Origin of the sequence: Acinetobacter sp. SWAC5 (assembly GCF_003419885.1) — a bacterium.
In the GTDB taxonomy this organism is placed as follows: Bacteria; Pseudomonadota; Gammaproteobacteria; order Pseudomonadales; family Moraxellaceae; genus Acinetobacter; species Acinetobacter cumulans.
The window spans coordinates 57,672-139,895 of sequence record NZ_QUWR01000009.1; the positions used below are offsets into that span (position 1 = coordinate 57,672).

General features: G+C 39.4%; 71 protein-coding genes, 4 tRNA genes and 3 pseudogenes. 35 read left to right on the plus strand and 43 right to left on the minus strand.

From position 1 onward, the window contains the following. Nucleotides 1-179: 179 nt before the first annotated feature. Both DYI81_RS08255 and DYI81_RS08260 read right to left on the minus strand, forming a co-directional pair. Nucleotides 180-1,712: an aspartate aminotransferase family protein gene (locus DYI81_RS08255; RefSeq protein ID WP_106984683.1), complete on the minus strand. Its 1,533-nt coding sequence runs from the start codon at nucleotides 1,710-1,712 to the stop codon at nucleotides 180-182. Between the two features lie 3 nt (nucleotides 1,713-1,715). Continuing rightward, nucleotides 1,716-3,089 carry a diaminobutyrate--2-oxoglutarate transaminase gene (locus tag DYI81_RS08260; protein WP_106984682.1) on the minus strand — a complete coding sequence of 458 codons (1,374 nt, stop codon included), beginning with the start codon at nucleotides 3,087-3,089 and terminating at the stop codon, nucleotides 1,716-1,718. 481 nt (nucleotides 3,090-3,570) lie between these two features. Between DYI81_RS08260 and DYI81_RS08265 the strand changes: the two genes are divergently transcribed. Next, the gene (locus DYI81_RS08265) at nucleotides 3,571-4,275 is read left to right on the plus strand and encodes an SIMPL domain-containing protein (protein ID WP_117007262.1); all 705 of its coding nucleotides are present in this window, start codon (nucleotides 3,571-3,573) and stop codon (nucleotides 4,273-4,275) included. 193 nt (nucleotides 4,276-4,468) lie between these two features. Continuing rightward, nucleotides 4,469-5,065, plus strand: coding sequence for an undecaprenyl-diphosphatase (locus tag DYI81_RS08270; RefSeq protein WP_117007309.1), 597 nt, complete (start codon nucleotides 4,469-4,471; stop codon nucleotides 5,063-5,065). A 102-nt stretch (nucleotides 5,066-5,167) separates the two neighbouring features. Here the strand turns inward: DYI81_RS08270 and proB are convergent, their stop codons facing one another. Beyond that, nucleotides 5,168-6,301 (minus strand): glutamate 5-kinase, encoded by a 1,134-nt coding sequence (gene proB, locus DYI81_RS08275; RefSeq protein WP_117007263.1) that lies wholly within the window; start codon nucleotides 6,299-6,301, stop codon nucleotides 5,168-5,170. Nucleotides 6,302-6,331: 30 nt separating this feature from the next. Beyond that, nucleotides 6,332-7,546 (minus strand): Obg family GTPase CgtA, encoded by a 1,215-nt coding sequence (gene cgtA, locus DYI81_RS08280; protein ID WP_117007264.1) that lies wholly within the window; start codon nucleotides 7,544-7,546, stop codon nucleotides 6,332-6,334. A gap of 266 nt (nucleotides 7,547-7,812) precedes the next feature. Here cgtA and DYI81_RS08285 point away from each other — a divergent pair, with 266 nt between their 5' ends. Further along, nucleotides 7,813-9,024 carry an MFS transporter gene (locus tag DYI81_RS08285; RefSeq protein ID WP_117007265.1) on the plus strand — a complete coding sequence of 404 codons (1,212 nt, stop codon included), beginning with the start codon at nucleotides 7,813-7,815 and terminating at the stop codon, nucleotides 9,022-9,024. A 182-nt stretch (nucleotides 9,025-9,206) separates the two neighbouring features. On the opposite strand, the gene DYI81_RS08290 is transcribed toward DYI81_RS08285, so the two are convergent. Next, on the minus strand, nucleotides 9,207-9,587 hold the full coding sequence (locus tag DYI81_RS08290) for a helix-turn-helix domain-containing protein (RefSeq protein ID WP_106984677.1): 381 nt from the start codon (nucleotides 9,585-9,587) through the stop codon (nucleotides 9,207-9,209). A 118-nt stretch (nucleotides 9,588-9,705) separates the two neighbouring features. Here DYI81_RS08290 and DYI81_RS08295 point away from each other — a divergent pair, with 118 nt between their 5' ends. Beyond that, nucleotides 9,706-10,560 (plus strand): SDR family oxidoreductase, encoded by an 855-nt coding sequence (locus DYI81_RS08295; RefSeq protein ID WP_117007266.1) that lies wholly within the window; start codon nucleotides 9,706-9,708, stop codon nucleotides 10,558-10,560. Nucleotides 10,561-10,648: 88 nt separating this feature from the next. On the opposite strand, the pseudogene DYI81_RS08300 reads toward DYI81_RS08295, so the two are convergent. The 8 genes and pseudogenes from DYI81_RS08300 to uvrB form a co-directional block, all read right to left on the minus strand. Further along, nucleotides 10,649-11,329: pseudogene (locus DYI81_RS08300) on the minus strand (hypothetical protein). Between the two features lie 3 nt (nucleotides 11,330-11,332). Further along, nucleotides 11,333-12,040, minus strand: coding sequence for an MFS transporter (locus DYI81_RS08305; protein ID WP_117007267.1), 708 nt, complete (start codon nucleotides 12,038-12,040; stop codon nucleotides 11,333-11,335). A 122-nt stretch (nucleotides 12,041-12,162) separates the two neighbouring features. Continuing rightward, on the minus strand, nucleotides 12,163-12,660 hold the full coding sequence (locus DYI81_RS08310) for a GNAT family N-acetyltransferase (RefSeq protein WP_106984674.1): 498 nt from the start codon (nucleotides 12,658-12,660) through the stop codon (nucleotides 12,163-12,165). 276 nt (nucleotides 12,661-12,936) lie between these two features. Continuing rightward, on the minus strand, nucleotides 12,937-14,394 hold the full coding sequence (locus tag DYI81_RS08315) for a glyceraldehyde-3-phosphate dehydrogenase (RefSeq protein ID WP_106984673.1): 1,458 nt from the start codon (nucleotides 14,392-14,394) through the stop codon (nucleotides 12,937-12,939). 270 nt (nucleotides 14,395-14,664) lie between these two features. Then, the gene (locus DYI81_RS08320) at nucleotides 14,665-16,422 is read right to left on the minus strand and encodes a hypothetical protein (RefSeq protein ID WP_117007268.1); all 1,758 of its coding nucleotides are present in this window, start codon (nucleotides 16,420-16,422) and stop codon (nucleotides 14,665-14,667) included. Between the two features lie 300 nt (nucleotides 16,423-16,722). Further along, entirely contained in the window at nucleotides 16,723-17,655 is a 933-nt protein-coding gene (gene rarD / locus DYI81_RS08325; protein WP_117007269.1) for an EamA family transporter RarD, read from the minus strand. A gap of 136 nt (nucleotides 17,656-17,791) precedes the next feature. Then, entirely contained in the window at nucleotides 17,792-18,385 is a 594-nt protein-coding gene (locus DYI81_RS08330) for a lipocalin family protein (RefSeq protein ID WP_106984670.1), read from the minus strand. A gap of 147 nt (nucleotides 18,386-18,532) precedes the next feature. Continuing rightward, nucleotides 18,533-20,554 (minus strand): excinuclease ABC subunit UvrB, encoded by a 2,022-nt coding sequence (gene uvrB / locus DYI81_RS08335; protein ID WP_117007270.1) that lies wholly within the window; start codon nucleotides 20,552-20,554, stop codon nucleotides 18,533-18,535. 317 nt (nucleotides 20,555-20,871) lie between these two features. On the opposite strand from uvrB, the gene DYI81_RS08340 reads away from it, so the two are divergent. Both DYI81_RS08340 and DYI81_RS08345 read left to right on the plus strand, forming a co-directional pair. Continuing rightward, complete coding sequence (locus DYI81_RS08340) at nucleotides 20,872-21,651, plus strand: hypothetical protein (RefSeq protein WP_117007271.1); 780 nt, start codon at nucleotides 20,872-20,874, stop codon at nucleotides 21,649-21,651. Nucleotides 21,652-21,777: 126 nt separating this feature from the next. Beyond that, the gene (locus DYI81_RS08345; RefSeq protein ID WP_117007272.1) at nucleotides 21,778-23,217 is read left to right on the plus strand and encodes a sensor domain-containing diguanylate cyclase; all 1,440 of its coding nucleotides are present in this window, start codon (nucleotides 21,778-21,780) and stop codon (nucleotides 23,215-23,217) included. Nucleotides 23,218-23,306: 89 nt separating this feature from the next. On the opposite strand, the gene DYI81_RS08350 is transcribed toward DYI81_RS08345, so the two are convergent. Then, nucleotides 23,307-23,486, minus strand: a complete 180-nt coding sequence (locus DYI81_RS08350) for a hypothetical protein (RefSeq protein WP_106984666.1) — start codon at nucleotides 23,484-23,486, stop codon at nucleotides 23,307-23,309. Between the two features lie 359 nt (nucleotides 23,487-23,845). Between DYI81_RS08350 and DYI81_RS08355 the strand changes: the two genes are divergently transcribed. The 4 genes from DYI81_RS08355 (at nucleotide 23,846) to DYI81_RS08365 (ending at nucleotide 27,695) form a co-directional block, all read left to right on the plus strand. Further along, nucleotides 23,846-24,988, plus strand: coding sequence for an OmpW family outer membrane protein (locus tag DYI81_RS08355; protein ID WP_117007273.1), 1,143 nt, complete (start codon nucleotides 23,846-23,848; stop codon nucleotides 24,986-24,988). Between the two features lie 181 nt (nucleotides 24,989-25,169). Next, the gene (locus DYI81_RS08360) at nucleotides 25,170-26,384 is read left to right on the plus strand and encodes an MFS transporter (RefSeq protein WP_117007310.1); all 1,215 of its coding nucleotides are present in this window, start codon (nucleotides 25,170-25,172) and stop codon (nucleotides 26,382-26,384) included. After that, entirely contained in the window at nucleotides 26,377-26,511 is a 135-nt protein-coding gene (locus DYI81_RS18235; protein WP_276310164.1) for a hypothetical protein, read from the plus strand. Before DYI81_RS08360 ends, DYI81_RS18235 begins: the two co-directional genes overlap by 8 nt. Nucleotides 26,512-26,729: 218 nt before the next feature. Next, the gene (locus DYI81_RS08365) at nucleotides 26,730-27,695 is read left to right on the plus strand and encodes a TauD/TfdA family dioxygenase (RefSeq protein WP_117007274.1); all 966 of its coding nucleotides are present in this window, start codon (nucleotides 26,730-26,732) and stop codon (nucleotides 27,693-27,695) included. A 142-nt stretch (nucleotides 27,696-27,837) separates the two neighbouring features. Here the strand turns inward: DYI81_RS08365 and DYI81_RS08370 are convergent, their stop codons facing one another. Beyond that, a complete protein-coding gene (locus DYI81_RS08370) occupies nucleotides 27,838-28,779 on the minus strand; it encodes an alpha/beta hydrolase (protein ID WP_117007311.1) in 942 nt (313 codons plus the stop codon). Nucleotides 28,780-29,082: 303 nt separating this feature from the next. Next, on the minus strand, nucleotides 29,083-30,498 hold the full coding sequence (gene sthA, locus DYI81_RS08375; protein WP_117007275.1) for a Si-specific NAD(P)(+) transhydrogenase: 1,416 nt from the start codon (nucleotides 30,496-30,498) through the stop codon (nucleotides 29,083-29,085). A gap of 219 nt (nucleotides 30,499-30,717) precedes the next feature. On the opposite strand from sthA, the gene lipA reads away from it, so the two are divergent. The 3 genes from lipA (at nucleotide 30,718) to DYI81_RS08390 (ending at nucleotide 35,087) form a co-directional block, all read left to right on the plus strand. Further along, nucleotides 30,718-31,731 (plus strand): lipoyl synthase, encoded by a 1,014-nt coding sequence (gene lipA / locus DYI81_RS08380; RefSeq protein ID WP_106984662.1) that lies wholly within the window; start codon nucleotides 30,718-30,720, stop codon nucleotides 31,729-31,731. Between the two features lie 318 nt (nucleotides 31,732-32,049). Continuing rightward, nucleotides 32,050-34,557: an acyl-CoA dehydrogenase gene (locus DYI81_RS08385; protein ID WP_117007276.1), complete on the plus strand. Its 2,508-nt coding sequence runs from the start codon at nucleotides 32,050-32,052 to the stop codon at nucleotides 34,555-34,557. A 143-nt stretch (nucleotides 34,558-34,700) separates the two neighbouring features. Beyond that, nucleotides 34,701-35,087 carry a carboxymuconolactone decarboxylase family protein gene (locus tag DYI81_RS08390; protein WP_117007277.1) on the plus strand — a complete coding sequence of 129 codons (387 nt, stop codon included), beginning with the start codon at nucleotides 34,701-34,703 and terminating at the stop codon, nucleotides 35,085-35,087. Between the two features lie 68 nt (nucleotides 35,088-35,155). Here DYI81_RS08390 and DYI81_RS08395 read toward each other — a convergent pair whose 3' ends face one another. The 9 genes from DYI81_RS08395 to DYI81_RS08435 form a co-directional block, all read right to left on the minus strand. Beyond that, entirely contained in the window at nucleotides 35,156-36,028 is an 873-nt protein-coding gene (locus DYI81_RS08395) for an NAD(P)-dependent oxidoreductase (protein ID WP_228198789.1), read from the minus strand. 9 nt (nucleotides 36,029-36,037) lie between these two features. Then, nucleotides 36,038-37,399: a pyrimidine utilization transport protein G gene (rutG, locus tag DYI81_RS08400; protein WP_117007279.1), complete on the minus strand. Its 1,362-nt coding sequence runs from the start codon at nucleotides 37,397-37,399 to the stop codon at nucleotides 36,038-36,040. Nucleotides 37,400-37,430: 31 nt separating this feature from the next. Further along, nucleotides 37,431-37,931, minus strand: coding sequence for an NADH-dependent FMN reductase RutF (gene rutF, locus DYI81_RS08405; RefSeq protein WP_227865946.1), 501 nt, complete (start codon nucleotides 37,929-37,931; stop codon nucleotides 37,431-37,433). 159 nt (nucleotides 37,932-38,090) lie between these two features. Then, complete coding sequence (gene rutC, locus DYI81_RS08410; protein ID WP_117007280.1) at nucleotides 38,091-38,471, minus strand: pyrimidine utilization protein C; 381 nt, start codon at nucleotides 38,469-38,471, stop codon at nucleotides 38,091-38,093. 28 nt (nucleotides 38,472-38,499) lie between these two features. Beyond that, the gene (gene rutB, locus DYI81_RS08415) at nucleotides 38,500-39,255 is read right to left on the minus strand and encodes a pyrimidine utilization protein B (protein ID WP_117007281.1); all 756 of its coding nucleotides are present in this window, start codon (nucleotides 39,253-39,255) and stop codon (nucleotides 38,500-38,502) included. Next, nucleotides 39,252-40,367 (minus strand): pyrimidine utilization protein A, encoded by a 1,116-nt coding sequence (rutA, locus tag DYI81_RS08420; protein WP_117007282.1) that lies wholly within the window; start codon nucleotides 40,365-40,367, stop codon nucleotides 39,252-39,254. Before rutA ends, rutB begins: the two co-directional genes overlap by 4 nt. A gap of 342 nt (nucleotides 40,368-40,709) precedes the next feature. After that, nucleotides 40,710-41,516 (minus strand): pyrimidine utilization protein D, encoded by an 807-nt coding sequence (rutD, locus tag DYI81_RS08425; RefSeq protein ID WP_117007283.1) that lies wholly within the window; start codon nucleotides 41,514-41,516, stop codon nucleotides 40,710-40,712. A gap of 89 nt (nucleotides 41,517-41,605) precedes the next feature. After that, nucleotides 41,606-41,863, minus strand: coding sequence for a hypothetical protein (locus tag DYI81_RS08430; protein ID WP_117007284.1), 258 nt, complete (start codon nucleotides 41,861-41,863; stop codon nucleotides 41,606-41,608). A gap of 181 nt (nucleotides 41,864-42,044) precedes the next feature. Further along, nucleotides 42,045-43,229 carry a trypsin-like peptidase domain-containing protein gene (locus DYI81_RS08435; protein ID WP_117007285.1) on the minus strand — a complete coding sequence of 395 codons (1,185 nt, stop codon included), beginning with the start codon at nucleotides 43,227-43,229 and terminating at the stop codon, nucleotides 42,045-42,047. A gap of 174 nt (nucleotides 43,230-43,403) precedes the next feature. Between DYI81_RS08435 and DYI81_RS08440 the strand changes: the two genes are divergently transcribed. The 4 genes from DYI81_RS08440 (at nucleotide 43,404) to DYI81_RS08455 (ending at nucleotide 46,181) form a co-directional block, all read left to right on the plus strand. Next, nucleotides 43,404-44,162 carry a Nif3-like dinuclear metal center hexameric protein gene (locus DYI81_RS08440; protein WP_117007286.1) on the plus strand — a complete coding sequence of 253 codons (759 nt, stop codon included), beginning with the start codon at nucleotides 43,404-43,406 and terminating at the stop codon, nucleotides 44,160-44,162. A gap of 159 nt (nucleotides 44,163-44,321) precedes the next feature. Further along, nucleotides 44,322-44,948 (plus strand): superoxide dismutase, encoded by a 627-nt coding sequence (locus tag DYI81_RS08445; RefSeq protein WP_117007287.1) that lies wholly within the window; start codon nucleotides 44,322-44,324, stop codon nucleotides 44,946-44,948. 323 nt (nucleotides 44,949-45,271) lie between these two features. After that, nucleotides 45,272-45,700, plus strand: a complete 429-nt coding sequence (locus DYI81_RS08450; protein WP_117007288.1) for a hypothetical protein — start codon at nucleotides 45,272-45,274, stop codon at nucleotides 45,698-45,700. Between the two features lies 1 nt (nucleotide 45,701). Continuing rightward, a complete protein-coding gene (locus DYI81_RS08455) occupies nucleotides 45,702-46,181 on the plus strand; it encodes a hypothetical protein (protein WP_117007289.1) in 480 nt (159 codons plus the stop codon). Nucleotides 46,182-46,309: 128 nt separating this feature from the next. Here DYI81_RS08455 and DYI81_RS08460 read toward each other — a convergent pair whose 3' ends face one another. Then, complete coding sequence (locus tag DYI81_RS08460) at nucleotides 46,310-46,741, minus strand: hypothetical protein (protein ID WP_117007290.1); 432 nt, start codon at nucleotides 46,739-46,741, stop codon at nucleotides 46,310-46,312. 377 nt (nucleotides 46,742-47,118) lie between these two features. Between DYI81_RS08460 and DYI81_RS08465 the strand changes: the two genes are divergently transcribed. From DYI81_RS08465 to DYI81_RS08490, 6 genes are all read left to right on the plus strand, one after another. Continuing rightward, nucleotides 47,119-47,194 (plus strand) — tRNA-Asn (locus tag DYI81_RS08465). Between the two features lie 5 nt (nucleotides 47,195-47,199). Further along, nucleotides 47,200-47,275, plus strand: a tRNA-Asn gene (locus tag DYI81_RS08470). A gap of 346 nt (nucleotides 47,276-47,621) precedes the next feature. Next, nucleotides 47,622-47,697 (plus strand) — tRNA-Asn (locus DYI81_RS08475). Nucleotides 47,698-47,919: 222 nt separating this feature from the next. Beyond that, nucleotides 47,920-48,225 (plus strand): hypothetical protein, encoded by a 306-nt coding sequence (locus DYI81_RS08480; protein ID WP_117007291.1) that lies wholly within the window; start codon nucleotides 47,920-47,922, stop codon nucleotides 48,223-48,225. A gap of 114 nt (nucleotides 48,226-48,339) precedes the next feature. After that, a tRNA-Asn gene (locus DYI81_RS08485) sits at nucleotides 48,340-48,415 on the plus strand. 58 nt (nucleotides 48,416-48,473) lie between these two features. Continuing rightward, complete coding sequence (locus DYI81_RS08490; RefSeq protein ID WP_106986313.1) at nucleotides 48,474-48,920, plus strand: DUF2726 domain-containing protein; 447 nt, start codon at nucleotides 48,474-48,476, stop codon at nucleotides 48,918-48,920. Nucleotides 48,921-49,056: 136 nt separating this feature from the next. Here DYI81_RS08490 and DYI81_RS08495 read toward each other — a convergent pair whose 3' ends face one another. Then, nucleotides 49,057-49,293, minus strand: coding sequence for a hypothetical protein (locus DYI81_RS08495; RefSeq protein WP_106986310.1), 237 nt, complete (start codon nucleotides 49,291-49,293; stop codon nucleotides 49,057-49,059). A 139-nt stretch (nucleotides 49,294-49,432) separates the two neighbouring features. Further along, nucleotides 49,433-51,175 (minus strand): FAD-dependent monooxygenase, encoded by a 1,743-nt coding sequence (locus DYI81_RS08500; RefSeq protein ID WP_117007292.1) that lies wholly within the window; start codon nucleotides 51,173-51,175, stop codon nucleotides 49,433-49,435. Nucleotides 51,176-51,381: 206 nt separating this feature from the next. Between DYI81_RS08500 and DYI81_RS08505 the strand changes: the two genes are divergently transcribed. Further along, entirely contained in the window at nucleotides 51,382-52,269 is an 888-nt protein-coding gene (locus DYI81_RS08505) for a LysR family transcriptional regulator (RefSeq protein WP_117007293.1), read from the plus strand. Nucleotides 52,270-52,310: 41 nt separating this feature from the next. On the opposite strand, the gene DYI81_RS08510 is transcribed toward DYI81_RS08505, so the two are convergent. From DYI81_RS08510 to DYI81_RS08520, 3 genes are all read right to left on the minus strand, one after another. Then, entirely contained in the window at nucleotides 52,311-53,762 is a 1,452-nt protein-coding gene (locus DYI81_RS08510) for a lipase family protein (protein WP_117007294.1), read from the minus strand. 121 nt (nucleotides 53,763-53,883) lie between these two features. Beyond that, complete coding sequence (ubiA, locus tag DYI81_RS08515) at nucleotides 53,884-54,765, minus strand: 4-hydroxybenzoate octaprenyltransferase (RefSeq protein ID WP_117007295.1); 882 nt, start codon at nucleotides 54,763-54,765, stop codon at nucleotides 53,884-53,886. Nucleotides 54,766-54,773: 8 nt separating this feature from the next. Continuing rightward, nucleotides 54,774-55,280, minus strand: coding sequence for a chorismate lyase (locus DYI81_RS08520; protein WP_106986305.1), 507 nt, complete (start codon nucleotides 55,278-55,280; stop codon nucleotides 54,774-54,776). Between the two features lie 228 nt (nucleotides 55,281-55,508). Between DYI81_RS08520 and DYI81_RS08525 the strand changes: the two are divergent. Beyond that, nucleotides 55,509-56,394: pseudogene (locus tag DYI81_RS08525) on the plus strand (polysaccharide deacetylase family protein). Between the two features lie 82 nt (nucleotides 56,395-56,476). Here the strand turns inward: DYI81_RS08525 and DYI81_RS08530 are convergent. Then, nucleotides 56,477-56,755, minus strand: coding sequence for a hypothetical protein (locus DYI81_RS08530; RefSeq protein WP_106986304.1), 279 nt, complete (start codon nucleotides 56,753-56,755; stop codon nucleotides 56,477-56,479). Nucleotides 56,756-56,854: 99 nt separating this feature from the next. Then, nucleotides 56,855-58,270, minus strand: a complete 1,416-nt coding sequence (glnA, locus tag DYI81_RS08535; RefSeq protein ID WP_171356331.1) for a type I glutamate--ammonia ligase — start codon at nucleotides 58,268-58,270, stop codon at nucleotides 56,855-56,857. A gap of 637 nt (nucleotides 58,271-58,907) precedes the next feature. Between glnA and DYI81_RS08540 the strand changes: the two genes are divergently transcribed. Further along, on the plus strand, nucleotides 58,908-60,137 hold the full coding sequence (locus tag DYI81_RS08540) for a glycosyltransferase family 1 protein (RefSeq protein WP_171356332.1): 1,230 nt from the start codon (nucleotides 58,908-58,910) through the stop codon (nucleotides 60,135-60,137). Between the two features lie 20 nt (nucleotides 60,138-60,157). On the opposite strand, the gene DYI81_RS08545 is transcribed toward DYI81_RS08540, so the two are convergent. The 4 genes from DYI81_RS08545 to DYI81_RS08560 form a co-directional block, all read right to left on the minus strand. Then, a complete protein-coding gene (locus tag DYI81_RS08545; protein WP_171356333.1) occupies nucleotides 60,158-61,105 on the minus strand; it encodes a hypothetical protein in 948 nt (315 codons plus the stop codon). Nucleotides 61,106-61,188: 83 nt separating this feature from the next. Next, on the minus strand, nucleotides 61,189-62,391 hold the full coding sequence (locus tag DYI81_RS08550) for a glycosyltransferase family 1 protein (protein ID WP_117007298.1): 1,203 nt from the start codon (nucleotides 62,389-62,391) through the stop codon (nucleotides 61,189-61,191). A gap of 1 nt (nucleotide 62,392) precedes the next feature. Continuing rightward, entirely contained in the window at nucleotides 62,393-63,520 is a 1,128-nt protein-coding gene (locus DYI81_RS08555; RefSeq protein ID WP_117007299.1) for a polysaccharide biosynthesis/export family protein, read from the minus strand. 154 nt (nucleotides 63,521-63,674) lie between these two features. Further along, nucleotides 63,675-64,667, minus strand: a complete 993-nt coding sequence (locus DYI81_RS08560) for a phytanoyl-CoA dioxygenase family protein (RefSeq protein ID WP_171356334.1) — start codon at nucleotides 64,665-64,667, stop codon at nucleotides 63,675-63,677. Between the two features lie 416 nt (nucleotides 64,668-65,083). Here DYI81_RS08560 and DYI81_RS08565 point away from each other — a divergent pair, with 416 nt between their 5' ends. Next, nucleotides 65,084-65,551, plus strand: a complete 468-nt coding sequence (locus DYI81_RS08565; protein ID WP_171356335.1) for a DUF4214 domain-containing protein — start codon at nucleotides 65,084-65,086, stop codon at nucleotides 65,549-65,551. 15 nt (nucleotides 65,552-65,566) lie between these two features. Further along, nucleotides 65,567-68,866, plus strand: coding sequence for a glycosyltransferase family 1 protein (locus tag DYI81_RS08570; protein WP_117007302.1), 3,300 nt, complete (start codon nucleotides 65,567-65,569; stop codon nucleotides 68,864-68,866). 98 nt (nucleotides 68,867-68,964) lie between these two features. Here DYI81_RS08570 and DYI81_RS08575 read toward each other — a convergent pair whose 3' ends face one another. The 5 genes from DYI81_RS08575 to DYI81_RS08595 all read right to left on the minus strand — a co-directional run bounded on the left by DYI81_RS08575 (nucleotide 68,965) and on the right by DYI81_RS08595 (nucleotide 74,159). Beyond that, the gene (locus DYI81_RS08575; protein WP_106986295.1) at nucleotides 68,965-69,615 is read right to left on the minus strand and encodes an ABC transporter ATP-binding protein; all 651 of its coding nucleotides are present in this window, start codon (nucleotides 69,613-69,615) and stop codon (nucleotides 68,965-68,967) included. Then, complete coding sequence (locus DYI81_RS08580) at nucleotides 69,612-70,394, minus strand: ABC transporter permease (RefSeq protein WP_106986294.1); 783 nt, start codon at nucleotides 70,392-70,394, stop codon at nucleotides 69,612-69,614. Before DYI81_RS08580 ends, DYI81_RS08575 begins: the two co-directional genes overlap by 4 nt. Nucleotide 70,395: 1 nt before the next feature. After that, entirely contained in the window at nucleotides 70,396-71,496 is a 1,101-nt protein-coding gene (locus tag DYI81_RS08585) for a hypothetical protein (protein ID WP_106986293.1), read from the minus strand. Between the two features lie 91 nt (nucleotides 71,497-71,587). Further along, nucleotides 71,588-73,042, minus strand: a complete 1,455-nt coding sequence (locus DYI81_RS08590) for a mannose-1-phosphate guanylyltransferase/mannose-6-phosphate isomerase (protein WP_117007303.1) — start codon at nucleotides 73,040-73,042, stop codon at nucleotides 71,588-71,590. Between the two features lie 22 nt (nucleotides 73,043-73,064). Continuing rightward, nucleotides 73,065-74,159 (minus strand): capsular biosynthesis protein, encoded by a 1,095-nt coding sequence (locus DYI81_RS08595; RefSeq protein WP_147396030.1) that lies wholly within the window; start codon nucleotides 74,157-74,159, stop codon nucleotides 73,065-73,067. A gap of 709 nt (nucleotides 74,160-74,868) precedes the next feature. Between DYI81_RS08595 and DYI81_RS08600 the strand changes: the two genes are divergently transcribed. The 7 genes from DYI81_RS08600 (at nucleotide 74,869) to DYI81_RS08630 (ending at nucleotide 80,862) form a co-directional block, all read left to right on the plus strand. Continuing rightward, nucleotides 74,869-75,453 (plus strand): aminodeoxychorismate/anthranilate synthase component II, encoded by a 585-nt coding sequence (locus tag DYI81_RS08600; RefSeq protein ID WP_106986290.1) that lies wholly within the window; start codon nucleotides 74,869-74,871, stop codon nucleotides 75,451-75,453. Nucleotides 75,454-75,464: 11 nt separating this feature from the next. Further along, nucleotides 75,465-76,511 carry an anthranilate phosphoribosyltransferase gene (gene trpD, locus DYI81_RS08605; protein WP_117007304.1) on the plus strand — a complete coding sequence of 349 codons (1,047 nt, stop codon included), beginning with the start codon at nucleotides 75,465-75,467 and terminating at the stop codon, nucleotides 76,509-76,511. 18 nt (nucleotides 76,512-76,529) lie between these two features. Continuing rightward, entirely contained in the window at nucleotides 76,530-77,336 is an 807-nt protein-coding gene (trpC, locus tag DYI81_RS08610; RefSeq protein WP_117007305.1) for an indole-3-glycerol phosphate synthase TrpC, read from the plus strand. Between the two features lie 232 nt (nucleotides 77,337-77,568). After that, nucleotides 77,569-78,873, plus strand: coding sequence for an NAD(P)/FAD-dependent oxidoreductase (locus DYI81_RS08615; protein ID WP_117007306.1), 1,305 nt, complete (start codon nucleotides 77,569-77,571; stop codon nucleotides 78,871-78,873). A gap of 214 nt (nucleotides 78,874-79,087) precedes the next feature. Continuing rightward, a complete protein-coding gene (locus DYI81_RS08620; protein WP_117007307.1) occupies nucleotides 79,088-79,771 on the plus strand; it encodes a Smr/MutS family protein in 684 nt (227 codons plus the stop codon). 94 nt (nucleotides 79,772-79,865) lie between these two features. Then, complete coding sequence (folE, locus tag DYI81_RS08625; RefSeq protein WP_171356341.1) at nucleotides 79,866-80,414, plus strand: GTP cyclohydrolase I FolE; 549 nt, start codon at nucleotides 79,866-79,868, stop codon at nucleotides 80,412-80,414. A gap of 88 nt (nucleotides 80,415-80,502) precedes the next feature. Continuing rightward, nucleotides 80,503-80,862 carry a cupin domain-containing protein gene (locus DYI81_RS08630; RefSeq protein WP_117007308.1) on the plus strand — a complete coding sequence of 120 codons (360 nt, stop codon included), beginning with the start codon at nucleotides 80,503-80,505 and terminating at the stop codon, nucleotides 80,860-80,862. A gap of 60 nt (nucleotides 80,863-80,922) precedes the next feature. Here the strand turns inward: DYI81_RS08630 and DYI81_RS08635 are convergent. Further along, nucleotides 80,923-82,116: pseudogene (locus DYI81_RS08635) on the minus strand (GGDEF domain-containing protein); the annotation flags it as partial. Nucleotides 82,117-82,224: the final 108 nt, after the last annotated feature.

Consider the following 82,224-nt stretch of genomic DNA (forward strand, 5'->3'; position numbering starts at 1 on the left):
TACCTTTTGCCTTACAAGGATTTTGGTTACTTTGATCCTTCAAAGTAACAATCTGCCTACACAGTAAAATATCATCACTCAATGAAAAATTGTGGCTGTAAAATCATTAACTGTTTTTTCATTTAGACAAAAAAAAGGAGCTCAAATGAGCTCCTTCTTCTACAACTGCAAAACGACAATTAGTCAATTGCAGGTGTATATGTACCATCAGCGATTGGGCCTTTGATACGATCCGCTTCTGCAAGCACAAGAGCAAGCAAATTCTTCACGTTGTCTAACGTCGCTACTGGGCTTAAAGTCGTCATTTTCAATGATTGAACTTGACCTACTTTAGTTACACCAATATTCGCTTCACCACGCGCAAACAATTCGTCTGCTACGTTTTGGTTCAATGTATCTAACAATTCAACAGGGTAGCCTGCTGGCACTACACGGAACAATACCGATGCAAATTGAGGATCAACCAGCATTTCTAGACCGTCAGTTGCAGTAATATAATCTGCAACATCACGTGTAAGCCCTACACCGTGATCGATCATCGAACCGTAAAGCTCTTCACCTAGCGCTTCAACTGTCATCCACAACTTCAACGCATCGAAACGGCGAGTTGTTTGAAGTGACTTAGATACTAAGTTCGGAACGCCATGCTCTTCATCATAAGCAGAGTTTAAGTACTCAGCTTCATAATGCATGAAACGATAGTTCGCTTCATCTTTAAGCAAGAATGCGCCACATGAAATCGTTTGGAAGTAATGCTTATGGAAATCAAGCGTTACCGAGTCAGACAGTTCAATACCATCTAACATTGAACGATAGTCATTTGAAAGAATCAGTGCACCGCCCCATGCTGCGTCGATATGCATCCACGCGCCATATTTGTTGGTGATCGCACGCACTTCTTTCAATGGGTCAATTGCGCCTGCATCGGTTGTACCCGCAGTTGCAACTACACATGCTACGATTTTGCCCGTCGCGCGAAGGTGCGCCATGGTTTTCTCAAGCGCGTCCATGTCCATGCGTGCATTTGCATCTACAGGAACAGTGACAACAGATTGGAAACCCATACCCATCATGGCCATGTTCTTTTGCACAGAGAAATGTGCATTTTCAGAACAGATCACTTTTACGTTACGCATTGCTTCCGCAGGTACGCCATCACGCTGAACAGACCACGGGTTACCGTTTTCGTCTTTCCAGTTTTTAGCAATACATGCATCACGTGCAAGCAAAACGCCCATCAAGTTAGACTGCGTACCGCCAGAGGTGAATACACCTGCTTGACCTGCACCATAGCCAACTTTTTGGCGAAGCCAGTCAATTAACTGAACTTCCATCAATGAACCAGCAGGGCTTTGATCCCAAGAGTCCATAGATTGGTTAGTCGCGTTAATTAACACTTCAGCGATTTGGCTTGTTACCATTGTTGGGCAATGCAAATGCGCTAAAGAATGCGGGTGATGTACTTTTAAGCTTTTATTTAAGAAAAGCTCAACCATACGGTCTAGTGATTTTTGTACACCCATACCTTCTTTTGAAGGGTTGAACGCAATTGCACTACGAAGCTCTTTAATGCTACCGCCGGTGTACATTTTGTCATTTTGCAACCATGCAGAAACGGCTTTAACCGCTTCGCCCATTACTGACTGATAGTCAGCAATGGATTGTGCATCATTGCAGAATAACGCTTTACGATGTTCTGCAAAATCTACCATGACTTATGCGCCTCGAGTTGCAACTAGTGCTTCAGCAAGTGCTTTCTTGAAGCGAACGATCACCTCAATACATTCAGCTTGATTGATGATCAATGGGCAAAGTAAACGAATGACAGTACCGTTACGACCACCTTTTTCTAACAACAATTTGTTGTTGAAACATGCTGCTTGAATTGCTGCTGCCAATTGAGAATCACCTGGTAAAGAACCCATGTGATCTGCTTTTTGACGTTCATCAACAATTTCAACACCAATCATCAAACCACGGCCACGTACGTTACCGATACATGGGAATTCTACCGCTAATTTTTTAATTTCAGCTTGTAAGAAGTCACCACGCTCTTGTGCATTTTGCGCAAGATTTTGCTCTTTGATGGTTTTGATTGTTGCAAGACCAGTACCCATAGCAAGTTGGTTGCCACGGAATGTACCCGTGTGACCCGCTGGTTGCCATGCGTCAAACTTACGTTTAATGCCCAATACTGCAAGTGGTAAGCTACCACCTACCGCTTTAGACATTACAATGACGTCTGGCTCAATACCTGCATGTTCAAAGGCAAACATTTTACCTGAACGTGCAAAGCCCGCTTGTACTTCATCAAGAATCAACACGATGTTGTGCTTTTCAGTCACTTCGCGGATTTTCTTTAACCATTTTACAGGTGCAGTCACTACACCGCCTTCGCCTTGGATTGCTTCCAAGATTACAGCTGCAGGTTTCGTTACACCACTTTCTACGTCTTCAATGAAGTTTTCGAAATAATACGTTAATGCGTCTACACCCGCTTCACCACCAATGCCTAATGGGCAACGGTATTCATGCGGATACGGCATAAATTGAACACCTGGCATTAAGCCATTCACAGCATTCTTCGCAGACAAGTTACCTGTCATTGCTAAAGAACCGTGAGTCATACCATGGTAACCACCTGAGAAGCTGATTACTGAACTACGACCAGTGTAAGTTTTTGCTAATTTAATTGCTGCTTCTGTACCATCTGCACCAGATGGGCCACAGAACTGTAAGCAGTACTCTTCTTTACCACCAGGTAATTGCTCAAGTAATGCTTCAGTAAATGCATCTTTTAAAGGCGTTGTTAAATCCAAAGTATGCAATGGGAGACCACTTGCAAGTGTATCGTGGATACTTTGAATTACCGCAGGATGGTTATGGCCTAGTGCCAATGTTCCTGCCCCAGCTAAACAATCGAGGTACTCTGTACCTTCAACATCAGTAACCCAACAGCCTAAAGCTTTTGCTATCGCAAGTGGAAGTTTACGCGGATAGCTACGAACATTGGATTCCATCTGGCTTTGGCGAGTCAAATAGTATTCGTTAGTAGAATTAGCGGCAGGGTTTACAGAAGAAACGCTCATATCGAATTACCATCTCTGATATGGGTTGAAAGAAATAAGTCGGGTGACTTGCGGTCCTTTGACTCGGTGCTTTATGAGTTTCTAGTTAGCTTAAAAAAACTCTTTGAGTATGGGCTAACTAGGAGGCGGATGATACAGACTTTTTCAAGAAAATAAATAACTTTTCGAACCAAATATCTAGTTTCCTAATTGAAAAAAGGGATCAATCCGACCGTTAGAATGAATTATCATCTTACATTGTGACAGACGAAAGAAAATAGTATGTTTTCGTTGTTTTTTAAAGCCACCATCAACAAGAGCAAGCTTTGCCATTTCAATCCAAACAACACTTTGTTTTCAATATATTTTTCAAATATCAAACCATTTAAAATAGATATATATTTTTACAAAGTCATCACAATATTTTCTAAAATAAACCATGATTCGGGCTTAGTATCTGAAATAACTCTTAAAGATTGAATTTTATACAAAAGGTTAAATTATGCGTACCTTTTCTTATAGCGCCCTTCTACTGGGTTTAGCATTAAGCACTACAGCCTTTGCTCAAACGAGCGAAAGCATGAATTACAATGTGATTAATATTCAGGCCGAAGCGACGCGTCAAGTCACAAATGATGAAATGAATGCTGTGTTGTATATTGAAAAATCCAACAAACAACCGACTGAATTGGCCAATCAAATTAACCAACTTATGTCCCAAGCAGTACAAACTGCTAAAAAATATCCAAGTGTCAAAATTGAAACAGGCTCACAAAGCACATACCCAATTTATGACAATGACAATCAGAAATTAAAAGAATGGCGTGGCCGTGCCGAAATCCGTATTGAAAGTACAGACTTCAAAAGTGCAAGTCAGTTAATTAGTGAATTACAACAAAACTTCCAAACCCAATCCATCAACTTTACAGTCTCCGATGCACAGCGTAAAAAAGTTGAAAATGAACTGGTGGTAGAAGCCTCTAAAAACTTTCAGCAACGTGCTCAAACTTTAGCTCAGGCTTGGAATAAAGGTGGCTACAACCTAGTTAACCTTAACTTAAATACCAGCAATTACTCGAATCAACCTGTACCACGTATGGCCATGATGAAAGTCGCGTCTGCCCCGCTCGAAATTGCAGATCAGCAAATGGCTGGAGGCGAATCTAAAATTAGCGTCAATGCATCAGGTAGCATTCAATTGAAATAGCCTCGTCCTTTATATACATCTCCTGCATTCAAAAACTTGAATATGAGAGAAATTTTTTAGCCCGTAGCTTAAAACTGCGGGCTAAATTTCATTTGAAATAGTCTCTTCATTTTTTGCATTTTTATTACATAGTTTTTGCATAAATTTGCTAAATTTTGTCGCATATTTTTTTCTTTATTTTTTTAATATGCCAATTTCAATCGAACACTTAAATTTATGGCTGTATCAGATACTTAATGTGCCTGATCAAGCCTCTAATGGCATGATGAACTATGCTATTTTTGTTGCACATGATCTTATTTACCTCATGCTTTTCATTTTTATTTTTTGTTGGCTACGCGGTAGCTTCGAAACTAAAAAATCTATTTTAAAAGCATTTATTTTTACCGCAATTACTCTAGTACTAGGTGAAACGCTCTCCTTAGTTTTCAATACTCCTCGTCCCTTTGTCATGGACGTTGGCCAAACTCTAATTGAACACTCACCTACTGGCTCTTTCCCAAGCAATCACATGAGTATTTTTAGTGGCATTGCCTTTTCTTATTACTTCTCTGAGCGTCGAGACATTGGGCGCTTTTTAATTGCTGTGGCATGGCTCGTGGCTTGGTCACGGGTTTATGTAGGCGTACATTTCCCAATTGATATGTTAGGCGGTTTCTTTATTGCTTGGCTGGTGAACTATTCTGGCCTAAAAGTATGGAATAAATATAAAGATCAAATCATGATGTGGGTGATGAATATCTATCAAAAATTATTTCGCCCTTTGATTGAAAAAGGCCTTATTAAATAAATCTTTTTTAAAATCGTGCTAAATATATTTAATATTACTGCCGTAAATCATGATTTTGAATGCATAAAAAAACAGCTCCTAAGAGCTGTTTTTTTATGCCAATTAGTAAATTGCTATATGATTGCGATGAATCATTTCCAGTGAGCGTGCTTCGCCAAGGACTTGATGCACTTTATCGGAAGCTAAGCCCTTTACGATTTCTGCAGAACGCGAACTAAAATTCACACGCCCTACTGCAATACGATGGCCATGTGTATCCACACATTCCACCACATCACCGCGCTCAAAATGCCCCTCAACGGCTTTTACCCCGACTGGCAATAAACTACGGTGATTATCACGAATAGCTTTTACAGCACCATCGTCAATCACCAAACGGCCTGCAGTTTGCAAATGTGCTGCCAACCATTGCTGGTGTGCTGTTACACGGTCATTATCGGTAATAAATAACGTGCCCAATAACTCACCCGACATTACGCGTGAAAGTACATGATCGCTATCGCCACTTGCAATAACAGTCGGACAACCTGATTTAGCAGCCAAACGCGCAGCACGAACTTTGGTTAGCATACCGCCACGACCAAACTTACCACCGCCACCAGCCATATCAAACAAAGTCTCATCCATAGCACGTACTGTATGGAACAGTTTTGCATGAGGATTTGAACGTGGGTCTGAATCAAACATGCCTTCTTGGTCCGTTAGGATCACCAAAAGGTCTGCATGAACTTGACCCGCAACCATAGCAGCCAAGGTATCGTTATCACCAAAACGGATTTCGTCTGTAGATACTGTGTCATTTTCATTGATCACTGGAATCACACGCCAGTCGATCAAGTTCTGCAAAGCATCACAAGAGTTTAAATAACGACGACGATCTGCAAGGTCATCATGGGTTAAAAGCACTTGCGCAGTTCGAATAGAACGTTGTTCTAATACACTAGACCACGTATGAATTAAACCCATTTGACCAATGGCTGCACACGCCTGAAGACTGGGTAGATCTGTGGGTCGGCTGTCTAGATTCATTCGAACCATGCCTTCAGCCACAGCACCAGAAGACACCAGAATAATCTCGTGCCCTGCATTGTGTAGATCTGCAATTTGCCCCGCCCAATGCGAGATTGCCTCTAGATCTAAACCTTTTCCGTTTGCTGTGAGTAAAGAAGATCCGATTTTAACAACGATTCTTTTGCAATCCTTAAGCTGACGCTGTCCATCTACCACTTCTATCATCTTGTCCTCAGTTACTCTTAATTATAGAGCTTAACGTACGTAATACGACTCTGCTTGATCTTCGCCATCATCTTCTTCGTCATCGTCTTCACCCAAAATACCGGCAAGACGTTGCTGACGACGCATCTCACGATACGCTTCTTTGGCAGCGATGGTTTGTTCACGTGTTTCAGCTTCAAGCTGATCACGGAATGCTTTCATTTCTGCTGCATATTCAGGGTCTTCAAGCTCGCGTTCTTGTTGCTGCTCGATTTGATCCATTAAGTAATACACAGCATCTTTTGTCCCTTCACGGGTCAAACCTGAAGTTTTAAATACTGGGCCTGTCCATTGCAATTCTTCAAGAATGTGGTTACACCACTCTTCACGGCTTTCTTCTGGGAGTTGGTCTAATTTATTGAGTACCAATACCACTGGAAGTTTTGACAGTGTTGGAGAGAACTTTAATAGTTCACCCAAAATTGCTTTTGCATTATGTACAGGATCAGAACCATCAATAGGCTGAACATCGACAATGTGCAATAAAATACGTGTACGAGCCAAATGCTTCAAGAAGCGAATACCTAAGCCTGCACCTTCTGCTGCACCTTCAATCAGACCTGGAATATCGGCCATTACAAATGAACGGTGGCTATCTGCATCGACCACACCTAGGTTTGGAATCATTGTTGTAAACGGATAGTCTGCAACTTTTGGCTTCGCCGCTGATACTGCACGAATAAATGTAGATTTACCTGCATTCGGCATACCCAACAAACCAACGTCTGCCAACACTTTTAACTCAAGACGAACTTCACGGAATTCGCCTTTATTACCATGTGTGCATTGACGTGGTGTACGGTTAGTTGATGATTTGAAGTGGGTATTACCTAAACCACCATCACCACCGCGAGCAACAATCACTTTTTGGCCGTCTTCAACTAAGTCAGCAATGATGTCACCAGAATCTGTATCTACAATTGTTGTTCCTACTGGAACTGTTAGTACGACGGATTCACCGCCGCGGCCAGCACAGTTTGCGCCTGAACCATTTTTACCACGCTCAGCTTGGTATTTACGGGTATAACGATAATCTACGAGTGTGCTTGTGTCGTCGTCAGCTTGAATATAAATGCTACCGCCTCGACCACCATCACCACCATCTGGACCACCAAATGGTACGAATTTTTCACGGCGAAAACTGGCTACGCCATTGCCACCGTCGCCAGCCTCTACGGTAATGACTGCTTCATCAACAAAGCGCATCTTGCCAATCCTCTAAAAACTTTAAAACCGCCTATTCTGCCATATTTTAATGAATTTCTCGAATAGTATTATTCAGCATTCGCGGAGTATTTTTAATGAAGCACTCAATTTGACCCCAAAATCGCTGGTTGTTTTGCCATTTTGAATGTCTATTTTGCTTATATTTTCGAATTTATTCATTTTACAAATCATGCTATAGCTTTTACTTATTTGTGTTCAAAGATTGCGCCCGATATAGTGCCGTGATGCTGTCATAGGGATGAGTGATGCATCATCAATCAAACAATTTTGCTCAAACTGAGCTGTCTTCTCAATTCGTACTACTCATGGCTTTAGCCTGTGGTCTTTGTGCGGGATCAGCTTATTTTAATCAGCCTCTTATTTATTCTATTCAGTACACCCTCAAAATCAGTACGGACCAAGCGGGCTTGTCTGTGGTACTGGCTCAAGTTGGCTATGGCTTAGGACTGATGCTCCTTGTACCTTTGGGTGATTTGCTCAACAAAAGAAAACTCATTGTTTGCCTAATGGTGTTTGCGGGCCTTTCACAAGTACTTTTATCGTTGAGTACAACGCTGATTTGGCTGTATAGCTTTACCCTTTGCGCTACTTTTGGCGCAATCTCAGCACAAATTTTAATTCCTTTTGCATCGAGTATTAGCTCACCCGCTCAAAGTGCTGCTACAGTCGGCAAACTCATGAGTGGCTTGGTCATGGGAATTATTTTATCGCGCACATTTGCAGGTTTTGTTTCGACCTTTTGGTCATGGAATATGGTGTATTTAAGTAGTGGTATCGTCACGCTTTTATTTGCCATGCTCATGTGGCATAAGTTGCCTAACACCCAAGCCAACACGCAATTAAACATTGCAAAAATTTATCAATCCTTATTTGAGCTTGCGAAGTCGGAACCGCATTTAATTCGACGTGCCTGTGCGGGAGCTTTAGGTTTTGCCATTTTATCCATGGTTTTTACATCAATGACCTTTGTACTGGCCAACCCGCCTTATGAATTTTCAGATTTTCAAATTGGTTTGTTTGGCTTACTAGGCATCATCGGTATTTATTCATCCAGCTGGTCTGGGCGTACGGTTGGCTTAGGTAAAGAAAATAAAGTCGCACTGATCTGCATCAGTCTCATGCTACTGTCTTGCCTGCCATTGGCCTTTGCCCAATTGAATATTGTGGCATACGCCTTGGGTGTACTGATGAGCTACTTTAGTCTAACCGCATTTCATGTCCTGAACCAAAATTTAGTCTATCGTATTAATCCAACTGCACGTTCACGTATTAATGCTGTGTATATGACCATTTACTTTTCGGGTGCTACCTTAGGTTCTCTAACTGCCGTATATGCATGGCAACATTGGGGCTGGTTCGGCTGTGTAAGCTGCGCATTCCTCTTTGCTCTTGGGATTTTAATCATCGATCGCCTTGATTTTAAAACGATGCAACGCACCTCAACCACGGATGCCTAGTAAAGCGGATACATGTAAACACAGCGGTATTAAATTAGCGTCGTATACTCAAAACACATATTCTATGGCTGCTCAATCGCAACCATGACTACATGCTTCTATGTTCTTGAAGCCCTGAATTTATCAGTTTTTTAATTTAAACTTAGCTGTTTTCACCCAACACAGCATGCTTACTATACAAACTAAGACACTTTAGAAACGGTCGCTTTATGGTCCAAAATATCGGGTAATTTTGTTTCAATCCAACCAATCAAATACAGTAATTTTTCAGCTGCTTGTGAACCTGTAATGGTCAGTTGGTATTCGACCTTCGGTGGCACAACTGGATAAACAGTCCGTAGAATAAAGCCATCATTTTCGAGCATTTTCAGCGTCTGTGCCAGCATCTTTTCGCTAATGCCTTCTATCCGTTGTTTAAGTTCACTAAAGCGATGCACGCCATCATTTAAACAACGCAAGACTAACACCGACCATTTATTGGTTAAGTGCTCCAAAATGTCACGTGATGGACAATCTGTGGATAAAACTTGACCTAATAATTTACTTGAAGCGTAGTTAGCCATCAAATCTCTCCTGCTGGTAATAAACTTACTTTTTGGTACGTACTTACATTTAGTAAGTTAACAGATTACTATTTATGCATCAAGTTTATTTTTCATACAAAAACATGAGGGTTTATAGATGAAAATTGCAATCACAGGTGCAACAGGTCAACTCGGTCAATTGGTTATTCAAGCTTTATTAAAACGCGTCAGCGCGGATCAAATTGTGGCTTTAGTGCGTGACCCAAAAAAAGCAACTGCTTTAGCTGAGCAAGGTGTTGAACTACGTCATTTTGATTATGATGCCCCTGAAAGCTTAGCGCCAGCGCTACAAGGGATCGACAAATTATTACTCATTTCTGCCAATGAAGTTGGCCGTCGCACACCACAGCATAAAGCAGTGATTGAAGCAGCTCAATTGGCACAGGTTCCTTATATTGCTTATACCAGTCTATTACGTGCTGACACTTCACCTTTGGGCTTAGCACAAGAACACCGTGAGACTGAAGCACTGATTCAAGCCAGTGGTCTGAGCTATACCTTGTTACGCAATAATTGGTATAACGAAAACTATCTTGCTGGCGTTGAGCACAATGTAGCATCTGGCAAACTCTTTAGCGCCACACAAAATGGTCCGATTAGCTCAGCATCACGTGCAGATTATGCCGAAGCTGCAGCTGAAGTTTTAACAACTCAAGGGCATGAGCAAAAAACCTATGAATTAGCTGGCTCACAAAGCTTCACTAAAACTGACTTAGCAACTTATATTGCACATGCCGCATCTAAACCTGTGCAATATTTAGAAATTGATGCAGAAAGCTTTGCACAAGGCCTTACACAAGCTGGCTTGCCCGAGCCTGTGGTCAACTTAATTACTGAAGCTGATGTTGAAACTGCACATGGTGCAATGTTTAGTGACCGTACTGATTTGGAACAATTGATTGGTCGCAAAACCACAACCATACAATCCCAAGTAGAGGCCTTATTTAAATAAAATAAATGACTTGAAGCATAACTACACTGTGTAAATCACACATAGCCTACCCCATTGAGCAATCAATGAGGTTAGGCTTTTTATTTTATTATGGGTGAATATTTTTCAATGCTAAGTTCATTTGCATATCTAAATTGGCCTGAGTATCGCGTTCAGTGTTGTACATCGTCGCACGAAAGGCCGCAATATTTTGTAGTGTAATTGGATCATTTAATTGTAGCTTTGGTTTAAATTGATGATCTACATTCAAACGAACAGACTCATTAAAATCAAAATACACAGGACCATTAAACATAATTTTAACGGGAATCTGATACTGACGTTGCAAATGAAATGGCACATCTAAATGAATAGGAATGTCTAGTTTTAAAGGAAATTTCGGCAACAATCTATTTTGATAAATTAAGTCTGTTGTAGTTTCCAAAGGCATATTTTGCCGAATTTTCAATTGTGTTTGATAGTCCAAATCAACTTGAATTGGCACTTCTACTGTAAATTGTAAATCTGCTAAATATTTGCCTTTCAATGGCAAATCCATTTATCGCTTTAAATCTATTTGAGTATCTAAAGTGCCACGCGCATGCGCCTGTAAATAATTACCCACATGTATGATTGTAGGCAATGAATGTGATAACTGAATATTTGCTTGTCGTGCTTTCACCTGCAAAGACGCTTGTACATTGAGATATATCCAAAACAGCAATGCCACCAAACTGGTAATCGCAATAAAACCATATAGCCAATACTTCACGGAATAGCGTCGATCCATGCACTATTCTCCTGTTGACTGAGGAGCTTGGCGTGCCAATTTCATATCTTTGAGCGGAATAACCAGCTCACCCTGCTTAATTTTGACAGCTAAAGTATTTTGCACATCGACTGTGGCTTTAAGCGCCGTTGAAATGGGCACATTCAAATGGCCATCAATGGGGATATTGGCTTGTATTTTCGTATTTAAAGGAATATTTAAATTTTCTTTCAGCTGTGTTTTGACTGGAGCATCAAATTTTAAATGAACTTTTTGCGCCAAAGGAACGTCCATATTAATAGGCACATCGAGTTGAATCGGAATATTTCCCTTTAAAGGTAAAGTGATATCCTTTCCTAAAACCCGAACTTGAACTTTGGTATTGATGGGCATGTTTTGATTAATTTTGAGTACTTCACGAACAGGAATCGTCGTTTGAATAGGCACCTGATTATCAAAATACACTCGCGGTGTAAGTGTTTGCGTGAGTGGAATTTGCAACTGTTCTTGTATCGGAATAGATGCATTCACTCGTCCAGAAACATCGACATTGAGTGCATCGTGTATTTTCACTTCTGCTTGTAAAGGTTCTTGTAAATCAATACTTACACTTTGATTTTCGAGTGGAATATAGATATTAAAGTGTTTAAACACCCAAATCGCGATGAGCACACCGCAAATGGAAGCCAACACAATCAATGCTAATCCACTTAGCACGTGTTTTGCCTGCAAAACCAATCCTTGTATTTTTATTTTTCAATCTTTGAGTGTGCTGAATAAATACCGCAAGGTGTGCAATTTTTTGTATGTTAATTTGCAAAATCAGTAACCGTTTGACTCTAAAAAACTCAATACTAGTTCATAAAAAGCTTCATTAGTCGTTCATCAATATATTCATCATTGTCTTTTAAAGCTTTTTGTTCAATGCCATAGGTTTGAAAACCACATTTTTCATAAAGCTGAATGGCGGGTTTGTTGTCATCTGCAACAGTGAGTAGAATTTGTTCTACATTATTTTTGCTATATTTTATAATTGTATTGAGTAGCATCGTTGCAATGCCTTTTTGTTGAAATTCAGGCTCAATAAAAACACTCGATAAATGTGCTTTATGAGCAAATTTTGCTCCAACTTCTTGTGTTAATGTGGCTAAGCCTATGATTTTATTTTTTTGATATACACCAAATACCGTCGAATTCGATAAGCAGGCTTCAAAAAATATTAATGATTTATCTAGCTCAGCCAAATACGTAGATCCAAACATTTTTGGCGATTTTTCTAAAGCTGAAAGTCTGATTGTTCTAAAATCTTGAACATCATTCATCTCTAAAGTTTTAATCTCAATGTTTAGCATATTCTTCTATTCAAAATAGTTTAACCGCGTTTAACTTAGCATAGATTAGTTGTTCAAATTCTAAAAAGCCTATACTTCAGTACTGTAAGTAAAATACGTGCACAATACGCATAAACACCCACAAGAAGCGAAAAGTTGATCCTATCAATTGTTCTTTATTTAGACTTTATGTGCATCAATCCATTCAAAAACAATCACCAAGCCATGCTTAAAGCTAAATTATCTGCAATAAAAAAGAGCCTCATAAGAGGCTCTTTTTGTACCGCACTGAACTAATTATGCATTAGTTTCAGCAGGAACTTTTGGATAGCTTACGCCGCCCATTTGTTCTGCAATACGAAGTACTTGGCAGCTATAACCAACTTCGTTGTCATACCATACGTATGCAGTTAAGCGGTTACCAGCAGTAATTGTTGCTTGCGCATCAAATACACCTGCAGTACGTGAACCAATAAAGTCAGAAGATACAACTTCAGTAGAGTTTGTATAACCGATTTGACCTTGAAGGTTAGAGTTGATTGAAACTTGGCGAAGGTATTCATTTACTTCGTCACGTTCAACTTCTTTATCCAAAGTTAAGTTCAAGATTGCAAGAGAAACGTTTGGTGTAGGTACACGTACAGAGTTACCAGTCAATTTGCCTTTAAGTGCAGGAAGCGCTTTAGCAACTGCTTTCGCAGCACCAGTTTCAGTGATTACCATGTTCAATGTTGCAGCACGGCCACGACGGTCAGCTTTATGGTAGTTGTCGATTAAGTTCTGGTCGTTTGTGAACGAGTGAACTGTTTCAACGTGACCGCCAAGAACTGTATATTTGTCATGTAACACTTTAAGTGTTGGTGTGATTGCGTTTGTTGTGCAGCTTGCAGCAGAGATGATTGTATCTTCATCAAGGATGTCTGCTTGGTTCACACCAAATACAACGTTCTTCATGTCACCTTTACCAGGTGCAGTTAGAATTACGCGCGCAGCGCCTGGGCATTGAAGGTGTTGTGCAAGACCTTCAGCATCACGCCATTTACCTGTGTTATCAATCACAAGTGCATTGTTAATGCCGTATGCAGTGTAATCAACTTCAGTTGGATTAGATGCATAGATCACTTTAATGAATTGACCATTTGCAATGATTGCTTCGTTTTCTTCATCTACAGAAATTGTGCCTGCAAATGGACCGTGAATAGAGTCACGACGAAGTAAAGAAGCACGTTTTTCTAGGTCACCGTCAGATGATTTACGAACAACGATTGCTTTTAGGTTAAGACCACGGCCTAAACCAGATTGACCAATCATTAAACGTGCAAGAATACGACCGATACGACCGAAACCGTAAAGAACTACATCTTTGTTTTCTACAGATGCAGCATTACCTTGTAATGATTTAACAGCATCAGCAACAAATGCGTCGATGTCGCCGCCTTTTTCTTTAAATTCAACAGCAAGTTTGCCCAAGTCGATTTCAGCAGTACCGATATTTTCAACTTTCGCCAAAGCTTCAAGAATTGGGAATGTGTTTACTACTGAAAGTTCAACGTCTAATACGCGAGTACGACGGTGAGCTTTAAGAATTTGAATCACTGAACGGTTAATTAAAGAACGACCGTATACTGTAGCTACGATGTTTTTTTCACGGTATAACTGACCCACTAGGGCAATCATACGTTCCGCAAGTTCTTCACGGTTTTTCCAGCGACCTTGGTGCTCTGCATGTAGGGCAACGATAGTGTCTTTGCTCACAGATACGTCCTCTAATTAATTGTAAATCGAAGCTTAAATTTCAAAACCCGACAATTGTAATGGAATTATCTAAAAGATAGAATCCAAAAGCTGATATTGGAGGCTTATTTTCTTATATATTCACTATAAATTATAAAAATAGTTGTAATTATTTTTATGATTTTGTTTTAAAAGATTTTTAAAATGCATTTTAGCGCCCCTAAAATACATTTTTATTTAATCGTTTCTTTATCAATCAGTGAATTAAGCTGTTTACAATTAAAGTCCTTATCAATGTGAGTAATTTAACTCATAACTGGTTTTTTCAGCTTTTGACGCCACAGAAAAGTTAAGGTCAAAATTAATAGAGGCATTAAAGTCTTCTACATCAAAATCTGAATAGGTTTCGGGTAAGCGAAGCAAAATTGGTAAGCGTGTAATGCCATTGTCACCACAAGGAAATGCATAGTGCCGCTCATGTTCACTAAAATTATGTAAAGTCTCAAACTCTAAAAAGACTGAACATTTCGGATTCTGGCGTGGTGCTTGCAAAACACTCATAAACATTTTGTGCTTCATTTGTTGCCCGAGCTTATACGCTTCAGCCAAATCACGCTCTGCTTGATTACTCTTGGTCATGCGCTTAAAGAATGAGCCTTTTTCAGCACTTTGGCGTTTCAATTTATTGATATAGATTGTCAGTTCACGGTAATCCAGCAAATGCTCTGTCATTGCAAAACGAATATCTTGCAATGGTTTCAGTGAGCGTTGATGCATGACTTCCCACTCATGTTGATTCAGAGGCACAAAAGTATCTTGTCGACGTTTTTCTAATAATTTCAAATAGCCGACCATTTTATATTCAAACAACTGCACATGCTGATTAAATACCAATGCAGGTTGTTGTTTAAACTCACGATAATACGCGAGTAATTCTGAATATAGACGATGTACGCTTAAATATAAATAATCGAATTCTTCAATATGTGACAAATGCGATTTAATCGCTTCATAGACAGGTTTAAAAAAATCAGTGGTTAATATATTTTCAAATTTTTTCAAATGCATTTGTGCTACCACATCTGCATTTTTAGCTACAAATTGAATCGGTTCAATGAGTAATGGAATTAAAGATTTTTCGCAAACCTCTTCCAATTGCAACACAATATCCATCACATCAACATGAATTTGGCTTTGTACAGTCACCATGCATTCAATTAAAGATTTAAAGTGATCAATATATTCATTTTCTTCAGTGGCCTGCATATCCAACACAATCACATTTAAAAATGTTTGCGCTTCGATTGCCCCTTTCTCTTCGGTTAAAAAGCGTCGAATTGAATAGGGATTTTGCTCTACCTGCATTACAGGCGCGGTCACAAAAATATATTGTGAGGTTTTTACCAATTCAAAATGACGGATTTTTTGTTGTTTGCTCAAATAATATCGGAAAATCGGATGCTTCATAATGTCCGAATGGCGTTTCAACAAAGGTTTAAACCAATAACCTAATAATTGTTGCTTAATAAATACTTCAATAATAAAGCATTTAATCTGCGACTCTGTGAGCTTACGGATCCCTTCTGGCGGTGTAATCACCATACGACGAATGACTTTTGCTGCATTGAGTAAAAAAGTACGGCGAATCATTAATTTTTCGCGTTGCAACATAAAGTTTTCATCTACAGAAATCTGGTCAATTTGCTCTATCGCATTTTCCAAATAATCCGCAATTTGTGTGCTGTCTTGAATAGATTTAAGGTCTTCTAAAGATTCGCTCAGCGTTTTGGCAATATGTTGCATGCGATCATTGCTAAGGCTGTGTTTTAAAATAGCCAAACTGGATGACGCTTTGTACTCAAAACCACCTGTCATGCGGTTCCAATAGATTTCTTTGCTTTTTAAAATTTGATGATCAATCTCTTCGCGCAAAGCCATGTCAGATTCTTCAAGAATCTTAGTTAGGCGCGCTTCCCAATCCACATCAAGGCTAGGTTCTAGCTGCAATAATGCGGCGCGTATTTGATATGGAATACTGCTATTTTGCATGTCCTAGCCCTCAAGTTTTGTGAAATTTATTTAAGTTTAAAGCATTCGTCTTTTTATAAGCATAAATGTTAAACAGTTATCATTTTTTAATCAATAGCGTGATTCTGTCTTTGAGCGAAAAGATAAACGGTTTATCTGATTTTTAAAAAATTGCTATATTTTCGAAGACGTATCGGCTCTAAGTTTTTTTTATTTTTTTAATTGAACATTCTTTCTTATCGCGATATCAATCAAAATGATATATTAATCCGTCTTGATCATTTTTGATCAATATCGCTAGCTTTGAATCAGGATTGATATTTATGGATCTAAACGCTTTTGAAAAGCAGCGACATTTTTTTGCAACATTTTTTCTTTTTGCTTTTGCTTAAATACATGCACTGTACCTTCCACCATTAATAATAATACCGCGCACCAAATTGGAATATAAGTGAGCCATTCGTTGGCTTCAATACGCTCGCCCAAAACTAAAGAGGCAAAAGCCAATAAAATTGGCTCTAAATAACTAAGTAAACCAAAGATGACAAATGGCAACATGCGACTGGCTAAAATATAACTCCCTAAACCAAAAGCACTTAATATACCCAAACCAATGACTGCAAAAATTAAATGTGGAAATTGTGCAATTAAAGGAACACTATCACTATAGAAAAAGCCTAGATAAATGGCCACAGGAATAATCAGCAGTAAGTCCCACCAAAAACCACCTAAGTGATCTGTTTTATAAACACGGCGCAAAAAGAAATATAAAGGATAAGCCAAAGCAACATAAATGGTTTCCCAAGCAATACTGCCAATTCGCCATATTTCGTGCCCTACACCTAATACAGCTAAAAGCACTGCGGCCCACTGCCAATTTGTCAGCTTTTCTTTATATAAAATACAACCTACTAGCACCATAACCAAAGGCAATAAAAAATAGCCCAAGGAGACTTGCAGGCCTCGCCCATTAATAGGACCCCACAAAAACAACCACAATTGAGTGGTACACAATAAAGAGCTCACAATGAGCCAAATCAACAGTGCAGGCTGTTGCACGATTCGTTTAAAGATTGCTGTAACGTGTTTTAAATCACCTGAATACCACATAAACAGCGTTAAAAATGGCAATGTGGCCAACATGCGCCAAGCAAAAGTTTGCTCACTATCCAAGGGCTGTAAAAACTGAGTATAGAAATACAACACACCAAAAGTGACAGATGCCAAAACAGACAATGCAACGCCTTTATACATCATTCACCTCAAACAACCTCTGGATTATGCATATTCAAATGAACAGCAGACAGTATCTATAATAGTGGATGATTCTAGCAAATAAAAAAACCATGCTTAAGCATGGTTTTTTTATCATTTGTTCTATAAGTTAAAATTAGTGCGGTGCTTTTTTACTTTGTTTGGTATGAATAACATCACTTAAGTCATAGCCAAGACCTTTGGCATAGTCTAAATATTCATTAATCACGTGTTGATCAGGATGTGGCACACGTGATAACACCCATAAATACTTACGGCGTGGCTCGCCCACTAAAACGGTCTGATAATCTTCGTCAATCTTTAATACCCAATAATCGCCACGACCTACAGGTAACCAACGAACGGCATCAGGCAAGAAGCTTACTTTTAATTTACTGTTAAACGGTGCGTTTTGTACAAATGCCTCACCAAGCGATGAGGTCACTTTGCCATCTTTCATCACACAGCGATTATCTACTTTGATATTGCCATTTACATTTAAAGTATATACCGCAGTCACATCACGATCGCACTTATTTTGAAAGACCAGTGGTTTACGGGCCACTTCATACCAAGTGCCCAAATAACGATCAAGCTCAACACGCTCCACCACAGCCAAAGGTTTGGTTTGAGCATAAGCCATAGTGGCAGCCCCTAAGCCCACCACTACCGCACCACCTACAACAATTTTTGCCAATCTAAAGCCAGCTTTTGGGAGATGATTTATCATAAATAAAGTCCTAAGTTTTTATATAAATAGATTAAGTTTGATTCAAAAAACATATTTAAGCTCAAATTTTCCTACTTACAATAACGCGTGAAAATCGACCATGTGTCTAAATTATGTAATGATCTACATCTCCCTAAGAACTAAAAATCATTGTAACAACTGTGATTTTAGGCGCAAAATCTCGTCTCTAAGTCGTGCAGCTTGCTCAAACTGAAGCTCTTTCGAGGCTTTCAGCATTTCCTTTTCCAACTTAGCCATGTGTTTAGCCAAGAGCTTTGGATCTGACAGCAAATGTTGTTCATCTGCACTTAAAGCTTTCGCTTGCTCATCAATTTTCGCATCGACTTGATCATCTGTAAGCACTTCACCTGTATCAATTTCTTGCGTCACTTTACGTACTGCACTACGTGGCACAATGCCATGAATTTGGTTAAATTCGATTTGCTTAGCACGACGTCGGTCTGTTTCGTCTATTGCTTTTTGCATTGAATCCGTGATTCGGTCTGCATATAAAATGGCTTTACCATTTAAATTACGAGCTGCACGACCAATGGTTTGAATTAGTGATCGCTCTGAACGCAAGAACCCTTCTTTATCGGCATCTAAAATGGCCACCAGCGAGACTTCTGGCATGTCCAAACCTTCACGCAGTAAGTTAATCCCTACAATGGCATCGTATACGCCAGAACGTAGTTCATGAATAATTTTTGTCCGTTCAACGGTATCGATATCTGAATGTAAATAGGCAACTTTCACGCCATATTCTTTTAAATAGGACGTTAAGTCTTCTGCCATGCGTTTGGTCAGTGTAGTCACTAACACGCGTTCATTTAATTCTCGACGATTGTTAATTTCAGATAACACATCATCTACCTGTGTCAGCACAGGTCGGATTTCAATGGTTGGATCGACTAAGCCTGTTGGTCGTACCACTTGCTCGACAATTTGTTCAGATTTTTCTAATTCATAGCGTGCAGGTGTGGCACTCACATAGATCGTTGCAGGTACTATTCGTTCCCATTCTTCAAATTTCATTGGACGATTGTCCAAAGCACTCGGTAGGCGGAAACCATAATTCACTAGATTTTCTTTACGTGAGCGGTCCCCTTTATACATTGCACCAATCTGTGGCACCGTCACATGTGATTCATCAATAATGAGCAAAGCATCCTCTGGAATATAATCAAACAAGGTCGGTGGAGCTTCTCCCGCAGGACGGCCAGATAAATGACGTGAATAGTTTTCAATGCCATTGGTATAACCCAATTGTTGCATCATTTCTAAATCATAACGTGTGCGTTGTTCGATCCGCTGGGCTTCGAGCAATTTATCGTTGGCTCTAAAAAAGCCCAAACGTTCGGTGAGTTCTTCGCGAATGGTGTCTATGGCACGGCGTAAATTATCTTTTGGCGTCACATAATGGCTTTTTGGATAAATTGTGATGCGTGGAACTTTGCGTACCATTTTGCCTGTGATCGGATCAAACCAACGGATCGAATCGACTTCATCATCAAACAACTCAACCCGAATTGCATACTGATCCGATTCTGCAGGGAAAATATCTAAAATTTCACCGCGGATACGATAAGTACCACGTAAAAACTCTAGCTCATTGCGGGTATATTGCATTTCGACTAAACGACGAATGAGATCATCTCGATTCAATCGATCGCCCTGCACAATATGCAATAACATGCTCATATAAGCATTTGGGTCACCCAAACCATAAATTGCCGATACTGATGCAACAATAATCGCATCTTTACGCTCTAAGAGCGCTCGCGTTGCCGATAAACGCATTTGATCAATATGATCATTAATTGAAGAATCTTTTTCGATAAATGTGTCCGATGAAGGCACATAAGCTTCTGGCTGATAGTAGTCATAATAACTGACAAAATATTCCACGGCATTATGCGGAAAGAACGACTTGAACTCACCATATAACTGCGCAGCCAACGTTTTATTATGCGCCATAATAATGGTTGGTCGCTGTGTGCGTGCAATCACATTGGCCATGGTATAGGTCTTACCTGAGCCTGTTACCCCCAATAGCAACTGATCATGCATACCTTGCTCCACCCCTTGCACCAATTTTTCAATGGCTTGTGGCTGGTCACCAGCAGGTTCAAAATTTGTGACTAATTCAAATGGCTGGGGATCACTCATAGGATTCGGCTTATTCTCGGACTAAACATCAATATCAATTATGAGGGCTAGTTTAAGCGATACAACGTTGCCTTGTAACATTCATGTGTAAAAAGTTCAGCCTTGTATTGAACCATCACAGCAGTCCATTCAATATCACAACGCTTTGATATGTGGCGCATGCATGCCTATTTTATTTAGCGGATCAAATGACACCCCATTTTCAGCAAATTTATAGACCTAAATGCCTATAAATCAGAAAAATAATCTGTTCATGACTTGACCAAGTCATCAAGCAATTGCACCATGAGATGAAACCACAGCATAAGTGAATACGAATGACTTACCATTACCATGACGAAAGTATTGTGAAATCTTTACCAGAAGATACCATCTTCGTATTCGGCAGCAATTTAGCAGGTCAACATGCTGGTGGTGCCGCACGAACAGCTCAACAGCATTTTGGCGCACTGAAGGGTGTGGGCCGTGGTTGGTCTGGACAAAGCTTTGCTATTCCAACCATGAATGAGCATCTGCAACAAATGCCACTCTCGCAAATTCAACACTATGTAGATGACTTTAAGATCTACACTAAAAATCACCCAAAACAAAAATACTTTTTAACCTCTATCGGCTGCGGTGTTGCGGGTTATACGGTTGAAGAAATCGCACCGATGTTTAAAGGTATTTCACATAATGTGATTTTCCCTATGTCTTTTCGTGCTTTTGTTGAGCGCCCTCTCCCTAAACTCAGCAAAAAACTCTTGCATACGATCTTCCGTGATTCCGTGATTTTCGCTCCTGTAAGTGACGAACTAATTGATGTCTTAGCACTGACAGACAATGAAAAAAGTTTGGCCAGAATTTTGCTCAATACGCAAATGTACCCAACCGACAGTAATGGCCGTGATCGTGTATTTGAAATCGCAGATATTTTGCATAACTTAAACGGCAAAATTTTCGAATTTCAAAGTAATTCCGAAGGCCCAATGATTTTTGGTGGCGTCATTTTGTCGTTACTGGAACTATATAATATTAACGAAAAGGATTTTGCCGACATTTGGCTGGGAGAGCGTGAAATCATGCCGCCCAAGCCCGCCCATAAAGCAAAAAAATAGATCAAAAAAAGCCAATCTCACCGATTGGCTTTTTCGTAATTTTCAGTTATTTTTGTGACTTGAAGCACACTTTAAAATAATACATTTCAAGCCAAAGCCTGAAGTTCATCTGCTCCCGAGTTCATCATGATTCATCAAGACAATGCTATTTTTAATATGTCACCCATTCCACTTTGGTTGGAAGACTTTAGCGCAGTCAAAAAACAGCTACAGCAGTGGCGTGAAGATGGTATTGAAAACTTGGCCGAACATTTGTCACAAAACTTAGATTTGGTTCGAGAAAGTGTTAAAAAAATTAAAATATTACACGTCAATTCACAAACATTAGCCCTTTACGAAGCTACTGATTTTGGTCATTTATGTGCGCATTTGGATCAGATTTTTCAACAAGAAATGTTACACACACATATTGATGAACTGGTACAACTGTGGGAAGGCAAAACGCACTATATCAATACCGCAGTCAATTACACGATTCATGGCACGCGTTTAGATATTCAACTCCGTTGCACAATCCTGCCCGATTATGCAGATGATTGGTCACAAGTATTAATTAGCACAGAAAATATTACGCCTTACCAAAATGCACGTCGCTTAGAAGAAAAAAACCGCCAATTGGCAGAAGCTCGCTTTATTTACTCTCCAACCTCACTTTGGGTTGAAGACTTTAGCCAAATCAAACAACGCCTAGATCAATTACGACGGATTGGAATTGAAGACTTCACCACATTTTTAGATGTACACCCTGATTTTGTTCAGCAATGCATCAAAGACATTATCATTTTGGATGTGAATCAGGCGACCCTCGATTTGTTTGGTGCACCAGACAAACCCAGTATTTTACAAAATACTCATAAAATTTTTGCCAAAGAAATGATCCAAACATTTCGTGCCCAACTCTTAGATTTATGGGCAGGTAAAATTCACCATCAACATGAAGCCATCAACTATGCCCTAGATGGAAGCATTCGCCATGTGCTCTTACAATTTACCGTTTTTCCGGGCTTTGAAGATTGCTGGAGTACAGTGCAAGTCGCTTTGGTTGATATTACCGCGCGTAAAAAAGCCGAAAATTATTTAGAATATCTGGGCAAACATGATGCCCTAACCAAGCTCTACAACCGCAGTTTTTATATTGATGAGATCAATCGCTTAGAGCGCAGCCAGCAACGCCCTGTCTCATGTATTTTTATCGACTTAAATGGTTTAAAAAATATCAATGATCAATTTGGGCATGATGCAGGTGATGAACAACTACGCCGTATGGGGCATGTATTAAATCAATTAATACTCAATACCCAATATAGTGCTTCAAGAATTGGAGGAGATGAGTTTGTATTGCTACTGCCAAATGCAGATGAAACTTCGTTGCACAGTTGCCTTAACAGCTTGCAAGAACTGATGCATGTCGACAATCAATTCCACTCGAGCCATCCTATCAGTCTTTCGATTGGGCATGCATGCTCTCTGAAAGATGAACGTATTGAAGACACAATGAAACGAGCAGATGCAGTGATGTATCAGAAAAAGAACGCCTACTATGCAATGCTAAATGCTAAATGCTAAATGCTAAATGCTAAATGCTAAATGCTAAAAAAATTAAACGCTATGAAATGATCAATGTAAAAAAACCTGCATAAATGCAGGTTCTTTTATTAACGCTTGCCCATTGAACGACGCGTACCACGAGGAGGCATCCAAGTACGGTCGGCATAGTTTTCTGGCTTTGGACGGACTTGATTATGCGCTGAATCTTGTTGTACTTGGTCATCAACAACCATAGGAAACGGAAGTTTCGCTATAGCTTTTTTCTTGGGAGGATTTTGGGTGCTCATGTGATTTACTCAATCAATACTGCACATATTGTACAAAAAAAATAGCTTTCATGCGCTATCCTTTGCACTTGAAACTCAAAAAAGAAAATCAACCTATCTGAGTTGTTGCGCTTTTCGAGTCCTCAAACGAGGATTATAATGACGCATATTAAGCGTCAGTACATTATAAAATTAAAATGATGCTATTTTTACATTTACATAACTAAACATATAAACCGCAAAAAATACCACATAAATGCGTTGTTTTAACAGGAGAACTACTTAATCATTCGCTTTAAGAAACAATAAATTAATCACGTTATTTGCATAATGCAAACTTAGAAAAATTATTAGCAATATACGGACACGGAGTCCTGACAATGAATAAAACATTATTATGTATCGCCACATCTTGCATGACTTTGCCTATGCTTGCACATGCAGAATCCCCTTACTTTAGCTTCAAAGATGGCAATGGATTTAAGCGTTTTTCTGTTTCAGTCGGTGCATTGCATGTGATGCCACAAGGTAAAGCACAGCCATTTCAGGTCAATACCATTGTTGATGAAGGTACAAAGGCGAAAGTTGGCGACGTATTGGGTAGTTCCGTGGTTGATGCCATTGATACATCGGTCAGTGGCGCCTCAACCAAAAAAACTTTGCTTTCTACACTGCTCAAAAGTGAAGAAGCCATTCTAAACACAGGAATTACTCAACAAGGTTTAGTGTCATTTAAAGGCACTGATGGCAAACAGTACCTCAAAGGTAGCGTAGCAGGCGAAGCTGAAATTGATGGCTTATCTGCTTGGAGTAACCCTGGGACAGGTTTAGAAGCCGATAGCGTAACTACACTCGGCATTATGACCAACTACTTTTTTACCGATAATCTTTCCTTAGAAATGAAAGCTGGGATTCCGCCTAAGGTCGATTTAAATGGTACAGGTAAAATTTATGCACCGCTCAGCGGGGTTGCTACACCAAGTAGTGTAGGTTCAATTTTAGGTGATTTACCACTGAAAAAAGACATTGAAATTACAGATTTAGCTGCACATGGTGCTGCCGCTTCTGCACGTGCATGGACACCTGCTGCTGAGTTGCAATATCACTTTGGTAAAACAGGTGTAAACAAATTTCGCCCTTATGTAGGCGTCGGTGTCATGTATGCTTATTTTAATGAGCTAGAAATGAACCCACAAATTAAGCAAGATTTGGTTAACGCTGGCCACATGATTGCCAATATTAAAGATGGTAAAGCAGGTGCCGCGCTTGATGGCAAACCAAGTAGTGCGAATCCTCAAGTCGATTTAGAAGCCTCTAGTGCTTTTGCACCTGTTGCAACTGTTGGTTTTACTTATGACTTTAATGACAAATGGTTTGCTGTAGGCTCTGTGTCTTATGCACACCTAAAAGGTGATACAACAATTACGGTCAGTGATGCAACCAAAGGCGAACTTATTCGCTCTACAGCAGATATTGAGATTAATCCAATTTTGGCATACGCAGGTGTAGGCATACGCTTCTAAGCTAAATGCCCTTCTGCTCTAATCTAAGTTAGCTCATCAACAAGACAGCACCTGCTGTCTTGTTTGATTTTTATGACAAACTCGCATAACAAAATTTTATCATCAGGTGAAATTTAATTAATCCCTTCACACACTGTATTGGCTTAAAATAACGATATTATTTTCATAATGTACCATGCCAATGACAGATACTCGATTTTCCAAGCCTCTGATTTATATGTTAATTGGTAGTGCATTTATTTTGGCTTTGTCCTTAGGGATTCGCCATGGCTTTGGATTATATTTGGTCCCAATGAGCCATGAATTTGGCTGGGGGCACAATGTTTTTAGCCTTGCGATTGCCATGCAAAACCTCATTTGGGGTGCAGTTCAGCCCATTACAGGTGCATTTGCCGACAAATATGGTAGCAAGGTTGTAGTGGCTATTGGTGGCGTACTGTATGTCATTGGCTTACTCCTTATGGCGATTAGCTCCACTGGGCTTTTGTTAAATCTGAGCGTTGGCTTAATTTTAGGTTTAGCACTCTCAGCAACCTCTTTTCCTGTTTTATTGTCTGCTGTAGGGCGTGCAGCCCCGCCTGAAAAGCGTAGTCTTGCCATGGGGATTGCCAGTGCAGCGGGTTCATTTGGGCAATTTATTATGCTTCCATCAACCCTATTGCTATTGCAGCATATCGGTTGGTCAGCGGCTCTGGTGGTCAGTGCCATTTTGGTTGCACTCATTGTTCCTTTAGCTTGGATGCTTAAAGCACCTATTTATGTCGACCCAAATGCTTCTGCGCAAAGTCCACATCCGAGCTTAAGCTTTAAACAAATTTTAGTCATTGCAAAACAGCACAAGCCTTTTTGGTTTCTCTCTTTGGGTTTCTTTGTCTGTGGTTTCCAAGTGGTGTTTATTGGGATCCATTTACCCGGCTATTTAAGCGATCACGGCTACAATGCCACCACAGGTACAATCTTTCTGGCCTTGGTTGGGCTATTTAATATTGTAGGCACATACGGCGCAGGCTGGTTAGGTGGCAAATATTCTAAGCCTCATTTGCTGATGTTGTTATATGGTTTACGAGGTATCGCAATTATCGGGTTTTTATTGTTACCTTTAAGCACATGGACAATTTATGCCTTTGGTGTCACGATGGGCTTATTGTGGTTATCTACAGTCCCTTTAACCAATGGTATTGTGGCCAATATGTTCGGGGTTAAATATTTAACCATGCTCAGCGGTATTGTATTTTTCACCCATCAAGTTGGCTCATTTTTTGGCGGTTGGCTGGGTGGTCTGAACCATGACATGACAGGCAACTACAATATGGTGTGGGCTTTTTCCATTCTGCTGAGTGTGTTTGGTGTATTGGTGCATTTCTGGGTTACTGAGGACACTGTCGTTCATGAATAATTCAATGTTTTGGCTCAAACTTTCAATTTCAGCAGGTATTGCAGTGCTATTTGCACTTTCTATTATTTTATGGATGCAAACCCCTGCCTTGTTTAATGACTTCCAACAAGCTTTTTGTGCGCATTAATTCAATTTAGCAAAAAAACCTAGCTAAAAGATGTCTAAAACTTGACATTTTTTAGCTGTTTTTAAGGATATTTTTGCAAGAAAGACTAAAAGAAAATAAATCATCAACTTAAGATATTTTTTGTCATTTTTCATAAACTTATCTTATTTTTTAATTTCTCAACCTCCATGATATTTCATAGATTTTGTTTATCCAAATACAACATCTGTGAAATAAAAATGACAGCGTTAACCCAACTTTCTCAAGCAATACACGATGCCCCTCGTTGGCACCAAGCAGATCAATTTCAAAACCCAGCAGACATTCAAATTGTACCCTTAGCAGGTGAAGCACTTGGCGCCGAAGTCTACGGCCTAGATGCAAAAAAAGCACAAGCAGGTGAAACCATTTATCGCCTAAAGCAAGCCTTGGCTGAGCATCTGATTTTAATTTTTAAACAGCAAAGTTTAGATGATCTTCAGTACCTCGCTTTTGCCAGTTACTTTGGTTCAATCTTTCGCCCAAGTGCAGATACACCAGTCTTAGCAACTCAAAAAGAAACAGGCACTCCACCAGATGTCGTCCCTGTGTCCAACGCAGTCGGTCAAGGTGACTATACTGGCCACGGTGAACTAACGCCACATGCTGATCATCAGTGGACACCACTGCCTTCCTTTGGCTCTTTACTTTATGCCATTGAACTGCCACAAGATGGTGGCCAAACCTCTTGGTATAACACCATTAAAGCCTATGATGCCTTAGATGACGCAACTAAACAGCATATTGATCAGCTACAGCTCATTACCTATAACCCTTTTGTCCGTATTGCACAAAACAAAGTACAAGATCCAAGTGCAGGTTATGGCGTATTTCCACGCTATCGTTTTAAAGACCAACCAATTGTTGGCGATGCCTATGCCCACCCACTGGTGAGAGTCCATCCAAAATCAGGCCGTAAAGCACTTTGGCTCAGCACGCATAATGAAGTTGAGCTGGTCAATTATGATGATCAAGCAGGAAGTGAGCTGATTGCACAATTACGTGAGCATCTATTAAAACCTGAGTTTCGTTATGAGCATCAATGGTCAACGGGAGATATTGTATTTTGGGACAATCAAGTCACTTTGCATTCACGCCGTCCATTTCCATCGGAGCAACGCCGTTTGCTTAAACGTATTAGCTTAGCTGGAGGTCGTCCGTTTTAATGCTTTAGCATTCAATCTCATTTGCAATAAAAACAAGCTAAAACAATAAGAAATATTTCAATCCGCGCGCACCATACAGTAAAACAATAACCATCCTGTATGGTGCTTAATTTTTTAATTCTTTATTTTTTAAATCTGCATTTTATTTCGCATTGGCTTTATAAAATGCGTCAATAGCATTTACCATTTGATTTAATCCTGGTTGCTCTAAAGGATAATGCCCTGCATTTTTTAAAATAACTGTTTTTACAGGTACATGCTGTATCCGCTGCAAAAATAGCTCACTCAGGGCAAGTGGCGTCCAACGGTCCTTCTCTGGCTGTGTTAATAAGATTGGCGCGACCTTAAAGTCTTCAGGTGCAATGGCGGGCGTATAATTTAAATAAGAATCTAAAAAAGCCACCGAAACCGTATTACCTGCAGAGCTTTTATCGGCCAAGAACACATCTAATGCTTGCGGGTTATTCACCAAAGCTGACATTTTACTCACCCAACGAATGGGAATTTTTGTATTTTTAAAAGCTGATTTAGACGTCCAACTTGCGGTCGTAGAACCAACACGGCTCATCCATTTATTTATGGAAATTTGATCTCTCACTTCAAGGTTTTGTGGGTCTAAAAACGTCATCCCCGCAATGGCTTTAATATGTTTATTTTTTGCTGCTACATCGTAGGCCAGCTTCCCACCTGCACTTAATCCATAAAGAACAATGGGACGGCTGTCTTGAGCTTGCTCATTTACAATCAGTTCATGACCTACCTGCACCCAATCGTCATATAAAATATTAATACCAGCGCCAACCTGTGTCATACCATAGCCTGGCAAATCAATCGCAATGACCTCATAACCACGCTTAGCAAGCTGTCCACCTAAAACCAAATTAAGTTGGCGCCCATTGGTTCCCACCCCATGAAATAAAATGACTTTGGTTTTAGCTTTAGGATTACGAAACGTATCTAAATGAATATTATGACCTTGCCATGCCCACCATTCCTCTGTGGGTAAATGATTGGGGCTTAATTGAAATTCTTTGGGTAAGAACTGTTCTATCTCTTGCCATGCATGTTGCTGACTATAAGTCATTTGCATTGGGTCTTTGACATTCTTTTTAGCCATGGCTGTATTTGCACAGATCAACTCTAATAACATTAGACACAGCACACCCCATGATGCTAAACGTATTTTATCCGTCATCTATGACCTATCCAATTCTATTTATACCGATTGATCTACCCATACTATTTTTTCCATCGCATTTGTACGATGTAATTTTTATGCACTTTTCGTGTTTTTTTAGTGAAGCTAAGTCTATTTTTCTTGGCTTAAACATCTAAATAAAAGGCATAAAAAAACCCGCCGTAGCGGATTCTTTTAGATAAGCTAGACTTAGAACAAACGGTTCATACCATTTAAGGTTGCCACACGGTAAGCTTCCGCCATCGTTGGGTAGTTAAATGTTGTTTCTACAAAATACTTAATGGTATTGTTCGGACTGTTCATCACAGCCTGACCAATATGGATAATTTCGGCTGCGTTATTACCAAAGCAATGTACGCCCAAAATTTCCAAAGTATCACGGTGGAACAGAATCTTTAATTCGCCCACTGTATCGCCCGTAATTTGCGCACGTGCCAAATGACGGAAAGACGCCTGACCCACTTCGTAAGGAATTTTTTCTTCAGTTAACTGTTGTTCAGTTTTACCAATTGAAGAAATTTCCGGAATAGTATAAATACCTGTCGGGATAGACGTTACAGGTTTTAAGCCTTCTTCGCCGCTCATGTTTCCGCCTGCATTACGACCTTGGTCATAAGCAGCAGAAGCCAGTGATGGCCAGCCAATCACGTCACCTGCAGCATAGATATTTTCAACTTCGGTTTGGTATTGCTCATTCACCGTCAATTGACCACGGCTATTTGGTTTTAAGCCCACGTTTTCTAGACCTAAACCATCAGTATTACCTGAACGACCGTTACACCACAAAATCGCATCAGCTTTAATTTTCTTACCACTTTGTGTATGCATCACAACATGATCATCAAAGGTTTCTAAGAAATCGATTTGCTCGTTATGACGGATTAATACACCTTGTTCACGCAAGTGATAAGACAAGGCATCTGAAATTTCGTCATCCAAATAGCTCAGAAGCTTGTGCTGCGTGTTGATCAAATCAACTTTATGGTCTAGACCAATAAAGATTGATGCATATTCACAGCCAATCACCCCTGCGCCGTAAATAATGATTTTCTTAATTGAGAAATCTAGATCCAAAATTTTGTCTGAATCAAATACACGTGGATGGTTAAAATCTAAAATATCTGGACGGTATGGACGCGAACCTGTTGCAATCACTAATTGTTGGAAAACAAGCGTTTCTGTCATGCCATCAGCACTAAATACCATCACGGTATTTTTGTCTTGTACGTATGCACGACCATGATAGATATCAATTTTATTGCGATCATAAAAACGTGAGTGCGTATCAACTTGAAGTTGAATCACTTTGTGTGCATTACGAAGCACTTGCTTCATAGTGAACTGTTTCCATTCACCCACTTTTTGGAACATTGGATCACGCTGGTAGCGAATAATGCTCGATACGGTTTGACGTAAAGCTTTACTTGGAATCGTACCTACATGTGTACAGTTACCGCCAAGTTGCTCACGCATATCCACAATCGCGACGCGCTTACCAGATTTCGCAAGTTTCATTGCAGCGCCTTCACCCGCAGGGCCCGAGCCGAGAACTACCGCATCGTACTTCACGAAATTCCCACTAACGACCTCTTTTTTACGTGGCATTCAACGCTCCTTAAAAAATCAAAAAATTCAAAAATGCTTCTTTCTGGCCTATATTATGACGCAAATATTGTGCTTTTGCTGTATTTAGCTCACACATATTAGATGATAACAACATTTTTTAAATGAATATCGTTTTTCCCCCATTTAAGCTTAACTCGGCTATAATATTGGGACTTATTTTCGTATCTCTCCCCGTCTGAAACAGTGGAAAAGTTGAATATGTCTGAAAACCGTAAACCTGAACAGGGTGTCAAACTTCGTGGCGCAGAAAAAGTCGCTCGTATACCTGTAAAAGTTATTCCTACGGTTGAAACGCCACGTAAGCCAGACTGGATCCGTGTAAAAATGTCTGCACCAGAAGAAGTGCAGCGCATTAAAACCACATTACGTGCCCAAAAATTACATACCGTATGTGAAGAAGCAGCTTGCCCGAATTTACCTGAATGTTTTGGTGGTGGTACTGCAACATTTATGATCATGGGCGATATTTGTACGCGTCGTTGCCCATTCTGTGACGTGGCCCATGGCCGTCCAAATGCGCTTGATCCTGATGAACCGCGCCACATGGCAGAAACAATTTCAAATTTAGGTTTGAAATATGCCGTAATCACCTCTGTAGACCGTGACGATTTACTCGATGGTGGTGCACAGCACTTTGTAGATTGTATTAAAGAAACACGTGAACTTAGCCCCAAAACACTTTTAGAAATTTTGGTGCCAGATTTCCGTGGCCGTATGGATATTGCGCTTCGCATTATGACTGAGTGCCCGCCAGATGTGTTTAACCACAACATCGAAACGGTGCCTCGTCTATACAAAGCAATGCGTCCAGGTTCTGACTACCAGCACTCTTTAGACTTGCTCAAAATGTTTAAAGAATACTGCCCTGATGTGCCAACAAAATGTGGTTTGATGGTGGGTATTGGCGAAACTGAAGAAGAAGTGATTGCACTTTTAGATGATCTTCGTGCACACGATGTCGACTACGTAACAATTGGTCAATATCTACAGCCGTCTAAAGAACATGCCCCTATTGACCGCTTTGTAACACCTGAAGAATTTGAACGCTACACAGCGCATGGCCAAAAACTTGGCTTCAAAAATATTTGGGCAGCGCCAATGGTTCGTTCAAGCTACTTTGCAGACCGTCAATATTACGGCGAGCCTGTACCAGCTGTACGTCGTAAAACTGATCCTGCTAAAAAAATTGCTGTGCAAACGATTGAAGCTTAATGTTTTAAGTTTCTTTAAAGCACACTAAATATAAAAGCCCTCTGATATAGAGGGCTTTTATATTGCGCATGAATTACTTACTGCAAGGCCAACACAGCCTAATTACCTAAAAATACATTTCTAAAACATAAAAATATTGTGTAACGCTCATTTTTTATTCAGCCTTAAAACATACATTTTTGCTCTGCCAGATTTTGAGCATTAAGTCTTTATAACTGCACGACATAATATATTTAAAACAACAGCACATTGTTTTTTAGTCCTTAAATGTGACCGTGCTGATGCACTATCAGGCGTAAGCCAAAGGAGCACAGTTCTATGCTATTTCTGCTTTGCATTATTTTACTGATTGCAGCCTTATGGGCTATTTTCTTTTTTGAGCTCTCTCGTATTGCTGGCAGTGCCACGCTAATCATACTGTCTTTAATTGTAGCGTGGGTCAGCCCTTGGTCACTTTTGTTGGGTTTAGCGCTAATCCTCATTAGCTTGCTGGTACTTATTGAGCCATTACGTATGCGCTTTATTAGCCAACCAGCTTATAAAACCCTAGCCAATGCCATGCCTAGCATGAGTAGCACAGAACGTGAAGCTTTGGATGCGGGTACCAGTTGGTGGGAAAAAGAATTGTTTATGGGAGCGCCAGATTGGAAAAAATTTGATGCTTATCCCTATCCAGAGCTCAGCGCAGAAGAACAAAGTTTTTTAGACAATGAAGTCGAGCAACTTTGTAAGATGGTCAATGAATGGGACATTCATCATCAATATAAAGATTTGCCCCCTGAAGCATGGCAGTTTATTAAAGATAACGGATTTTTAGGACTGATTATTCCCAAAGAATACGGTGGCCGTGAGTTCAGCTCTTTTGCGCAAAGCCGTATTATGAGCAAAATCGCTTCACGCTCATTAACAACAGCTGTCAGCTGCATGGTGCCAAACTCGCTTGGCCCAGGTGAATTATTGTTGCACTACGGTACAGATGAACAAAAAGATCGCTATTTACCCGGCTTAGCCAAAGGAACAGAAATTCCGTGTTTTGGTCTAACAAGCCCAGAAGCTGGTTCAGATGCAGGTGCAATACCTGATACTGGCGTGGTGTGTTATGGCGAATATGAAGGCCAGCAAGTGCTGGGCTTGAAAATGAATTTTTCCAAACGCTGGATTACCTTAGCCCCAGTAGCCACCGTAATTGGCTTAGCATTTAAGCTATACGACCCAGAGCATTTGCTTGGAGATACAGCAAAAACGGATTATGGCATTACCTGTGCACTTTTACCTGCAAACCATGATGGTGTAAAAACTGGTGCACGCCACAATCCAGGCTCACCGTTTATGAATGGTACGGTTGAAGGAAAAGACGTGTTTATCCTGCTAGACTGGATTATCGGCGGGGTCAAAAATGCAGGCAAAGGCTGGCGTATGCTGATGGAATGCCTCGCAGTAGGTCGTGGTATTTCTCTACCCGCTTTGTCTACGGCGGCTGGTGAAATGAGTTATTTAAATGTTGGGGCATTTGCCAAAGTTCGCCAGCAGTTCAAAATCTCTGTGGGCAAGTTTGAAGGCGTACAAGAAGCATCCAGTGATATTGCCAGCGATGCTTATATGTTGGAAGCTTTCCGCTATATGGTGACGTGTGGCTTAAACCAAGGTGGCAAACCTGCTGTCATGACTGCCATGGCCAAATACTATGCCACTGAAACCATGCGCCGTGTAGTCAATCACGGCATGGATATTGTTGGCGGTCGTGCCGTACAGCATGGTCCACGCAACTTTCTAGCACTAAACTATCAAGCCATTCCTGTCTCAATCACTGTAGAAGGCGCCAATATTCTGAGTCGCTCACTCATGATCTTTGGACAAGGTTCCATGCGTTGTCATCCCTATTTATATGAAGAACTGCAACTACTGCAAGCAGAAGACAGTGCGTCGGCTTTAGCTGAGTTTGACACATTATTGTTTAAGCATTTGGCTTATACCTTTAACCGTACCGCACGCGCCTTTGCTTATGGCTTTACTGGCGGCTCGAGCCAAGCCTCTGAACATGTTGATGAATTTACAGCACCTTATTACAAAATCATTAATCGCTTAAGTACCGACTTTGCACTTACCGCAGACATGTGCCTCGGCTTACTGGCAGGCGATATTAAACGTAAAGAAATGCTCTCTGGACGTTTAGCAGATATGCATTCCTATATGTTTATAGCCACCTCAATTTTAAAATTTTACGAACATGGTTCAAAAACTGAAGATGAACAGCTGCATGCACAATTGGCATTAGATAAAGCGCTGTATCAGGCCCAAGAAGCTTTTTATGGCCTGTTTGAAAATTTCCCAATCCGCCCAGCAGCAATGTTAGTGAAATTCATCTGCTTCCCATTTGGTCGTCCACTCAACAAACCAAGCGACGAGTTAAAAAGAAAGGTGGCCGAAGCATTTATGCAAGACAATGCTTTCCGTCAGCAATTAAAACAGCATGTGCACTATTCTGTAGAAGCACATGATGTGAATGGACGGATGGAGGCTGCATTTTTACAATTGCTTCGCATTGAACCGCTATGGGATAAATTTAAAAAAGCAGAATCTAAAGGTAAATTTAAAGGTCTAAGTTTTGAAGAACACCTTGCAGATGCTGAAGCCACTGGGTTTATCAGCGCAGAAGAAGCGCAGCAGCTGAAAGCCTATAACATTCAGCGTTATGACAGCATGCTGACTGATATTTTTGATACTGAGCTTAAGCATGAGTTGGAACTGGATAACCCGCATGCTCAAGCTGATCACGTAAATAAAAAACAGGCAGAAGATGAACCTGAAGCGTTTTTAAGGTTCTAAATTTCATCTTTTAAGCGTTGTTTAAAGCTCTTAAATTCAGCAACCATACGTTGCTGAATTTTTATGTCTAAGACCATCAGCCAATGGTTTCGCCCAAAGATAGGTATAGGCTATAGATGTAAAATAAAATATAGAGGGTAAAAATGTCTCAGCAAGATTATGAAAATGGCCTAAAAGTACGCACCGAAGTGATGGGTGAAAGCTTTGTCAAACGCGCACAAGACAATACTGTGCCGTTTACTCAACCTTTGCAGGACTGGATTAATGAACATGCTTGGGGCTCAACATGGCAGCGCGAAGGCGTTTTGCCACGTAAATACCGCTCGCTAATTACCATTGCATTTTTAACTGCACAAAAAAGCCCGACTGAACTGAAAGGCCATGTCCGCGGCGCACTCAATAACGGCGCAACAGTAGAGGAAATTCAGGAAGTGCTACTACATAGCCTGCCATACTGCGGTGCACCAGCAACTCAAGAAGCTTTTCGTGTGGCTTTAGAAGTGATTAACGAATACCAAAAAGCGGAATAAAGCGCTGCTAAAAATTATAAAAAACCGCAGCTGACTGCGGTTTTTTATATTTCTGATTTTTAAATTGATTAAGATAATTCAATTTGATTGATTTTCTCTAAGCTCTGCACAGCAGCTGAAAAATCTAAAGACTGCGCTTGTGATTTTTCAATTAAGGCAAACTGCTCTTGCATCATGCGCATGGCTGGCAGCTGAAGCTGTTCCTGCTGAATTAAATCAATAGCGATGCCAATATCTTTTTGCAGTAAATCCAATGCGAAAGTTTTATTGAAGCTACGGTTTAACACACGCTGCGCCATAATATTTTCCGACATGCTGCTTTTGCCGCTGGAATGGTTAATGCAGCTCAGTGCAGAAGCTAAATCGACGCCTTTCGATTTCAATACCGTTAAGCCTTCTGCCAATGCCCATAGATGCGTCGCCATCAGCGTATTGTTGACCGCTTTCACAGCAAAGCCTGCGCCACTGCCCCCAACATGCTCCATTAAACCTGCAAATGCTTGAATAATAGGCTTCGCCTTTTCAAATGCCGCCGCATCACCGCCCACCATCACAGTCAGCGTACCCTTTTCTGCACCAATGGTCTGACCCGAAACTGGTGCATCTAAATAAGCAGATCCTAACTGAGCCAAAACATCACTTAACTTTTGTGCTGACTTAGGCACACCGCTGGTGCAGTCAATCCACACACTGCCCGACTTTGGCGGATGCGATGCAATGAGCTGTTCCACATCTGCACTGGTCGGCAGGCAAGAAATAATAAAATCTGCCTGAACTGCTTGTTCAATACTGACTGCCTGAGTTGAAAAAGTGGTTGCATGTTGCTTCGCTTTTTCTTCTGTGCGGTTCCAGACCAGTACCTCTAAACCTGTTTTAGGCAAATGGGAAGCCATGTGCCAGCCCATTGCGCCTAAACCAATAAATGCCACAGTTTGTTTCAAAGTCATCTCCTAGTGATGCGCTGCTGCTGGCACTGAATCATCTTTAGATTCTGCAGATACAGCAGGTACATCTTTTTCTTCACCGCGGTTCAGCATAAAGTTCAAGAAAATTGCAGCCAATGTCGCTGTACCAATACCGCCTAAATCAAAACTGCCAATATGCAAGCTGAAGTTACCTGCTCCCATAATCAAACTGACTGCAGCGATAATCAAAGTGCTGTTTTTACTAAAATCAACTTTATGATCAATCCAAATTTTTGCACCAGCAATGGTGATTAAGCCGAAGACCACAATGGATGCCCCGCCCAGCAATGCCACAGGAATTGTGCTGATCACGGCGCCAAACTTTGGTGACAATCCAAGCAATACAGCAAATACACCAGCGACGACAAACACTGTAGTTGAATACACTTTAGTAACGGCCATTACACCAATGTTTTCAGCATAGGTCGTCATGCCTGTACCGCCGACAGAAGCCGACATAGTGGTACATACACCATCCGCTAAAAATGCACGACCCATGTATGGGTCAAGGTTCTTGCCAGTCATGGCAGAAACTGCTTTGAAATGGCCTAAATTTTCTGCCACTAAAATCAAAGCAACAGGTGCAATCAGCAGCATGGCATTGGCTTCAAATACTGGCGCATGGAATGTTGGTAAACCGAACCACGCCGCATTTGAAATCGCTGCAAAATCAATAGGCTTGCCAAAACCCATCACATTGGTCAGCAAGAAATACACCGTATAAGCAGCTACAAGGCCTAACAAGAGCAATAAACGGCGCACCATACCGCGGGTAAATACCGCGACCGCGCTGATACATAAAATGGTGACCACCGCCATCCACATATCAAAATTATTTGCAGACACGCTTTTAATCGTTACGGGTGCCAAATTCAAACCAATGATCATCACAATCGCGCCCGTAACAATCGGCGGCATGAGTTTTTCAATCCATGCTGTCCCTGTTTTCATCACCACAAGGCCAATAGCTGCATAAATTAAACCGCAGGCTATCGTGCCCCCCAAGGCCAGCGCAATATTCGGATTAGAACCTACCCCGCTATAACCAGTTGCTGCAGCCACGGCACCAATAAAAGCAAAGCTTGATCCCAAATAGCTTGGCATGCGTCCGCCAGTCATAAGGAAAAATAAAATTGTGCCGATGCCTGTAATAAAAATCGTGAGGTTTGGATCAAAACCCATCAGCAAGGGAGCCAGCACAGTCGCGCCAAACATGGCGAACGCATGCTGCAGGCCCAAGACCATGCTCTTTGAAGGGGGTAAGTATTCGTCAGTTTGTACTGGCGTTGTATCTAGATTGCCTGTGTAAGGCTTAAATTTCGGAAACCACGGTTCTTTTGTATTCATTCGGCTCCCCTCCTTCAGATGGGACGGATATTTATGAGTTCATAGGTTGAGGTTCACAATAGCTACGGTTGAAATACATCAAGGCATTCGCGCCTTCTTGACACTGCATGGCTTTTACTTCGCAAATCAGTACATCATGGCTCCCCACAGACATGCTCTGTACCACCTCGCAATCAAAAGACACCAAAGCGTCTTCTAAAACAGGCGCTTGCGTTGTTAATGTGCGCCAAACACCATGCGAGAAACGTTCCAGCATTGGGGTTTTACCGCCAAAAATATTTGAAAGATGACTTTGCTGCGCATTCAGTGTATTTACACATAGCACCTTATTGGCTTTAAAGGTTTCAAAGACGGACGCTGAGCGGTTTAAACACACTAGCAATGTCGGAGGCGTATCCGTCACACTGCACACCGCAGATGCTGTAAAGCCTGCTTGGCCAGCGTCGCCTTGAGTGGTAATCACATTGACTGCCGCACCTAAATTCGACATGCCCTGTCTAAATCTTGCCTGATCCACTTGTTCAATCACCATAGCTGTATTGACCGCATCTTCTGCTAAGGCAGGTACATGCTGTTTTGAAAATGCGCTCATCATTTCTGTTGCATTGATCTTGCTATTCATCGCCTTCTCCACAGGCTCGGATGCTAAGCAGTTCTGGCTTAGGCACCTCAGCCTTCATTCAATTCATTTTTATACATGCGCAATCGATGCTATTTCGACCAAAGCTTCTGGCTTTACCAACCCTGTCTGTACGCAGTAGCGCGCCGGCTTATCCCCTGGGAAATATTCAGCATAGATCGTATTGAAAGCGGCATAATCCGCCCAATCTTTAAGGAAAATATGGTTAAAGGTCACGTCATCCATTGTGCCGCCTGCGGTTTCCAGCACTTTTTTAATGGTTTCTAAAATATGCCGCGCTTGGCCAGCACAATCTCCGACATGCACCACATTGTTATGTTCATCAAAAGCTAAGGTGCCTGATACATAAACAATATTGTCTGCTTTAGTTGCTGGTACAAATGGCGCAAGCGGTTTAGCTGTTCCTGCTGGCACAATAATTTCTTTAGGCATGCTGTTCTCCAAATTTATCTTTAAATATTTAAGCTGATTTATTTAACTGTGCTTTAGGCTGAAAGGTTTCGACAAAGCTTGCCGTATCTGACACCCAGCCAAAGAATGTTTTAATGTTGAACAGACTTGCTTCATGGGCTTCTTTCGGCCCTGCTTGATAACAAGCATCGTCCAAAGCCACGCCAAAATACTCAAGGAAGAAACCGTCACGCAGTGTCGACTCCACACAGACATTGGTCGCTATGCCGACGAACACAAGGTTACGAATCCCTCGGCAACGCAGCATGCTGTCCAATGCTGTATTGAAAAATCCGCTGTAGCGTGGCTTTTCAATCACAAGGTCTTGCGGTAATGGCTGAAGCTCATCAATCAGTTCAAAATCCCAATGCCCTTTTGCTAACAAAGTGCCTTGTAATTCAGGCTTTTTACGCATGGTTTTTAATGCATTGGATTTATGAAAATTCGGTGAATCTGCACCGCCTGCTTCACGGTATTGCTCATCCCAGCCATTTTTAAAATAAATCACTTGAATGCCGGCTTTATGGGCTACATCAACTGCTTTTTGAATATTCTCAACCACAGGTTTTGTTTTCGATACATCAAAACCTGCTAAGTCCAAATAGCCGCCCTGTGATGTATAGGCATTTTGCATATCAATGACGATCAGCGCAGTTTGCTCAGGCGCCAGCATGATTGACTCTGGCTCAGCCATAAGGCATTTTCCTGTGCCTGCTTTTGCAGTGAAATTGCTGCAGACTGTCTCTTTAGATTTAAGCTCAATCATGCTGATTTCTCCAAAACAGCAAGTGGTGCTGGATCTGCATCAACCACAATGCCTTGGCGGCATTTCATTAAGGGCTGTACGCGTTGACCAAAATCCTCAACACCTTGAATAAAATCATCGAACGTCAGCAAAATGCCTTCTGTACCCTTAATTTCACCAATTTCATCCAGCATTTTTGCGATATTTTCAAATGAACCCACGAGCGTGCCCATATTGATATTCACTGGTGAAACACTTGATGCCATTTGACGAATATTGGTATCTGCACCAGAGGTCGTATCTTTACCGCCTTGATTCATCAGCCAGTTAATAGCTTCCATGTCTGCGCCGTCGTTATAGCTTTGCCATTTTGCAAAAGCTTCTTCATCTGTTTCAGCTGCAATCACCATAAACAGCACATAGGTCTGTACATCACGGCCTGTTGCATCTGTATGTGTTTTCAAGCGGTCATTAATGTCTGCGTATGCTGTAGGTGTATTTAAACCCTTGCCGAATACAAAATTGTAATCTGCATACTGCGCTGAAAACGCTAAGCCCGCATCAGACTGACCCGCACAGATAATTTTCATGTCTGCTTGCGGTGTTGGGCTTACACGGCAATCTTCCATTTGAAAATGCTCGCCCTTAAAGTCCGATTTTCCTGTCGCCCAAAGTTCACGCAGGACTTGTACATATTCAGACAAATAGTCATAACGTTTGCCAAAGTATTCATCGCCCGGCCACATGCCCATTTGGGTATATTCAGGCGCTTGCCAGCCTGTGACAACATTGAGACCAAAGCGACCATTGGAAATAGAATCAATGGTCGATGCCATACGCGCGACAATCGCAGGTGGCATTACCAATGTGGCAGCAGTCGCATAGATTTTAATTTTGCTGGTTACTGCAGCCAAACCCGCCATTAAAGTAAATGTTTCTAAGTTATGATCCCAAAATTCTGTTTTACCGCCAAAACCGCGTAGCTTAATCATGGATAATGCGAAGTCAAAACCATAATGTTCTGCACGCTGCACGATTTGTTTATTCATCTCAAAACTAGGTTTGTACTGTGGCGCATTTTCAGAAAGTAGCCAGCCATTATTGCCAATTGGACAGAAGACACCGATTTTCATAGACACCGCCTCTTTTTACATTTTGATAAAAAACAGCTGTTTTTCGTCAGCCTAAAAACTTAAATAGATTCTTAATGGATATTTAGCAAATGCTGTGCCAAATTTATTTTAATATTAAATATCAAATACTTATTATTTTTTTATTTTACTTTTTAGTAAAAAATAAAATAAACCATGTGATCTATTTTAGGTAGTGCTGTTTTAAAACGGTGCGTGTTTCGAACTAAGAAATTGCCAGCTTAAAAATATTATTGGATATTTTTCACTCAATATGTATTTCTACTAACCATTAAAAAACCCGAATAATTATTCGAGTTTTTTTTTTGGTGTTAACTCAGTTTTTTAATTGCTAGGCTGCAGTAAAAAATCCAGCAAAGCCTGATTAATAATTTCTGTCTGAGTATGTGTAGATGCATGCGCCCCTTCTACAAAAATACTCAGTTCACCATGCCCAATGTGCTGTTTTAAATCCGTTGATTTTTGTACAGGTACTAAAAAATCATCTTGATTGGCCACATAATGCATGCGGGTATTCGCCAAGGCATCAACATGCGCCTGTGTGACTTTAAACTGCTGTAGCGCATTTAAACGTGCGAGAACGTTCTCCTTGTGCGGGAAATTAGCCAGCTGTGCATTTTCGGCCTGTGACAGTTGTTCGATATGCTCCGAAATCCACTGCGGTGGGTACAGAAACAGCGCCTGAGCCCGTACATAGGCTTCTGCACCGCTATTTAACAATAGACTGATTCGAGCTTGGAAGCATTTTTGCGTATGCGGGTCTAATTCATTCCATGCATTAATCGGCGTTAAGCTTTTCATTATTAAGGGCAGATTTTGCTGTGCAATTAACCGCGCCAGCTCTATGCCGATATGCCCGCCTAGCGCATGTCCGACCACATGAAAGGTCTGAATTTTTGCGTCGAATAGAATATTCAGCAGCTGCTGCGCCAGATGCTGCATGCTGTATGGTTGTGGCAAATGCGCTGCACCTGCATGACAGCCTTCTTGGTCATATAAAACCACATGAAAGTGCTGTTGAAATGCGTGCAGCTGTGGCTGCCAAAAAGCGCCATGACCACCTAAGCCTGAAGAAAAAACCACATAATCTGCATTTGGATTATGTATACAAGGATGAATCTGATAATGCATTGAACGGCCTGTGCTTTAATATAGATTTTACCATTCAGCAAAATATGTGCCTATTCAATGCTATTTAAATTTACAACTTAGCGATCGTTTTAAATCCAGTACACATTCAAGCTATAAAAAAACTCATTTACCTCAAAGCGTACTTGATACCCCATTTGAGTTAATTCTGCAGACAGCGCACGAATTTGATCTAAAGGTAAGTGCTTCGGCAAAACAGTGAAAACCGCCGTATTGCCCTGCTTCGCATTACTTTCTATTTGCTGTGCTAATCGTATTTTGTACTGCTCAATATTTAAATTGGCATGTGTAGAAAACTCTTTCGCTTCTTTTGCGCTAATAAAGCTCATTTTATTCTCTTCGGTTGTTATTATGAGTTAAACATAGCGTAGCTCGATTTTATTTTCATCGCTTATTTTGCAACCAAAATTTACATAAGCTTTTATTTTTATTACTGAGTTGTCTCGGACATTTTTAACCATTAAGCAAAAAAAGCACCTTTTCAGGTGCTTTTAGTATGAATCACTTTAACTAACGCGGTAATGGAATATACTGCGCATCAGAATTCTGGTTTTGTACTTGGCGCTCTGTCACCACAACATTTAAAGTCATTGGCTTGCCATCGCGCTCAATTGACACTTGTATTGTGCTGTTCGGTGCTTGCATCGCGACATAATTAATTAAGTAAGATGCCGAACTGATTTGCTCATCATTCACTTTCAATATTTTATCGCCTTTTTGAAAACCGGCCTTATCCGCTGGACCATTTTTCTGTACATTCGCTACAACCACACCAGGTGCCTTGGTCTCAAAAACATTATCCTGAGAAACCGCTTGTAAGCTAATGCCCATATAACCACGTACCACGCGACCATCTTTTAAAATCGCATTCATAATTTGTTGGCAAATTTTTGCTGGAATAGCAAAACCAATTCCAAGTGATCCGCCCGATTGCGAGAAGATCGCCGTATTTACACCAATCAAATTGCCTGCCACATCAATTAAAGCACCGCCTGAGTTGCCGGGATTAATCGCTGCATCGGTTTGAATGAAATCTTCATAGGTATTAATCCCTAGATCAGAACGACCAGTGGCAGAAATAATCCCCTGTGTTACGGTTTGGCCCACACCAAATGGATTACCAATAGCAAGTACAACATCACCGACTTCATTACCACTTAATTTAAATGGCAATACAGGCAAATTATTTAATTCAATTTTAATCACAGCCAAATCTGTGTCTGGATCTGTACCAATGACTTTAGCAGAGGCGCGTCGGCCGTCACGTAAAGCCACCACGATTTGATCCGCCTGAGCAATGACATGGTTATTCGTCAAAATATAACCATCTGGGCGTACAATCACACCAGAACCTAAGCTATTTTCATTTGGGTCTTGGCTTTGGCCATCTGGCAATTGATTACCAAAAAATTCTCGAAAAGCAGGATCATTCAGCAAAGGATGATCTAATTGTTTCACTTTTTGAGTGGTAAAAATATTCACCACTGCTGGTGCGGCTACTTTAACAGCTGCACTATAAGACACCACACCACCTGTACGAGTTGTATCAATAAGTGGTTCTAGCTTTTCTGCAGGCATTTTTACCCCATCAGCCGCCACAGGCGCTTTAGGTTTTTGTAATTGATGCCAGCCGAAAAAACCTATAATCACAATTATGAGTAACACCCAAGGTAACCACGTAAAGGTCCGGCGCACGCTTATATCCTCTAAAAATATTTTTAATTTATTTGATGACTCAGTCATTTAGCTCATATTGTAATGCAAAAAATGCTGTTCTTATTAAAATAAACACAGAGTTTTGTCATGCTTTAGTTACAATTAAACGCATATCGAGACCGCTGAAATACTGCGAATTTTAAAGAGATGTTTATGGCGCAATTAAACGAAATTATTCAATGGTGTGATCAAACTTTAAAATCGCGTGAATTTAAAGATTACGCACCCAACGGCCTACAAATTGAAGGTAAAGCTGAAGTACATAAAATTCTGTGTGCAGTGACTGCATCTCAAGATGCCATTGAAGCTGCTATTGCTGCGGGCGCAGATATGCTTTTAGTTCATCATGGTTATTTCTGGAAGGGTGAAGCCTACCCAATTACAGGCATGCGTGGAAAACGCATTAAGAGCTTAATTCAAAATGACATCTCATTGGTGGGTTATCACTTACCTTTAGATAGTCACCCGACACTTGGTAATAATGCGGCCATTGCAGATATTTTAGAACTGCAAAATATTGAAGCGCTTGATCCAACTGAGCGCAACCCGATTGGCAATATTGGCTATCTTGCAGAAGCAATGTCGCCTGAAGCATTTAAGCAGCTGCTTTCGGAACGTTTAGGTTTTGACGCAATCCACTTGCCTGCGGATAAAACCAGCATTCAAAAAGTCGGCTTCTGTACAGGTGGCGCGCAAGATTATATTTCTAAAGCCTTTGAGCAAGGCTGTGATGCGTATATTTCAGGTGAAGTCAGTGAACGCACCTTCTATGAAGCGAAAGAATTAGGCGTTCACTACTATGCTTGTGGCCACCATGCGACCGAGCGTTATGGTGTGCAGCGCCTTGGAAAAGCTATTTCAGAACATTTCAATATTGAGTATAGTTATTTCGAATTAAACAATCCGATTTAATTTTTCAAATAAGCCTGTTTTTGACATTTGGCCTTATACGTTTAATTTCGAGCTTTATTCTGTATTCTTATTTATAAGCAATGCGCAATTTGACTCGATTATCTATTACAATAAGTGCACTTAATGTCAAAACCCAGCAAAATGCAAGGAATTGAAAACATGACAACGATTACTTTACCAGCGTTACCATACGGTTACGAAGATCTTGCTCCGCACATCAGCAAAGAAACTTTAGAATTCCACCACGACAAGCATCACAACACTTATGTTGTTAACTTGAACAACCTAATTGCTGGTACAGACCTTGAAGGCAAATCTTTAGAAGAAATCATCACAGCTGTAGCTGGCGATGCTTCTAAAGCTGGCGTATTCAACAATGCTGCGCAAGTTTGGAACCACACTTTCTACTGGAACTGTATGGCTAAAAACGGCGGCGGTAAAGCTACTGGCGCTTTGGCTGCTAAAATTGACGAAGCTTTCGGTTCTTACGAAAAATTCGCTGAAGAGTTTGCAGCTGCAGCTACAACTCAATTCGGTTCAGGCTGGGCTTGGTTAGTTGCTGACGAAGTTAACGGCAACCTTTCTATCCTTAAAACTTCAAATGCTGACACTCCGCTTGCTCACGGTAAAGTTGCTGTGTTGACTATCGACGTTTGGGAACACGCTTACTACATCGATTTCCGTAACGCTCGTCCTAAGTACATCTCTACTTTCCTTGAAAGCCTAGTGAACTGGGATTATGCAAATGCTAAATATGCTGGCCAAGCTGCTGGTGTTGAAAAATAAGATCTTTTGATTTTATTTCTACATAAAAAATCACCCTCTTAAGGGTGATTTTTTATGCGTTAAGTAAAACTAAAAAAAAATTGTGAAACATGGTCTATTTATTGATCATGGAACGTGGCAAACCTATTAAGAATTACAGATCAGCAATTATGGTTTCCAATACAAATATAAGATATTGAAATTAAATAACAAATTAAAACAACTCGTATAACGTGTATTATATTAATTTTAGAAATTATTTATAATTTAAAACTTCCTTTATCTCTTTCCATAAAAATATTATAATTTGAAAATAAGTGATTGAAATTTTTTGAATTTAATATATGAGTGTCTTTTTCGAACAATTAGAAAAAACTGATAGCATTTCTGATTTTAAAAAAGTGGATAAAAATGGGAAGACAATTTGTTTTTTCCGTTTTGATGAATTATTTTCTGCTGCAGAACAAACTGCTACAGAACATATTACAGCTAGCCGAATTGTATTAAATTTTAGCTTTGATAAACCTAAAATCTTCAATAAATTAAAAATTTTTGAATTTGCTAATTTAATAAACTCAAAACTTCCTGGTGTGAAAGTGACTGTGAAAAATGTTTCACATCTAAAAATAGATGTCGCTTTTTCATTAGAATATTTATTACCAGACCACTTATTCATAAACATCAATTTCAATAATGACTTAGAGATTATTTCTACAGGATCTGCACTATTCGAAGAAATGCTCAAAGGAACTAAAGGTATTTTGGATAATTGAAATGCCTCTGATATCTAGTAGACATATTCCTGTTCTGAATCATGCTTATAGTGCTTTAACAGGTGTAGCATCCTATTTTATTTTAGTTGAGCTAAACCTTTTACCTACTACCGTAAATGTATTAGTGGCAGGTTTCTTACCTATCTTAATAAATCATGGTAAAGATTTAATCAATGAAAAAGATGACACAACAAATCTTGGGAAACTAAAACAAAAATTCGATCAACTAGAAAGTCAGCATAATGATTTAAAGGATCAGTTAGAAACCAAGGATTCAATCCTTGCAGCTTTAAAGTCAGAGTTAACGAATTACACTACTGGGAAGCGTACCGCTAGAGATGCTCAATCACTAGTATTAGGCGTAGTAAAATGGTGTGCTGAAGATGAGGATTTATATAAGACATCTAATGCAACTAATCATAAAACAAACCTTCATAAAGACAAAATTCGACAATATATTCCCACTAATAGCGATCTCTGAAATGAAGTTATTATGAGGCCTAAACTGCAGATAGATTAGCCCATTTAGCATAATGGCTGTTATACAAAACGGAAGAATCCTAGACTAAGATTTAAATTAAAAAACACATCAAAATTAATATAATAGCCTCAATATTGTCCTATCGTGACTTGTTTCAATTCTAATAAATCATCAAACTCAAAATGTAAATAGTTATCAAATACTCTGTATTTCAGCCAACTGTCACTTTCTTTTTCGGGAGTTCCAAATAGATTGGCTACAGATTGCTTCGTACTTTTACGATTAATGCCCATGATCAGATCTTCTAAAAATGGGTATGGGTAATATTCTTCATTCTCTTTAACGTAAATGAAAATGGTATCTAGTATCTGATGTTCATTAAACCTGAACGTAACTCCTCTCTTAAAAAATTGCCAATAAAATAGTTTTTCTCCACCAAAATTAGTTTCTAATGAGTCAAACTCACTTGCAACAAGAATAACTGCTTTCAAAATATCTGAACTTGACTCTTTTGTTCCAAAACAGGATAAAAAAAGCTCTACATCACCTGAAAAATTCACTTATTACATACCAATCAAAAATTTCCTTATCTTTTGGTTTTATCATATTTAAAGTGAAATTTCTGATTCAAAATTAAAATTTGCAAAACCTGCATCCAATTAACATAAAATCTCTTATACAATACTACGGCATACAAAGCTCAACCTGTGCCCCGAGCTAAAAAAGTAATTACTGTTACCGCATCCCTCAACGCCATCGTGCCCTCACCTAATTATTATCGTTAAATTATTCTGATGACTTTTGATCCTATAAAAGCTTAAAAGAATCAATAAATAAGCAATTATCAAATCTTTGGATAATAAAAAAACATTTAAGTACTTAATCTTCCATTTTTACTTGACCGCTTTAGCTTTCATCCCTAAAATGCGCATCAGATTCTCCAATAGCTCAGTCGGTAGAGCGACGGACTGTTAATCCGCAGGTCCCTGGTTCGAGCCCAGGTTGGAGAGCCATCTATTCTTCCATAGCTCAGTCGGTAGAGCGACGGACTGTTAATCCGCAGGTCCCTGGTTCGAGCCCAGGTGGAAGAGCCAGATTCTAAAAAGCCCACTCATTACGAAGTGGGCTTTTTTATACCTAAAATTTATTGCCCTTATAACAATAATTTACACTCAATTATGGCGCTCATGGATTAGTTCAATCTGCTTATGCAAAAATTATGACTTAGATTTCCATACAACGCACATAACTTATAATTAGTAAGTAGCTAACTAAAAAATAAATTTCGTAATTAACGCTTAATCCAATATAAAAACATCAATATTAATGCTCAGATTTTACCTTCTTGCCTGTTTTTAAATCATTTAATCTTAAAATATTGCTTTTTTTTATTTACACCCTTGACCCATTCAGCTTTGCCACATAGAATGCGTCTCAGATTCTCCCATAGCTCAGTCGGTAGAGCGACGGACTGTTAATCCGCAGGTCCCTGGTTCGAGCCCAGGTGGGAGAGCCAAATTCAAAAAAGCCCAAGCATTTAAGCCTTGGGCTTTTTTATTGCCTAGCACTTTCCCCCTACTTTAAATACTTCCGTTTCTTATAAAATGCAGCCTATTATTTTATAGATCACTACTCCCTCCAAAGCCATCCATACAACCCAAACGCTGTATTTTCTGCTTTCATCTACGCGCTATTCGCTATACCTTAAAGCCATACAGACTTTATAAGGAGAATAAAAATGGAACTTCCATGGCTGAAATCTATGATTTTTTGGACCATCTTAATTATTGCGGTGTTAGGGATTTTTCAATGCACGCAACGCTCTGAAAATAATAAACAAGCCTCTAACCAAATGTATGAGCGCTTATATCAATGCACAAAAGAGCTACCAATCACGCAAAAAACAACACTTAGAACCATTCAAAGCCAAATTCATCCTCAAATGAAGCAACAAGAATTAATGACACTAATTGCAAGCTGTCGTAAAGCAACACCTTCACAAAGTGCTGATGCTTATGTGAATGCCATTAAAAATCTTTCTTAAAAATATTAAATTGAGCATTTTGACTACTTTTAAGACACTTAATTCAGTTTTGACTGTTTTTCCTAATCAATGACTTGACCAAAGCACGTTTGCCACATAGAATTCGTTTCAGATTCTCCCATAGCTCAGTCGGTAGAGCGACGGACTGTTAATCCGCAGGTCCCTGGTTCGAGCCCAGGTGGGAGAGCCAAGATTCTAAAAGCCCAAGCATTTAAGCCTTGGGCTTTTTCTTATGTGTAAGTTTTAGCGTGCTCGACTTAAATCAACTTATATTTTTTATTATCGGCTGTTTAGCAAGTTTCACTTTGCTATGTATGCTATTTCCAAAATTCTTTTATCGTAAGCAAAAGTTCTATCCACGTCGTGTCATTACACATTTTGAAAGTAAAATGTATGCGCGCCTGTTAGAAGCCCTCCCACAGCATCATGTGCTGGCTCAAGTTGCTTTTAGTGCACTTATCACCAACCACCAATATAAAATCCGTAATCTCTTTAACCGCAAAGTCACTGATTTTGTGATTTTAGATCATGACTTTAATGTAGTCGTGATTATAGAATTGGACGATCGATCGCATTTAGGCAAAGAAAAGGCCGATGCAGAACGTGATGCAATGTTAGAAGAAGCTGGGTATCGGGTACTCCGCTATACCAATATTCCCAGTGCAATCACCCTCAAAAACGATATTCTTCGTTAGCAAAATCGATATCACAAGAATGATGTGTAATAAACCTCATACACATTACTCAGATGTGCAATGAATTAAAAATTGAAGTCAAAAAAGCCAATCATCTGATTGGCTTTTGAATCAACTTTTTAGCAGATCTCTACATCTACTTTGCAGTGGTTGTCGTATCTGCTTCAGAGCTGGCTTGCGTTGCTTTTGTAGCCTCACGTGCTTGTATACGTGCTAAATTTTCCGCTTTAATTCGAGCATATTCAGCCTGATTCTTCTCATCACTGGTTACTGCTAAATACGCCATACTCATCAAAAAGACAGGGATAAGCAAACCCAATGACATCAAAATAATCATTTTCTTTTGATTTGGTTTTGTTTCGGATGTAGACATCTAAACCCCTACAGATTGTTGCGCTATTCGGTGGCCGTCCAATATAGCAAAAATTAGAAAAGCCACAACCAATATACGCATCTCTAGCACCTATGCGAGACACGTTTGCATTGCAAATCGTGTTCGCATAGCCACCATATTAGGTGCTTAATTGCACTTGATTTAATACTTGTTCTAATGTCGCCACATAGTCAAAGTCAGTTGCAGGTTTATCAGCCATACGCCATGCCACGTAGCCATCTGGACGCACTAACACTGCACCTGCTTCATGTACTTCAGACTTCGTATTCCATGTGCCATACACATCACGATATTCACGTGAGCCGATCTGAACCACATCTAAATAAGGGAGCTCAAGCGCCTCTGCAGCCTTCTTCCAGCCTGTACCAGACAAACCCGTCAATAAGGTAAAACGTCCGTGCCCAGTAATATCTAATGTTGAACGTTTTTGACCTTTTGCATTAATTAACCATGTATGCGGTACTTTTGCACCGGGACGCGTTGTTGCCTGTAAATATAATTGTGGGTCTCGCTTAAAGATTTCTTCAGCACCTTCTGGCACAACAGCACCCGACACATAGCGCTGGTTCAGCTCTGTGCCTTGTGCATTAAATTCATAATGTTTAATCTCTAGCGCTTTAAATAACTGTTCACGGATATGGGCAGCCTCTTCTGTTTCCGCAAAAATACGCTCCAGCATCTGCGCTTGTGTCGTTATGCCCTGATCAAAACCAAACACATCTTTTAAGTGTTTATAATCAAAGCGAGATTGATTGGCACGTGCAACAATCTGCTTGCCTACAGGTGCACGTTCTGCCGTATAAGTCTCTAGCAAGCTTTGTTTTGCCCAGCCTTTCACTGTATAAGCCAGCTTCCAAGCCAAGTTAAATGCATCTTGCATACAGGTATTTGAACCCAAACCACTTGAAGGCGGATGACGGTGTACGGCGTCGCCACCACAGAACACACGACCTACAGAATATTCGGTTGCCCATGTTTGATTCACATACCAATATGACACTTTTTCAATTTCAACATCATCCACTTCTGCACCAACAAAGGCATTTAAGCGAGCGCACACCTGTGCCTCTGTCACTTGCGGTTCGCCTTGATCAATATCAAAGCCCCAGCCCATAATCCACTGATTCCAAGGCGTGATGGCACGTAGTAGCCCCATACCAATATCGCCAAAACCCGCTTCTGGGTTCACAATCCACTGTAAAATCGCTGGGCGGTGCTGTACATACTGCGATAGATCGGCTTTAAACGTCACATATACAGTACCACCACGTGACATCACGCCTTCCAAAGGCAGATTCAGCTGCTCGACAATTTTAGAACGCGCACCATCCATTCCTACCAAGTATTTTGCACGTAAACTAAATTCTTGTTGGGTTGCATGATTAAAAAATACTGCCGTTACACCATCTTCATCTTGGATATGAGACATATATTCTGTATTGAAATGATAAATTGCACCCCGCTCACCTGCATTTTTCACCAGGAGTGCTTCCATTTTAGGTTGTATTAAATCCACCAATGGACATGGACTACCTTGAACATAATCACCATGGCGCTCATCTCCTGTGCCCCACGCACTCATGCGTGCAATTTCCTCACCCACTAAGCTGGTAGTAATTAAACTTTCACCCATTTCTTCCCAAGGCGTCGCAATTTCTTTCACTTGCTCTTCAATGTCTAAATCACGCAATACTTCCATCGCACGTTGATTTGTAATATGAGCGCGTGGACTGTTTGCCAACCAGTTAAATTGCGTAAACAATTGCACTTTTAAACCATAGCTTGCTAAGGCCAAACCCAAAGTAGAACCCGCAGGCCCTGTGCCTACCACTAAAACATCCGTATCGTATTGCTTTGACATCTTTAACTCCGCCACTTCACATCTATAATCAGGTGCCAGCACCTGCCTTGATCACTAAAGTGTAAAAAAGATTTTAAGCACACCAAACACCCAGACATTTAAACGATAGTTGCATAGGCTTTTCATCTACATTGCGCCATAATTTCCATGCTGTATATTTTCACCCTGATCTGCTTTTTAATTTTTCTCCCGCAGAGGCTCGTGCTATGGAATTGCGCCATCTCAAATACTTTGCTGCCGTAGCCCAATACGGGAGCTTTACCAAAGCAGCCGAACAGCTATTTACTGCACAACCCTCACTGAGTCAGCAAATTAAAGATTTAGAAGCAGAAGTTGGTGTTCAACTGATTGACCGCTCTAGTAAACAGATCAAATTGACAGATGAAGGACATGCTTTTTTAGTGCATGCATTAAATGCTATTGAAAGCGCTCATTTAGCGACCGCGGCCGCGCAACAAGTCGCACACCTGAAAAACAATCAAATTCATATTGGTTTTTTAAATGTGGCTGAACTTAAAATCATGCCGCTGATTTTGGATAAACTAAAACGCCAAATCCCCAACATTGCCATTCACATTCAAAGCCTGACCTGTTTAGAGCAAATTCGAAAATTAAAAAAGTCAGAGCTCGATATCAGCTTTACCCGCTATGCCATTCAGCACGATGATTATGAAAATTTAGCGTTAATGACCGAAAAAATTTATGTGGTCGCTTCAAAAAAACTACACAGCAGTGGTCATATCGTCAGCAAAGCTTATTTAAGCAAGCAAAATATCATTATGTGTGAGCAAAGCGCTTCCCCTGTATTTTATGACAATATCAATCGAATTCTTAGCTTAGAACATTTGCCGCATCAGCAAATGCATTGGGTAACCAATGTACTGCAGCATATCAACTTAATTAACATGGGCATGGGTTATAGCTTTGCACCCGAATATCTACTGAAATTTTTAAACGATGATATACAGATAATAGAAACTGATTTTTCAATCGAACCACTTAAGCTGTATGCCAGTTATAAGAAAAAATCTCAACATCAAGCCTTACAATTGATTTGCACTGAGCTTAAAGCTGCTTCTCAGCACAAGCTATAAATATAAAAAAAGGAGCCAAAGCTCCTTTTTTATTTCGCCAATTAATTAGAGGCTGCTACACCCGTACAATGCGGACTCGTTCTTGCATCTTTCTGCGCACTAGTTAATGTAATACCCGTACCCGCAGACATATTTTCCTCAATAAAGTCTACCGCCTCAGCATTTCTACAAATAATGGCCTGAGTATGGCTCGCATTTGGCACGATCTCCATTTTGTAGCCATCTTCATATTTGGCTTGCGGGAAGTACTCAGTAGCTTTTGCCTTCATATTCGCAAATAATTTCTGCGTCATTTGTGGTAACACCGCCTGATCAGCACCACCCTGAATAATATACACAGAGGCTTTGATCACCTTCGCTGCTGTTGCATTTGTCGCTGGCTGATTGTCTTTTAAAAATTTCTGTACCACTGGATCCGAATCAATTTTGCTTAAATCAATACCATACTGAGCAATCGTATGTGTTGGATCTTTTAAAAACGCCAGTAAACTCACTTTAAATTGATCTTGTAGTCCTTTGGCACCATTCGGATCGGCATAACTTAAACATGCACCGTCATCCCCTGTGCGACCATAGGCATTTTCTGCAATTGAAGCTGCTTCTCCGGTAAAGATATTTTTTAAATCATAGCTTGGGTCATAAGCTTTAATCCCAGATGTCGTTAATGCCGCATAAGCTAAAAGCTCGGCATAGCCATCTGCAATTTGTGCAATCATCGCTTCGCTTTGCGCCACACTAATCTGTTGTTTTGATAACGCAGAACGGATCTGCATTAATTGATCATCCAACATATTATATGTTTTAAATACGCCAGATGTATTTAAAGCAGGATCAAGATAGACTTTAATAATTTCTCCTAAACTAGATGCAGGTGCCGCTGCAACTGCGCCCTTATAACTGCTATCTGTATTGGCAAATTCTGCTGTACCTAAAGATGCATGCCCACCTTGTGATTGACCAATCGACATCCACTGTCCGTTCAACTGTGTTCCATAATGCTCTTTGGCTGCTTTCACTGCTGCCAGCGCAGAATTTGCAGCACTGGATAAATTAAGATATGGATGAACTCCTGTTGTACCTAAGCCCTCATAATCAGGTGCAACAATGACATAGCCAGCTGCCAATAATGTGTCGGCAAGAATTTTAAAACGTGGATGAATTGGGTTTTTACTCGGTGCACACTCATCACCAGCACCAACCGTTCCATGCTCCCAAACTACGACACGATAACCATCTTTAGGTTGTGTCGCTTTTGGAAACAACACCAAAGCGGTTGCTTCTGCCGATTTCCCTTGCAAGTTAGTCATATTATAAGTCATGACTTTAATCGAAGACGTATTGTCTACGGTATCTAGGCTATAGTTTGCCTCAGATACATAAGTTGGCGGTTGAGTTGAATTGGAGTCAGACGTGTCATTATTATCATTACATGCGGTTAAGGACAGCAGTGAAACCGTTGCAGTTAAAGCCAATACTATTTTTGAATGTTTCATAAAATATCCTTTTTTAATCATTATTTTTTAAACATGAATCTACACGCCATTTTATTAATACATAAAAAAAGCACCCGAATAGGATGCTTTATGCCAACTTATGCTTTTAAGACCAACAATCTTAAAAGGTCAAAGCCATGAAAATACCGCAAAAAATTAACAAACCCACCCAACGATTGTGACGAAATGCCCAAAAACACCATTGAGGATCTCGATGACGCGTTTTGCTCCACTGATAAATAAAGTCAATCATCACCGCTAATAATGCAATTAAACCAAATGGCATCAATAAATTTTCTAAATAGAGTGCAGAACCAATGAGCAATATACTTAACACCTGCAATAAAGAGATGATCTCAATATCGTATTTACCAAATAATATTGCTGTCGATTTCACACCAATTTTTAAGTCATATTCACGGTCAGTAATGGCATATTGTGTGTCATAAGCAACCGTCCATGCCAAATTGCCAAAATAGAGCAACCAGCAAGTTAAATCAGGCGTTTGCCCAACCGCGGTATATGCCATTGGAATCGACCATGAAAAGGCAGCACCCAAAAATACTTGTGGCAGATGCGTATAGCGCTTCATAAATGGATAAATGAACGCCAATGCCAATGCACCAAAGGACCAATAAAAAGTTTCAATCGGCAAGAAAAATAAGGTACATGCGCTTGCAAGCACCAAAAAAAGAAACACATAAATCGCTTCTTTCGCACTGATCACACCTGTTGCCAGCGGACGGCTTTTGGTTCTTTCAACAGCACCATCAACTTTACGGTCGGCAAAATCATTAATTGCACAGCCCGCAGCACGCATAAATATTGTGCCCAAAATCATTGGTATAAGAATAGCGAGCTGAGGCGTACCTTGATTTGCAATCCAAAGTGCCCACATGGTCGGCCAAAATACCAATTCTGTGCCGATCGGTTTATCAAAGCGACACAAATAATAATAAGCTTCTAAACGCTGACGCCAAGTAATGGGATGCGTTGCTGTCATGACTGTCCTTAACTTGATGTTCTTAGAGAATGTTGCTGAAGATACTGTTCAAATGCAGGTAAAAAAGTTTCCTGTACAATAAATTTACAGCCATGCCAAGTATAACAGCTCTGGCGGGTCCAGCCATCTTCTAGCCATAACACACGACGCTCACATACGGGTGTAGTACGTTGAAATAAAAAGTAGCCGATTGGTTTATTGCCAATATGCTGAAATATCCGTGCACGGCCTTGCAAACTCAGTATCGGAAAAATACTTTTAGCTTTCACCCAAGGCTGTGCTTCACAGCCATATAAATAACTTTCACGCACCCACGCTGTATGATGCGCTGGCATTTTAAGCCACTGTGCATCTTTCAAGCTCAAACGCTGAAAATGTTCTGCATTGGGTTTTACTTTAAAGATACCTTGCGCCAAATCTGTTAATTGTTGCGTTAAGGAACCAGATGCATACAGCCACGTTCTTAATTCAGTGGGGATTTTACAATCCCGCAATTGGCTTTGCTGCTGCCGCATATTCCATATCCCTTCAATCATTGCCTCTAGTGTAGCGGACTGAACTGTATTTTTCATGGCTCGATAATTGTTTTCATCACAGCTGTTCAGATTTTGCCAAACTCTTCTCTTTCTCTGTTTTTATTACATGACATTTTTAACACACTTTAGTGTAACTGATGGGTATGATAAGCCAGAAAAAATAAACACTACGCCTAAATGAAAAAACATCACACTGCCCTATATACCATGCTGATTTGCTTGCTATGTTTTAACGCTCACTTACATGCCAAATCATTAGCACTTAGTTTTGATGATGGCCTTAACCCAGCATTCAATGCTCAAGCCAGTACAATCAATGCAAGCATATTGCGACAATTAAAAGACCAACACATCAAAAGTATTGTCTTCCCTAGCCTAATTAAAATTGGTGATTATCAAGGCAAACAATTGATTCGCGATTGGGGTATTTCAGGCCATCTGATTGGCAACCATAGCGCCCTACATCAAAACCTGAATAAAGAAAATGTATCCGCAAAAGGATTATATAAAAAGCATTGAGCATGCAGATACAGTATTAAAAACATTACCTAATTACACGCGAATTTACCGTTATCCATTTTTAAAAGAAGGCAATAATACGGAAAAGCGTGATACCGTCTATCAATGGCTAGCGCAAAACCACTATAACATTGGCGGTGTGAGTATAGATGCCAGTGACTGGTTTTATAACCAAAAATATATCGGCTATGCTAAACAGCAAGATTTAGACAAATTACAGCAGTTAAAACAAGCGTATATTGCTCACCTGCTTAATCGCGCCGAATATTATGACCAGCTCGCACAGCTCACGTTACAACGTTCACCGCAGCATGTTTTGCTTTTACATGTAAATGTCATTAATGCCGCGTTTTTAAAGGATGTTATTACAGCATTTCAACAGCATGGCTGGACATTTATCTCACCAGAGCGCGCCCTGCAAGACCCACTATATGCGCTACACAGTCAAAACATTCCTGCGGGTGAAAGTGTGATTTGGTCCATTGCTAAAACTCAAGGCATTACTCAACTGCGCTATCCTGCCGAAGATGCACCTTATGAAATTGATAACTTAAAACAACATGGTTTGCACTGACAGTTAGCAAATTACTTTTTGCTCAATAAAAATGACCCGCTATCTAACAGGTCATTTTTCAGATCAATTTTATCGTGTTGAATTAAAAGTTATCTGTCTTGGCAATGGCTTCAAACTTTCCTTGTGGTGTTTTAATTAAAACCAACCCTTCAGTTGTGATATAAAAACTTTCAGGGTAATCAAATTCTAAAGCTAAGTCGGGGTTTTTCAGTTCGACAAATTCAGCCTGCTTATAACCTTCAACGGTCCGCCCCACTTCTAAATATGTCACTTCTGAGAAGTTGAGTTTAAAGCCCTTTGCCTGATCCGCTGGATCAATCCAGGGGAAAAAGCCCGTATGTTTTTTGCGTGGTTTTGCCATAACGATTCTATATATTTCCAGATTGATTCATCATAACGTAAGACACAAAAAAAACCCGCGATAAACGCGGGTTTTTTTAAGCTTAAATTCTTTACAGAATTACAGGCTGTAGTACATATCAAATTCAACTGGGTGAGTAGTCGTGTTAAGACGACGAACTTCTTCAGTTTTAAGCTCGATGTAGGCATCAAGCATTTCTTTAGTGAACACGCCACCTTTAAGAAGGTAATCATGATCCGCAGCAAGCGCTTCAAGAGCCATATCTAAGCTATGAGCCACTGTAGGGATTTTAGCTTCTTCTTCAGGAGGAAGGTCGTACAAGTTTTTATCTGCAGCTTCACCTGGGTGGATCTTGTTTTGGATACCGTCAAGACCAGCCATAAGAAGCGCTGCGAAACCTAAGTACGGGTTCATCATTGGATCTGGGAAACGTGCTTCAATACGTTTGCCTTTAGGGCTAGAAACATAAGGAATACGGATAGAAGCAGAACGGTTACGCGCTGAGTAAGCAAGCATAATTGGAGCTTCAAAGTGCGGAACTAAACGCTTGTACGAGTTTGTAGAAGGGTTAGTAATCGCATTCAATGAACGAGCGTGTTTAATCACACCGCCAATGAAGTAAAGCGCCATTTCAGAAAGGCCTGCGTATTCGTCACCAGCGAACAAGTTCTTGCCATCTTTAGAGATAGACATGTGAACGTGCATACCAGAACCGTTATCGCCAACCATTGGTTTAGGCATAAACGTAGCTGTTTTTGCATATTGGTGAGCAACGTTCCAAACAGCATATTTGAACTGTTGAACTTCGTCAGCTTTACGAACCATTGTGTTGAAGCTCACACCAATTTCAAGCTGGCAAGATGCAACTTCGTGGTGGTGTACTTCTACACGGCCTGGGCCCATGATGTCTTCGATACGTGCACACATATCCGCACGCATGTCTTGTGAAGAATCTACTGGTGGAACTGGGAAGTAACCACCTTTAACGCGTGGACGGTGGCCAGAGTTACCCGCTTCGTAGTCTTTACCTGTAGACCAAGCAGCTTCTTCAGCGATTAATGTATGGCGCGCGCCAGACATATCGATGTCCCATTTAACTTCGTCAAATACGAAGAATTCTGGTTCTGGACCGAAGAATGCAGTATCACCAATACCTGTAGATTTTAGATATTCTTCTGCACGGCGAGCAATAGAGCGTGGGTCACGTTCATAACCTTGACCTGTTGAAGGTTCAATTACGTCGCAAGTTACAACAACTGTAGGCTCTGCAAAGAACGGGTCGATGAAACCTGTAGCCGCATCTGGGCGTAAGATCATGTCAGATGCTTCAATGCCTTTCCAGCCAGCAATTGAAGAACCATCAAACATTTTGCCATCTTCAAACGTATCTTCGTCGATTGAATCTGCTGGGTAAGTTACGTGTTGCTCTTTACCCTTAGTATCAGTAAAGCGAAAATCGACCCATTTTGCGCCACTTTCTTGGATGAGTTGAAGGACCTTGTTCGCCATGCTCATTTTGCTCCGATGATTTTTTGTTGCACTGCTGATGTGCGTGTTAGTAGTTGGTTGTTATAAAGCAAATACCGTACCAACTTTATAAAAGCAAAGTTAAAATATTGAATTCCTTATCAGAATTAAAGATTATGCACCTTTGCTTTCACCTTATTATACTGTTTGCCAAGTGAAATGCACCATATTCATTCTAGAGATATTTAATTCTGAATAAAAATTGAGTTAACGCACAAATTTAGTGCATATTTATTTTGTAATGATTTATTTTACTGCCGCCATTTGTAAACAAATGCCTAAAACACTTAAAAATCAATCACTCTAGCTTAATTTTAAATTTTTCTATGCGAAATAATATGCACCAATTTAATTCATAACTTACTTTAATAGAAAAATAAAAATTAATTTTTAACGTATCACACAAGTTTTAATTGTAAATCCTATTAAACCAAGAAAGTCAAACGAACACTTCAATCAGCAAATAGTCGATAGGCCTCAGATTTTTTCTTATCTCGAACCATGTGCTTCGATCTATTCAAGAATTTTCTGCAAAATTAATCATTTTTCTTCATGTTTTTGAACAGATTTTGCCGTATATTTTCCATACAAAATAATATGCATGATCAATCTAAGGGCGAGCAACATGCTGCATAAGCTAAAACTACACTTTTTAAAAATAAATATTCGTCTAGGAAATATTAGCTACGCACGACAACTCTTAAAACAACAGACTCCCAAGACCCAATCTCAACCAATCAAAAACATTTATACCGATCTCTCTGTCATTTCTATGAATGACGCAGGTACTGGCATTCAACGCCTTGTAAAATCGGTATGGTCTCGTCTGCCAAAGCATGCACCAAACCTCAATTTCTATCCGATTTATGCAACTCGCAAAAAAAAGTATGCCCTCTCCCAATACCCACAAAAAAATATTAAAAAACGCCAATATGTAAACCTCAAAAGTGGTGATTTATTTTTTGGTTTAGATTGGTCGGCAGATCAAATTATTAAACATCAAGTACGTTTAATGACCTGGAAAATCAAAGGGTCAAAACAGGTTTTTATCTTAAACGACATCTTGGCATTACAGCATCCAGAGTGGTTCACCGCCAAAAATAGACAAAAACTCCAAGCTTGGCTGAATGTCATTGCGGTATGTGCCGATGAGATTATTTGTGTGTCCGAAACCGTAAAAAAACAAGTGCTTCAATACCTGCATGAACATCAGATTGATGATCTGCCTTGCTCAGCCATTAAACTGGGTGGTGAAATTAGCCCAAGCACATATACGGCGCAAATTCGCCCTGAATTTGAACAAAAATTCTTAGCCTCAAGCTATATTCTCAAAGTATCGACGATCGAACCTCGTAAAGGCCATTTGTGTTTAATCCAAGCTTTTGAAGCATTACTCAAACGCTATCCAGACTATCCACATCATTTATATTTGGTTGGGCGTTATGGTTGGAAATCTGAACATACCCTGCAATATTTGAAAGCATCCCCGTATTTTGGAACACGTATATTTTGGTGGGACGATATGAATGATGCTGAGTTAAATCTACTCTATCAACATACGGTTGGCGCAGTAAATTGCTCTTATGGAGAGGGTTTCGGTTTACCCCTAATGGAAGCGATCTATTATCAAAAACCGCTTTTAGTTCGTGATCTGCCTGTTTTTCGTGAAGTCAGTAGCAACCAAGCAAACTATTTTCAGCAGGATAAACCCGATGCTTTGGCAGAAACCCTTTATGTCTGGAGCAAAGATCTAAACTCAAGCTCTACACACATTATTCCACTCACCTCATGGGATGTAAGTGTGGAAAAAATAATGCAAATTTTACAAAAACATGGCGTGCCGATAACAGCATAAGCCATGATTTATTGGGAAAATTAATATTTCATGAAAGGCTGTAACCAACCCAGCCAATTGATTTTGTTTTTATTTTTTAAAATGACCAGCTCTTCTATGGCTTGCACTGCAGTGATCTGTGGATGACGTTGATTTAATAAAGAGCGATATTGTGGATAGAGAATTAAAGCACCCGCGATTAATTCCTCTAACCTCAATGGTCTTTTAGTACGCGCTATAGCGTATATATCATGAGTAAGGCCCCAACCTGAATAAAATGGCAAACCGTGACAGACCACGGATTTCCCTCTTAATAGGGCTTCAAATCCAGTTAAAGACGTCATCACATGTACTTCATCTGCCCAATCCAACCAGTCCGTAATATCACCTTCTGTTCTAATTACATTGGCATAGTGCTGTGCTTGTGCCAGACCCAAACTGTCCTTACGCCAACCTGCAGATACATCGGGATGTGGCCGATATACTAAGTAGGCGCCTGGCCATAATTGACGAACTTGCGCAAGAAGGTCTAAATTGCGTTTGATATGCGGTGATCCATATTGTAAAGATGCATCCCCTTCGACCTGCCCAATGACTAAAATTTTCTGCCGCCCTGAAATAGCTGGAAAATCACTAAACTGCTTCGTTTTTAGATTATATTTACTCAACTTTTGACTGATTAAATGCTGTTGCAACATCTTGGCTTCAGCACATTCTTTAGCCGAAAAATCATGTTGATTTAACAGACGCTCTAAACGTGATTCCACTTGTGTATTGAAATACATCCCCAAATCATCAAAAACCCAAGAAATAGGCGAATTAAATGCAGCACCTAGTCCCACAGAGCGAATAAAGCCATCCTCTACTCGGATTAAGGTTTTTACATGTTGCAATGCTAAAGGTACTGGTTGCATACCCCATACAATCAACACGGCTTCGACAGAAATAGGCTGATCCAGCTTAAAGCGCTTGAGTTGTAAATGAGGCAAAAAAGTCTTTAGGATCAAAAATTTTCGATAAGAAAATCCATAGACCCATGCCTCTTTTACATATTCCAGAGCATGCAGCCCCATCAATGACATTCCGCCTCTACCCGCTCTATAGGCTCAATTACATACTGAATCGCATTAAAATGATCTTGCCACTCCCAATGCTGATAGTGCTTCATGCGTAACAGCTGATCTTGCCTTAATAAAGAGGCATTTTTGTTGTATTCCAAAATCATGTCATACCAAAGCTTTGTATCTAAGGTATCAATAAATTCTGGTACACCCTGTCCGATTTCCCGAAAGACTCCAATATCACTAGCAATAACAGGCACTCCTAAAGAGAGTGCTTCAACCAAAGGCAAACCAAAGCCTTCTACGAAACTTGGAAACAACAAAGCTTGTGCATTCAACAGCGTCGCTTTTAATTCAACATCACAAGAAGATGAACATTCAATCACACGGCGCTTAACAAGCTCACAGCGATCCAATAAATTAAAGACTTGATCGGCCTCCCAACCTCGCTGCCCGACCAAAACTAAGTATGGTGCATCTTTGCCGAGTTGCTGAATCAGGCGTTGCCAAATCTGCAATAACAACAAATGATTTTTACGTGCTTCTATGGTCGCCAGCACCACAAAATATTTTTTATGCTGTAATACAGGCAAAAGTTTAGGTGGTGCAAGCAGATGATGTAAATCACTGCTGAGTAAAGCTACTGTAATTGGTGGCGCTGTTAGCTTTTGCGTCTGAGCAAATTGTAATAACTCGGCTTTGGTAAACGCCGAGTTAACAATTATGGCATACCCAACTTGCAACATGTGGCGTATACGTAGTGCATGCTTTGCTTGTTCTTGTGCACGACAATATTCTGGATAATTTACTGGGATAAGATCATGTACAAAAAAAACAGTTTTGAGCTGAAGTTGTTGAATTTTTCGAATATAAGACTTCGACTCAATACCTTTATGATTCAAATTTAGATAGACGCATCCTGCATACTGTGAATAATCTGACTCATTTTTAAATACATATTCAGTCAAAACATTAAAAAATGATGAATGCAGTAATTTCGGCTGATTTTGACACAGAATTTGAAACAGCTTTTCAGATTGCACCTGAGTTAAAATATGAACACTGCCTTTGTATGACAACACTGCTTGCGCGTGCTTTGCATAATGTTTGATATATGCCAAGGTCACACGATCAATGCCTGTAATCGTTTTGCCTTTAATTAAGCGAAAGATTAAGCGACTAATTTCAATCAAAATGGTTTTTTGAGTCGTCATATTATTTGGTCATCGATGTCGTAGTTGAGACTGGCGATAAAATCGAACCAATAATACTTAAGAACTTTTGTAGCTCAGAACCACTTGCATTCGACACGTACAACATATCTTTATTTTTTAGCTGGAATTTTTGTGCAAGTAACAAACCTTCCGCCGAGGTTAAGTCAAAGCGTAGTACTTCGGGTGCTGCTTCACCTGTAGGCAATTTCGATTGACTAAATTCTGCCTTTCGAAATACAAATACACCTTTAGGATTGGCTCTAAAATCATTCAAACCTGAAGTTTTAGCAATTACATCGGAAATACTGAGCCCATTGTCTCCATAATTGAGTATGGTATTACTATTGGTTGCACCCAATACCGTCACTTCATACTGATCTTGCATCACACGAACTGTATCGCCAGGATACAGATAAATATTTTCCACGCTATTACGAGTTAAATCATCCGCTCGAATACTAAAATGTTGCTGAGCGCGCTCGATGACAAAACTTGTAGATTTCAATAGGCGAATGTCCGTCACACTTGGAATGACATCAATTAAACGCTCACCCTTCGCAGTTAAAGGAATACTTACCGATTTACGATCTGCGATTAAGGTTACAGTATTCGTGTTGTTTTGGCTTAAGCGTGCCATGACCTGGGGCTTGTTGGCAATTTTCGATAGGCCTTGGCGAATAGTCTGTTGAATTTGATCTAAAGTCCGGCCTGATGCTTTGATATTTCCCACAAAAGGTACTGTGATATAACCCTGATCTGTAATCATTTGCTCAGGCATATTTAGCACACCACCTGAAATACCTAAACTATCGGCTGATGTTGTACCAAATAAAACTGCAGGCGGTGCTTCCCAAATTGAAATTTGAACAATATCCCCAGCACCTAATCGAAGTTGAGGTTTAGCACGTTGTACAAAAGCCTGAGTCATCGAACTTGGTGTAGTCTGAGAATAAAATAGGTAGTTCTCTGAGTTAATATCAATCACATGAACACTGTTATTTAGCGTCTCATTCGACATTAACTTGGAACTAGATGGTCCAGAAGACGGGATAAAACTTGTTGAATTTGAGCAGGCAGACAATATAACCGATGCACTTAATCCAAGAAAAACCGCTTTTATTTTCAACATATTACTTTTCTTATCCTTTACCTATCATCTTATTCGAACACATTTTCATTGGATGACTGGGTTTGATGAAAATCTATTCTTTTTTTGTTCAGCTTAAAAATATTAGCAATAATTTTAAGACGCTCGCAATGTAATTTTTAGCATTTATGCGTACCTAATCGTGAGTTTTGTTTTGCTTTTCTACAGTGGTGATTTGAGCGGGATCCAACACCTTTAATTTGCCTACTTTACGCCACGGACTACGCTTAATTTTTTGAGCTTCTAAAATATCAAGTGCATGCCAGTACAAACCGACAGCTCTGTCCTTTATCCAAGGTAAAGTTAAATAATGCCCAAATGTAAAAGGGATCATCGGGTTACGCCTTGCATAAGCCCAAATTTCGGCCCGTATGGCAGACTGTTCACTTTCACCACGCGCATGAAAACCAAAAGTATCAGCAATTAAAAGCGTATTGGCTTTTACATTAAATTTAATGGGTGTAGCAAAGCCAAAATCTTGCAATTCTTGTGGACTAATTCGAAATGAGCCTCGTTGTGACAAAACATCAGTATGTTGTTGTGTACATATTTGAGTCGCTTTATGTTGCTCCCAAGCTAACCTTTTTTCATCTGCGCGGTGCGAGCCAGGCACATACATAAACGGGCCAGTGCTTTCATCTACATCCGTTAAAAATAGCCATGCTTTAGCACTCGAATAAAAAGTATCACTGTGAAAATTGGTCTGTGGATCTGGCTGTTCTTGATTAATTTTAGAAAATATCACTTGGATATAATTCATTGGTTGTACTTTAAAACTGGCCACAAAACTAATGAGGTTATTCCACTCTGTTTTTTGTAAAAAGCCTGCTATTTTTTGTGTTTGCTGGAGTTGCTGTGCATCAAGTGACATCCGTCGCGTGACCGTATTGCCTTGAAGCATTTCACGAGTATCAAAACTGTGCGCCGCTATTTCTGATTGAAGTGCTTTAAACTCAGCCTTAGTTAAAAAATTTTCTTTAACAATATATCCATGTGTATAAAAAAACGCTGCATCTTCGGCATTAATGTGTTTTTCAAGTTTCTTCCGTCTGAGATGTGCCAAGCGATGAACCAGCGCGACCCGCTTTTTATGTAGTCCCCATTTGTTCAGCTCTATATCGCTAAGCAAGTGATTTTTTTCAAATGATTTCTCACCAACAACGAGCCCAACTATATCGCGTAAAAAGATTAGAGGCCTATTCTTAGCATAGTTTTTTAGAACCCGAATGTATGTATCCAATTGACACCTTTTAAATTTATTGAATATTTTCTTTATTATTCACTTATTGTTAATAACAAGTGATTTAATATACACAATTACACAACTTTTAACACTAAGGCTTATTTTATTTTTTTTGATTAAATTACTGTTATTCATCGAAATAATTACACAACTACTGTCGAGCAAAAGCCTATATTCTATATACAAACTAAAGTGCCAAATATAGAATAAAAAAAGCTCAATTAGCCCAAATATAAAGCCAAACAACAATGACAACTCTGATAAATATACCGAAAATGCTCCAATATTGGGGTACGCCATTCGTGACTATTCTGTACCGCTGTTTTCTCAATCGAGAGCCTGACCCTGAAGGATTAAAATATTATTTAGGTCGGTTAGAACAAGGTATTGACCGTCTAACAATCATTGAGCAGATGCTGAAATCAGCTGAAACTAAATTGCATTTTAATCAAAAAGATCTCACGCTCATTCGCCTCGATGTTCAACGTCTCAAAGCTTTGAGCATTTCTGGTTATTTGCCCGTCGTCCGCTTGTTTTCAACTTCTATGCCAAAAAATCAGCGGATCTTGATGAATCGTTTAACCGAGCTGCAATTTAAAATCGAATCAAACGATATACCTAAGCGAGAACATTTTTTATCAACTCACAGTATAAGTTTTGAAAAATTAAAACTTGTGAGAAATAAGAATATCAAATCATTACCACTCGCTACTGCAACATTGAATGATAAAGAACAAAAGTTATTCAATGAAATCATCAAACAATTATAATTTTGAGTTTTAAATATGCGTATTGTTATAGACATGCAAGGGTGTCAAAACCTAAGTCGTAACCGTGGAATAGGTCGCTATACTACAGGAATGGTTACTGGATTTTTAAAAGAAGCTGTAACCCAGCACGACTGCCATTTATTATTCAATGGCCAATTTAATGACAATTTAGGACAACTAATAAACCATTATTCTGACTTTGTACCAATTTCAAACATTCATATATGGTATGGTATAGGGCCCTGTTCAGGCAGCAATGCAAATAATAAAATTAATAAAAATATCTCAGTCATCTTACGCGAAAAATTTATTGAAAAAATTGATCCTGACTTTGTTTTCTTAACAACTTATTTCGAAGGCTATCATGATGATACCGTTTTATCAATTCCAAAGACTCGAAGATATAAAGTAATCGCGACATCTCATGATTTAATCCCATTAATACAGCCAAAAATATATCTCGATCCGAATCCTGATTTTAAAAAATATTATTTAGAGCAAATATCAGAGTTTAAAGAAGCAGATTTATACGCTGCAGTATCAAATTCATGTTCAAATGAACTCAAAACTTACTTAGGAATTTCTAAAGAAAAAATTATAATAACATCTGAAGGTATTGAAAAAAATTTCAAAAATAGCATGCCATCTTTTGAAAAAATAGAAAAGATGCTGGATTGTAAACTAAAAGATAAAAAACTTATTTTCTATTTTGGCGCAAGTGACGAAAGGAAAAACCATTTGAAATTAATTAAAGCTTACTCACTTTTATCTAAAATAGCAAAACAGAATAGTAAATTAATCATTGCTGGGATATTAAATGATGAACATTTGAATAAGTTTAAGAACTATGCATACAGATGCGGATTAAACAATGAGGATTATATTTTTCTAAAATATATTACAGACAAACAGCTTATTGATTTATACAGCGTCTGCTACTTATTTGTTTTCCCATCATTTCATGAAGGCTTTGGGCTTCCCGCTCTTGAGGCAATGGCATGTGGTGCAGCTGTTATTACATCGAACACAACCAGCCTCCCAGAGGTAATTGGAAGAAAAGATTTAACTTTCGACCCCTACAATGCTTTAGAAATAAAGAAATTATTAGAAAATTTAATAGAAAATCCAAAGTTAAGGAATGAAATTTCGCAATATTGTGAAAGTCATTCAAAAACTTTTACATGGGAAAAAAGTGCAAAATTAATTTTAGATTCCATGGAATCTTTTGGTAGTACTAACGAGAGAGTTACTGCTGATACTTCTTATTTAATAAATTCAAGTGTCAACGCTATTAAAAAAATTACTATTAATGACGACCTGAGTAATACGAAAAAAGAACAAATAGCTTTAAAAATAATTAAAAATTTTCGAGAAAATAGAAAACCTAGAATTCTATATGATATTTCACAATTAATAACTGTAGATTTTATTACAGGAATTCAAAGAGTAACAAATGAAATCTACAATTCTTTAATCGAAAGCTACAGCGATCAATTTGAAATTATACCAATTAAAATTTCTCATCATAGCGACATTCTTGAAGCCATAGAAAATCCACCAAAAACCATTAAAATTAATAAAAAATACTCATCAATTGATATTAATGATATTAGAATTGGAGATATTTTTATTAGTATCGATCTTGACCATAATGCACATACAAAAGAAGGTGCATACGAAAAACTCAGATCACAAGGATGTAAAACAGTTTTTGTTATTCATGATCTTTTGCCTTTTGATTTTGGTGATAGCTTTTTTAGCCCAAATTCAGCAGTTGCACATTTTGGCTGGTTTAAGGCGATCGCTAAAGCCGACCATTTAGTATGTGTTTCACAATCTGTAATGGAACATTCAAAATATTATCTTAATGCCGTAGAGAACATTAATACGAATTTAAAAATAGGATGGTTTCATCTTGGCGGTAATTTTAAAAATGAAAAACACATAAATTTAGATAAAAATTTAAATATCGAACTCCAAAAAATAAATTTTTCAAATCCTGTTTTTTTAATGGTCGGCAGCGTCGAACCCCGTAAAGGACACTTAGAAGTTATTGAAGCAATGTCTGATCTCTGGGATTCCGGTTACCAAGGTTCTTTAGTCATCGTTGGTGCTCGTGGCTGGAACAATGATTTAGTCATTGAAGTAATTAATTCAAGTCAATATAAAGATAAACTTTTATTCTGGCCTTCAAAAATATCAGATGCCGATTTAGCATATTTATATAAAAATTCAACTGCACTCATTGCTGCTTCATTAGGTGAAGGCTTTGGACTACCCCTGATTGAATCATTACAGCACAATACACCCGTTATCGCTAGAAACATCCCTGTGTTTCGAGAAGTAACTAAAAATTCCTGCTTATATTTTAATGATGCAGAAGATTTGAAAAATATTATTTTGAAATATCATAAACAGCAATTAGGCAATAATTTTACATCACAAAACTGGGGAGAATCGGCTAAACAACTGATGAATGCCATAACAAAAGGCCACAATTCCGAAACATGGCATCGTGACGATAAACTTTGGCTATTACCAGTTTGTTCAAATAAATTTAATAGTACCAGCGGTATTTACTCAAGTGATCGAATTAAATCTAAATTTGAAAAAGGTTTACTTGTTTGGGGGGGCTATTTCCCTTTAGAAAGTGGTAGCTATGATCTTAAAATATATGGTAAATCCTATATTGAACAAGAAATTAATCTTAAAATTGTTACTCATTTACATGGTGAAATCAAAGTACTATTCGAGAAAAGATTCTTAACCCTCTCTTTAAGCAAAGGAATTTATGATATTCCTGAAATTATCTGCAATATACCAGTGAGCTTAAATGAATCAATTGATAGAGCTGAAATCTATATAGAATCATCTGAAAAAAATGACTTATATGTAAGTTGCTTCGAAATCAAGAAAACTAGTGATCTTCCTTTTATACTTCTAAACACTGCTCACAATTATTTCAAATCTGAAATTGGTCTAAAAAATGAGAGCGGAATTTATACTCAGAATAAAAAAGGAAATCTTTTGACTGGCGGTCTAGTCAATTTAGACTTAGGAAAATACACAATTGAGATTTTAGGCACTTCACCTCAAAATCAAATGATAAATTTTTCAATTGGCTATTATGATGAATTTAATTCAAAACAAATTGCAGTAAACTTTAATGACTTACCAATTCAAAAATCCACTAATTCAATCATCTCAAAAAAAATATTTAATCTAGAAAATGACATTCAAAATGCTGAATTTTTCATAGATGTAAATGAGGACAATAAACTGAAAATCAGTGAAATCAGACTGCAAAGAATCTAGAATTAAAAAAAGCCAGATTATGATCTGGCTTTTTTAATATCAAACTCTAATGAAACCTAAATTTCAGCTAACATTAACGAATTATAAAAATTGTATCCCTAAATCAAGGAATTATAAAAATCATACCCTTCATCAATATTATCAAAGTGCTTCATTTTTCCTTGATGAAGTACGCAAACTGAATTGCAACGTTCACGAATATTATGAACTTCATGTGAAACAAGAATAATACCCCTATCTTTTCTTCTTTCAAAAAGCTCCTCTTCACATTTGCGGTGAAAACGCGCATCGCCAACTGAGATCACTTCATCTATCAAAAAACAGTCAAACTCAATTGCCATAGACAGCGCGAATGCAAAACGTGCCCGCATACCCTGTGAATAGCTTTTAACTGGCTCGTATAAATAGCTTCCTAATTCAGCGAAATCTTGGACAAAGTCACGCACATACTGAATATCCACATCATAAATGCGGGCAATAAATCTCAGGTTATCCATACCTGTCAGCGAACCTTGAAAAGCACCGCCAAAAGCCAACGGCCATGAAACAGAAACACCACGCGAAACTGTTCCTTTTGAAGGTTGTTCTACACCGCTGATCAAACGGATTAAAGTCGATTTACCTGCACCATTACGCCCAAGAAAACCAACTTTATCATTTCCTTTCATTTCAAAATTAATATCATCCAGCACTGTTCTCCAGCCAGAATGAATATGGTATTGCTTCGATACATTTTCCAGTTTTATCATTCAGGAATCACCTTTTTATTCAGCCAAGATATCCCCATCAATCCAACAAGAATCATGCTTATAGAAACAACAAATAAATACAGCGGTTCTTCATGGGTCTGTACAAGATGCCCATAATAACCATGACGCAACATTTCAATCGCATGAACGGGGGGCACATATAGGATGTATTTCTGTAAATATGTCGGCAAGGTATCTACAAAATAGAATGCACCTGAAAAGGGTAAAAACAGATAAGTGAATGTATGCCAAATCCGATCAAAAACTTCCGATATTTCAGACATCACACCCACCACAAACCCTAGGCCAGCTGTAAATAATGCCAAAAGAAGCCACGCACAAAGCATCAGAAAAATGTTGTCTGGCATATCTATAAAGCCCAGCACGATAAATATTGTCATCAGCAGAATAAATGAAATCGTAATACCCGCAATTTCCAATATCAACCTAGACCAATACACGTCAACAATACGGACATTGCGGTGATACATAAGCGATAAGTTTGGCTCAACAGATCCTGCTAAACGATTGCTGATATTTCGCCACATGAGAATGTAAGAATAGCCAATAATGGAAAAAGCTATTATCGAAATGCTTCCAGTATGCAACTTTGTATAAGACCATAAAATCACAATGCCGATCGTAAATAGTAACGGTTCAATAAACAGCCATAAAAAGCCAAGATTATGACGTCCATAGCGGGTCAGCACCTCTCGAAGTAGCAATGCGCCTATCACCCGAATCTGTATTTTTAAGCTTTTGACAAAAGAACTATTCATTTTAACCTTGATGCTCTCTTACACCTGCTGCCAGCAAACTATAGATTCCCCATAAAATTAATGAGATCAAAATCGTGGAAATAATATTTTTAAAGCGCTTTGGCTCAATGGCTGCATCCGCCATATTAGGCTGTGCGATCCGTTCCAAGTACAGCTGTTTGCGCTCAGCTTCATTTTTATTTTGCTCCAATGTCGCCATAGCACCAGCAAGCTGTTTCACCGCCACTTCTTTGGCCACCATGAGGCGCTCATATTCAATCGATTTATTGTTATATGAACTGTTGCCATTGCCGAGCATTTGACCCTTGATTTTGGAAATCTGATTTTCCAGATTTTTTTCACGTTCTTTTAAAATTGAAATTTGCGGGTTTTCTGGTGTCACCAGCTGCACTTGCGCAATTTGGGTTTGCACCAAAATCAGCTGATCCTGCAATTTAGAAACCAGCTGCAAATCAATAGTAGCTTGTTTCTCCAAATCAAAAATTTGATTTTTGCTTCTAAATTTCACCAGCTCTGCTGAAATAGCTTCTACACGTTTTTGAGCAACCACCACCTCTGTAGCCGATGTACGGATTAAATCCTGACGGCCACGCGCATTTAAGCCATTAACCAGATCTTCCGCCATATTGAGCAGCTTATTGTTTATCTTATATGCCTCTTCTGCTGAATATGCGCGGACTTCAAGTGTAGAAATCGAAGACGTGGACTCCATCGTGACTTTCACACGATCTTGATAATACTTATAAAGATTTTCCATCGTATTATCTAAACCCATACCATCAAATTTGCTTAAAAAATCGATATGAGCATGGGTATAGATTTTTTTCAGATCAAGCTCTTTCTGCAGTTTGGTAACCGCATCACGCGACATCATAAAATCATTGACTACATAGGCATCGTCCGTAGAACGGGCAAAGCCTGAGCTTTGTAAAAAAGCGGATAAGCCTCCTGCGGAGGCGGTTTTTTGTGGACTGCGTATGACATAACTTGAAGAAGATACGTAGCGGTCTGATGCGATAAGACCAAAATATATAATTGAAAATACTGAGGGAATAATCACAATCAGTACAAATGACCACGATAAACGTTTCTGTTTCAACATGCGCTAGCATTACTCTAATTTTAAAAATTTAAATTTTTATCACCATTTGCGGTAAGGTCCTCTCGCCGCAAATCTATTGTTTTAGCTGTGCTTAACCACAACGACCATAATTATCTTCTATGCGCACAATATCATCTTCACCAAGATAATGTCCTGATTGCACTTCAATTATTTCTAATGGAACCTTTCCTGGGTTTTCAAGACGATGAACCTCTCCCATTGGAATATAAGTCGACTCATTTTCCGTTAATAAAAATACATTTTCACCGCAAGTGACTCGTCCAGTTCCACGTACCACAATCCAATGTTCCGCACGGTGATAATGCATTTGTAGACTGAGTTTTTCACCAGGATTAACCACGATTCGTTTCACTTGAAAGTTTTGTTCTTTATCAATTGAATCATAGGTTCCCCATGGGCGATCAACTTTGCGACCATTTTCCATGAGCGCTGGATAGTGATCTTTTATTTTTTTCACCAGTGCGCGCATTTCATTTAGGTTCTCACGGTCAGCAATAAATAGCGCATCATCTGTGTCTACCACAATTAAATTTTCTGCACCTAAAAGAGAAACCACACGCTTATTCGAAGAGTAGACCAAATTATTTTTGGACGCATGCACAAGCGTTGGGTCGACACCTTTGAGCACATTTCCTTGTTCATTCTGCTGGCTAATTTCCCATACCGCAGCCCACCCCCCCACATCCGACCAATCTACATCAAATGGCACAACATAACTTGGTACATGTGAAAAAGCCCCTTGCCCTAATTTTTCCATCACGGCATAGTCAATCGAATCATCTTCTGATTTTTCAAAACTTGGTTTATCTAAAATCGTAAATGCATCTACTTTTGTAGAGAGTTGAAATGCTTCTTCGCAGGCGGTGTAAATTGCAAGATTGGCTTGTTTGATAAGTGAAAGCCATACACTTGCTTTTAATACAAATAAACCACTGTTCCAATAATATTCGCCAGAAGCCACATATTGTTTGGCAATTTCTAAAGATGGTTTTTCTACAAACCTCTCAAGTTGGTGAATACCAGTTTGATCATTTTTTTGTGTTTTAATATAACCAAAACCAATATCTGCTGCATGTGGTGTTATACCAAAACAAACAACTGCACCTTCATCAGCTTTTTTTGCTGCAATATGCACAGCCTTTTCAAATGCCTCAATATTGGAAATTGCGTGATCTGCTGGCATCACTAACAGCACAGGATCTAGGCCATTTTCAATTGACTTAAACGCCGCGACGGTAAGCGCTGGCGCTGTATTCCTCGAAACAGGCTCTAAAATACAATGTGCAATAGATTGCATACTTTTTAATTGATTTTCTACAATAAAACGATAGTCCACATTCCCTACAATGAGTGGTGTGGAGATTTGCGCAAAATATTGTTCCAAACCCGAAATACGGCCCACGGTATTTTGTAATAAGGTCTTTTCGTTAAATAACTTCAGTAATTGTTTAGGGTTTTTTTCTCTAGATAAAGGCCATAAACGGCTGCCTGAACCTCCAGAGAGTATGACGGGTTTTAATAACATTTTTATTTTCCTATTAATTCAATTATTTCACATTCAACAATGGATTTGTTGAACGATTTTTCTTGTATATTTCTACTTTAACTTTTGACCAAACCACGCCTGTTTGGTTTTGACATCCACTCATTTTTTTGTAAAAACTACCGTTAAACTGCGTGGTGTGTTGTAAAAAATACAGATATTTCTGTACAACTTTTTCATCCACATTCCATGCCAAAGCTTGTTGCCAAAACCTATCTATATGGCATTGCATGGTCATGGGCTCGATGTCGTATACCGCACGCCCACAGACTTTCACAGGAACCAAAGATTCTACTGCAGACATTCCTACAGTACTGTTAATCACGACCACGCCACGTGCATTTTCAAGTAAATCAGGCAAATACTGATCATGAATATATAAAACCCGAGAACTGATGTTTAACTGCAATGCCAGTTGCTGTATAAGTTGCGTATATTCACGGTATCCACGATCAAATGGATGCTGCTTTAGCACTAAAAGCGTATCTTGAGGTGCATGATGGGCAAATGAATACATCACTTCTTCAATAAATTCTTCAATTCCACTGTAATTAGAATGAAATTCAATTTGTGCATCGTTATGGGTTTGCAAAGGCACTAAAAAATAATCTTTCTTTTTGAAATTTAATAAATATTTCTCAATACGCCTTTCTTTTAATTTAAATTGATATTTACGAATCCCACCTTTTAACCAAGGCCAAAATTCGGCAATTGTCAGTGGCCGATGGTGCTGGTAAAACGGATATTGCTTGGACTTTAAACTCGCCATAATGTAATAAATGGCTGCCCAAAATGCGGCATACCAAAATGTACGCCCTAATTCCACAACATCATCTGCAATAATGTGATCTTCTTGATGATGCTGGAGATATTGTTGAAATCGCTTAGGTACACTTGAAAAACCATTCACCCCACCTTTTTCACAGGTGATGTGATTCGGCCTCAAATAGCCCTCTTCAAATACATACCATTCCAACTCAAATTCTGACAACGCTGCACGTGCCAAACGATGTATAGGCCGACAATCCCCAAACAACATAATGCTGTCGATGTCATACTGCTTTACTAACTGCTGAATATATGATGAAAATTCATACATTTCCCCATTAAAATTCCATCCATTTTTAAAGAAAAATTCATCCCCACCGTTAAAATTTACTTTATAAACACTTGCATTAACGTCTTTTAAATCCCTAGCTAAATTACGAAAAAAGTAACCTATAGGCCCCTGAAGTAATAGTATTTTTTTATTTGATAATTCATCTATTATCATTGTGTTCATCTTTAAATTATTCTTACGCCCTTAAAATAGCACAGCACTATGGCTAAAAAAAATACACAAAAAATGATAAAATTTACCTATGAAATCAATTTGATAGACATTATTACTACATTTTTAAACATCTAATTTCTAAATCATTATTTTTTAAAAGTTTTTTAATTATTTCATTGATTTAAACTTATTTTATTTTAATGATTGATTCTTTGAATCAAATATCAGATTTTATGAGGCGAATTTAATCACTCTAAATATCAACTAAATGATCCCTCTCTTTTTTATGAATCTACAATGAATATATAAATCAAATATCTATTCTTCATTTAAAACCAATTTCAACCTGTAAAAATAGCGTATTCAAAACCTTGATAAAAACCAAAAAAAGCGTGCAATAAATGCTATATTAGCCAATAGCCTCTGTTTGTAATGTTTATTATTCAGTGGGCTTATATACTGAGTCAGTCATTACGATGATTACTCAGGCATGTAAAGAAATAACTTAGATAAATTTCAAAAGGTTACATCTAAAATGCTTCTCATGATCGACAACTATGACTCTTTTACCTATAACATCGTGCAATATTTTGGCGAGTTAAATCAGGAAGTAAAAGTAGTCCGTAATGATGCCGTGACTTTGGAAGATATTGAACGATGGCAACCGAAGTATTTGGTCATTGGCCCTGGCCCTTGTTCACCAAGTGAAGCAGGCATCTCCATTCCTGCTATTCAACATTTTGCAGGCAAAATTCCATTGCTCGGTGTGTGCTTAGGCCACCAAGCCATAGGGCAAGCTTTTGGCGGCGATATTATTCGCGCAAAGAAAGTCATGCATGGTCGCTTGTCAGATATGTATCACAGTGACAAAGGTATTTTCAGCAATCTTCCGTCTCCCTTTTCAGCAACGCGCTATCACTCATTAGTGATTGACCAAGCAACGCTACCGGAGTGTTTAGAAGTGACTTGCTGGACCAATGAAATTGATGGTTCTATGGAAGAAATCATGGGTGTAAAACATAAGACATTGCCCGTTGAAGGCGTGCAATTCCACCCTGAGTCCATTCTGAGTGAACATGGCCACCAAATTTTCAAAAACTTTTTAGAAATTTACGCATAAGTGATATCCAAATGAATATTCAACAAGCTTTAAATAATATTACAAAAAACATCGAACTCACTCAGCCACAAATGGAAGCAGTCATGCGTACCATTATGAATGGCGAAGCCTCTGATGCACAAATTGGCGCGTTTATGATGGGCTTACGCTTAAAGGGTGAAAGTATCGATGAAATTACAGCAGCTGCACGTGTGATGCGTGAACTTGCCATTAAAATTGATGTGAGCGACTTGCCTAATTTAGTCGATATTGTCGGCACAGGTGGTGATGGTCAAAACTTGTTTAACGTGTCTACTGCGTCTTCATTTGTTATCGCTGCTTCAGGCGCGACAATTGCTAAGCATGGCGGTCGCGGTGTGTCATCGTCTTCGGGATCTTCAGATCTACTTGAAAAAGCAGGGATTAATTTAGATCTTAGTATGCAACAGACAGAACGTTGCATCCGTGAACTTGGAGTTGGCTTCTTATTTGCACCAAACCATCACAAAGCAATGAAATATGCGGCAGGTCCACGTAAAGAATTGGGCTTCCGTAGCATATTTAATTTACTCGGCCCGCTTACGAATCCGGCTGGCGTAAAACGCTTTGTCATTGGAGTATTTTCACCTGAACTTTGTCGCCCAATTGCAGAGGTATTGAAGCAACTTGGTGCTGAACACGTGATGGTGGTGCACTCAAAAGACGGCCTAGATGAAATTAGCCTCGCATCAAGCACTTATGTTGCAGAATTAAAAAATGGTGAAGTGACTGAATGGCAAATTCAACCTGAAGATGTAGATATTGAATCGCAAACATTAACAGGTTTATCTGTAGAAAGTTCAGCAGAAAGCTTAGCGCTGATTAAAGATGCTTTAGGCAAGAAAAAAAGCGCCAAAGGTGATAAAGCAGCCAATATGATTGCACTCAATGCTGGTGCGGGTATCTATGTATCTGGCCTAACACCAAGCTATAAACTGGGTGTTGCGCTGGCACATGACATTATCTATGGCGGTCAAGCACTTGAAAAAATGGACGTGCTGTCTGAATTTACAAAAACACTGAAACAATACGAAGCCTAAGGATTAAGGAAAAACATCATGGTTGATATCGCAAATACCATCTTAGGTAAAATTGTTGACCGTAAGCAGGAAGAATTTGCTGTTCGCTTAAAACAGAAAAGTTATAAAGATGTTGAAGAACTCGCGCAAGCGGCAACGCCTGTACGTGGTTTTGCAAAATCGTTGTTAAGCAAACGTCCGGGCGTAATTGCTGAAATTAAAAAGGCGTCCCCTTCTAAGGGCGTAATTCGTGAAAACTTTAACCCTGCAGAAATTGCACAGCAATATCAAGAAGCTGGCGCTGCCTGTTTATCTGTTTTAACCGATGTGGATTTTTTCCAAGGTGCAGACGAAAATATTCAGATTGCCCGCACACATTGTGACTTACCTGCGCTACGCAAAGACTTTTTAATTGATCCATACGGCGTGATTGAAGCTCGTGCTTTGCATGCGGACTGTATTTTGCTGATTGTGGCATGCTTGTCTAATCAACAACTGGAAGAAATGTCTAAAACTGCGTTTGAGCATAATTTAGATGTGCTGGTTGAAGTGCATGATGAAGACGAACTCGAACGTGCGCTCCGTTTAGATGATCGTTGCCTATTAGGTGTGAATAACCGCAACTTAAAAACCTTTGATGTAGATTTAAATACATCACTACGTTTGAAAAAATTGCTTGAACCTTCTCGCCTATTAGTGACTGAAAGCGGTATCGCTACACCTGCCGATGTAGCAATGATGCAAGAAAATGATATTCACGCATTCTTAGTGGGTGAAAGCTTTATGAAACAGCCTCGTCCTGATCAGGCTTTTGCTGAATTATTTGGCGTACCACAGTCACAATAAATTCTTTGGTTTAGGGGTGAACACATTCACCCCTAAACGATTTCGCTAGATGCGATACTTCTTTCTGTGCCCTCTGCGCAGTGCATATAATTAAAAGAAGATCTCTACTTTAGCGCAATAAACCCTTGTAATTTTAGGTAAATTTACATAGTAGTGATGTTGCCAAAGATCGACCTTTTTCATTCTTTTTATAAAATCAATTTATAAACTCAATTTTCGATTCAAACGCTATATGAATAATAATAACTGTGGTCTGCCTATTTATATTATCGGTGCGGGTATTGCAGGAATTAGTTGTGCTAAACAACTGCAAGATGCTGGCAAAAGCGTCATTATTTTGGAATCACGCGATCGAATTGGTGGGCGAATCGACTCTAACAAAATGAATGATGATATTTTTGATTTAGGCGCTTCATGGATTCATGGTATTCAAAACAACCCCATCTGGACATTGATCCAAAAATTTAAGATTAAAACTCAAGTATTCAACTACGACCAACCACAATATTTTCATGCTAACGGTCAATTATTTACTAAATATGAAGCTCAAGTTTTTGAGAATTATATTGAAAAAATACAATCTTTATTATTAGAAAGTGAGCATGAATCAGCTTTGCTGGCTGTGAAAAACATCTTAAATTCACTTGATGATCAGAATCATGCATTTTCAGCACAAGACTTAAAAATGCTTTTGCTTAGTTTTTTTCAATATGTCGCGAATGATCCTTATGCCACAGATTTAGAACAACTCTCTAGCCAATATCAAAATTATGAAGGCTATTTTGAGGGAGATGAAGTCATTTTTCCTGAAGGCTATACACAAGTGATTCATCAGCTTGCACAAGATCTTGATATTAAGCTCAACGTTAAGGTTCAAAAAATTTCGCTTAAATCTGGTTATGTCGAAATAGAAGATCAACACCATCAAATCTTTCAAGCTTCACAAATTGTGGTGGCCGTACCTTTAGGTGTATTAAAACATGGACATCTTCAATTTAGCCCACCCTTAGCAGATCCCTATCGTCATGCCATCAATAACATGGGATTTGGTTCATTTAATAAAGTATTTTTTCAATTAGACACTGTTCTTCCACTTCATTCTTCTTCATTAGAGATGAATTCCAGTACGCTATACTGGAGCAATAATAAATTATTTAATCTTTTAGATTTGACACACATCTATCAAAAGCCAACCTATCTCATGTTATTTGGCGGGTCAGCATCTGTTTTTATGGATCATGCGAATGATAATGCGGTCTGGGATATGATTAGGCAAAGTTTGCAGGACACATTTAAGACCACGATTGGCCAACCTAAAGACTTGATTATCACACGCTGGGGATCTGATCCGAACAGCTATGGCTCTTTTAGTTTCCCTGCACTTCATCACAACCAAAAATTAACGCAAGTATTTGAAAATCACATTGATGGAAAAGCGTTTTTTGCTGGGGAACACTGTAGTCTCAAATATGCAGGCACAGTCCATGGTGCCTATATCAATGGCTATGAAACAGCACAACGAATATTAAATCTGTAGTTTGGTAATAAGATGTTGGTGTGTTTACTTAGATTGAATATTGAATACATCAAGTATCACGGCATAGCTTTACATGCGTTGGCTATAAATGGTCGTAAACTATTCTTCTGACTCAGATTTAAAATATAAAGCGCAAATGTAATATATTTCTCATTTTTCACAATTGGGACTATAATTTAGCTCTGTCTTAGCCTCCTCCCTTGTTTTTTCCATTATGAGCAAACACGATTCTTCGCTGTCTAAAGAACAATATAACTTACTGAATGCTTTTAAAAAGCAAATCAATAAGCCGGCGCCTGCGCCCGAACCCATTGCACCTATTGAAAAAACGCCAGAACAGGAACATCAAGAAGACTTAGATTTTTTTCGCAAGCAAATGCAAGGCGTGCAAAAAATGGCTGCCAGCAATGTTGCAAAAACAACAAAGAGCACGAAGAAAAAACCAGATGCACAAATTCTTGCTAAACGTGCCTCTGCGACTGGCCCCCTAGAAACGGATGAAACATTGCTTTCCGATACACAGGCCATGTTAAATCCAGTTGCCAGCCAAGCCAACTTAAGCTACCGCATTGCAACTTTGCAACATCGTGTATTTGAAGATTTAAAAGCAGGTAATTTACGCTGGTTTGAAGCGGTAGATTTGCACGGCTGTACCATTGAAGAAGCGCGAAGTGCCGTTTTGCAGATTATTCAAATGGCCAAAGACAACAATGAAAATGTACTCAAAATTGTGCATGGTAAAGGCCCTGAAGCTATCTTGAAAACCCACGTCAATAGTTGGCTACGTCAGCACCGCGATGTTTTGGCATTTGTCAGTGCACCTGAAAAACAAGGTGGGACTGGTGCGGTATTAGTCTTGTTAAAACGTGCAGAAAAGAACCCAAAGTTTAAACAGTAATCGGATTTCTCCTTAAAAGCGGGCATTGTAATGGTTTTCTGCTACAATGCGCTCCTTGTTCAATCTCTCTGTGTAAGTGAACACATCTATGTCTATGCAGCAATCCTACGCTAACATTCTTACTGCCGTTGGTGAAGATCTGAATCGCCCAGGTCTTAAAGATACGCCGATGCGTGCTGCTAAAGCTTTTTCTTATCTAACGTCTGGTTATAACCAAACTTTAGAGGAAGTGACCAACAATGCGGTTTTTCCTTCAGATAACCGTGAAATGGTTTTAGTTAAAAACATTGAATTCTATTCATTGTGCGAACACCATCTTTTGCCATTTTATGGCCGTGTACATATTGCCTATCTCCCTGAAGGCAATGTTTTGGGTTTATCTAAATTTGCCCGTATTACAGAAATGTTTGCTCGTCGTTTACAAATTCAAGAAAATCTCACGCAGCAAATTGCTGAAGCGGTTGCGGAAGTAACTGGCGCTCGCGGGGTTGCTGTCGTGATTGACTCTGCACACATGTGTATGATGATGCGAGGTGTAGGCAAGCAAGAATCAACAACACGTACCGTTTCTTTTGTAGGTGACTTTAAAACCAACAAAGAAGAACGTCGCGAATTCTTAAGTGCTGTGCCTGAAAGTTACTAATTCCTGTTGTATATCAAGCCTCAACTTTTGTTGGGGGCTTTTTTATCAGCCATTATTAATTATTTAGTTTTTGTTTGAGGAAAAGACCATGCCACAGATTTGGCTTGCAGGTGAAGGACTCACCGATAGTACGTGCGCAGTTGATTATCCACGACCTGATCGTCTGGTTAAAGGTAACCCAGAGCGTCATACCTACAGTGCTTATGCGCACCCCAACATGGACTGTGGGATTTGGCAGTGCGAAGTCGGTGCATGGAATATTGTCTTTGCAGCCAACAAACAAGAATTTTTTACAGTGATTGAAGGTCGTGTCCGCCTGCATCATAAGCATTCAGACATTGTGATTGAAGTCAGTGCTGGCGAAGCTGGAATTATCCCTCCAGCGTTTGAAGGGACATTTGAAGTGGTTGAAAAAGTTAAAAAATATTATGTGGTGGTCGAAGCTTAAATCAACTCAAGCAAGTTAAACAGTGCGCTTCATCTACAAGCGCACTGATGTATTTTACGGTTAAGCCATTTTCTGTACTTCTGTCACATATACACAGTTACGGCCACGGTTTTTCGCACTATATAACGCTAAATCAGTCGCATCTAAAAAGCGCTGGTAATCTGGATGACCATCGTACTGTGTACAACCAATACTCACGGTAAAATTAAAGTCTTCACCCACAGATGTTTGCAATGTCGTATCTTCAATACACATTCGAATATTTTCTGCGACCATTTTGGCGCGGCTCAAGTCGCTATCGACCAGTAAAAGTAAAAATTCTTCGCCACCTATACGGAAAGCATAGTCACTACCCTTGCTGAATTTTTGTAAGGTTTCAGCAATAAACTTTAGTGCCATATCTCCTGCCGCATGGCCATAACGGTCGTTCACGGTTTTAAAATAATCTGCATCCAAAGCAAGCAAAGAAAGCGCCGATCTATGTTTACGTGCATAGCTAATTTCATGCCCTACAATGGTATTTAAATAACGGCGATTTAATAACTGGGTTAAGGCATCATTACCAGATTCGATGTATTCGGTCACTTGAAATAGCTGATCAACCAAATGCTGAATTTCACGGTTAATACTTCGGATTTTCTGCACCATCAGCATTAATTGTTCACGACCTTCTAACAGCATACATTCTTCTGTCAATGCATCTATTTCATATATTCGTTTTGTGATTAATCCAACTTGTTCTGAACCGGTAAAAGCATAAGAAGCCTTATGTATAAACCATAAACCAAATTCAGATTTTGAAAATAGCTGTTGATAAAACTTACCTTGGCCCGAGAAAATCTTAAACATCAAATCATTTTCCCAGTCGAGTAATGAACCACGCTGACGGTCTTTGTGTACTGCCACATCCTGCATAGCAGAAAAGAGTCGATAACTGTGCTTAACTTCGTGGTTTTTAGCCGTTTTATCCTCATAAGTACGGCACATAATCTCGGTCGAAAACCCGAGCAGTTGCACCACATAACTCACCACATTCATGTAGTTGGTACTGTTGTCTGAAGCAATATATTCAAACATCGTACGTTCTATTTCACGTACACCACGCATAATGAGCCATGATGGAATGCCCACACGTGCATGTACATTACCCACCTTTTGTTGTCTTAATACAGCACTTTCATATTGACCATTTAATGCCACATTAAAAGTTTCTAATAACCATGCTTTTAATGTATCTTAGATTAGCATTTGAAGTGCAACACCATGTTGTTGCCATAATACCTGACTCGGACTTTTAAAGCCGAGTCTTTTTCTTGGCCGATGATTCAAGCGTTGAGTGATTTCTGAAATATATTCATCCGT

Bases quoted from the DNA above. Each gene is read 5' to 3' on its own strand.
- DYI81_RS08255 (WP_106984683.1), bottom strand. From the start codon at position 1,712: ATGGTAGATTTTGCAGAACATCGTAAAGCGTTATTCTGCAATGATGCA.
- DYI81_RS08260 (WP_106984682.1), bottom strand. From the start codon at position 3,089: ATGAGCGTTTCTTCTGTAAACCCTGCCGCTAATTCTACTAACGAATAC.
- DYI81_RS08265 (WP_117007262.1), top strand. From the start codon at position 3,571: ATGCGTACCTTTTCTTATAGCGCCCTTCTACTGGGTTTAGCATTAAGC.
- proB (WP_117007263.1), bottom strand. From the start codon at position 6,301: ATGATAGAAGTGGTAGATGGACAGCGTCAGCTTAAGGATTGCAAAAGA.
- cgtA (WP_117007264.1), bottom strand. From the start codon at position 7,546: ATGCGCTTTGTTGATGAAGCAGTCATTACCGTAGAGGCTGGCGACGGT.
- DYI81_RS08285 (WP_117007265.1), top strand. From the start codon at position 7,813: ATGCATCATCAATCAAACAATTTTGCTCAAACTGAGCTGTCTTCTCAA.
- DYI81_RS08290 (WP_106984677.1), bottom strand. From the start codon at position 9,587: ATGGCTAACTACGCTTCAAGTAAATTATTAGGTCAAGTTTTATCCACA.
- DYI81_RS08295 (WP_117007266.1), top strand. From the start codon at position 9,706: ATGAAAATTGCAATCACAGGTGCAACAGGTCAACTCGGTCAATTGGTT.
- DYI81_RS08310 (WP_106984674.1), bottom strand. From the start codon at position 12,660: ATGCTAAACATTGAGATTAAAACTTTAGAGATGAATGATGTTCAAGAT.
- DYI81_RS08320 (WP_117007268.1), bottom strand. From the start codon at position 16,422: ATGCAAAATAGCAGTATTCCATATCAAATACGCGCCGCATTATTGCAG.
- rarD (WP_117007269.1), bottom strand. From the start codon at position 17,655: ATGTATAAAGGCGTTGCATTGTCTGTTTTGGCATCTGTCACTTTTGGT.
- DYI81_RS08330 (WP_106984670.1), bottom strand. From the start codon at position 18,385: ATGATAAATCATCTCCCAAAAGCTGGCTTTAGATTGGCAAAAATTGTT.
- uvrB (WP_117007270.1), bottom strand. From the start codon at position 20,554: ATGAGTGATCCCCAGCCATTTGAATTAGTCACAAATTTTGAACCTGCT.
- DYI81_RS08340 (WP_117007271.1), top strand. From the start codon at position 20,872: ATGACTTACCATTACCATGACGAAAGTATTGTGAAATCTTTACCAGAA.
- DYI81_RS08345 (WP_117007272.1), top strand. From the start codon at position 21,778: ATGATTCATCAAGACAATGCTATTTTTAATATGTCACCCATTCCACTT.
- DYI81_RS08350 (WP_106984666.1), bottom strand. From the start codon at position 23,486: ATGAGCACCCAAAATCCTCCCAAGAAAAAAGCTATAGCGAAACTTCCG.
- DYI81_RS08355 (WP_117007273.1), top strand. From the start codon at position 23,846: ATGAATAAAACATTATTATGTATCGCCACATCTTGCATGACTTTGCCT.
- DYI81_RS08360 (WP_117007310.1), top strand. From the start codon at position 25,170: ATGACAGATACTCGATTTTCCAAGCCTCTGATTTATATGTTAATTGGT.
- DYI81_RS18235 (WP_276310164.1), top strand. From the start codon at position 26,377: ATGAATAATTCAATGTTTTGGCTCAAACTTTCAATTTCAGCAGGTATT.
- DYI81_RS08365 (WP_117007274.1), top strand. From the start codon at position 26,730: ATGACAGCGTTAACCCAACTTTCTCAAGCAATACACGATGCCCCTCGT.
- DYI81_RS08370 (WP_117007311.1), bottom strand. From the start codon at position 28,779: ATGACTTATAGTCAGCAACATGCATGGCAAGAGATAGAACAGTTCTTA.
- sthA (WP_117007275.1), bottom strand. From the start codon at position 30,498: ATGCCACGTAAAAAAGAGGTCGTTAGTGGGAATTTCGTGAAGTACGAT.
- lipA (WP_106984662.1), top strand. From the start codon at position 30,718: ATGTCTGAAAACCGTAAACCTGAACAGGGTGTCAAACTTCGTGGCGCA.
- DYI81_RS08385 (WP_117007276.1), top strand. From the start codon at position 32,050: ATGCTATTTCTGCTTTGCATTATTTTACTGATTGCAGCCTTATGGGCT.
- DYI81_RS08390 (WP_117007277.1), top strand. From the start codon at position 34,701: ATGTCTCAGCAAGATTATGAAAATGGCCTAAAAGTACGCACCGAAGTG.
- rutG (WP_117007279.1), bottom strand. From the start codon at position 37,399: ATGAATACAAAAGAACCGTGGTTTCCGAAATTTAAGCCTTACACAGGC.
- rutF (WP_227865946.1), bottom strand. From the start codon at position 37,931: ATGGTGATTGAACAAGTGGATCAGGCAAGATTTAGACAGGGCATGTCG.
- rutC (WP_117007280.1), bottom strand. From the start codon at position 38,471: ATGCCTAAAGAAATTATTGTGCCAGCAGGAACAGCTAAACCGCTTGCG.
- rutB (WP_117007281.1), bottom strand. From the start codon at position 39,255: ATGATTGAGCTTAAATCTAAAGAGACAGTCTGCAGCAATTTCACTGCA.
- rutA (WP_117007282.1), bottom strand. From the start codon at position 40,367: ATGAAAATCGGTGTCTTCTGTCCAATTGGCAATAATGGCTGGCTACTT.
- rutD (WP_117007283.1), bottom strand. From the start codon at position 41,516: ATGCATTATCAGATTCATCCTTGTATACATAATCCAAATGCAGATTAT.
- DYI81_RS08430 (WP_117007284.1), bottom strand. From the start codon at position 41,863: ATGAGCTTTATTAGCGCAAAAGAAGCGAAAGAGTTTTCTACACATGCC.
- DYI81_RS08440 (WP_117007286.1), top strand. From the start codon at position 43,404: ATGGCGCAATTAAACGAAATTATTCAATGGTGTGATCAAACTTTAAAA.
- DYI81_RS08445 (WP_117007287.1), top strand. From the start codon at position 44,322: ATGACAACGATTACTTTACCAGCGTTACCATACGGTTACGAAGATCTT.
- DYI81_RS08450 (WP_117007288.1), top strand. From the start codon at position 45,272: ATGAGTGTCTTTTTCGAACAATTAGAAAAAACTGATAGCATTTCTGAT.
- DYI81_RS08455 (WP_117007289.1), top strand. From the start codon at position 45,702: ATGCCTCTGATATCTAGTAGACATATTCCTGTTCTGAATCATGCTTAT.
- DYI81_RS08480 (WP_117007291.1), top strand. From the start codon at position 47,920: ATGGAACTTCCATGGCTGAAATCTATGATTTTTTGGACCATCTTAATT.
- DYI81_RS08495 (WP_106986310.1), bottom strand. From the start codon at position 49,293: ATGTCTACATCCGAAACAAAACCAAATCAAAAGAAAATGATTATTTTG.
- DYI81_RS08500 (WP_117007292.1), bottom strand. From the start codon at position 51,175: ATGTCAAAGCAATACGATACGGATGTTTTAGTGGTAGGCACAGGGCCT.
- DYI81_RS08505 (WP_117007293.1), top strand. From the start codon at position 51,382: ATGGAATTGCGCCATCTCAAATACTTTGCTGCCGTAGCCCAATACGGG.
- DYI81_RS08510 (WP_117007294.1), bottom strand. From the start codon at position 53,762: ATGAAACATTCAAAAATAGTATTGGCTTTAACTGCAACGGTTTCACTG.
- ubiA (WP_117007295.1), bottom strand. From the start codon at position 54,765: ATGACAGCAACGCATCCCATTACTTGGCGTCAGCGTTTAGAAGCTTAT.
- DYI81_RS08520 (WP_106986305.1), bottom strand. From the start codon at position 55,280: ATGCGGCAGCAGCAAAGCCAATTGCGGGATTGTAAAATCCCCACTGAA.
- DYI81_RS08530 (WP_106986304.1), bottom strand. From the start codon at position 56,755: ATGGCAAAACCACGCAAAAAACATACGGGCTTTTTCCCCTGGATTGAT.
- glnA (WP_171356331.1), bottom strand. From the start codon at position 58,270: ATGAGCATGGCGAACAAGGTCCTTCAACTCATCCAAGAAAGTGGCGCA.
- DYI81_RS08540 (WP_171356332.1), top strand. From the start codon at position 58,908: ATGCTGCATAAGCTAAAACTACACTTTTTAAAAATAAATATTCGTCTA.
- DYI81_RS08550 (WP_117007298.1), bottom strand. From the start codon at position 62,391: ATGACGACTCAAAAAACCATTTTGATTGAAATTAGTCGCTTAATCTTT.
- DYI81_RS08555 (WP_117007299.1), bottom strand. From the start codon at position 63,520: ATGTTGAAAATAAAAGCGGTTTTTCTTGGATTAAGTGCATCGGTTATA.
- DYI81_RS08570 (WP_117007302.1), top strand. From the start codon at position 65,567: ATGCGTATTGTTATAGACATGCAAGGGTGTCAAAACCTAAGTCGTAAC.
- DYI81_RS08575 (WP_106986295.1), bottom strand. From the start codon at position 69,615: ATGATAAAACTGGAAAATGTATCGAAGCAATACCATATTCATTCTGGC.
- DYI81_RS08580 (WP_106986294.1), bottom strand. From the start codon at position 70,394: ATGAATAGTTCTTTTGTCAAAAGCTTAAAAATACAGATTCGGGTGATA.
- DYI81_RS08585 (WP_106986293.1), bottom strand. From the start codon at position 71,496: ATGTTGAAACAGAAACGTTTATCGTGGTCATTTGTACTGATTGTGATT.
- DYI81_RS08590 (WP_117007303.1), bottom strand. From the start codon at position 73,042: ATGTTATTAAAACCCGTCATACTCTCTGGAGGTTCAGGCAGCCGTTTA.
- DYI81_RS08595 (WP_147396030.1), bottom strand. From the start codon at position 74,159: ATGTATGAATTTTCATCATATATTCAGCAGTTAGTAAAGCAGTATGAC.
- DYI81_RS08600 (WP_106986290.1), top strand. From the start codon at position 74,869: ATGCTTCTCATGATCGACAACTATGACTCTTTTACCTATAACATCGTG.
- trpD (WP_117007304.1), top strand. From the start codon at position 75,465: ATGAATATTCAACAAGCTTTAAATAATATTACAAAAAACATCGAACTC.
- trpC (WP_117007305.1), top strand. From the start codon at position 76,530: ATGGTTGATATCGCAAATACCATCTTAGGTAAAATTGTTGACCGTAAG.
- DYI81_RS08615 (WP_117007306.1), top strand. From the start codon at position 77,569: ATGAATAATAATAACTGTGGTCTGCCTATTTATATTATCGGTGCGGGT.
- DYI81_RS08620 (WP_117007307.1), top strand. From the start codon at position 79,088: ATGAGCAAACACGATTCTTCGCTGTCTAAAGAACAATATAACTTACTG.
- folE (WP_171356341.1), top strand. From the start codon at position 79,866: ATGCAGCAATCCTACGCTAACATTCTTACTGCCGTTGGTGAAGATCTG.
- DYI81_RS08630 (WP_117007308.1), top strand. From the start codon at position 80,503: ATGCCACAGATTTGGCTTGCAGGTGAAGGACTCACCGATAGTACGTGC.